The sequence below is a fragment of the Pseudomonas turukhanskensis genome (assembly GCF_027922365.1).
Taxonomy (GTDB): Bacteria; Pseudomonadota; Gammaproteobacteria; order Pseudomonadales; family Pseudomonadaceae; genus Aquipseudomonas; species Aquipseudomonas turukhanskensis.
Genome location: NZ_BSFN01000008.1, coordinates 1 through 113,249, shown reverse-complemented (window position 1 = coordinate 113,249; position 113,249 = coordinate 1). Strand labels below are relative to the sequence as shown.

The window sequence follows — 113,249 nt, the reverse complement described above, 5'->3', positions numbered from 1 at the left end:
GCCCACGGCGAGTAACCACGATGCAAGCCACGCGAATCACCCTGATCGCCCACGCCCGAACGCCCGCGCAAAAGCTTGGACGGTTGGCGGACGATGAAGCGATAGAAGCGGTGGCGCCGGAGTTGGTCAGCGCGTTGTTGTTACGCGCCGGCGATCACCAGGGTGTGTGGTGCGGCTTCGAACTGCGTAGCCGGCAGACAGCCGCGTTGCTGACGAGCAACGCCGTTTTGGAGCCGGCACTGGCTGATTGCGATCTGGGTGACTGGCGCGGGCTGAGCCTGAAAACCCTGCAAGAACAGCAAGCGGAGGCGCTGGAGCAATGGCTGAGCAACAGCGGCGCAGCGCCCCATGGCGGCGAGTCGCTAGACGCGGTGCGCGCGCGGGTGGGGGCATGGCTCGACGGCTTTCGCACGCCTGGGCATTGGCTGGCGGTTACTCACCCCTTTGTGATTCGCGCGGCCCTGGCCCATGTGCTGGAGTGCTCGATGGCCAGCGCTCAGCGGATTGATGTCGAGCCGCTGGCGATGGTGGAATTGAGCTACTACGGCAAGTGGCGATTACGGGTGTAGCCACGGCGTTTAGCTGTGCTTCGGTGCGACCTGGGATGAATCGTTGTTGATCTCGTAGGATGTGCTCTGCGCACCATTGCGATCTGGCATGAATCGCTCGGTGCGCGGAGCACACCCTACCAAGGCAGGACGTCCAGGCCGTTGCATCGCGGCCTATACCGCTGAAATTTCCACCCGCAGCGTGCGCGCTGCCGCCACCATGTTCACCAGCGCCGCTTCCGTCTCCGGCCAACTGCGCGTCTTCAATCCGCAATCGGGGTTTACCCACAACCGACTGGCCGGCACACGCTGCGCCGCCTTGCGCAGTAGATTGGCCATCTCGTCACTGCTGGGCACACGCGGCGAGTGGATGTCGTAAACGCCCGGGCCGATCTCGTTCGGATAGGCGAAGGCTTCGAAGGCATCCAGCAATTCCATGTCCGAGCGCGAGGTTTCGATGGTGATCACATCGGCATCCATCTCGGCGATGGCCTTGATCACGTCGTTGAACTCGCTGTAGCACATGTGGGTATGAATCTGGGTTTCATCCCGAACGCCCGAGGCGCTCAGGCGGAATGACTCGGTGGCCCAGGCCAGGTAGTGCTGCCATTGCTCCTTGCGCAGCGGCAGGCCTTCGCGGAACGCCGCTTCGTCGATCTGCACGACCTTGATGCCGGCGGCTTCCAGCTCCACCACTTCGTCACGAATAGCGAGCGCCAACTGCCGGGCCTGCACTTCGCGGCTCACATCTTCGCGTGCAAACGACCACATCAGCATGGTGACCGGGCCGGTCAGCATGCCTTTCATGATTTTCGTGGTCAGGCCCTGGGCGTAGTGAATCCAGTCGACGGTCATGGCGTGCGGACGGCTCAGGTCACCGTAGATCACCGCCGGTTTTACGCAGCGCGAACCGTAGCTCTGCACCCAGCCAAAACGGGTAAACACGTAGCCGTCCAGTTGCTCGGCAAAGTACTCGACCATGTCGTTGCGCTCGGCTTCACCATGTACCAGCACGTCGAGCCCGAGTTTTTCCTGCACATCCACGGCGTGCCGAATTTCGCTGTACATGGCCTCGGTGTACTCGGCCAGGCTCAGCTTGCCTTGCTTGTACGACTGGCGGGCCAGACGAATTGAAGTGGTCTGCGGAAAAGAACCGATGGTGGTGGTCGGAAAACGCGGCAGGTCGAGAACGGCACGTTGCTTCTCGGCACGCACGGGAAATGGCGACAGTCGTTTACTGTCCTGCGGCCCCACAGCCGCCAGACGCGCCTGCACCGCCGGTTTGTGAATACGCGGCGAGGTGGCGCGGCTTTTCTGTACGGCATTGCTCGCGGCCAGCGCTTCGAGCACGTCGGGGGCATCAGGCGCGGTGACGCCACGGGCCAGAATGGCCACCTCCTCACACTTTTGCACAGCAAAGGCCAGCCAGCTTTTCAGCTCGGCATCCAGCCTGTCTTCACGGGCCAGGTCCACCGGGCTGTGCAGCAGCGAGCACGACGGCGCCACCCACAGGCGCTCACCCAGTCGCTCCTGGGCATACCGCAGCAGGCCAAGTGCCTTGTCGAGGTCGCAGCGCCAGACATTACGGCCGTTGACCACGCCGAGCGACAGAATCTTGTACGCCGGCAGGCGATCGAGAATGGTGGGGAACTGCTCGGGGGCGCGCACCAGGTCGATATGCAAGCCGTCGACGGGTAGGTTGGCCGCAAGCCCGAGGTTGTCTTCCAAACCACCAAAATAGGTAGCGACCAACTTCTTCAGCGGCTCGCTTTGCAGCAGGTTGTAAGCGCGCTCGTAGGCGTTCTTCCAGTCTTGCGGCAGGTCCAGCACCAGAATCGGCTCGTCGATCTGCACCCACTCCACACCCTGGGCGGCGAGGCGCTGGAAGATCTGGCCGTAAAGCGGCAGCAGGCGTTCCAGCAGGTCCAACTTGTCGAAGTCGGCGCCTTTGGTTTTGCCCAGCCACAGGTAAGTGAGCGGGCCGATCACCACCGGCTTGACGTTATGGCCCAGTGCCTTGGCTTCGGCCACTTCTTCAAATAGCTGCTCCCAGCTCAGCGTGAATTGCTGATCAGCGGAAAACTCCGGCACCAGGTAGTGGTAGTTGGTATCGAACCACTTGGTCATTTCCTGGGCATGGGCGCCACCACAGCAGCTGTCGCTTACCCCGCGGGCCATGGCGAACAGGGTGTGCAGGCTCGGCTTGCCATCGTGTGGGCGGAAACGCTCGGGCACCACACCGAAGGTCAGCGAGTGGGTGAGCACCTGGTCGTACCAGGCGAAGTCGCCCACCGGCAGTAGCTCGATGCCCGCGTCTTTTTGCACCTGCCAATGCCGAGCACGCAATGCGCTGCCAACGGCGCGCAGGCCTGCTTCATCAAGCTCACCTTTCCAGAAGGCTTCTTGCGCTTTTTTCAGCTCACGGTCGCGGCCGATACGGGGAAAACCGAGGGTGTGGGCCAATGCCATTTGGGGGGTGTGCTCCAATGAAAATTCAAGGCGCACATCTCACCACCACAGCCATAGTGAGACAAATTCAATATTTTCTTGATTATCACAAGATCCACTCATGTTTAAACACCAATAACCCTATGCGCCGCGGATTAGCTTGTAATTCCCCGTGAGCCGAATAAGCTATCTATTCGGCTCACAAAATGAGCCGAATACAGGTTTTAATCGGCTCACGAGTGTATTGACCATGGTGTTTCAGCAGTGGATTTGGCAGCAGCAGGCTTGGCCGACCTTCACGTGGCAAACAGATCGCCTCGCTGATTTGCTGCGCCAATGCACCGGCAGCCAGGGGCAACTGCTCGGAAAAATGGGCGCCATAAACGAAGAGCTCAACGCGCAAAGCATGCTCGACACCCTGCTGCAAAACATCATTACCTCATCGGCCATCGAAGGCGAAGCGCTGAATGCCAGCTCGGTACGGTCTTCCCTGGCCCGCCGACTGGGTGTCGATGAACCTCAGGGCAATCATCCGACCGCGCGCAGCGAGGGCCTGGCTGAGCTGATGCTGGATGCCACCAGGCACTATGCGCAGCCGTTAAGCCTCGACCGCTTGTTGCAATGGCACCGTTTGTTGTTTCCGGAACCCGGCCCCCGTCTTTCAACGCATCAACTGCGTGTAGGCGAGCTACGTGGCGAGGAGCCGATGCACGTGGTTTCCGGCAGACTGGACCGTCCGGTGGTGCACTTCGAAGCTCCCCCGCGCGCCGGCCTGGAGCAACAGCTGAGCGTCTTCATCGATTGGTTCAACGGCCCCTCGCGCGAGCTGGACCCTCTGCTACGCGCAGGTATCGCTCACCTCTGGTTCGTCACCTTGCACCCGTTTGACGACGGTAACGGCCGCCTGACCCGCGCCCTTACCGACCTGGCGCTGGCCCAGGGCGAGCACCAGGCCATTCGCTTCTATGCCATGTCGGCGAGCATCCTCGATAACCGCCAGGGCTATTACCAGATTCTCGAGAGCACGCAGAAAGGCACGCTGGACATCACCGAGTGGCTGGCGTGGTTTCTGCAAACGTTGCTGGCGTCCATCGTTCATGCACTGACCACGATCGACCGTGTACTCGGCAAAACCCGCTTCTGGCAAACGCATCGGGCGACCGCCCTTTCTGCCGAGCAATTGAAGGTAATCAATCGACTGCTGGAGGGTGGTGAGAAAGGTTTCGAAAGCGGCATCAACGCCGCCCAATACCAGGCCGTAGCCAAAGTGAGTAAAGCGACAGCAACCAGACACCTGGCCGACCTGCTCGAAAAGGGCGTGCTGGAACGCCTGCCGGGCGGCGGGCGCAGCACGCGCTATCAGCTAACCATCGGCTAAGCACTCGCCGTCGGACGACCACTTCGCTACCCGGCAATGCGCTTGCGGCATTGCTAACCTGAAACCGCGCCAGGGCTCTCTTTACCCAGCCACGACGTCGCAAATGCCCACTACACAACACATCGGCGAACACGCCATAGTGAGCCCGTGCTCTATCGGGCCGTAGTCTTGTGCTGCTTCACCCCTGTGCCGAGGAAGTATCACGGTGTCATCGTCTTCGAATAATCAGCGCATAAAAGTGAACGTCGGCGATCTTAAGATTGGCATGTACGTTACGGAACTGGATCGCCCCTGGACCGAAACGGCGTTTCTGTTTCAAGGCTTCTTGCTGCAAACCCAGCATGAATTACGTGCGGTGCAGGCCAGCTGTGAGTTTGTGTGGGTGGACGCCAGACGTTCCCACCAGACGGCCGAGCCGTCCGTTGCGGCCGACCAGGCGCCTGCCGTCGAAGCAAAAATCCGCAAGGTGGATTTCTTCCAAGAGCTCGCCACGGCCTTGCCGGTGTGGCAAACGGCGCATGCCGAGTCGCTGCGCATACTTAACGCCGTGCAGTTAGGCATGGAGCTGGATGTGCCGGCAGTAAAGGCGGTGGTCAAGGAATGCGTCGACAGCATTCTGCGCAACCCTGCGGCCCTACTGTGGTTGGCGCGTATCAAGAACAACGACCACTACACGGCCGAGCATTCACTGCGGGTGACTATCTTCGCCATCGCGCTGGGCCGCGACCTGGGTATGTTGCCTCTGCAACTGGAAGAGATCGGCGTGTGCGGCATGCTCCATGATGTGGGCAAGATCAAGGTGCCGGGTGAGATTCTGAATAAACCGGGCGCCCTCACCCCCGAAGAGTTCGCGGTGATGAAGCAGCACTCCGAGCATGGCCGCAAGTTGCTGCTAAGCAACCAGCAAATTACCCCCTCCACCGTCGATGTCGCCTACGCCCACCACGAGCGCATGGACGGCAAAGGCTATCCACGTGGCCTGGAGGCCAGTCGCATCCCCTACAGCGCCAAGATCATTGCCGTGGTGGACGCCTACGATGCCATCAACAGCGACCGCATCTACAGCAAGGGCAAGTCCAGCCTGGAAGCCTTGCGCATTCTGTTCGACTCGGCTGGCAGCCATTTCGACGAGGATATCGTTGGCTGCTTTATCAGCATGATCGGCATTTACCCGCCTGGGGAAATCGTCGAACTCAGCAGCGGTGAAGTCGCGATCATCATCGGTTGCCCGCCGGACAACAAACTCAAGCCCCGTCTGTTAGTGGTACGCGACACCAACAAACAGCCGTGCTCCGAGCGCGTGATCGACCTGGCCCGCAACCCCAAAGGCATCGACGGTAAAGAGCTACGCGTACGTGCGGTAGAGCGCTCCGGCGCCTTTGGTATCGATATCGAACACTACCGGCGCAAAGGGTTGATTGTGCCGGTGGGTTAGTTCAATCGCCCTTTTTCTCGGCCTGCTCCAGCAACTGATTGCAGTACTCATCCGTAACCTTCACCCGTTCGGGGTCGTGGGTGGAGCGGTCCTGGGCCATGGACAGCCGGCATTTGGCCTGCTCGCTCAGGTTCATAGTTTTTCCAAATGCGGCTTTGCCCAGTTGAGCGGGAAGCGCGGCGATGTCCTGGCGCTGGTAGAAAATACCGTTTCCACCGGAGGTGCGCGTGGCGACGAAACCCGGTGGCGCGGCGAGCGGTTCGGCGGCAGCTTGCCTGGGCAGTTCGTCCTGGCGCATGGCCAGAAAAGTGATGCCGCTGCAGACCGTACACACCAGGACGAAGAGAATGAAAATGGAGACAAACCGCATGGCAGCGCTTCTCGGCAATTCGCAGGGGCCGACATGCTGTTTGGCTGTCGGTATTCCCTGCTAGAAGGCGACACGCTCGGCTGTGTACTTAAGGGCCACCTCATAGACCCATATCAATATCCCGCCCTCACTCGCTCCCTAGAATCGCGCGCCCAAATCAGCCAGGCGCTTGCCCATGTCCCGTCCCCTTGCTCCCGAATTGCTCTGCCCTGCCGGTACGTTGAAAGCCATGCGCTATGCCTTTGCCTATGGCGCAGACGCGGTCTACGCCGGCCAGCCACGCTACAGCCTGCGGGTGCGCAACAACGAGTTCGACCATGCCAACCTGGCCCAGGGCATTGCCGAGGCGCATGCCTTGGGCAAGCGTTTTTACGTCGTGGTCAATATCGCCCCGCATAACGCCAAGCTGCGCACTTTTCTCAAGGACTTGGCACCGGTAGTGGCCATGGCGCCGGATGCGCTGATCATGTCCGACCCCGGTTTGATCATGCTGGTGCGCGAGCACTTTCCTCAGATGCCCATTCATTTATCGGTGCAAGCCAATGCGGTGAACTGGGCCAGCGTGAAGTTCTGGCAGCAGCAGGGTGTGAGCCGGGTGATTCTGTCGCGCGAGCTGTCGCTGGAGGAGATCGAGGAGATCGGCCAACAAGTGCCGGCCATGGAGCTTGAGGTATTTGTGCATGGCGCGCTGTGCATGGCGTATTCGGGGCGTTGCCTGTTGTCGGGGTACATCAACCGCCGCGATCCAAATCAGGGCACGTGCACCAATGCGTGCCGCTGGCAGTACCAGGCACATGCCGGGCAACAGAATGAGTTGGGCGAAATTGTGCGCCAGTGCTCGCCAACGCTTGGCCAGGGCGCAAGCACAGAGCACCTGTTTCTGCTCGAGGACGAAAGCCGTCCGGGTGAGCTGATGGAGGCGTTCGAGGACGAACACGGCACCTACATCATGAACTCCAAAGACTTGCGGGCGGTGCAGCATGTAGAGCGCCTCGTGCAGATGGGAGTGCACTCGCTGAAGATCGAGGGCCGCACCAAAAGCCACTTTTACGTAGCGCGCACCGCCCAGGTGTATCGCCGGGCTATCGACGATGCCGTTGCCGGCAGGCCCTTCTCGCCACAGCTGTTCACCGACCTGGAATCATTGGCCAACCGCGGCTACACCGAGGGCTTTCTGCGCCGCCATGTGCATGATGAATATCAGAATTATGCGCACGGCAATTCCCGCGCCGAACGCCAGCAGTTTGTCGGTGAACTGACCGGGCAATGGCGCGGCGAGCTCGCTGAAGTGCGGGTGAAAAACCGGTTTACTGTGGGTGATCGGCTTGAACTTATGACGCCTCAGGGCAACCAATCCTTCGTTCTCCAGACGCTGGAAAACCAGGCTGGCGCTTGCATTGATGTGGCTCCCGGCGACGGCCATGTGCTGTATCTTCCCCTGCCGGCGACTGTCGACGGTCGCTATGGCCTGCTGATGCGCTATCTCGATAACGCAGCCCACACCTGACAGCTCGTCAGGCCATCGCGATGGGCGGCTTATTTGGCCGTTTCATTGCAAGCCAAAGCATTCGGTTGTCTCGCTGGCGAAACGTTCACGAAGTTCCGGCATTTTTTTGCAATAGAACTTATTGCCAAAGGCGTCTAAAACGCGCCGTTCAGCAGATAGCGTGGCGCGTTACGATTAGGGTTTCGACAGGGCCATTGGGGCCGACTAGCTTTCTCAATAACGTTCCTGGAATTCGTTGAAAGGGGGTAGACCGTGAAAAAGTTCATCAGCACTACAACCCTGCTGCTTCTGCTCGGTGCAGGCGCATTTTCAATGCAGGCGACGCAGGCGGCCACCACGTTGATGCGGGCCGCAGACTTCATCGACACCCAAGGGGTCAACCTGCACGTCAGTCAGGGCTCGTCCAACTATTCGAAAATGCCGATGGTGATTGCGAATATGAATTACCTGGGCATCGTCAATGCCAGGGACAGCCTGAACCCCTTCTGGGGCAACCCGCCTTACAGCTATTACACCGTTCTGGCAAAGGCTGGCATCAAATGGAATTACATCAGTGCGGTGGGCGGTACTCGCACGCCCAACACTATTTCTACGTTTTTAAGCAATGTGGCCAAAGTGGAGGCGGCGGTGCCCGGCTCGACCCTCGCGGTCGAAGGGCCGAACGAGATCAACAACTTCAAGCTGACCTGGGGCGTGGACGGCACCACCGGCCTGCCAGCGGCGTTGTCGTATCAGGCCGAGCTGTACCGGCAGACCAAGGCCCATCCGCTGCTTCAAAATACCAAAGTGTTTTACTTCACCGGGTATAACGCCGGTGGTATTCCCAAAGGCCCGGACCCGGCCCTCACGCCGGGGCTGGCCGACTACAACAACCAGCACCCCTACCCAGCCGCAGGCAGACCGCCGGCTCGCTGGCTCAAGCGCACCACGGCGCTGGGTAATACCAAAGGTGGCCTGGGCCCGGCGGTGTACACCGAAACCGGCTATCAAGCGCCCAAGACCACCACGTCACAGAGTGCAGCCTGGTTGCTGAATATTCTGGTTAGCGGCGCCTACAACAACATCTACCGCACCTATGTGTATCAGCTAATGGATGAGGGAGACGGTTACGGTCTGTTCTCCAAGGCGGGCAATCAGCCGACGCCGGCCGCAGTCGCCCTGCATAACTTCAATACCATTCTGGCCGACCCCGGCGCCGATGCGAGAACCTTCGAGCCGCTGAAGATCCTCAAATACTCTACCGGCGGCGTCCCCACGAGCGGCAGCAGTATGGCGCTGATTAAAAGCAACACCGAAACCAACATTGTGGTGTGGGCCGAGCCCGATACGTTTCCCGGGCCCTCGACGCTTATCGGGGTGAACCTGGGTGAGACTCAAACCACGGTGAATATCTACGACCCGCTGATCGGCACCGACCCGATTCAAACCCTGCGCAACGTCAATTCGGTTCGAGTGAGCGTCACCGACCACCCGATCATCGTTCAGGTACCGGCCTCCAACGTCACCGCCAAAGCAGCGGCCAAGGCTTCGGCCACCGCTACAGCAGCCAAGGCGGCAGCGACCAAGGCGGCAACTGCAGCCAAGGCCGCCGCCGAGAAAGCGGCCGCCGCGAAAAAAGCCAACTAGTCACCGGGTAACACGTCGCCTGTCACCAAGGCGACGAGTTACCCGCCACCGAGCGGTGCAGCGCCGGGGGCATTCAGACTTGCTTCTTGCGGGGGCTGCCGACAAGCTAGGCGCCTGTGAACCGACAAGGCCACTTGGCATGCGAATTCTGATCACTGGCGGTGCGGGCTTTATTGGCTCGGCGTTGATTCGCCATCTTTTGCAAAACACTACGCATCAGGTGCTCAACCTCGACAAACTGACCTACGCCGGCAACCTGCATTCGCTTGCCACTGTCGCCGACAACCCACGCTATCGTTTCGCTCAGCTGGATATCTGCGACCAACCCCAGGTGCGTGCGCTACTTGATGACTTTCAGCCAGAGGCCATCATGCACTTGGCCGCCGAGTCCCATGTCGACCGCTCCATCGACGGCCCATCGGCGTTTATCCAAACCAATATCGTTGGCACCTATGCGCTGCTCGAGGCCACTCGCGGCTATTGGCAGGGGCTGACAGACACGGCCAAGCAAGCGTTTCGCTTCCACCATATTTCCACCGACGAGGTGTATGGCGACCTGCACGGCGTGGATGACCTGTTCACCGAAACCACCCCCTACGCGCCCAGCTCGCCGTACTCGGCCAGCAAGGCGGCGTCTGATCATCTGGTGCGTGCCTGGCAGCGCACCTACAACCTGCCGGTGCTGATCACCAACTGTTCGAACAACTACGGGCCGTACCACTTCCCGGAAAAGCTGATTCCGCTGGTGATTCTCAATGCGCTCGATGGCAAGCCGCTGCCCGTGTACGGCAATGGTGCGCAGATTCGCGACTGGCTATTTGTCGAAGACCACGCCCGCGCGCTGCTCAAGGTGGTGACCGAGGGCAACGTGGGCGAGACCTACAATATCGGCGGCCACAACGAGCAGCAGAACATCGACGTAGTACGCGGTATCTGCGCCTTGCTCGAAGAGCTGGCGCCGAACAAACCGGCCGGCGTCGAACGTTATGAGCAGTTGATCACCTTCGTTCAAGACCGCCCCGGCCATGACCTGCGCTACGCCATCGACGCCAGCAAGATCGAACGCGAGCTAGGCTGGACACCAGAAGAAACCTTCGCCACTGGCCTGCGTAAAACCGTGCAGTGGTACCTCAACAACCTCGATTGGTGCCGCCATGTGCAAGATGGCAGTTATCAACGCGAACGCCTCGGCGCCTCGAAGGCACCGGTATGAGGAAAATCATCCCATGAAAGGAATCATTCTGGCCGGCGGTTCTGGTACACGTCTGCACCCCATTACGCTGGGCGTGTCCAAGCAGCTGTTGCCGATCTACGACAAGCCGATGGTGTATTACCCCATCTCCGTGCTGATGCTGGCCGGCATCAAAGACATCCTGCTGATTTCCACCCCCCACGATCTGCCGCAGTTCGAAAAGATGCTCGGCGACGGCAGCCAGTTCGGGGTCAATTTCAGCTACGCGGCGCAGCCTTCCCCAGATGGGTTGGCGCAAGCCTTTGTGATTGGTGAGCAGTTCATTGGCGACGACTCGGTGTGCCTGATTCTGGGCGACAACATCTTTCACGGTCATCGCTTTACCGAGCAGTTGCAGCGCGCGGCTAGCCACGCCAGCGGCGCCACCGTGTTTGGCTATTGGGTCAAAGACCCGGAACGTTTCGGTGTGGTCGAGTACGACGCCGACGGCAATGCCGTTTCCATTGAAGAGAAACCGGCCAAGCCTAAATCCAGCTATGCCGTTACCGGCCTGTATTTTTACGACAACGACGTGGTGCAGATCGCCAAAGCGGTCAAACCGTCGCAGCGCGGCGAGCTGGAAATCACCGACGTCAACAACGCCTATCTCAAGCGCGGTGATTTGCGTGTGGAGCGCTTCGGCCGCGGCTTTGCCTGGCTCGATACCGGCACCCACGACAGCCTGCTGGACGCTTCGCAGTACGTACAAACCATCGAGCACCGCCAAGGGCTGAAGGTCGCGTGCCTGGAGGAAATCGCGTTCCAGAATGGCTGGATCGACCGCGAGCAATTGCTGGCGCAGGCCAAGCTCTTCGGCAAGACCGGCTATGGCCAGTACCTCTATCGGTTGGCAGGAGAGCAGGCGTGAAGGTAATCGCAACCACACTTCCCGACGTCCTGATTATCGAGCCAAAGGTGTTCGGTGATGAGCGCGGCTTTTTCTACGAGAGTTTCAACGCCCAGGCCTTTCGGGCTGCAACAGGCGTGGACTGCCAATTCGTTCAAGACAACCATTCACGCTCGCAGCAGGGCGTGCTGCGCGGCCTGCATTATCAGATTGAGCAGGCGCAGGGGAAGCTGGTGCGCGTGAGCGCAGGCCTGGTGCTGGATATTGCCGTGGACATCCGCCGTAGTTCGCCCACCTGTGGCCAATGGGTAGCCGTGGAGCTGTCGGCAGAAAACAAACGCCAGCTGTGGGTGCCGGCGGGTTTTGCCCATGGTTTTGTCGTGCTCAGCGAGTTCGCCGAATTTCTCTACAAGACCACCGACTATTACGCCCCCGCACATGAGCGCTGCATTCGCTGGGACGACCCAACCCTGGCCATCGACTGGCAGCTCAGCGGCGCCCCGCAGTTGTCGGCCAAAGATCAGGCCGGGGCGTTGTACAAGGAAGCGGAACTGTTTCCATGAGCGCGCCACTGAAAATCCTCATTGCCGGGCGCAATGGCCAGGTTGCTCAGGCGCTGCTTAGTAGCCTGCAAGGTCTGGGTGAACTGATCTGCCTGGGCCGTGCCGAGCTGGACCTGAGTGATGCCGACGCCGTTCGCAGCCGAGTGCGCGACCTGCGCCCCGACTTGATCATCAACGCGGCGGCTTACACGGCCGTTGACCAGGCCGAAAGCGAACCTGAACAGGCCTTCGCCGTCAATGCAACAGCACCCGGCGTGCTGGCCGAAGAAGCCAAGGCCCTCGGGGCACCACTGATTCACTACTCCACCGACTACGTGTTCGACGGCCGCAAAAGCTCGCCCTATCAGGACCATGATCAGCCCCACCCTCTAGGGGTTTACGGCCAAAGCAAGCTGGCAGGCGAACAGGCCATTGCGGCAGTTGGCGGCCAGCACCTGATTCTGCGAACAAGCTGGGTGTATTCGTTGTACGGCCGCAACTTTCTGCTGACCATGCAGCGTCTGCTGCAGGAGCGTGAAGAGTTGCGCGTGGTCAGCGACCAGATCGGCGCCCCCACCTGGGCCGGCACCATCGCCAGTACCACCGGCGCCCTGATCGAACAATGGCGGTCCGGCCAGGCCGGCCCTTGGGGCACCTTCCACCTGAACGCCCAAGGCGAAACCTCCTGGTTCGGTTTTGCCAGCGCCATTGCCGAGCACCTGAAAACCGCCGGCAAACCCTGCGCTCGCCTGGTACCGATCAGCAGCAGCGAATACCCGACACCTGCACAACGCCCGCTCAATTCGCGACTGGACTGCTCGCGCCTGCAAGCCGCCTGGAAGGTGCACCTGCCCGAGTGGCAAGCGGCGCTCGCCGACTGCCTGCAAAATGCCGACTGACTCCCCGCTGCGACGCCCTCGCTGGCGTAGCCTGCTCTTACTGGCTGCGCTGCTGACGCCATTGCTGTGGCCGCTGCAACAACTGGCCGAACGTTATTACAGCAGCGAGCTGAGCGAACAGAACCGTCAAACCCTCGACCTGTACGTTGCCAACCTGCTGGGCAGTCTGCGCCGGTACGAAGTGCTGCCACCCATACTCGGCGACCTGCCGGCGTTGCGGGGCGTGCTTACGCACCCGCAGAACCTGGATGCACAAGTGCGCGCCAATCAGCTACTGGAAGAAGTACGCGGCCAGACCGGGGCCGATTCCATCTACCTGATGGACGCCGCCGGCACTACGCTGGCTGCCTCCAACTGGCGGCAGCCAGACAGCTTTGTCGGCCGCAACTTTGCCTTCCGGCCCTACTACCGCGAGGCCGTTACCGGTCACCTCGGGCGCTTCTTCGGCCTGGGCACCACCTCGGGCAAGCGTGGTTATTACTTTGCCGCGGCAGTCAAAGAAGGCGACACGGTGATTGGCGCGCTGGTGGTCAAGGTCGACCTGGACACCACCGAAACGCTATGGGGCAAAACCCCGGAACAATTGCTGGTCACCGACAGCAATGGCGTGGTGATCCTCACCTCCCGGGCCGAATGGCGCTTTCGTGCAACCCGCGCACTGAGCGAACAGGAACGTCTGGAAATCGCGGCCAACAAACCCTATCCCACGCTGGAACCGCAGCTACTCAAGCTGCGCGAAAACGCCTGGATAGTGCAGAGCCGCAGCCTGGCCGAAACCGGCTGGACGGTGAGTATTCTGGCGCCGGCCGAACAGGTTGCCCGACCAGTGCAAACGGCCGTAGCAGTGGGTGGCGCCACCTTGCTCGTATTGATCTTGTTGCTGGGTTTGATGATGCAACGCCGGCGCCACTATCTGGAACGCATTGCCATCGATGCCCGCGCCCGTCGCGAACTGGAAATTCGTGTGCTCGATCGAACACGCGACCTGGAAACCCTCAACACCCGCCTGAAAAATGAGGTGCTTGAGCGCGAGCATGCCCAGCAAGAACTGCTGCGCGCTCAGGACGAGCTGGTACAGGCCGGCAAGTTGTCGGCATTGGGCACCATGTCGGCCAGCATCAGCCATGAACTCAACCAACCGTTGGCAGCCATACGCAGCTATGCCGAAAACGCCACGGTGCTGCTGGACCACCAACGCACCGACGACGCACGCGGCAACCTCAAGCTGATTGGCGAGCTGACCGGGCGCATGTCCTCCATCATTGCGCACCTGCGTGCCTTTGCCCGTCGCGACCGTCACGCGCCGGAAAGCGTGGCCCTGCAACCGGCCCTGGATGACGCACTTGCCTTGCTGGCCAAGCGGCGACGGGCCATGGATGTGGAGCTGATCCGCGACCTGCCCGATGCCACGCTGTGGGTGCAGGCCGGCGAAACACGCCTGCGCCAGGTGCTCGGCAACGTTTTGGCCAATGCCCTCGATGCCCTGGTGGAAAAAGCCCCGCCACGGCGCATCTGGCTCAGCGCAGTCACCGACGAGCAGGGTGTGCAGTTGAGCATCCGCGACAATGGGCCGGGTTTTTCCGTGGATGCGCTCAAGCGCGCGCGCGAACCCTTTTTTACGACCAAGACCAGTGCCCAGGGCCTGGGGTTGGGCCTGGCGATCTGTGAAACCCTGATGCGTGCACTGGGTGGCGAATTGCAGTTGGCCAACCACCCTGAAGGCGGCGCGGTGCTGACACTGCATCTGCGTGCTGCCGCCCCCGGCGTTAACCACCATTCTTCCGAGGACCTCAGCGCATGACCGACAGCGCATTCGATAGCCATGCCCAAGTGCTGCTGATCGATGACGACCCCCACCTGCGCCAAGCCCTGAGTCAGACCCTCGATCTGGCTGGCCTGAAAGTGTGCAGCCTGGCCAGCGCCAAGGGTTTGGCCGGCAACATCGGCCGAGACTGGCCGGGAGTGGTGGTCAGCGACATTCGTATGCCCGGCGTAGACGGCCTGGAGCTGCTGGCCCAGTTGCATGAACAGGACAGCGAGCTGCCGGTGCTGCTGATTACCGGCCATGGTGATGTCCCCCTGGCCGTGCAGGCCATGCGCGCAGGCGCCTATGACTTTCTGGAAAAGCCCTTCGCCAGCGAAGACCTGCTCGATAGCGTGCGCCGCGCGCTGGCATTACGCCGCCTGGTGCTGGACAACCGCAGCCTGCGCCTGGCCCTGGCCGATCGCCGGGAACTGTCGGGGCGTCTGGTCGGGCAGTCAGCCAGCATGTTGCGCTTGCGCGAGCAGATCGGCGCGTTGGCGGCCATCAACGCCGACGTACTGATTCTCGGGGAAACCGGCACCGGTAAAGAAGTGGTGGCCCGTGCGCTGCACGACCTGTCCAACCGCCGCAACGGGCCCTTTGTCGCCATCAATGCCGGCGCCTTGGCCGAGTCGGTGGTCGAAAGCGAGCTATTTGGTCACGAGCCCGGCGCCTTTACCGGTGCGCAGAAGCGGCGGATCGGCAAGTTCGAGTTCGCCAATGGCGGCACCCTCTTTCTCGATGAAATCGAAAGCATGAGCCTGGAAGTGCAGGTCAAACTGCTGCGCCTGTTGCAGGAACGGGTGGTGGAACGCCTGGGCGGCAATCAGTTGATCCCCCTCGATATCCGGGTGATCGCGGCGAGCAAGGAAGACCTGCGTCAGAGCGCCGACCAGGGCCGTTTCCGTGCCGACCTCTATTACCGCCTGAACGTCGCGCCCCTGCGCATTCCACCACTGCGTGAACGCAACGAAGACGCGCTGTTGCTGTTTCAACACTTTGCCGAAGCCGCCAGCGTGCGCCACAGTTTGCCGGTGCGAGAACTGCAACCCGGGCAACGCGCCACGCTGCTGTGCCATACCTGGCCCGGCAACGTGCGAGAACTGCAAAACGCCGCGGAACGCTTTGCGCTCGGCCTGGAGTTGTCACTTGAAAGTGGACCGGCGCAACTGCCCAGCGCGGCAATCTCTGGCGGGCTGAGTGAGCAGGTGGAAGCGTTCGAGCGCGCGTTGATTGCTGCCGAACTGGCCCGGCCGCATAACTCGCTGCGCAGCCTGGCCGAAGCACTTGGCCTGCCGCGCAAAACCCTGCACGACAAACTGCGCAAGCATGGCCTCAGTGCCAGTCAGGAAGACACCGACTAAGCCAGTTCGCCTTCGGCTTAACGCCTCGAAAACACGTTTCCCGTCGTTGCAACGGCGACGGGACATTGCTCAACGTGACAAGGGCAACCGGCATTTAGACCTCTTCGAAATAACCGCTATAGCATTCTATTTCCCGATCTAACAATGGCCTTAGGCCACCCCACAAACCCCGTAATACCGCGCCTTGCGCATTCAAAAAACCCGTCTAGCTTTCACGTGGCGGCATCAAGTTGGTGCATGTAAAGGCTTTAGCTCGTGCTTTTAGCGCGACGGTCTTAACGCCACTTTCTCAGCACAACGTCCCCTCACCGCACGCTCAGAGACGCTCAACATGGACAGTTAGCCGGCTCTTGATTCAGGTCAGTCTTCTACTCACCAACACGTGCGTAGATTCCTGTAATTAATTAGGTCAAGGATGCATACCATGTCCGAATCTGCTCACAAACTCCGTTTAGGCGCTCTCGTCGCCTTGGTCGTCGGTTCGATGATCGGTGGCGGGATCTTCTCCTTACCGCAAAACATGGCCGCCAGTGCCGATGTCGGCGCCGTACTTATCGGCTGGGCCATCACCGCGGTCGGCATGCTTACCCTGGCATTCGTGTTCCAAACCTTGGCCAACCGCAAACCCAACCTCGATGGCGGCGTATATGCCTACGCCAAAGCCGGTTTCGGCGACTACATGGGTTTCTCATCTGCCTGGGGTTACTGGATCAGCGCCTGGCTCGGCAATGTCGGCTATTTCGTCTTGCTGTTCAGCACCCTCGGCTATTTCTTCCCGGTGTTTGGCGAAGGCAATACGCCGGCAGCCATCATCGGCGCTTCCGTGCTGCTGTGGGCTGTGCACTTTCTGGTGCTGCGCGGGGTAAAAGAGGCAGCCTTTATCAACCTGGTGACCACCGTCGCCAAAATCGTGCCGCTGCTGCTGTTTATCCTGATCGCCTTCTTCGCTTTCAAACTGGACATCTTCACCGCCGATATCTGGGGCATTAAAAACCCCGATCTGGGCAGTGTGATGAACCAGGTGCGCAACATGATGCTGGTGACTGTCTGGGTGTTCATTGGCATTGAGGGTGCGAGCATTTTTTCCGCCCGTGCGGAAAAGCGCTCGGATGTCGGCAAGGCCACCATCATCGGGTTTATCAGCGTGCTGCTGATTCTGGTGCTGGTGAACGTGCTGTCGCTGGGCATCATGACCCAGCCGGAACTAGCCAAACTGCAGAACCCGTCGATGGCCGCCGTGCTGGAGCATGTGGTGGGTCACTGGGGTGCGGTGTTGATCAGCGTAGGGCTGATCATTTCGCTGCTCGGCGCCTTGCTGTCCTGGGTCTTGCTGTGTGCGGAAATTCTCTTCGCCGCTGCCAATGACCACACCATGCCGGCATTCCTGCGCAAGGAAAACGCCAACAAGGCGCCGGTCAATGCGCTGTGGTTAACCAATGCCATGGTGCAGATCTTTCTGATCATCACCTTGTTCTCGGCCAGCACATACCTGTCGCTGATCTACCTCGCCACTTCAATGATTCTGGTGCCTTACCTGTGGTCGGCGGCCTATGCCTTGCTGATGACGGTGCGTGGCGAAACCTATGAGCACGACGCCAAGGAGCGCAATAAAGACCTGCTCATCGCGGCCGTCGCCACGATTTATGCGGTGTGGCTGCTGTACGCCGGTGGCACCAAGTACCTGTTGCTGTCGGCGCTCCTGTATGCGCCCGGCGCCTTCCTGTTTGCCAAAGCCAAACGCGAAATCGGCCAACCGATTTTTACCCAGATCGAAAAAGGCATTTTCGCCCTGGTGGTTATCGGCGCCCTGATAGCGGCCTACGGCCTCTATGACGGCTTCCTGACCCTCTGATGTTTGATTCTGAAAGGAGAACTGCCATGTCCAAGGTAAAACTCGGCGTCCATTCCGAAGCGGGAAAACTGCACAAAGTGATGGTGTGCTCCCCAGGCCTGGCGCATCAGCGTCTAACCCCAAGCAACTGCGATGAACTCTTGTTCGACGATGTGCTCTGGGTCAGCCAGGCCAAGCGTGACCACTTCGACTTCGTGACCAAAATGCGTGAGCGCGGTGTGGACGTTGTGGAGATGCACAACCTGCTGACCGAAACCGTTGCGATCCCCGAAGCCCGCGCCTGGATTCTCGACCGCAAGGTCACCGCCAACCACGTGGGCCTGGGCCTGGTTAATGAACTGCGCTCCTGGCTCGAAAGCCTTGAGCCGCGCGCCTTGGCTCAGTACCTGGTAGGTGGCGTTTCCGGCACCGATCTGCCCGACAGCTTCGGCGGCAAAGCCATTGAAATGTTTCGCGGCTACCTGGGCGGCTCCAGCTTTATTCTGCCGCCTCTGCCTAACACTCAATTCACCCGCGACAACAGCTGCTGGATCTACGGCGGCGTCAGCCTCAACCCCATGTACTGGCCAGCACGCCGCCAGGAAACCCTGCTGGTAACGGCCATCTATAAATTCCACCCGGACTTCGTCAACGCCGACTTCAAGGTTTGGTACGGCGACCCCGACCAAGACCACGGCGCCGCCTCGCTCGAAGGCGGCGACGTGATGCCGATCGGCAATGGTGTGGTGTTGGTGGGCATGGGCGAACGCACCACCCACCAGGCCATCGGCCAACTCGCGCAATCACTGTTCGCCAGCAAGGCAGCCGAGCGCGTGATTGTCGCAGGCTTGCCCAAGTCCCGCGCGGCCATGCATTTGGACACCGTATTCAGCTTCTGCGACCGCGACCTGGTAACCGTGTTTGCCGAGGCCGTGGACGCTATCGTGCCGTTCAGCATTCGCCCCGACGGTAACCGTGCCGACGGCCTGGATGTCCGCCGCGAAGACCAGCATTTCGTAAAAGTGGTTGCCGAGGCGTTGAAGCTGAAAGAACTGCGCGTGGTGCCCACCGGCGGCAACTCGTTTGAAGCCGAACGCGAGCAGTGGGACGACGGCAACAACGTAGTGGCCCTGGAACCAGGCGTGGTGGTGGGGTACGACCGCAACACCTACACCAACACCCTGCTGCGCAAAGCCGGCGTCGAGGTCATCACCATCAGCGCAGGCGAGCTCGGCCGTGGCCGTGGCGGCGGCCACTGCATGACCTGCCCGATCATCCGCGACCCGATCGACTACTGAGTCCCTGACTTGCGACGGCGCTGCCAGCCAGGCAGCGCCGCCAAACCCCTTTTTTTTGCAGGAGTTCGAAAAATGGCGTTCAACATGCACAACCGCAACGTGCTCAGCCTGATGCACCACACTCAGCGCGAACTGCGTTTTCTGCTCGACCTCTCCCGCGATCTCAAACGTGCCAAATACACCGGCACCGAGCAGCAACACCTCAAACGCAAAAACATCGCACTGATCTTTGAAAAAACCTCCACCCGTACCCGCTGCGCCTTTGAAGTGGCGGCCTACGACCAGGGCGCCAGCGTTACCTACATCGACCCCACTTCCTCGCAAATCGGCCACAAGGAAAGCATGAAGGACACCGCCCGCGTACTGGGCCGTATGTTCGATGCCATCGAATACCGTGGTTTCGGCCAGGAGATTGTCGAAGAACTGGCCCAGTATGCCGGCGTACCCGTGTTCAACGGCCTGACCGCTGAATTTCACCCGACCCAGATGATCGCCGACGTGCTGACCATGCGTGAGCACAGCGACAAACCGCTGCATGACATCAGCTATGCCTACCTGGGCGATGCCCGCTACAACATGGGCAATTCGCTGCTGATGATCGGTGCCAAGCTGGGCATGGACGTGCGCATCGGCGCGCCAAAAGCGCTGTGGCCAAGCCCTGAATTCGTCAAAGAATGCCAAGGTTTTGCCGAGGAAAGCGGCGCGCGCATCACCCTCACCGAAGACCCGCAAGAAGCGGTGAAAGGCGTGGACTTCATCCACACCGACGTCTGGGTTTCCATGGGCGAGCCGGTGGAGGCTTGGGACGAGCGCATCAAGCAGCTGCTGCCTTACCAGGTGAACACCGAGATGATGAAAGCCTCGGGCAACCCACGGGTGAAATTCATGCACTGCCTGCCGGCGTTCCATAACAGCGAAACCAAGGTCGGTAAAGATATCGCCAGCCGTTACCCGCACCTGGCCAACGGCGTGGAAGTGACCGAAGACGTTTTCGAATCGCCCGCCAACATCGCCTTTGAGCAAGCGGAAAACCGCATGCACACCATCAAGGCGATCCTCGTTGCGGCCATGGCCGATATCTAGCCCCTTCGCGATGTGACAGCCGCGCTGTCACATCGCCTCCCCTTCAATTCAGGAGAACACTCATGCGCATCGTCGTCGCTCTGGGTGGTAACGCCTTGCTGCGTCGTGGCGAACCCATGACTGCAGATAACCAGCGAGAAAACGTCCGCGTCGCCGCCGAACAAATCGCCAAAATCGCGCCCGGCAACCAACTGGTGATTGCCCACGGCAACGGTCCTCAGGTCGGCTTGCTGGCTTTGCAAGCGGCCGCCTACACCTCGGTAAACCCGTACCCGCTGGACGTATTGGGGGCTGAAACCGAAGGCATGATCGGCTACATGATCGAACAGGAATTGGGCAATTTGCTGCCGATCGAAGTGCCGTTCGCCACCTTGCTGACGCAAGTGGAAGTGGACGCTAACGACCCGGCTTTCAGCAACCCGACCAAGCCCATCGGCCCGGTCTACTCCAAGGAAGATGCAGAACGTCTGGCCGCCGAAAAAGGCTGGAGCATTGCGCCGGACGGCGACAAATTTCGCCGCGTCGTGGCCAGCCCACGGCCCAAGCAGATCTTTGAAATCCGCCCGGTAAAATGGCTGCTGGACCACGGCACCATCGTGATCTGCGCGGGCGGCGGCGGTATTCCAACCCGCTACAACGCCGCCGGAAAACTCGAAGGTGTGGAAGCGGTGATCGACAAAGACCTGTGCTCGGCACTGCTGGCCGAGCAATTGGAGTCAGACCTGCTGGTAATCGCCACCGACGTGGCTGCCACCTATATCGACTGGGGCAAGCCCACGCAGAAAGCCATCGCCGAAGCCCATCCCGATGAGCTGGAACGCCTTGGTTTTGCGGCTGGCTCCATGGGGCCGAAAGTGCAGGCAGCCTGCGAGTTCGCCCGCAACACCGGCAAAGTCGCGGTGATTGGCTCGCTGGCGGATATCGAAGCCATTGTGCAAGGCAAAGCCGGTACTCGGGTTTCCTCAGCCAGCAAAGAAATCATTTACCGCTAACGCCCCAAACCGTCATTCCCGCGCGCGCGGGAATGACGGGGCAATGATTTGCGAACTGCACTCCCTCTCTTAAGCGCCCTCCTTACAGCCAGACGAGCAACCTTGACGGCCAACAACCTTGCCGTCGACAGTGACTCACAAGTCACAACTCGCGTCAGCATAGTCTCTCGATCACGCGAGCCCACTTAGCGGGCCGCTCTTCATCATTTTTAGTGATCGGCTATTGGCCAAGTTATTTTTAGGAGCGTGCGCTAGATGTCTCGACTACCCGTCATCGTAGGGTTTGGTGGCTACAACGCCGCCGGCCGCAGCTCGTTTCACCATGGTTTCCGCCGCACCGTCATCGAGTCGATGGACGCCGCCGCGCGCCAGGAAACCCTGGTGGGTCTGGCAATCATGATGAAGCTGGTCAGTCGGGTAGACGGCACGTATCAAGACACCACCGGCAAAACCCTGACCGCCGCTGAAATCGAGCAGCGCTTCGGCCCGCAGATTCTGCAGTCCACCCTGGTGCGCCGCATTGAAAAGCAGCACTTGGATCCCGACGCCGTGCACTGGCAAAAAAACCTGGAAGTCGACACCAGCGACGCCCAGCCGCTGACCTTCACCACTCAGCGCAAACAACTGCCCGAGCCGCTGCCCGCCAACTGGGCGGTGGAAGCGCTCGACGGCAATCAGGTGCACGTCACCATCCACGGCAGCTGCGAATTCAAGGTCGACAGCCTGCGCGCCCTGAGCGTGAAGTCCGCCGGGCAATTGCCCAGCGGTTTCGAGCCGAGCGAACTGTATAACTCGCGCTTCCACCCGCGCGGTCTGCAGATGTCGGTGGTTGCCGCCACCGACGCGCTGCGCTCCACGGGCCTGGACTGGCAGACCATCGTCAGCCACGTGCAGCCCGATGAAGTGGCGGTGTTCTCCGGCAGCATCATGAGCCAGCTCGACGAAAACGGTTTTGGCGGTCTGATGCAGTCGCGCCTAAAAGGCCAGCGCGTGTCGGCCAAACAGTTGCCGCTGGGTTTCAACAGCATGCCCACCGACTTTATCAACGCCTACGTACTGGGCAGCGTCGGCACCACCGGCACGGTGACAGGCGCCTGCGCGACCTTCCTCTACAACCTGCAAAAAGCCATCGACGTGATCAACGCCGGCCAGGTGCGCGTGGCCATCGTCGGCAACAGCGAAGCGCCGATTCTTTCCGAATGCATCGAGGGCTACAGCGCCATGGGCGCCTTGGCCACAGAGGAAGGCCTACGCCTGATCGAGGGCCGCGACGACGTCGACTTCCGCCGCGCCAGCCGCCCCTTCGGCGAGAACTGCGGGTTTACCCTGGCCGAGTCAGCGCAATACATCGTGTTGATGGATGACGAGTTGGCACTGGAACTGGGCGCCGATATTCACGGCGCCGTGGCCGATGTATTTATCAACGCCGACGGCTTCAAGAAATCCATCTCTGCACCCGGCCCGGGTAATTACCTGACCGTGGCCAAGGCGGTGGCCAGCGCCGTGCAGATCGTTGGCCTGGAAGGCGTGCAGAAACGCAGCTTTATTCACGCCCACGGCTCAAGCACCCCGGCAAACCGCGTGACCGAATCCGAGCTGCTGGACCGCGTGGCCGGTGCCTTCAACATCGACAGCTGGCCGGTTACCGCCGTGAAGGCATTTGTCGGCCACTCGCTGGCCACCGCCAGCGGCGACCAACTGATTTCGGCGCTCGGCACCTTCAAGTACGGCGTGATACCCGGCATCAAAACCATCGACGCCGTGGCACCGGACGTGCACCAGCAACACCTGGCGTTCGCCACGCAAGACCGCAGTGTCGGCGCCGAGCAACTGGACGTGTGTTTTATCAACTCAAAGGGTTTTGGCGGCAACAACGCCAGTGGCGTAATTCTCGCGCCCCATGTGGCCGAACGCATGTTGAAAAAGCGCCACGGCAACGCCGCGTTTGCCGACTACCTTGCGCGCCGCGAACAGACCCGTGCCAGCGCCGAGGCATACAACCAGCGCGCGTTGAACGGCCAGTTGGACATCATCTACAACTTCGGCCAGGACATGATCGAAGACCAGGCCATCGAAATCACGGCCGAGCAGATGCGTATTCCAGGCTTTAGTCAGCCGCTGGTGTACAAGAAGGATGAGCGCTTCAAAGACATGCTCTGACCGCCTTTGTAGGCTGTGCTGTGCGCACCGTTGCGATCGACGAGGGGTCGCCCGGTGCGCGGAGCACACCCTACGAGAGCAGATCGGCTAAACGCTAAGGCCGCGCGCCAAGCGCAGCAGTTCGCCACGCCAGCTCGCATTCGCCGGCAATGCCAAAAAGAAGGGATTCAAAAAAGACTCACGGGCTTCATAGGTGAGCACCTCACCCTGAATATCCAGCACCTCGCCACCCGCCCCTTCCAGCACGCCTTGCGCGGCTGCAGTGTCCCATTGCGAGGTCGGCGCCAGCCGCGGATAGCAATCGGCAGCGCCTTCGGCCAACAGGCAAAACTTCAGCGAGCTGCCCACGCTGGCCAGCTGCAAATCACCAAACAAGATGGTCAAGCCGGCGAGCAATTGTTCCTGCTCGGGGCTGGAATGGCGACGGCTGGCCACCACCGTAAAACCATCTTCCGGCGCATTTCGAACCGACACCGCCTGCGGCTGGCCATGCACATCACAACGCCAGGCACCGATGCCGGCGCCACCGTAGAAGTACCGTCCGGTAGTCGGCATGCCGACCACACCAAACAGCACCTTGCCGTGCTCCACCAGCGCCACATTGACGGTGAACTCGTCGCTGCCGCTGATAAATTCCTTGGTGCCATCCAGCGGGTCGACCACCCACCAGCGCGTCCATTGCGCGCGCTCGCTCAGCGGGATATCGGCCGCTTCTTCGGACAGCACTGGAATGCTGGGATCCAGCGCGGCAAGGCCCGCCGCCAAAATATGGTGGGCCGCCAAATCGGCAGCCGTAACGGGCGAATCGTCCGCCTTGGCGGTAACGGCCACGCCGCTGCGCCAGTACGGCAGAATCGCCGCGCCGGCCTCACGTGCCAGCGCCACCACCTGCTCCATCAAGGGCAGGTAGCCCATGGACGCGACGCCGGGTTGAATTCGCCGCGCTGGGTCAGAACATCGCGGGCCAGGTACAGTGCTGCCAACGCGCGGCCTTCGCTGAATTGCGGATGCTGGGCCAGGCTGGACAACTCGCGAAGGCTGAAACGCTCCACGCCCATCGGCTCGGGCTCGTCGCCCGGCAAGGTTTCGGGGTACAGATCGCGGGCCAGCACCACCTGAATCACCTGGCTCATATAGCCCGGCGACAAACTCAGCTCGGTCAGACGTTCGAGTTTGCGCGCACCAAAACCCGCCTCTTCCTTGAGTTCGCGGTTGGCAGCATCCAGCACGTCTTCGCCCGGCTCAATCAAGCCTTTGGGGCACGACAGCTGATAGTCGTCGGTGCCGGCGCAGTACTCCTCCACCAGCAGCACATGCTCGTCGTCCACCAGCGCCACGATCATCACTGCGCCGTAACCAACGCCCTTGCCCACCAACCGTTCGTAGGTGCGCTCAACGCCATTGGTAAAGCGCAGCTGAAGTTCCTCAACGCGAAACAGGCGGCTACTTGCCACTATTTCACGGTTGAGGACGGTGGGTTTCTGACGCATGGGACGGCTCCTTGGCATGACCTGGCGGGTTATCATAACGCGGCTTTTCGGATTATCGCCGCGCCAGATTGCGCTTGCCGACTCAATCACGACCCTTTTCCCTTACAGGGTGTGTGAAAACGTCCTGTCTTACAGCAGAGCCCATCGCTATGTCCCATTTGCCCTGGTCCACCATTGATACCGTCCTGCTCGACATGGACGGCACCTTGCTGGACCTGCATTTCGACAACCACTTCTGGCTCGAGCACCTGCCCCAGCGCTATGCCGAGGTGCACGGCATCAGCCGCGAGCAGGCCAACGCCCATATGCTGCCGCTGTTTCGCGACCACGCCGGGCAATTGAACTGGTACTGCACCGACTTCTGGACCGCGCAGTTGAACCTGCCGATTCGCGAGCTGAAACGGGAAGTGGCGCACCTGATATCCCTGCGCCCGGATGCCGACAAGTTTCTGGTCGCCCTGCGCCAGGCCGGCAAGCGCGTGGTGCTGATCACCAATGCCCACCGCGACTCGCTATCGCTGAAGATGGAACGCATTGAACTGGCGCCCTATTTCGACCGCCTGATCAGCTCTCACGACTATGGTTATCCCAAAGAAGACCAACGTTTCTGGGCCGCCCTGCAAAACGACTTCGCCTTCGAGCCCGAGCGCAGCCTGTTTATCGACGACAGCCTGCCGATTTTGCGCAGCGCCCGGCAATATGGCGTGGCTCACCTGCTGGCCATACGCGAGCCCGACAGTCGCAAAGAGCCGAAAGACACTGAAGAGTTTCCGGCGGTAGAAGATTACCGCCTGCTGATAGACGGCCTCGTCTGAGGCCTGTCAAAGGAGTGACGGATGGACATCAAGCAACTGAAGTTTCTGATTGCCCTCGATGAAACCCGGCACTTTGGCCAGGCGGCAGCGCGTTGCCATGTCACCCAGCCCACCCTGTCCATGCGCTTGCGCAGCCTTGAAGAAGAGTTGCAGTTGCCGCTGGTACTACGCGGCCAACGCTTTGAAGGATTTACCGAATCCGGCGAACGGGTGCTGGCCTGGGCGCGCAGCGTGCTGGCGGCCTACGACGGCCTGAATGCCGAAGCCGCCGCGTGCCGTGGCAGCCTGATTGGCACGCTGCGACTGGGCGTGGTGCCGCTGTCCAGCTACGACCCCATTCCCCTGCTGCAACGCCTGCACCAACAACACCCAAGCCTGCGGTTTGAACTGTCGGCGCTCAGCTCCGAGCAAATCCTGGAACAGTTGGCCAGCAACCGGCTCGACCTTGGCGTGTCGTACCTCGACCGCCTGAACGGCGAACACTTCGACAGCCTCAACCTGATGCAAACACGTATGGGCCTGCTCTATGACCAGCGCTTCTTCCGCTTCGAAGCCGCCGAGCTGACCTGGGAAGCGCTGAACGACCTGCCCTTGGGCCTGCTCTCCAGCGGCATGCACTTTCGCCAATCCATCAACCACAACTTCCGCAGCCGGGGCCTCACACCAACGCCGCTGCTGGAGACCGACGTGGTACACCAGCTTGTGCAAGCGGTACACGGCGGTTTGTGCTGCGCGATCATGCCGCTCTATGGCGGCCTGGATATGCTGACCAAACACCTCAAGCTGCAGCCTATCGAAGATGCCCAGACCCTCGCACCGCTGGGCCTGATCATGCGTCGCAGCGCACCACGCTCGGCATTGGCCGAAGCCTGTTTTCAGGAAGCCGGTGCGATGCTTCTGGAATCGTGACAGCGGATACCTGCGCTATTGGCCGCCGCGATCCAACCTTCATCATCGACACCATCTATCACCACATCAGCACTGGCGATTAGACGCCACCGATCAACCGGCCTAACCTGTTCAAATAACGATCAACCGAACCTCGTGCAACTCGGTGACGACAATGAACACCAAGCGCCAACCTCTCGCGGTAGTTTCTCCCCGCGTGCCTGACTCCCCCCTTGACCAAGCCAGCCACAGCTACAGCTTTTGTGAGCTGGAGCACAGCGCCGCCGCGCCTGCCGACCTGGCGGAGGAAGTGGCGCTGGCCATTTCCTATAACGGCATCAGCCAGGCCGTGATGCTGGTTTCGCCCAATGATCTTGAAGATTTCGTTGTAGGCTTCAGCCTCGGCAGCGGCATCGTCGAGTCCATCGATGAGATTTATGACCTCAAGCTCAGCGGCGCGGGTTCGGCCCGCCAGGCTGAAGTGCAAATCAGCAGCCGTGCGTTCTGGAACCTCAAGCAGCAGCGCCGGCAGATGACTGGCACCAGCGGCTGCGGCCTGTGCGGCGTGGAGGCGGTTGAGCAAGCGCTGCCGCAACTCACTGCCCTCACCCAGGCACTGCTGCCACCCGCAGCATGGCTAGTCGGCCTGCGCGATCGCATCAACGAATTCCAGCCGTTAGGCCAACACTGCGGGGCCGTGCATGCCGCGCTGTTTATGGATAACCAGGGTCAATTGCTGCTGGGCCGCGAAGACATCGGTCGGCATAACGCCCTGGACAAACTGATCGGTGCCCTCACCCGCCAACAAATTGCGACCACCGGCGGCCTGGCGCTGGTGACCAGCCGCTGCAGCCTGGAGCTGATCCAGAAAGTGCTGCGCGCCGGCATCACCACCCTGGTCAGCCTCTCGGCGCCCACCGGCCTTGCCGTGCAATGGGCCCGCCGCCACAACCTCAACTTGATCCACCTGCCGCACAAGAATGCGCCGCGGGTTTACAGCCCGGAGTTTTTGCAATGAGCCATCAGGTCGACACCCACCCAGCCCAACGCTACAAACCCTACAAAGGCGCAGCCGGCGGTTGGGGCGCGCTGAAAAGCGTGGCGCACTTCTGGCTGGAGAGCGACAACGCCCTGAAAAACATCCGCACCCTGCTCAAAACCAACCAGCACGGCGGCTTCGACTGCCCCGGCTGTGCCTGGGGTGAATCAGCCGAAAGCGGCATGGTGAAGTTCTGCGAAAACGGCGCCAAGGCGGTGAACTGGGAAGCGACCAAGCGCCGGGTAGATGCTGCGTTCTTCGCTAAACACAGCGTCACCACCCTGCGTGAGCAGAGTGACTATTGGCTGGAATTCCAGGGCCGCCTCACCGAGCCCATGGCCTACGACCCGGCGAGCGACCATTACAAACCCATTTCCTGGGACGCCGCCTTCGAAGTTATTGCCCAACACCTCAATGCTCTGGAAAGCCCCAACCAGGCCGAGTTCTACACCTCCGGCCGGGCCAGCAACGAAGCGGCGTTTCTCTACCAACTCTTTGTGCGCGCCTACGGCACCAATAACTTTCCCGACTGCTCGAACATGTGCCACGAGGCCAGCGGCGTGGCCCTGGGCCAGAGCGTCGGGGTCGGTAAAGGCACGGTCACTTTCGAAGACTTCGAACATGCCGACGCCATTTTCGTCATTGGCCAGAACCCCGGCACCAACCATCCACGCATGCTTGAGCCGCTGCGCGAAGCGGTGCAGCGCGGCGCCCAGGTGGTATGCCTGAACCCGCTGAAAGAGCGCGGCCTGGAACGTTTCCAGCATCCGCAGCACCCGATTGAAATGCTCAGCAACGGCGACCGCCCGACCAGCACCACCTTCTTCCGCCCGGCGCTGGGTGGCGACATGGCGGCGCTGCGCGGCATGGCCAAGTTCCTCCTCAAGTGGGACCGCGAAGCACAAGCCAAGGGCAAATCCACGGTCTTCGACCACGCCTTTATCGCCCAGCACACCTCACAGGTGGAGGCGTATCTGGAGGTCGTAGAAGCCACGAGCTGGGAGCACATCATCGAGCAGTCTGGCCTGACCAAGGCCGACATTGAGCAGATGGCACACATTTACCGCAACGCCGAGCGCGTGATCATGTGCTGGGCCATGGGCGTAACCCAGCACCGCCATTCGGTGCCGACCATTCAGGAAATCGCCAACCTGATGCTGCTGCGCGGCAACATCGGCAAGCCCGGCGCCGGCCTATGCCCAGTGCGTGGCCACAGCAACGTGCAGGGCGACCGCACCATGGGCATCAACGACCGGCCGCCAGCGTTTTTCCTTGATGCGCTGGAACGCCGTTTCGACTTCAAGGTGCCGCGTGAATTCGGCCACAACACCGTGGAAGCCATTCACGCCATGCTCGACGGCCAGGCCAAGGTGTTTATCGGCCTGGGCGGCAACTTTGCCCAAGCCACGCCCGATACCCCGCGCGCCCACCAGGCCCTGCAGAACTGTGACCTCACCGTACAAATCAGCACCAAGCTCAACCGCAGCCACCTGACCTTGGGCAAACAGGCGCTGATTCTGCCGTGCCTGGGCCGTACCGATATCGACCGCCAGGCCAACGGCCCGCAAGCGGTCACCGTGGAAGACTCCTTCAGCATGGTGCACGCCTCCAACGGCCAGTTGCAGCCGCTGAGCAAGCAGATGCGCTCGGAGCCTGCAATCGTCGCCGGTATTGCCGCTGCCACGTTGGGCAACAAGCCGGTGAACTGGCTGTGGCTGATCGAAGACTACGACCGCATTCGCGAGCTGATCGCCGACGTGGTGCCGGGCTTCCAGGGTTTTAACCAACGCGCCCGCGACCCGGGTGGCTTCTACCTCGGCAACGCTGCCGGGCAACGGCGCTGGAACACCGCCTCGGGCCTGGCCACCTTCAAGCCCAACGCCCTGCCGGCCGATCTGATCCACGAAGGCATTCGCGCCCGCGGCGAAGTGCCGGACCTGATTCTGCAAACCATGCGTTCCCACGACCAGTACAACACCACCATCTACGGCCTCGACGACCGCTACCGCGGCGTGAAAGGCCAGCGCGATGTGGTGTTCGCCAACGAAGCCGACATCATCCGCCTGGGCTACAAGCCGGGGCAGAAGGTGGACGTGTTGTCGTTATGGGGCGATGGCCGCGAGCGGCGTATCAGCGGTTTTACCTTGCTGGCCTACGACATTCCGGCCGGCCAGGCGGCTGCGTATTACCCCGAGACCAACCCGCTGGTGCCACTGGAAAGCGTGGGCGATGGCAGCTACACGCCCACCTCGAAATTTGTCGCCATTCGCTTGGAGCCGGCTCGGGACAACGGCCGGATTATTTGATTAGCAACCGAACAGCCATCTTGTAGGAGCTAGCTTGCTAGCGAATGCGATTCGTCGTCCGCCGCCGATCAAGCGCTTCGCGAGCACGCTCGCTCCTACGGTAACTCGACCTTCTGGGCCGAAGTGATCCATGGCTCAAGCCGCTTGCCGAAAGCCAGTTCCACGCTGACCTTGCTGCGTTCTTCGGCCGAGCGGTCATACGGCTGCCAGGCACTGAAGACTGTGCGCCACTGCCCTGGCACGCTCAGATTGGGCAGGTCGGCATACAGAAGATAGTCATCCTCGGCCGAAGCCGCCGGCTTCCATTGCACACCCATGCGCAAATTGGCCCGAACCACGCTGTACCGCGTGCGATCGGGGTAGCGCTCGCGCAGAGTGTCGCCATCCAGGCCGGCATCCACCACATACAGCCGAGTGCTACTGGCCCGCAGGCGGTCCAGCTCGTATTGCGCCATTTCCATTTTTTGTCTGGCCTCAGCGCTTTGCGGCGCCGCAGCAAACGTGTCCAAGGTCTGCTTGAGGTCAGCCTCGGCCGCTGCAAGCTCAGCCTGATACTGAACACCATTGAGCTCCAGCACGACCAAGCCTTCACGCTGGACGCGGTCGCGTCTGAAGGTTGTACTGCTGTCTTGCGCGGCGAACCCGAGGCTGCGCAGCTTCTGCACATTGACCCAACCCTTGGCCACGCGATAGTCCAGCTCCAACACCTGACCGGCGTATTCGCTGCCTTCAACAACTACCCCGTAGGCCATCGACAGCTCGCGCTCACTCAACCGCAACAGGCTATCGGGCTCACCACTGCGGTTGTAAACCACCCCGCCGAGGGCCAGCGCGTTGCTCAGCACAATCAACCCGGCACCCAGCCAGAACGTGCGCGCAAGTGGGCTCATAACGCACCTCCTGCCGAATAGCGCCGCAACCGTTGCATCAGCACCAGCAGCAACACCGCAATGGCGCCCAACGCCAGGAAGAACAGGTATTTGGGTAGGCTTTCCCACCACCAGGCGAACAGCTTGGTGTAAAGAAACAACACGCCGAACACCATGCAGGTCGTGCTCACTTCACGCCAGCCACGGCGAATGCCCAACCAGATGCCCAGCCCCGCCAGGACAAAACCCAGGTACTGATACAGCGACTCGACAGCCGAGGCATCGAGCGCCAAATAACTGCTTTCGCCCCAGAACGACAGCACCAGCACCGGCAGAAAAACAAACAACAGCGCAAACACCCGGTACAGCGCCGCGAAGCCGGGGAAACGCTCGTGGTTGATCACCAGTGGCATGCAGAACAGCACCAGCGCCGAGGGGAAGAAATTTTCCGGGCGGTCGCCCACCGACAACCAATAGCCGCCGCCAAATGCCCCGACCCGCGCGGCGACGTAGCCACCCACGCACACCAGCCCAGCCGCCAGCAAGAGGCGCAGGTTGCATTGGTAAGCCAGCAGAAACGCGAGCATGGCCCAGGGAATCAGGGCCTTGTCGGAGGGGGTGATATTGAAAATCTGCCCGGCCAGCGACAGGTTCAATACAAAGGCGATAAACGCCAGTAGCGCCGCCAGTTTGGTGTAGTAACCGCTGCGATCATGGCCGTGTAGCCAGATGGTCAGGCCGAAAGTGCCCAGGGTGGTGCCGAGCAAAATCACTACCTGCTGAACTTCGCTAAACAGCCCCCAGAACTGGTGAAATAGAAAGAACAGACTGGCGGCCAGCGCCAATGCGCCAAACAGCGAGGCCGCGCGCATGCCCAGCGAGAGCTGGCGGGAGCGCTCGTCGGCGTCAATATCAAGGGTGGTTGAAAAGTGCTGCAGCAGGTGCCGGTGGTGGTCATCAACTTGCTGACGCTGCCCGGGCTCAAGGATGAGCACGTTATCGGCTTGCAGTTGCTTGAGTTCCTGGCGAAACGCCTCGATTTGACCGAGCCGTTGCTGTGCCTGTTCGGCGTTCATGCCCGCTCCTCGGCGAAGGGAAAGTGCAGGCGATTCTGGCACGTCGGGTGGGCTGTGCGCACCTCGGCGTTCGTCTCGATATCGCTTGCTCCGCTCAGCTCACCCACCGTAGATCAAGAGCGTCAGACATGGCTAAAAATCGAAAAGTTTCCGAGCTAAAACATATATTTACGAAACGTGAACAAACCCGTACCGACTGTCGTTTGAGGCTTGTATGTGTACCGAAGCGGATACAGGATCGGCGCGTCTTTCCTACATAGGTTTAACCCTGCATGAAGTACTCGCGCATATTTATCCTGTCCCTTGGCTTGCTCGGCAGCCAGGCATTTGCGGCCGAAGGCAATACCGAAGCCGGTATTGGCGGCGCATTGGGCGGGGTGTTGGGCTCGGTAGTGGGTGAACAGATGGGCGGCGCCACCGGCGCGGCCATTGGCGCTGGCGTGGGCGGTGCAGGCGGGGCGGCGGTTGGCGCGCGCAAGGGCAACAAAACCGAGGCGGCCATTGGTGGCGGCCTGGGCGCAGCCGGCGGCAACGTCATCGGCAACAAAATGGGCGGCAGCACCGGCGGGATGATCGGTGCCGGCGTAGGCGGTGCGGCAGGTGGTGCGTTGGGCAACAACTACGGCAGCGCCAGCCGTGCGGATGATGAGCGTGAAAGCCACAGCCGCAAACGCAACTACCGTCATGACAATGGCCATCACTACGGCCATAAAAAACGTAAACATCGTCGTCACGACTGAATAAAAAAACCGCCCAGTTGGGCGGTTTTTTTTGGCCGAACAATGTCGTTTGCCGCGACGCGCTTAGCCCACCAGCAAATCGCTCAACGCCTTGCGCAAGCCATCCGGAATACTCACCGGGCGATTGCTTTCGCGATCAACGAACACGTGCACAAAGCGCCCCGCCGCGCAGGCTTCGTCTTCTCCGGCTTTGAACACCGCCAGCTCGTACTGCACCGAGCTATTGCCCAACTTGCCCACCCGCAGACCGATCTCGATACGGTCGGGAAAGGCGATGGAGGCGAAGTAGTCGCACGACGAACTCACCACAAACCCGACCACCGCGCCGTCATGAATATCCAGGCCGCCGACCTCGATCAGGTAGGTATTTACCGCGCTGTCGAAGAAGCTGTAGTAGGTCACGTTGTTTACGTGGCCGTAGACGTCATTGTCGTGCCAGCGCGTGGTGATCGGCTGGAAGTGGGCGTAGTCGCTGCGCAGGTGTTGGCGGTCGGTCATGGGTGTACTCATCAGTAAGCGGCTTGGTAGATCGCCAGGGCGTCGGCTTCGGTCACGGCACGCGGGTTATTCACCAGCAAGCGCTGTTGCAGCATGGCGTCGCTGGCCAGTCGCGCGAGCATCTCTTGCGGCACGCCCGCATCGCGCAGACGACTCGGCAAACCATGGCGTTCATTCAGCGCCGAAAGTTCGGCAATAAATTGCTCAGTCAGGCTCCGCGTGTCGCCGGCCTTGAGCGCATCGCCCAACAGCAGCGGCGCCAGCTCGGCATACAGGGCATGGGCGGACGAGGCATTGAAGCGCAGCACATGGGGCAGCACCAGCGCGTTGCTCAGGCCATGGGGAATATGGAAATGGCCGCCCAGTGGATAGGCCAACGCATGCACCGCCGCGACCGGCGCGTTGGCAAAGGCCTGACCGGCGAGCAAGGCGCCGAGCAACATGGCTTGCCGGGCGCTGCGGTTCTGGCCGTTGTGTACCGCTTCGTGCAGGTTGGCGGCGAGCAGACGCAGCGCTTCGCGGGCGAGCAGGTCCGACAGCGGGTTTTTCTTCAGCGCGCTGGTGTACGACTCGATGGCATGCACCATTGCATCGATACCGGTGGCGGCGGTAACAGCGGGCGGAAGGCCCAGGGTCAGGTCTGCATCCAGCAGCGCCACGTCGGGCAGCAGCAGCGGCGATACCACGCCCATCTTGGTGGTTTCACCGGTGGTGATGATGGCGATCTGGGTGACTTCCGACCCGGTGCCGGCGGTGGTTGGCACCTGAATCAGCGGCAAGCGCTGACCACGGGCATTGCCCACACCGTAGATATCTTTCAGCTCCTGCTTGCAGTCCGGGTGAGCCAGCAACGCCACCAGCTTGGCGACGTCCATGGAACTGCCGCCACCAAAGCCGATGACCAGTTGCGCGCGCAACTCGCGGGCCTGGGTCACCGCTTTCAGCACAATGGCCTCGGGCGGGTCGGCCACCACCTGATCGAACACCGCCACGCTCAGGCCCTCGTCGGCAAAACCGGGCAGCACGTCGTTAAGCAGGCCGAATTTTGTGATGCCCGGGTCGGTGACGATCAACACCGAACTGGCGCCCCGCTCGCGGCACAGGGCGGCCAGGCGGCGGGCCGAGCCGGATTCGCAGATGATCTGCGCGGTAGTGGCAAAGCTGAACGGATGCATGACGATCTCCTCAGGGTGAAGGCGGTGTAATAGCGCGAGGCTGGCGAGCGAAAAAGGCCCAGATGGCTTCGGGTGCATTGAAGCCTTCGGTGTTATGGCCCAGCAAACGCGGGGCGCGGTAAATCGGTTGCGGCACCAGATGGCCGCCGCCGGCCAGGGCATACAGGGCTACTTCATGCTTACCCGCAGCCTGCCAATGTTGGAAGCGTACGTTGGCGCTCGATTCCTGCTGCGCGGTGGCCAGCGCGGGGTAACCGGCAAGGCCTGCGAAGTAGGCCACGGTATCGGCCGACGACCGCACGGTGCCGCGATTGCCCAGCCCAAACAGCGTGACCTTGCCGCCGTTGAATGGGTTGATCGGGTCGTCGGTGCCATTGATTACCAGCACCGAGGCCGGTTTACCGCTGCTCTGGCAGGCGAGGTTGTCGTTGGTCGGCAAGCTTGCCGATACCGCCGCCACGCCGGCGAGCAGGTCCGGCTGTTCGAGCGCCAAGCGGAAACCCAGGTGGCCGCCGCTGGAATAGCCCGTCAGAAAGGTCCGCGAAGGGTCGATGTGCTGTTGCTCGGCGAAGCGCTGAATCAAGGCGGCGATAAACCCCTTGTCATCGACATTCTGGGTACGCGCCGCGTAGTCGGCCGCCTTGCGGCAGTCGTTCCAGTTGTTCTCGAAACCTTGCGGGTACACCACGATAAAACCCTTGGCATCGGCCAGGCGCTCGAACTCGTAGCCGGTGTAGGCGCGGATGTCGTCGCTGGTTTGCAGCGAGCCATGCAGCACGAACAGCAGTGGCGGGTTGGCCGGCAGCTGCTTGGGCACGTAGTAGCTGTACTGGCGGTCCAGCGCTGCGACCTGGATATGGTCGTGTTGCAGGGTGGCGCTCAGGGTCGGCGGGTTAGGCCGCGGGGCGTAGACGAAGTAGGCATGCAAGCAGGCGAGCAGGCCCAGCACGACTACGGATATGCGAATGAGCTTTTTCAATCGGCACCCTTTTTATTGTTATGGGTTATCCAGCTCGCCAAACCAACACGTAGGGTGTGCTGCGCGCACCAAACAACTTACGCGTGTACGCCATGGTGCGCACAGCACACCCTACGGTTAAAAGGCGAAATGCGCTTCCGGCAACGCCATCAGGCAATCGGCCCCACCCAGCAACATCTCGCGATGGCTGCTGACGCGCGGCAACACACGGCGCATGTAGAAGCGCGCGCTGTGCAGCTTGGCGGTGTAGAAATCCACCTCGCCCGTGCCGGCATCCAGTGCATCCTGCGCCCGTGCCGCTGCTTGCAGCCATAGACCGGCCAACAGCAGGTACGAGCTGTATTGCAGGAAGTCTACCGAGCAGGCGCCGATTTCTTGCGGGTCGCGGTTGCTGGCGGCCAGCACTTCGGCGGTCAGGTCGCGCCATTCGTGCAGACGTTCTTGCAGCGGCTCGACCAGATCGGTCAATTCGCTGCGCCCGGCTTGCGCGTCGCACAGGGCCGCGAATTCGTCTTGCAGCGCATTAAGCTCAGCACCGCCATCGCCCAGCAGTTTGCGGCGAATGAAGTCCAGCGCCTGAATGCCGTTGGTGCCTTCGTAGATCTGGGTGATGCGGCTGTCGCGCATCAACTGCTCCATGCCCCACTCACGGATATAGCCGTGGCCGCCATAAATCTGCACACCCAGGCTGGCCACTTCCTGGCCCATGTCGGTGAAGAACGATTTGACGATGGGAATCAGCAGCGCCACGCGCTTGCTCGCCACCTTGCGCTCGGCCGGGTCCGGGTGGCCGTGTTCGAGGTCGAGCTGGCGCGCGGTGTAAGCCGAGAGCATGCGGCTGCCTTCCACCAGGGTTTTCTGGGTAAGCAGCATGCGGCGCACGTCGGGGTGCACGATGATCGGGTCGGCGGCTTTGTCCGGCGCGGCGGCGCCGGTGAGAGCGCGCGATTGCAGACGCTCGCGGGCATAGCTCAAGGCGCCCTGGTAGGAACGCTCGGCGATGCCCAGGCCTTGCAGGCCGACCTGGAAGCGCGCGTCGTTCATCATGGTGAACATGCACGCCAGCCCCTGGTTGGCCGAACCGATCAGCCAGCCTTTGGCGCCGTCGAAGTTCATCACGCAGGTGGCAGCACCCTTGATGCCCATCTTGTGTTCGATAGCACCGCAGCTCAGGGTGTTTTTCTCACCCGGCGCGCCATTGGACTTGGCAATGTATTTGGGCACCAGAAACAGGCTGATGCCTTTTACGCCGGCCGGGGCATCGGGCAAACGGGCGAGCACCAGGTGGACGATGTTCTCGGACATGTCCTGCTCGCCACCGCTGATAAAGATCTTGCTGCCGGTAATGGCATAGCTGCCATCGGCTTGCGGCTCGGCCTTGCTGCGCAGCAGGGCGAGGTCGGTGCCGGCCTGGGGTTCGGTGAGGCACATGGTGCCGGTCCAGCTGCCGCTGACCATCTTGCCCAGGTACGAATTTTTCAGCTCTTCGCTGCCGTGCTTGTACAGCGCCAATACAGCGCCTTCGGTGAGGCCGGAATAAACGCGGAACGACAGGCTGGCCGCCATCAGCATTTCATGGAAGCTGGCCGCGACCATCTGCGGAAAGCCCTGGCCGCCGTACTGGGTGGGGCCGGTCATGCTGGCCCAGCCGTTATCTACATATTGCTGGTAGGCATCGCGAAACCCGGTAGGCGTGGTGACCTTGCCATCGACCAGGGTCACGCCCTCTTCGTCGCTGCTACGGTTAAGCGGGGCCACCACTTCGCCGGTGTAGCGCGCCGCTTCTTCCAGCACGCCGTCCACCAGCTCGCGGTCCAGGCCATTGTCGAGCAGCTCGCAGTGGGCGCCGACATCGAACATCTCGTGCAGCACAAAGCGCATATCGCGCAGCGGGGCTTGGTAGCTCATAGCGAACCCTCTTTAACGTCAGAAAAGCGTTTGCCGCTGGTGGCCAGTTGTTCGATCAAGTTGGCCGGCTGCCAGTGGTTGCCGAAATGGGTTTGCAGGGTCTGCAGGCGCGCAAGAATATCGTCCACGCCCTGGCTGTCGGCCCAGCTCATGGGCCCTTCTTTTTCTTTCGGGAAGCCGTAACCGTTGAGGTACACCAGGTCGACGTCATGGCTGTTGGCGGCAATGTTCTCTTCGAGGATTTTTGCGCCCTCGTTCACCAGCGCCAGCAGGCAGCGCTCAAGGATTTCTTCCTGACCGATGTCGCGGCGTTTGAAGCCCAGTTGCTCGGACACCTGCAGCACTAGCGCGTCGACTTCCGGGTCGTGCTCGGCCTGGCGGCTGCCTTCGGCATAGCGGTAGTAGCCCATGCGTGCTTTCTGGCCGAAGCGGCCGAGTTCGCACAGGCGGTTATCCACTTGCACGGCCGGGTCGTCCTGGCCCTTGCCTGCCAGCTCACGGGCACGCCATTCCAGGTCGATGCCGACCACGTCGTACATGCGGAACGGGCCCATGGCAAAACCGAAGCCTTGCAGCGCCGCGTCCACCTGATGCGGGTAGGCACCTTCGAGCAGCAGCATGCGCGCTTCACGCACATAGGTGGCGAGCATGCGGTTGCCGATAAAACCGTCACAGTTGCCGGCCACCACACTGACTTTGCCAATGCGCTTGCCCAGGGCCACTGCGGCATCAAGCACCGCTTTGCTGGTTTTGTCGCCGCGCACGATTTCCAACAGCTTCATGATGTGCGCCGGGCTGAAGAAGTGCAGGCCGAGCACGTCTTCGGGGCGTTTGGTGACATTGGCGATGGCGTCGATATCCAGTGCCGAGGTGTTGCTGGCCAGAATCGCGCCCGGCTTAACAGTGTCGTCCAGGGTGCGGAAAATCTGCTGCTTGAGTTCGAGGTTTTCGTATACCGCTTCAATCACCAGATCGGCGTCTGCCAACGCGGCGTAGTCGCCCACCGGGGTCACGCAGGCCAGACAAGCGGCAGAATCTTCCGGGGTGATACGGCCCAGTTTGACGTTATGGGCGTTGGTGTCGGCGACCACACCCATGGCCTGTTCGAGCATCTGCGGGTTGTTGTCCAGCCACAGCACCTGAATGCCGGCATTGGCCAAGCTCATGACAATGCCACGGCCCATAGTGCCGGCGCCGATCACGGCGGCGCGCTTGATATCGAAGGTCTGGGTCATCTTGGACTCCTTTTTTATTAAATGGCGGGCGCAGCAAATGCAAAAACGCCCAACACCATAAGTAAAGCGCTACTATTTTTGAAATTTAGTCTTGTGATATTTGGAATTCACCCAATGAATATATCCACGTTCGACCTCAATCTGCTGCGGGTGCTCGATGCCCTGCTGCGCGAATGCAATGTGTCGCGGGCTGCCGAACGCCTGTCCTTGAGCCAGCCGGCGGTGAGCAATGCGCTCAATCGCCTGCGCGTATTGCTCGACGATCCACTGCTGGTGCGGGTGGGCCGCGCCATGCAGCCCACGCCGCGCGCCCAGGCCCTGGCCGGGCCGATTCACGCGGCCCTGCAGCAGATCGAGCAGAGCCTGAGCGCCGGCGAAATCTTCGACCCGGCTCGCAGCAAGCAGCATTTCAAGATTGCCGTGACGGACTACGTGGAATTGATCTGCATGCCCCGTCTGCTGGAACAGCTTAGTCGGCTGGCGCCGGGCATCCGCATTGATATCCACCACCTGAGCCCAAGCCTGCCCAGCGATGCGCTGGACAAGGGCGACCTGGACCTGGTTCTCGGTCGCTTCGAAGACATTCCGCCGCGTTTTGCCCGCCGTCACTGGATGAGCGAAACGTTGCTCCTGGCAGTGCGCAAAGACCACCCGCTGCTCAGTGGCGCGCTGGATCTGAAAACCTTTCTGAGCCTTAGCCACCTGTGGGTACACGGCGGCCAAACCCGCGGCATGGTTGACCAATGGCTGAGCGAACAAGGCCTGAGCCGCACCATCAGCTACACCACACCCAATTACCTGCAAGCGGCGCATATTGTTGCCAGCAGCGAATTGGCGGCAGCGCTGCCGAGTCAACTGGCGCAGCATTTCGCCACGCTGTTGCCGCTGCAACTGCATGAATTGCCCTTCACCCTGGGCCCTTTTCACTTGGAGACCGTGCACCTCGGCCAACGCCTGCGCGACCCGGCCCTGCAGTGGCTAGTGGAGCAGATCATGCTGATCGGCCAGCCTGGGGTCTGAGAAAAAGGCTACGTTCGTCGGTTTTTCGCGGCGGGCACCCTTAGGCACGGGCGCCGGTTTTGCCAAATGTCCTTTTGGGCTGCACCGAAGGAGCATTCGCTACAGCCCTTTGCCTATGGTCGATCAAGCGCAGCGGCGGCAACTGCTGAGCAGGCTGGGTCAGCAGCGAGGCGAAAAAGTTCTAGACCATCTGCTTTTTGGCCCATATGCCACATCCGCCTAAGAAGCGGGTTCCCGCGCACTTACACTGTCAATCCCGGGCCATAAAACCAGGGAGAACCTTATGCCCCTTGCCATCGACAGCGTAAACAACACGTTCTACACCAGCACACCGTCCGTGCAGCAGAACGCCCTGCAAGCAAACTCCACGCAGGCCACCACCAGTACCTCGCTAGCGGAACGTCTGGCAGCCAACGCCGAAGCCGCGCGAGCTCGTCAGCAGGAGCTGCAAGAGCAGCGTGACCTGCGGGCGCAGGAACAGCAGGATGTGCGTGAGCAACGTCAGGCTGAACTGCGAGAAGCGCGCCAGCAGCAGATCCAGTATCTGCAAGATCAACTGGAGCAGGCGCGACTCGACGCCTTCAACGAGCAGCAGGATTCGATCAACAATCTGCTGTCGGCCGAGAACCTGGCGCGTCAGCAGCTTGAGGTGAATAACAACCCGCAGCAGTTTGGTCTCGACCCGAATCAGGTCACCACGCGGGTAGCGACTCAGGCGATTTCTGTCTATCAGGAAACACAGGCGGGTCCGGACCTGCTTAATCGGGGTCTGGTGGCTTAACAGAGCCGTAGGGCGAATATCGCCACAGGTGATATCCGCCGCAGCGATCTTCATGGCGGATATCCGTATGCAGATATTCGCCCTACGCCTCTGTTCCGCTCCCCCCAAAAAAACATGGACCCTTTAGCCATCCGCCCGGTCAACTTCTGTAGACCCACACAGGAGTACACCACATGAAACAATGGATCTTTGCCGCCTGCTGCCTGCTGACCCTCGCCGGTTGCTCCAGCGATTACATCATCAACACCACCGATGGCCAGATGATCAACTCCCAAGGTAAACCGGAGCTCGATGATGAGACCGGCCTGCTGCAATACGAAGATGCCGATGGCAATGAGCAGCAGATTCCGCAAAGCCAGGTGAAACAGTTGATCGAGCGTTAATTCGCAGGTCGCTGAATAAAAAAACCGCCCCTTGAGGGCGGTTTTTTTATGGGCGGACGGCTATCAGTCTTTGCCGAGGGCGTCCTGTTTCTCCAGAAATTCTTCTTGCAGCAGGGCATCGGGATCCTCGCCGGTGCCTTCGTTCAATTCGTTGGGGATGTGTGCCGTGGACAGGGTTTTGGCGTCCAGGCGGCCCATCAGGTGCTCCAGCGCATGGTGCATTTTTTCCGCCGCGCCTTCGACGGCAAGGTCAATGGTGTCGGCTTTATGGGTAACGGAAATAGGCTGGTGGCCTTTTGGACGGGCTTCGATCTGGCAACGTTTGTCGTCAGTACCGGCTTTGGCGCCGTTCTCATCGCTTAAATGAATTTCCAACCGGGTGAGAAAATCGTCGAACCGCTCCAACCGATCACTGACTGCTGAACCTACCCACTCTTGGAGACGGGCACTGCCTTGCATATCGTTGCTGTTGACTTGAACTTGCATAGCTACCTCGTTTACGACGGTTGTAGGTGTTGGAGACCAGGTATACAGGCAAGGTTCAGGTAAAGCATTGATCTAAATCGAGCGGGATGTTTCCGACAGCGATATCGCTTTTGTAGGGTGTGCTCCGCGCACCAGGCGATAGCCCGGCGATCGCAACTGGGCATCACCGGCCCTCGAGACAGACACACAGGCCTTTACTCGGTCGAGATCGAGCGAGCTAGAGCAGGGCAAGGCGAAATGGCTTTTCAAAGCGCAATGGGCTGGTGCCCATGAGCATTTAAAAAGCCATTTCAACGCAGCAATGCCGACGCGCAGCCGATCGGTCGTCCATAAAAAAACCGCCCGAAGGCGGTTCTTTTTGGACGTAATACTTACAGCTGCGGGCCGGCGTTCTTGATGGCATCCGAAACGTCGAACTTCTTGAAGTTCTCCACGAACTGCTGCGCCAGACCTTTGGCCGCTTCGTCATAAGCATTGCCATCGGCCCAGGTGTTGCGTGGGTTGAGCAGCTTGGTCTCAACGCCAGGTACCGATTTTGGCACGCTGAGGTTGATGATTGGCAGGTGCTCGGTTTCGGTGCCGATCAACGCGCCGCTCTGGATCGCTGCAATCACGCCACGGGTGGTGGGGATGTTGAAGCGGTTACCGACGCCGTAGCCGCCGCCAGTCCAGCCGGTGTTAACCAGATAAACCTTGGAGCCGAAGCCGCGGATGCGCTTGATCAGAAGCTCGGCGTATTCGCCAGCCGGACGCGGGAAGAACGGTGCGCCAAAGCAGGTGGAGAAGGTCGACTTGATGCCGCCACCCGAACCCATTTCGGTGGAACCGACCAGCGCGGTGTAACCGGACAGGAAGTGGTAAGCCGCTTGCTCTTCGTTGAGGATCGACACCGGTGGCAGCACGCCAGTCAGGTCGCAGGTCAGGAAGATCACAGCGTTCGGCTCGCCACCGAGGTTTTTCTCCGAGCGCTTGTCGACCAGTTCGATCGGGTACGCGGCGCGGCTGTTCTGGGTCAGGCTGTCGTCGGCGTAGTTTGGCAGACGAGTAACCGGGTCCAGCACCACGTTTTCCAGCACGGCGCCGAACTGAATGGCTTTCCAGATAACCGGCTCGTTCTTCTGCGACAGGTCGATGCACTTGGCGTAGCAGCCGCCTTCGATGTTGAACACGCTGCCCACGCCCCAACCGTGCTCGTCGTCACCGATCAGGTAACGGCTTTCATCGGCCGACAGGGTGGTTTTACCGGTGCCCGACAGACCGAAGAACAGGGTCACGTCGCCTTCTTCGCCGATGTTGGCAGCGCAGTGCATGGGCAGCACGTCGACGGCCGGCAGCAGGAAGTTCTGCACCGAGAACATGGCTTTCTTCATTTCACCGGCGTAACGCATGCCAGCGATCAGCACTTTCTTGGCCGCGAAATTGAGGATCACGCAACCGTCGGAGTTGGTGCCGTCACGCTCAGGTACGCATTCGAAACCGGGCACGTTGAGCACTTGCCACTCGGTTTTGCTGCTCGGGTTGTATGCGGTCGGTTCAATGAACAGGCAGCGGCCGAACAGGTTGTGCCAGGCAGTGGTGGTGGTCATTTTCACCGGCAGGTAGTGCGCAGGGTCTGCGCCTACATGCACGTGCGAAACGAAACGGTCGCTGGCCTCGGCGAACGCCGAAACGCGCTCCCACAGGGCGTCGAACTTGTCAGCCGGGAACTTGCGGTTGATCGGGCCCCAGGCAATGGCAGCCGAGGTGCCTGGCTCGTCAACGATAAAACGATCCACCGGCGAACGACCAGTACGGTGGCCAGTGCGGACAACCAGCGAGCCGTTGGCGGCAAGTTCGCCTTCGCCACGACGAATGGCCTCTTCAACCAGTTGTGCGGCGCTAATGTCGGTGTAAACGGCGTTATTGGCTTGCGTCATATGGGGTCCCCGTCGGCCTCGAGCCGAGCCTCCAAACGTTTTGTAGTAACGATCAAAAAACTACTACATATAAAAAAGTGGCCGGATTATGCCAGAAAGCACAATTGAGGTGCAGCCTCTGATCATTTTCACTGGGCGCTAAACGCCCTGCATTATCAGTGCCGAGTATCGGAGGGGGATTTCACCCCGCCACCGGCGAACAATTGCGCCACATCCGCCGCATCGAACGCGTACCGCTCGTTGCAGAACTGGCAGTCGATAACAATCGTCCCGCCGCTTTCCACCAGCAGTGCTTCGGCATCCGGTTCACCGAGGCTCACTAGCGCGTTGGCCGAACGGTCCCGCGAGCAGCTGCATTTGAACTGCAACGGTTGCGGGTCGAACAGACGCAGGTTTTCCTCGTGATAGAGACGGTGCAGCAAGGTCTGGTTATCCAGCCCCAACTGCTCTTCGGCACTCAAGGTGTCGGCCAGCACGGTGACGTGCTGCCAACTGGCCGCGCGTTCTTCTGCGTCGGTGATGCGCTCGGCCGGCAGTTGCTGCAAAAGCAGACCACGGGCACGGCGGCCATCGGCGTTAAGCCAGAAGCGCGTCGGCAGTTGCTCAGATGTAGCGAAGTAGTCAGACAGGCATTCCGACAGATTGATTCCATCGAGCCCTACAATCCCTTGATAACGCTGGCCTTTGGTGGGGTCGACGATCAGCGTCAGCACGCCTTCGGGCATCAGCTCACGCAGGCCGGCGTCGGCAGTCACCTGCTCTTCGTGGTAGCGCGCGATGCCGCGAATTTCGCGGTTGCTCGAGCATTCCACCATCAGCAGCGGCACGGCGCCGGAGCTGCGCGCCTGCAGAATCAGCAGACCATCGAACTTCATGGTGCCAACCAGCAGCGCTGCGGCGGCCAGTAGTTCGCCGAGCAGTTGCGCGACCGGTTCCGGGTAGGGGTGTTTGGCCAGCACATGGGCGTAGCTCTCACCGAGGGACACCAGCTCGCCGCGCACATCGCTGTCGTCGAACATAAAGCGTTGGGAAAAATCAGACATAGCGGATTCGCAACCTTTGCCAGGGCCGGCGATTTTATGCGCAAAGCCTGCGGCTACCAAGCGAGTCTTCTCTATCGCCGCAGCGGGTGCTTTCTATAAGCCGCGGTCGCCACGGAACTGGAATAGCTGACGGCGCTGCTTCTTGCTCGGCCGGCCATCGGTTTCCACGCCGATACTGCCCGCCTTGCGCTGAGCGGCTGCAGACTCGCGGCGGGCAATGCTGTCGGCTGTTTCGCTGTACAACAGCTGCGCTTGGGGTGCACCACAGCGCACGGCCGACAATGCCTGCACCAGCACCGTGCGTTCGTCAAAGCCGATGCGAATCTGCAATTCATCGCCCACCTTCGGTTCCTTGCCTGGCTTGCAGCGCTCACCACGGCAATGCACCTTGCCCCCTTCAATCGCTTCTTTGGCCTGGGCACGGGTCTTGAAGAAGCGCGCGGCCCACAGCCATTTATCCAGGCGTACTTTGTTGTCGTCTTCGTGTTCTTTCATGAACGTCCTTCGCGTTTCGTGACGCTGTAACTCTAACGCTTCATCCACGGATGCGGTTGTCATACTGCGCAGCTAGAATCCGGTGACCTTTTGCGGATAGCACCTTTTGAAGACTTTCGATCATCTCACCGTCGTCGGCCTGAAAGAATGGATCGCCCTGCCGGACCTTGGCGTGGCGGGCCTGCGCGCCAAGATCGACACGGGCGCCAGCACCTCCAGCCTGCACGCCACCGATATTGTCGAGTTCCAGCGCGGCGGCCAGCCGTGGGTACGTTTCACCGCGCACCTGGGCACGTTGGTGCAGTTGCGGCATCGGCACTGCGAAGCGCCGCTGGTTGCAGTTAAAACCATTAAGAGCTCCAACGGTCACACCCAGAGCCGTTACGTGATCCGTACCAGCCTGGCCCTGGGTGACCGGGTATGGCAGGTGGAATTCACCCTGGCCTGTCGCAAGTCCATGCGTTATCGCTTGTTGCTCGGTTCCAAAGCCCTGGTCGAAGGCCACCTGGTGGTCAACCCGGGGCTTCGTTATGTCCAGGACAAACCGGTGTTTCCCACCTCTTCCTCTTCCACAGGTGCTGCATGAAGATTGCTGTGCTGTCGCGTAACCCGCGTCTGTATTCCACCCGTCGCCTGGTCGAAGCCGGCGAGGCGCGTGGGCATGAAATGGTAGTGATCGACACCCTGCGCGCCTATATGAACATCGCCAGCCACAAGCCGCAGATTCACTATCGCGGCAAACCGCTGGCTGGCTTCGATGCGGTTATCCCACGCATCGGCGCCTCGGTTACCTTCTACGGCTGCGCGGTGCTGCGGCAGTTCGAAATGATGGGGGTATTCCCACTCAACGAATCCGTGGCCATCGCCCGCTCGCGGGACAAACTGCGTTCGCTGCAACTGCTCTCGCGTCGTGGCATCGGCCTGCCGGTTACCGGCTTTGCCCACTCGCCGGACGACATTCCCGACCTGATCCAGATGGTCAACGGCGCGCCGCTGGTGATCAAGGTGCTCGAAGGCACCCAGGGCATAGGCGTGGTGCTGTGCGAAACCGAAAAGGCGGCCGAGTCGGTGATCGAGGCCTTTATGGGCCTCAAGCAGAACATCATGGTGCAGGAATATATAAAGGAAGCCGGCGGCGCCGACATCCGCTGCTTCGTGGTGGGCGACAAGGTCATTGCCTCGATGAAGCGTCAGGCCAAGCCCGGAGAATTTCGCTCCAACCTGCACCGTGGCGGTACCGCCAGCCTGATCAAGATCACCCCGGAAGAACGCATGACCGCCATTCGCGCGGCCAAGGTGATGGGGTTGTCGGTAGCTGGCGTGGACATCCTGCGTTCCAACCACGGCCCGCTGGTGATGGAAGTGAACTCCTCACCGGGGCTGGAAGGCATTGAAGTCACCACCGGCAAGGATGTCGGCAGCATCATCATTCAGCACCTGGAAAAGAACGGCGGGCCGAATATGGTGCGTACCAAAGGCAAGGGTTAACCGTCCTCTGTCGAAACGTAGGGCGAATATCCGCATCGCGGATATCCGCCGATTCACTCACACCGCGACGGCGGATATCCCGATGGGATATTCGCCCTACGCCTCTCCCTAAAAGATGTAAGGCACAAACATCTTGGTGCGCTGCATATAGTTGCGGTACGCCTCACCAAAAAACGCGGTGCATTCGGCCTCATCGCGCTTGGCCGCCAGGTACAGAAACACACTCGCGCCTACCGCCAGCAGCCCCGTCAGCACGCCCGGCTGCTTGAAAAAGATGCCCCAGTCGAGCAACTGCAACGAGCAAAACAGCGGGTGGCGAATCAGTGCATAGATACCGCCCGTGACCAGCTGCGACGTGCGCTCAAAGGCATACAGCTCTTCATCGGTACGCTGCTCGGCATTGGGCCGACCGTCGCGGCGCAGTTGGTAGATGCCCATAAACAGCACCACCAACGACAGAAACAACAGCACCCACGACACCTCCTGGTGCCACGAGAACCGCTCGTAAAACCATACCGGCGCATTCAGCACCAGCAGCGCCAGCATCAGCTCCCAGGCCCAGAACCGATAAAAACCATGGGACTGCGGATGCCCCATGGCCCGCCACGAAATCCCCACCAGCACGCCTGATCCCAGAGCGAACGCCAGCCACTGTTGCCACATACCCGTCTCCTTTTATCGCCACCTGCGAAACAGGCCCGCCTCAGGCACTGCGCCGCTTGCAGGCCCTCTGTTACACTGCCGGCCTTCGAAAATTCCTACCCGGCACGCAATGGATCGCACCGAACTGCACACGCTGCTGCCCCATCAGGGCAACGCCCTCTGGCTGGATTGCCTGCTCGAACACGACGCCCTGCGCATTCAGGGGTTGAGTGCCTGGCAGCACCTGACTGCATTCGGCAACGACGCCTCGCCCTGCCTGCTGTTCGAAGCTGCCGCCCAGCTGTGTGCCGCGCATGGTGCCTTATACGGCGAGGACAGTGCCATTGAAATGGCCCTGGTCGGCAAGCTCTCCCAGCTGCAACTGCACCATGAACCGACCGAGCGCAGCGGCGCGCTGTTAGTCGCTGCCACGCAAGAAGCACTGAGCCCGGCTGGCGCCCTGTACGCCTTCAGCATTCACGCCAACGACCACCTGTTGCTGGACGGCAAATTGCTGCTGGTGCTCGTCCGTGCTTGAACTGCGCAACCTTGGCTACCGCTACCCGGGCAGCGAACGCGCGGCCTTGCAGGGCATCAACTTGCACCTGCGCGCCGGCCAGTGCCTGGGCCTTTTGGGCAGCAATGGCGCGGGCAAAACCACCCTGCTCTCGCTGCTCAGCACTGTGCTCGCCCCCTCAAGCGGCGAGCTTGTGTGGGATGGCCCGCGCAGCCTGGCGCTGGTGCCGCAGCAGTTGGCTTTTTACGCCGGGCTGAAGGTGGGCGAAAACCTCAAGCTGTTTGCCGACCTGTATCGCCTGCGCAGTGCCGAGCGCCGCGAGCGCTTGCAGCTGTGCATCGATTGCACGGGCCTGGCAGACAAACTGCAACGCCGCGCCGAGAGCCTGTCCGGCGGTGAACAACGGCGGCTGAATTTCGCCATCGGTCTGCTGCAACCGGCGCAGTTGTACCTGTTCGACGAAGCCACTGTCGGCGTCGATGCGCAGAGCCGGCAACTGCTGCTGGCCGCCGTTGAGCAACTGACTGCCAGCGGCAAAGCGGTGATTTACACCAGCCATTATCTGGAAGAAGTCGAACGGGTGGCCCAGCGCATTCTGCTGCTGCACGAGGGCCAGGTGCGCCTGGACCTCGACACCACGCAACTGCTCGGCGCCGACCACGGCCTGCTGCTGGAATGGCCCGCGCAGATTCCCGCTGGCTTCGACGCCCTGCTCTCCCGCCTGCAACTGCATGCAGAAATGCTACCCAAGGGCCTGCGCATCGCTGCATTGAATGGCGAGCAACTGGCGGCCATCAGCACCTTTGTCAGCGCACAAACTCCGCTGCCGACCCTGATGCGGTTCGGCCGCCCTTCGCTGGAGCAGCTCTACCTGCGCCTCAACGGAGGTCAGCTGTGAGACTGCTCGCTCTGATGCGCAAAGAAGGCCTACTGCTGGTGCGCGACCCCCATGCGCTGGCCGTGCTGTTTATCATGCCGGCGCTGTTTCTGCTGCTGATGGCCGGCGCCATGTCGAGCTATATGCAAGACCGCTTGCCACCGTTGCAGCTCAGCCTCGACGTGCCGCAGCCAAGCGAGGCCAGCGACTTTTTCCGCACCGCCTTGCAGGCGCAATTGCCCGATAGCCAAATCGGTACAGGCGCGAACGTGGCCACCGTGCGCCTGGCCGCCGATTTTTCGGACACATTGCTCGCCACGCCGCACCAAGGCCCCACCTTGAGTTTTCCCGCGCAGTTCGATCGCCTGTCGCGCCAGCGTTTGCACAGCGCCGTCAGCATCGCCCTGGCGCAGACGCGCCTGCTCGCCTACCTGCAAGACAGCGGCGCGCTGGACCCGCAACTGAGCGCCGCCGAGCGCCTGGAACTGATTCAACAACGTACTCAAAGCCAGATCGACCAGCAGCAACAACTGGCCAACGGCGACCTCAGCGCCCAGGCCAACGCCACCCAGATGAGCGTGCCGGCGTGGCTGATCTTCGGCATGTTTTTCGTGGTGCTGCCCATGGCCGGCGGCTTCCAACGCGAGCAGCAAAGCGGCACCTTGCTGCGCCTGCGCTGCCTGGGGTTGAGTTTGCGCACGCTGGTGCTGAGCAAGGTGCTGCCGTATATGGCGCTGAATCTGCTGCAGTTCACCCTGCTGCTGGCGCTCGGGGTGTATGGCTTGCCGGCGCTGGGCCTGGAACCGTTGAGTTTGCCCGGCAACCCGCTGGCGTATCTGCTGCTGGCCATCAGCATCGCCCTGACCACCAGTTGCCTGGGCCTGCTTCTCGCCGCGTTGGCCCGTAGCACTGAGCAGGCACTTCTGCTCGGTGGCGGCATCAATATTCTGCTGGCCGCCATCGGCGGCATCATGGTGCCCAAGAGCGTGATGCCGGCGGCCATGGCGCAACTGGCTGAAGTGTCACCCATGAGCTGGGCGCTGGACGCCTTTCTCACCCTGCTGGTGGGCCACGGCTCACTGGTCGATATTGCGCCCTGGTGCCTTCGCCTGTTGCTGCTTGCAGCTGTGCTGGGCGGTCTGGGGTTGTTTCTGTTCAAGCAGCGAGTGCAGCACACGCAATGGACCACACATTATTAGAACAACAGCTCAAGCAGCTGCTGATCCGCGAATGCGACAAGGAAGACGATATCGACTGGCAAAGCATCGCCGACGATGAGCCCCTGTTCGGCCCCAAAAGCCGCATTCAGATGGACAGCCTCGACGCCCTGCAAGTCTCCCTGGCGCTGCAACAACACTACGGTGTGCGCATCGAAGGGGCCAAAGACGGCCGGCGCATTCTCAACACCATCGCCACCATCGCCGCGTATATCAGGCAAGCGCAGTGACGCCGGTGTACCTGCAACGCGGCGCCTTGCAGTGCGCGCTGGGTGCCGACCTGGCGACCGCCAGCCGTGCCCTGGGCGACGATCGAAAGGCGAAAGGACGCTCCTTTCTTCTACATGAACTGCAACAGCCCAGAACCTACCTGGACGTGGCCGGCCCTGCGCACACCCTAGACGCACGGCTGGATCAGCTGCTGCGCGAAACCCTGGGCGCGGAGCACGGGTCGCTGGATGACTGTGTGTTGATCGTCGCCAGCACCAGCCTGGACATCGTCGACCTGGAAACCCAGGCCGCCGAACAGGGGCAGTTCCTGCCGGACGACTCCACTTCGCTGGACCGCATCGCCGAACAGCTGCGTGAGCGCTGGGGCTTCGCCGATGCCTTTACCTTGAACACGGCCTGCACCAGCGCCGCCAATGGCTTGCTCTACGGCGCCCGGATGCTCGCCGATGGGCAGTTTGCCCGCGCCGTGCTGATTGCCTACGAAACGCCCAGCGCGTTGGCCATGCAAGGCTTCGGCGCGCTCGACTTGCTAAGCCCCAGCGGCCATTACCGGCCGTTTCACCCCGAACGTGACGGCCTGGTACTGGGCGAAACCTACGCCGCCGCCCTGCTCTCGCTCGAGCCTGGCGCAGCACCGCTGGCCCGTCTGCTCGGCGGCTTCAGCGCCTGCGATACCAGCAGCCTGACCACCACCCGCGAAGACGGCAGCCATATCGACTGGGTGATGCAGCAAGCGCTCAAAAGCGCCGAGCGCACGGCCGGCGACATCGCCCTGGTCAAACTGCACGGCACCGCCACCCAGGCCAACGACGTGGCGGAACGCAACGGCATGCTCAGCCTGTACGGCGAACACATGCCGGCGCTGTGCGTGCTCAAACCCTGGCTCGGCCACACCCTTGGCGCCTGCGGCCTGAGTGAAACCCTGCTGTTGATGAAAGCGCTCCAGCAGCACCAATTGCCGGGCCTGGATTACGCCGCCGAGGCCAGCCTGCCCCTGAGCTGCGAGCGCATTCAATTGCCCGGCGACGCCGTACTGCTGGCCAACTTTTTCGGCTTCGGCGGCAACAACGCCAGCCTGGTGTTGCAGTGCATGGGAGGTGCGCAATGAAGGTGATTGCCGCCAGTGAAATCCGAGGCTCGGCCAGCACCAGCGATAAAGACTTGAAAGCGGCGCTGAGCCAATGGCTGAGCAACCCGCCCCGGCGTATCGACCGCCTGATATTTCAGGCGTTACTCGGCGCCGCCGCCCTCAAAGACCACGTGCGCAGCGACTGTGGCCTGTACCTCGCTTCCTGCCACCCCGCACGGCCGACCATGATCGCCCTGCTGGAAGCCGTGTGCGTGCAGCACAAGCAACCCAAGCCCTTCGAATTCGTGAACAGCGTGAGCAATGCCGCCGGCTTTCATGTGGCGCAGCAGTTGGGGCTGGAAGGCCCAAACCTGTTTATCGGCGCGGGGCCTCGGGTGTGGTCGCAGTTGATGGGGTTGGCGCGGCTGGATGTGCAGGCGGGAGTGATCAGCCAGGCGTTGTTGCTGGTGGTGGATGAGCAGGGGGATTTTTGTGTGCAGGGGGTGTTGCTGGAGGGGGATGGTGAGCTGGGCACCAACAGCTTTGGCGAGCTAGCCGCTGGCATTCAGGTACAACAGCTCGCTCTGAACTAACGGGTTCTCCTACTGAATTCCGGGTCCCCGCCTGCGCGGGGACGACGGCGTTTTTTTGCAAGATCACCGTCATTCCCGCGCAGGCGGGGAATCCAGAATCTCGGATAGGAATGCGTAACGATCGGCAACCCCTGAGCGTCCGTTACCTTTTGCGTTTTGCCCACGCCCCCAACTCTTTCATCAACGCCCGCTCCTGCAAGGCAATCCCCCGCAACTGTTGCGCAATCGGCGCGAAATTCGGCGCTTCGGTTTTACTGCGGCTGGCGCGCACACAGGCCGAAGCAAACTGCCGCCAGTTATCGCCAATCGCGGTGAGCTGCATGGAGGCTTCCTGCAGGGTGGCATCGCCCAACTTCTCCCCCGCTTCCTGCAAAAAGCTGGCGTACATAAATCGGAAGCCCGCGCCGCCGGTGCCGATCTCTTCCTGCATACGCACGATATGGGTGAGGTACAGGCGGTTGTATTTCACCTGCGTCGGGTCGAGCTGTTCCACTTTGTTGGCCAGGTGCTGAATACCGCGGATGCCGATCCAGGGCAGCGGCATGCCGTCCAGAATCCGGGTGGTGGACAGCACGCTCTGGCGGACCAATTGGTTCCAGTCCTGCTCCAGTGGCACATCGTCGAGCCAGTACATCAAGCCTTTGGCCGCCAGCGCGCCTTTAGCGAAGCGGGCTTTTTGCAGGTCTTCACTGGCGCAGCGCACGGGCGCTTCGAACACCGGGTCGCTGATCAGGTAGTCGTTGCCTTCACGGCCGTACGCCAACAGGTTGTGGGCGTTGAAGTGAAAGCGCATTTCCGGCGGAAAGTACGGCAGCCAGAACACCGAACTCTGCAGGCCAGCCAGGCGCCCGCTGTCCAGCGCCGCGTCGAGCGCCAGGCGACCCTGCTCGGGCTTGCCGAAGGTTTGCGTATGAAGTTTGGCGCCCAGGCGTTTGCTCAGGGTTTTGATCAGGTGCTTGGGCGGCATGCGGTAGGCGATCAGGGGCATGCCGCTGAGTTTGACGATGGGCAGGTAGGCAAACGCCAGGCCCGAGGCGAGGCCAAACGCCATCGGCTCACTCATGGGCAGGCCGGCATGGGTCAGCAGGCTGGCCATTACGCCGCTTTCGCAGTGGGCGCTCTGACGGTGTTGAAAACTGCTCATGCCCGATCCTTGTTGTTTTGGTATTGGGTCAGGTCGGCCAGCGGCAAACCGAACGCGTCGGCGTAACGGCCGAGAATGGCGGCCGACAACGTGCGGTAAACAGCCGGGCGAAAGTGCCGGCGAATGCGCCATTGCCAGAGCCCGGTGATCTGCGCCAGCGCCGGCTCATCCAGGCGATAGCGGTACATCAGAAATTTCAGCGGCGACAGCTCGCCCCGTTGCCAGCCGGCATTGGCCTCGGCGGCCAGGTCTTCAAGTTCCTGCACGGCCAGTTGAGTGGCGTAGGCCTCGGGCTCCCAGCCATCGCTTTGCGACCCCTGGTAGTGGCCCTGGGCATCCACTGCGTACACCAGCTTGCTGTGGCCGCCGTAGGTGGAGCTGTGGTCTTGCGGCACTTCATCAAGCTTCATCGCCAACCACCGTCAGATGCATAAAGGCACTGGAGAAACGCCCGCTTTCGGGCACGTAGCACAGCAAGCGCTGACCACTGCGCAGGCGGCCGCCGTTCAATAGCTCTTCGAGCATGATGAAGATCGACGCCGCGCCAGTGTTGCCCTTGCTGGTGAGGTTGGTGAACCAGCGTTCCTGGGGAATCGGCAGGTCGGCATTGCGCAGGCCGACGGCCAGACGGTCGCGGAAGAATTCCGAGGAATAGTGCGGCAGAAACAGGTCGATCTCGTCGGCGTGCAACGTGCGCTTGGACATAATCCGTTGCAGCGCCTGCTCCACGGTGTATTTGACGATGTTGTCGTTAAGCAGTTTGACATTCTGTTTGATGGCCATCACCGAGTGGCGGCTACGCTCGTCGGCACTGTAGCGGCTCCAACCTTTAAGTTGGCCGTCCACCATATCGGCGCCGGCGTACATGCAGGCCGGCATCTGGTCGGCGAAGGAATAGATATCCAACCAATCGATACGCAAGCTCAGGCCCTTGGTATTGGCCTGCTGTTGCAGCAGCACGGCGCCGGCGCCATCGGAGAGCATCCAGCGCAGAAAGTCTTTTTCGAAGGCGATTTCCGGGTGGGTTTCCAGCTCGTCGACGCGGCTTTCGTATTCGGCGTTGAAGTTTTTGGCCTGCATCAGCACCGAGGCCACTTCCGAGCCACAGGCCACGGCGTTCTGGCTCTCGCCGCTGGCAACGCTGAGCCAGGCGTATTTCAGCGCACTCATGCCGCACAGGCAGATGCCGGCGGTGGACACCACTTCACACGGCGGGTTGCCGAGTTCGCCATGCACCATCACCGCGTGGTTGGGCATCACCTGGTCGGGCGAAGAACTGCTGGCCACCAGGCAGTCGAGCTGGTCGAGCTCGAAGCCGTTGCCGGCCAGGCCGCGAATGGCTTCGGCACTCACTTGGGCATTGGTCATGCTCGGCTCGCCACTGGCGGGGTCGATCACGTAGTGGCGGCTTTGAATACCGTTGCTGCGCAGTACCAGCTTGCGCGCGCGTGAGGGGCGCGCACCGACCAGGCCCAAGCGGCCTTCCATGCTGTCGTTGTCCACCGCGTCATGGGGCAGAAAGGCGCTGATGCGGTTGATAAATACGGGTTGAACCACGGGGCTTCCTTTTCGGTGCTTCCTCGAGTCACTTCAGAGCGCGCAGGCCACAACGCGGCGCTCATCACTCACCGGACGGACCGGCAAAGTAAGCTTTCTGCCGCTGGGTACGGGCCTTGAACACCGGCGCCAGCAGCTTTTTCAGAACGGCGCCAAGGGGCACCACAGTAATGATCAGGCACAGCAGAAAGGCCACATACACCACCAAGCCCAATCCACGACGCAGGCTTTGCTGCGGGCCGATAGCGGCGAGCAGCCGGCTCCAGAGCTGGAAGCTGCGGTTGCCGACGGTTTCGCTGCCGATCAGTTTTTCATCCACACGCACAGCGCCCAGGCCTTGCAACATCGGCTCGGCAAGGGGCAATGCATCGGCACTCAGGCGCTGGGCAATCGCCTCGCCAAAGCGGCTGCTGGCGACGATCTCGGCGTCGTCGATACCGGCACGTGGCACCCAGCTGTAAGGTTTTTGCCGGCCGGTAAACATCCACAGCGGCGTGGACAAAAAGCTCGCGGCGGTGCCGCAGGCATCGGTCAGCGCCACGTTGTCGAGCAGACGCGCGCCGAGCTGACTCAGGCGGGTTTTGAGTTTTTCCTGGGCCATCAGCCACATATTGCGGCAGCCAATCACCGTCACCACCGGCGTATCGCGCAGCAACTGTGCGGCTTCGGGCGAGGCGAGAAAGCTGGTGATGGGCAACGACGGCGTGAGGAACCACACCTGGTAGGCCAGAATGATCAGGTCGTAGCGTTTTGCAGGGTCGACCGCCAACGGTTTCAGCGGCTGCGGGCGCATTAGCACCGTCTCGGGAAAAATCCGGAAAAAACTGAGAAACGGCCAGGGAAACGGGTAAGGTTGCGCAGGTTCGATGGCCAGAAAGTCCACCTGGATGTCGGCGCGCTGCTGCAGCGGAGCGCAGACGGCATTGACCAGTCGGCTCAACTGCCCGGTTTGTGAATAGTGAACCACCAACACCTGACGCATGACGCGCGCAATCCTTGCAACACAAAAGTGCCGGAATTATGCCACACAGAAATCATCCCTCTGTAACCCAGCTAATCAGATCTGCCGGCTTGTTCCTGTTACTCGTCGGGGCACAGGCAGTGGCGGGCGACATTGTGGTCAAGATCGATGGCGTACAGGCCGAAGGGAAACTTGGCTTGGCGCTGGCGTTTGCCGACCAGCAAACCTGGCCGCAAACCCCGCTGCGCGAAGTGCACAGCACCGAGCCCACAGTACGCCTGCGCAACTTGCCGCCCGGGCGCTATGCGTTGCAGCTGTATCAAGACAGCAACGGCAATGGGCAGTTGGACCTGAGCCCGCGTGGCGTGCCGTTGGAGCCGGTGGGGTTTTCCAACAACCCGGCCCTGCTCACTGGCAAACCTACGCCGCTGACGTGTGGGTTTGAGCATGGGGCGGGTGATACCGAGGTGCAGATCAAGCTGCAATCCCCGAAGGCGAAAGGCCTTTGATCGTGTAGTGAACGCCGATTTGCGTCGGCGCGCTCGGTACCGTACTGGTGCGCGGAGCACACCCTACAAGAGCAATCGAGGTCCGCCTTTGTAGGGCGTGCTATGCGCACCATTGCGATCACGCATGAATCTACCGTCCTTGCCGGTTACTTCTTGATCGACCCATCCGGCGTACGCCAGATCAACTCGCCGGTGTCGTAGTTCTGCCCCTTGGCCACTTCCAGCAGCTTTTCCTTCATGCCGGGCTTGAGCTCAGGGGTGCGCGAGAGCAGCCACAGGTATTCGTGATCGGGGCTGCCGACCATGACGGTTTCGTACTCGTCGTCCAGGTAAAGCACCCAGTATTGGCCCTTGGTCACGCCGGGCAATACGTCGCTTACCCAGTTATCGAAGGTCACCCACAGCTTGTCGGTCTTGCCCTCCACTTGGGGCTCGGCCACACCTTTGGCTTCCTGCCATTTGCCTTCCAGGGTGCGGCAACGGTTCAGCACGCCGACTTTGCCATCGGGCTGCAGGGTGTAATGGGCTTCGGATTGCGCGCAGTCGCGCTGGAAGAACATCGGCAAACGCGCCGCCTCGTACCAGGTGCCCTGGTAGCGTTCGAGGTCGACTTTTTCCACCGTCTTGGGCGGTACCGGGCCGGTTCCGGAATTACTGCAGCCGGCCAGCAGCACGGCCGCGCACAACGAAAGATAAAAACGCATGGGCATGCCTCCTTATTTCAGACCATGGCCTGCGAACACCACCACCTTGTCGCCGGCGTATTGAATGCTGATGTAGGTTTCCTTATCGCCCCAGGTGCAGCTCGACAGGCCAATGGCGCCGGAGCAATCGGTGGGCGTACCGAGCAGTTTTTCCACTTCGGCCTTGTTCATGCCGACGGTGATTTTCGAGTAGTTGTCCTGGTTGATCTTGCTGCACGCGGTGATCAACACGCAAAACGACAAGAGCAGGATGCGACGCAAGGTCATGGAAGAACTCCAAGGCAGGGAAGAGAAAGACAGGCGAATGGCAACTGCCTGCTTGGACGTTAAAAGCCGGAACCGGGTTCCTTGAGAAAGGAAATTTCCTCGGCCGTACTGTCGCGGCCAAGTGCCTGATTACGGTGAGGAAAACGGCCAAAACGGGCGATTACGCACTGGTGACGTTCAGCGTAGTCGAGTGTGTGGGTGAAGTAGGCACGATCTTCTTCGCTCACCTGTTCCAGCAAGCCAGCGAACAGCTCGATGGCGAGATTCTGGCTGGCGAGGTTTTCGCTGTGTTCCAGCACCAGGTACACGAAGGTTTGTTCCAGCGGCGCCAGGGCCTGCTCCCAACCTGCGGCAAGGCCACGGGCAACCAGTTGCTGGGCGCGGTTGTCGCCGGAGTAAGCGAAAGGGCTGTCGCGGTAAATCATGCGCGGCAGCTGGTCGAGCAAGAGGATCAGTGCCAGCCAGCCCTCGGCGGTTTCGGTCCAGGCTTCCAGTTCACCGGCCAGCGCCTGGCGCACCAAGGGGGCGAAGTGCTCACGGGCGTAGTCGTCCTGGCTGTTCTGCTTGCCGAACCACAGGCCTTGCTGCGCGCTCGCCACCTCGGCCGCCGTTTCGCCGGACCCAAACCACCAGTCCAGCAACGGCTGCCAAGGGGCGCTCATGGCTTAACCCTGATGGTAGGCAGTGACGCGATCGACTTCTTCCTTCGAACCCAGGTACACCGCCACGCGCTGGTGCAGGGACGTCGGCTGGATATCGAGAATGCGCTCAATGCCGTTGGTGGACACGCCACCGGCCTGCTCGACGATAAAGGACATCGGGTTGGCTTCGTACATCAGGCGCAGCTTGCCCGGCTTGCTCGGCTCACGCGAATCACGCGGGTACATGAACAGACCGCCACGGGTAAGGATGCGGTGCACGTCAGCCACCATGGCCGCGACCCAGCGCATGTTGTAGTCCTTGCCCAGCGGGCCTTCCTTGCCGGCCAGCAGCTCTTCCACGTAGCGGCTGACAGGCGGCTCCCAGTGGCGCGAGTTGGACATGTTGATGGCGAATTCGGCGGTGGTTTCCGGAATGCGGATGTCATCGTGAGTGAGTACAAAGCTGCCCAGTTCGCGGTCCAGAGTGAAGCCTTTGACGCCGTTGCCCAAGGTCAGTACCAGCATGGTCTGCGGGCCATAGATGGCGTAGCCGGCACACACCTGTTTGGTGCCTGGCTGCAGGAAAGCCTGCTCATCGAGGCTGTCGTTCTGGCTCAGGTATTGGTCTGGGCAACGCAGTACCGAGAAGATGGTGCCGACCGAGACGTTGACGTCGATGTTCGAGGAGCCATCCAGCGGGTCGAATACCAGCAGGTAGGCGCCTTTTGGGTATTTGCCGGGGATCTGGTAGGCATTGTCCATTTCTTCGGACGCCATGCCGGCCAGGTGGCCGCCCCATTCGTTGGCTTCGAGCAGGATCTCGTTGGAGATCACGTCGAGCTTCTTCTGCACTTCACCCTGCACGTTTTCGGTGCCCATGCTGCCCAGTACGCCACCCAGGGCGCCTTTGGATACCGCGTGGCTGATCTCCTTGCAGGCACGCGCGACCACTTCAATCAGGAAGCGAAGATCGGCGGGAGTGTTGTTGCTTCGGGTCTGCTCGATCAAGTAGCGGCTGAGGGTAACGCGGGACATGGACGGCTCCAGAGGGTTTGAAATCCCGCGCAGTTTAGCGCGAGTCTGCCTGCAATTCCTCCTGTCAGACCCAGGGGCTGTCAGGAGAGTTCAGTACACGCCTAGGACAAGTCCTTGGACGAGGCAGTATCCATGCCACAAACCTTGTTACGGCCGCTACGTTTCGCCTCGTAGAGCGCCGCGTCGGCGATCTGTAACAGGTCTTCGAGGAACTCGCCCTGCGCCGGCCAGCACGCCATACCAGCCGAGAGCGTGACCCGTTGCGGGCCGTTGCGGGTAACGACAGGGGTGATCGCCAATTGCACGCAGATACGCTCCAGGCGCTGGCGCGCTTCTTCGGGGCCTACGCCCGGCAGAATCAGCAGAAATTCTTCACCGCCAATACGGAACACCGCATCGGTGCTGCGCAGCGCATCGCTGAGCAATTGCGCCACCAGCACCAGCACGTCGTCGCCGACCAGGTGGCCATGGGCATCATTCAACGCCTTGAAGTGGTCGAGGTCGATCAGGGCCAGAGCCAACGGTTTTTTCTCGCGCTGGGAACGGGCCAGCTCGCGGTCGAAGAATTCGTCGAGGTAACGGCGGTTGTACAGGCCGGTCAGCGGGTCGCGCAGGGCCTGTTCCTGCAACCGCTCGTGCAGGCTGGAAATAGTGCGCAGGCGGTCTTCGCTCACGGCCAGGGCCTCGGCCAGCTTGCGTTCGCTCAGGTGGCGCTGGGTGACATCGCGCAGGTAGAGCATCTGCCCCAGCAACGACGAGCCATTGCGCGTAGCGCGCTCAATGGCGCGGCAGCTGACTTCAAAATGGCGGACGGGATTATCCAGGGTCAGCAAGCGGTCCTGATTGGCGCTCAGTGGTTGCTGCAACAGTGCTTCCAGCGCTTGGCCGTACACCGGCCATTCACTCAGCGGTACGCCCTGCTGTTGCTCCTTCTTGTCGGCCAGGCGGCAGGCGGCCGGGTTGGCTTCGAGCACGCGGTGCTGGGTATCAACCACCAACACCGGGTCGAGCAATTCCTGCAACAGCAGATGACGCGCCACCGGCAGCAGGTCGAACAGACGTACGCCGACGATCAGCCAGGAGAACGCCAACAGGGTGAAGGCAAAGCAGAAGGGCGTGGGGTCGAAGCCGAACAGCTGCACATCGCCGAACACATAAGACAGGTTGGCGCCCCACGGCAGCAAGGTCACCAGCACAAATGCCAGGTAATGCCGGCGGTGCACACCACGGCTCTGCACGGCGGCCTTGATCACCACCGCCAGGCAGAAGAGTACAAACGCATATTCGTAGATGGCCGTGGCGTAGAAGAGCGGCCCATGCCGGTAATTGAGCGGCGCCCCGGGCAAGTCAGAAGCGGGTGCGGTGTCCGGGGTGTAGAACAGGCCGTGCCAGGGGTTGCTCAGCGCCAACAGCCAGACCAGCACCGGCACGACCGCAAACACAGCCACCTGACTGAGCGGCAGCGGCTTGCGTTCGCTATTGACGTATTGCCAGAGAAACACTGCCCAGAAGGTTGGCAGCCCGACGATGCCGGGCCAGGCCATGCTGGCCCAGAACATTTTGCAGCTGCTGCCCTGAGCCGCCATCTCGAGGCTGGCAGCGGCCAGCCACCAGAAGCTGGCCATATGCAGCAGAAAGAAACTTTCGCGGCCGGGAAAGCCCCGCTGGCGCGTAACCCAATGGGCGAGCATCAACACGCCCATGCATACCAGAACGGTAAACACCACCGGCATGCTCAACGCCCAACCTGAGTTACTGCAAAGGCTCATGACGCTACACCTACCGCCCAAGTGCTCACGCCCGAACCGGGGAGCCCTCTGCGGGATACTTCAAGGAAAGTGGTGAACCGGCGCAGCCAGAAAGGCCCAATGCCAGCGCTAAAGCGAACGCGCAACAATACGCCAAGTGGGGCGATAAACTAAAGATCTTCTGCGTAACGACGTAGATCGCTGGGTGCGCGGAGCCCCCAAGCAAACGCTGTCCGCTTGTGTAGGGTGTGCTGCGCACACCGTTACGCCAATTACGACTTCTGCGCGCGCAACAAACTCAACGCCATGCCCACCAGCAACGCCACACCAACCAACAGCACGGCCCACAACCCATAACGCTGCCAATCAACGCTGGAGGCCGGCGCTGTGGTCGCGGCCGTAGCGGCAACCGCCAGCGGCTCCCCGGCCCTGGCCACGCCCAGCTTGGCCAGACGCTTGTCGTCATACCCCGGAATCAACGTGGTCAGCGGCAAGGCATTGGCCTTGCCATTGGCATTGCCCAGTGCCAGCACATAAGGCGGCGTGCCGCGAGCCAGAAACACCAATTGCGTGGCGCGTAACCCGACTTTCACCGTTGGCGCCCCTTTGCCCAACCCACCGCCGCGCGGATCGACCTGCAAGCGCAGGTGCTGCACCCACTGCCCCGGCAATTGCAGTTCGTCATGCACCACATCCTTGCCGTTCTCTGGCAGGCGATACAGCAGGCCACGCGCCAACGGCTGCCATTTTTCCTTGCTGTCACGCCGCGTGCTGACGCTGACCGGCGCCAAGGTGTTGGCCTGAGCCAACTCCACGCGCAGCAGTTCCAGCGGCAGCGGCACCGGCAGATCCAGGCTGTATTCGCCATCTTTCACCTGCGTGGTGGGCAAGGCGTCGGACCAGGATAACGGCGCCGGCACACTGCTCTGCGAGGTGCTGAACAGTTCGGCACTGACCAGCACCGGCGCTTTTTGCGGCGCCAGCCACAGCAGGCGCAAATACCGCGCGCGCTGCCCGGGCAAGGTGGTGTCGCGTTGCTCCAGGCGTTCATCGGCAAAGGCCAGCCGGGCGATCTGGCCGTCGTCCCAGCGCGTCCAGGTTTGCAGGTCGTCACTGGCTTCGATGGAGAAACGCTGAAAGCCGTCCTGCTCGGCGGTCCAGTCCAGGCTGAGCTTGTTCAGCGGCGCATCGAGGGCGCTGGCATCGAGCAACCAGCCGCGCAGCACCTGCTGTTTATCCGTCGACGTCACGGCCTCGGGGCCAACCTGCACAATGGTGCCGGTGGTGGTGCGTTCAACCCGCACACTCGGCGCGCCGGCCGGAGCGTCGACGGCGCTGTACAGCGGGAACCACTTCACCGCCGTGGCCGTGCTGGTTTCACTTTGCTCGGCGCTGCCCAGCGTCAGGGCATACGCCTGCGCCTCGCCCTCGGCATTGAACACGCGCAGATCACGCAGATCGCCGAAGTGTGCGGCCAGGCGCAGGGCCATGGGTACTTCCAGGCGGTACCAGGGGCCCTCGCCGGACAGGGTCAGCGGCGCCTGGGTGCGGTAGTCCGTCCGCTCTTCGGCGACCGCGCCGACTGCGGAAACAGTCAGCGCCGCAGCCACCACTACGCAGCGCCACGCCGCTCGCGAAAACACACTACTCATACACTGGCCTGCTCTTTTTCAGCTTCAGACTCCGCGTGCCGAGGCGGCAGCGGTGCGAAATAACCCACGATCAACAACAGCACACCCACGCCGATAAACGACACGATGCGCTCCAGGCCGCCACGGTTGCCCAGCTCGACGAAGAACAGCTTGGCCACCACCACGGCAATCAGCGCGGCGCCCACCAGCCAGATTTCGCGGCGGCTGCGCAGGTGGCCGAAAATCATCAATGCGAGGGCGATCAGGGTCCAGACAATCGACAAGCCGGCCTGCACCAGCATCGACTCCAGCAGCAGATCCAACTGATACGGCACGCCGCCCCAGTGGTGTGCGGCACGGAACACCAGTGCGGTGAACAGGGCAAACAGCGAAGCGCCGGCCACCGCCTGCGGCAACCAACCCAGACGCTCGCCCTCGGGCAGATACGGCAAGGCCCCCTGCAGCCAGCGGCAGACACCGAACAGGGCGAACAGCATGCCCAGTTCCAGCGGGTTGATCAGCGGCACATAGGGCAGCGGCTCGGCATTGCCGTCGCTGGCAATGTTGGCCAGCCAGAACCAGCCGAGCATCAACACCGCCAACGGCAGCGCGGCAAACAACCGGTATTCGCGAGCGAAGATACGTACCGGCCACGGCCAGTCGCGCTTCGATGCCATGGCCAGCAAGTACAGGCTCGGCAATACGGCCCAACCCAGCCAACGCCAGGCGTTGTAGTGGTCCGACAGTACGTAGAGCAAATACCGCAGCTCCAGCGCCAGCACGCCGAGTATCAGCCAGCACCCCAGCACGTGCGCCGCACTCAGGGCGTTGGCCAGCAGCACTGCCGCCAGGCGCCGCAGCGACCACAGGTGCACGGCAAAGACCAGGCCCCAGCCCAGCCAGCCCAAGCGCGCGGCCGGGTGGTAGTCAACTTGCCAGGCGTACAGCAAGGCGATGCCCGCTGCCGGCACCAGCAGCGGGCACAGCAGGGCCAGCGCCTGCCAGTCTTCTCGCGCCGCGAGCCAGGCCCACAGCGCTACGCTGGCCGCCGCGACGATCAACAGAAGCGGCGCCTGCAAGCTCGGTTCGGCGAAGCGCAGCACTTCGCTGACGGCCGCCAATACCCACCAACCGGCGCCCCACACCAGCAGCAATTGCGACAGGCGGTCCAGGCTCAGCGAGCCCATGGCATCGACGTCATTGCGCGCCGCACGCATCAGGCGCCAGGCGCCGACCAGGGCGGCCAGCGCCAGGGTGGCCGGCGTCCAGAACCCGGCATGGGCCAAGGGCCGCAGTCCTTCGCTGCTGAGCGGCCCCAAAAGCAACGGGCTGGCGGCGAGGAACGCAATACCACCCAAGGCCTGCAGCAACAGGCCAAAGACAAAGCTGGCACGCTGTTGCAGGTGCAGGCTCAGCCAGACGATCAGCAGGCCACTGCCTGCCCACACCGCGCTGGCGGTTTGCCAGGGCAGCACAAACAGCACCGCCAGGTTGATAAACACCAGGCCAATCAGCAGCACCAGCGACAGCCCGCGCATCAAGCGCGCATCGCTGCGCACCTGGCTGTCACGGGCGGCCACCAGCATGCCGCCGATCAGCGCCAGGCCAATCAAGGAGGCCACCACCAGCCCACGCCAGCCGGCGCTGAACACGCCGCTGTCATCGCCCGTGGCACCGCGCAGTTGCAGCAGGAATAACGCACCGCCCACCAACTGCACGCCGAAGGCGGTAAACAGGAAGCTGCGCGAATGGATGCGCAGGCCGACAAACAAGGTCGCCAAGCCCGCCAGCGCCCAGCAAATGGCCGTGGCCTCGGCTTGCAAATTGAGCGGCGCGAGCAGGTACAGGAAGCTCAGCCCCAACACGGCCAACACCGGCAGGCCCCTACGCTCCCAATCCCTGGCTTGCTCGGGCGTGGCCTTGCGCAGTTGGTAGTGGCTGAACAGCAAAGCCAGGCCGAGCATCAACGCACCCAGCCAGGAACCGTCGAGCAGCGTTTGCTCGCCGCCGTGCAGGTCCAGCAGAAACGCGATTGCCGCGCCCAGTTGCAGGAGCATGGCGAAGGCGCGGGCCAGCGGCCGTTGCTGACGCAGACCCAGCCAGAAGATGCCAGCGCCCTCCACGGCCCAGGCAGCTGAGGTCCAGCGCGCATCCAGGCCCAGGGGGATGGCCAGCGAACCGAAGATCACCCCCAGCGCCATGCAGGTTTCCACCAACAGCAAGGCACGGCCCGGTGCGCGGCCGACCAGCACGCGGGCGATCAGCATATACAGCAGGCCCAAGGCCAAGGCGCTGAAGGCGGCGGCAAACTCCAGGTGCTGCACCAGCGCGAACTGCAAACCGAAACCCACAAGCGGCGGGCCGAACAGCATCGTGCCGTCGACGTAATCGCCCTGCCGACGCGACCAGCGCAGCAATGCGTCGCGGCTGTCGTCGTCCGGGCCGTCGCTCAGCTCGCGCAATTTACGCCGGGCAAACAACAGGCCGATGGCCACGTACATCAGGAAGAACACCACCAGGAAGGGTTCTGTGCTCCACAGCAGTTCCGGCGTGTAAGAGCGCATGCCCCACGCGAAGCCGATACCGAAGGTACCGACAAAACCAATCAGGTTTAGCGGGCGCCAGGCCTTGAACCAGGCAATGGCCAGAATGCCGCTGTTCAGCAGAATGAAATACGAGAACAGCGCGACATGGTTGCCGCTGCCGGTAGACGTCAGGATCGGCGCGGCAAAACCACCGAGTGCGGCGACGGCGGCCAGCGCCATGGCGTTCTGGGTGACGGCAAGAATCGCCGAGCAGATAGTGACTACCACCAACAAGCTCAATGCCAATTTCGGGTCGAGCAAGGGGTGCAGGCGGAAGGCGGCGAAGGTGGTCAGGTACAACACCGCGATACCGGTGCCCTGCAACATCAATGCGTAGTTCGGATTCTTGCGGCGCAGCCACCAGCCCAGCGCCAGCAAAGCCACGGCGCTGGCCGCTACACCGGCATAACGCACCTGAATCGGCACCACCATGCCTTCGGTGGCGTAGCGCAGCAAAAACGCCAGGCCGAGAAACAGCAGCACCACACCGATACGCAGCACGGTATTGCCGCCGAACAACCAGTTTTTTGCGGCGGCGAAACCGCGTTCGATCAGGTTGGGCTCGCGCGGAACTGGCGGCGGTGGCGGCTGGCGCGGTGGCAGCGGCTCTAAGGGCGTGCGGGTCCAGTCGTCCACCACTTGCAATGGCGTGGCGGCGACCGGCGTTGGCGGCGTGGAGAGCAAGTCGGCGGGCAGTTCGAAAACCAGGCCGGGGTCGTCCGTAGGCACGAATACCGGCTCCGGCTCAGGTTGGAGCTCGGGCTCAGGTTCTAGGCTGAAGGTCAGTTCGTCGGGCGTGGCGGCCGGCGCTTGCGCGGCGGTGGCAGGCTCGGCGGCAGGCCGAGCGCCGCTGGCTAGCTGCGCTTCCAACTGCGCCAGGCGCGCGCTGACGGCATTGGTGCCGCGCTCGAAGCGCTCGGCAAAGCCGGTGAGCTTGCTTTGCAGTTCGTCGTTGCGCAGCTGCAAATTGCGCAGTTGCAGCCATTGGCCGGCGGCAAACCCCAACAGGGCGCCGAGTAAACCGTCCGTGATCGACTCATCGAGCGAAACGCCGATAAGCAGACCCACCAGCATGAAAATCCATTGCATGCAGCGCTTCCTAGTCAGGCGAGGTGCCAGCCAATGACAGCCCGTCGCACGGCGGCGTCACATCCACCGCGTGGGCGTCCCTGTCCAGCTCACGCAGGCCGTGGCCTGCAAGAGCGAAAGTATATCCGCCCTACCGTGGCCCACCGCCACTACCAGCGCACGTTCTGCGATGAATCGGCGGATGGTTGTTCACAATTTCACCAATATCGCTATGATGCCGCCCCCCACACCGCGTAGCCCTTTCACGTCATGACAAAGCTATTGGTAGTCGGCGCCGAACTCGATCGCACCGACACCTGGATCAAATACGAACGCAGCATGTGCAGCAGCTGCGTTTCCAGTTGCTGCACCATGCCGGTGGAAGTGAAATTCGCCGACCTGCTGCGCATTGGCCTGGTGCAGGAATTCGAGCGCAGTGAACCGCCCAAGCAGATTGCCAAGCGCCTGATGAAAGAGGGCGTGGTGGAGCGCTTCAATCAGAAGTACGGCATCTACACGCTCACACGCATGGGCAACAACGATTGCCTGTACCTGGACCGTAAGACCCGCCTGTGCACGATTTATGAGCAGCGGCCGGATACGTGCCGCAATCACCCCAAGATCGGGCCGCGGCCCGGGTACTGCGCGTATAAGCCCAAGGCGGCGGCGAAGGTTTGATCGCGTAACGGCGGGCCCTCTCCCCCAGACCCTCTCCCGCGCGCGGGCGAGGGGTGACTTCTCCCCGCCGAGCACCTTTCAACCCCCTCTCCCGCTTGCGGGAGAGGGCTGGGGTGAGGGGCCCTTGATCTTTGCAGCAGGCATAAAAAAACGCCCCCGGTCTCGCGACCGGGGGCGTTTTCATTTAGCCGAAGCTAAACCAATTACTTGGCCGCTTTCTTGGCAGCGCGGGTGCGCTCGCCTTCGTCCAGGATCTTCTTGCGAAGACGGATGGATTTCGGCGTCACTTCACACAGTTCGTCGTCCTGGATGAATTCCAGAGCCTGTTCCAGGGTGAAACGAACCGGCGGAACCAGAGCGATGGTTTCGTCTTTGCCCGAAGCACGCATGTTGTCGAGCTTCTTGCCTTTGGTTGGGTTCACACCCAGGTCGTTGTCACGGCTGTTCAGACCAACGATCTGACCGTTGTAGATGTCCTGACCGTGCTCAACGAACAGCTTGCCGCGCGCTTGCAGGGTTTCGAGGGAGTAGGTCAGAGCCTTGCCGGTTTCAACCGAAACCAGTACGCCGTTCTGACGGCCAGACATGTGGCCCGACTTCATCACGTCGTAACGGTCGAAGATCGAGGTCAGGATGCCGGCGCCGTTGGTGAGGGTCAGGAACTGGTTACGGAAACCGATCAGACCACGGGCTGGAATGTTGTACTCCAGACGCACACGGCCTTTGCCATCCGGGGACATGTTGGTCAGGTCGCCTTTACGCAGACCCATTTCTTCCATGACCTTGCCCTGCGACTCTTCCGGGATGTCGATGGTGACGTTTTCGAACGGCTCGTTCTTCACGCCATCAACCACACGGATGATTACTTCAGGACGGCCAACGCCCATTTCGAAGCCTTCGCGACGCATGGTTTCGATCAGTACGGACAGGTGCAGCTCACCACGGCCCGAGACTTTGAAACGGTCGGCCGAGTCGCCTTCTTCAACGCGCAGTGCCACGTTGTACAGCAGCTCCTTGTCCAGACGCTCTTTGATGTTGCGGCTGGTTACGAACTTGCCTTCTTTACCGCAGAACGGCGAATCGTTGACCTGGAAGGTCATGGATACGGTCGGCTCATCAACGGTCAGCGGCTTCATCGCTTCGACGTTGTTGACGTCGCACAGGGTGTCGGAGATGAACAGTTGGTCCATACCGCTGATGCAGACGATGTCGCCGGCAGCGGCTTCTTCCACGTCTACACGGTGCAGACCGTGGTGACCCATGAGCTTCAGGATACGGCCGTTACGGCGCTTGCCTTCGGCATCGATGGCCACAACCGGCGTGTTCGGCTTGACGCGACCACGGGCGATACGGCCAACGCCGATAATGCCGAGGAAGCTGTTGTAGTCCAGTGCCGAGATTTGCATCTGGAACGGACCGTCGCGGTCTACGGCCGGAGGCGGAACGTTGTCGACGATGGACTGGTACAGCGGGGTCATGTCTTCAGCCATGTCGGTGTGGTCGAGACCAGCAATACCGTTCAGAGCGGAGGCGTAGACAACTTTGAAGTCCAGCTGTTCTTCGGTGGCACCGAGGTTGTCGAACAGATCGAAGATCTGGTCCAGAACCCAGTCCGGACGCGCGCCTGGACGGTCAACCTTGTTGATGACCACGATTGGGCGCAGGCCGGCTTCGAAGGCTTTCTTGGTTACGAAGCGGGTTTGCGGCATCGGGCCGTCCTGGGCGTCGACCAGCAGCAGAACCGAGTCCACCATCGACATTACGCGCTCAACTTCGCCGCCGAAGTCGGCGTGGCCGGGGGTGTCGACGATGTTGATGTGGTAGCCGTTCCAGTTGATCGCGGTGTTCTTCGCGAGAATGGTAATGCCGCGCTCTTTTTCCTGGTCGTTGGAGTCCATCACGCGCTCGTCGTTGAGCTCGTTGCGCTCCAGGGTGCCGGACTGACGCAGGAGTTTATCAACCAGGGTGGTCTTACCATGGTCAACGTGGGCGATGATGGCGATGTTGCGTAGATTTTCGATCACTTTTGCATCTCGATCAGAGGATTCGGTTCGCCGCTAAGTCTAGGCGGCCAGTATGAAGAATGAGTGGCTCAACAGCCCCGTCGGTCGGGGGGGCGGTGGCGGATACTGCCGCCATTCAGCCCCGGCGTTTTATGCCGGACGATAAACGCGCACATTGGCATGCCCCTCGCTGAGCAAGTGGTGGGCATGCAGGCGGCTCATCACGCCTTTGTCGCAATACAAAAGGTACTGACGGGTGGGGTCCAGTTCCTTGTAGCGACTGTTGAGCGCGAAGAACGGCAACGCTCTTACTTCGATGCCGTCCAACTCCAGCGGCAGATCTTCCTGGGCATCCGGGTGACGGATATCCAGCACGATCTGCCCAGGCAAGGCTTCACTCAATTCCTCAACCTGGATGTCTTGGCTTAACTCGTCGATCACCCGGTCGATCGGCACGGAACGGGCGCGCTCAAGGGCACGCTCGAACACGCTCATGTCGATCTGGGCTTCTTCATAGACGACGCGGTCAGGCTTGGCGCGGGTGGTCGGGTTTACCGAAATCACGCCGCAGTATTCGGGCATATGCTTTGCAAATTCGGCGGTGCCGATGTGCTCAGCCATATTGATGATGTCTTGCTTGTGGCTGACGATCAGTGGGCGCATCACCAGTTTGTCGGTGGCGCGGTCGATCACCGACAGATTCGGCAAGGTCTGGCTAGACACCTGGGAAATCGCCTCGCCAGTGACCAGCGCATCGATATCCAGGCCATCGGCCACACGGGTGGCGGCGCGCAGCATCATGCGCTTGAGCACGACGCCCATGTGCGCGTTGTCCACCTTGCCGAGAATTTCGCCCAGCACTTCTTCAAACGGCACGCTGACGAACAGCACGCGGTGCGAGCTGCCGTACTGGCTCCACAAGTAGTGGGCCACTTCCATCACGCCCAGCTCGTGGGCACGGCCGCCCAGATTAAAGAAGCAGAAATGGCTGATCAGCCCGCGACGGATCATCTGGTACGCCGCCACGGTGGAGTCGAAACCGCCGGACATCAGCACCAACGTCTGCTCGATGGCGCCCAGCGGATAACCGCCCAGGCCTTCGTGCTGGCTGTGGATGACATATAGAAGCTGATTGCGAATTTCCATGCGCACCAGCAACTCGGGCTCTTTGAGCGAGATGCCGGCGGCGCCGCACTGACGGCGCAACTGGCTGCCGACGTAGCGCTCCACATCCATCGAGCTGAAGCTGTGTTTACCGGCACGCTTGCAGCGAACGGCGAAGACCTTGCCGGCCAACTGATCGCCAAAATGCGCTTTGCATTTTTCGACCATGTCGTCGAAGTCGCCCAGCGGGTATTCGTTCACTTCCAGAAACTGGCCAATGCCGGGGATCCGGGTCAGACGCTCTTTCAGCTCGACCAGCACTTTAGGCGCGGTGAGTTTGGTCTCGACGTCGATGTTGTCCCACACGCCGTCCACCACGAGATCTGGATCCAGGTCACGCATCACCGCGCGAATATTCTTCGCAAGCTGGCGGATGAAGCGCGTACGCACCGGCCGGCTTTTAATGGTGATCTCGGGGAAGACTTTAACGATAAGTTTCATGAAAACAGCGTGCGCGAGCCCGGCCGAAATTGAGGGGCGCGGATTATAGCGGAAATTGCTCAAGGTTTAACCAGGCAATCCTTATAAAGATCACCAGCGCACCAAAATGAACCGCACCATTTCACAAGAGATTCATTTTGGTGCATAGCGCGCTTAGCGTTTGCCATGCAGCCCCCGCTACGCCTGAGTTTCGTGCATCAAACCCACTTCGGGGCACTGGCATGCAATTTGCTCCCTTGTGAGGCAGGTTGCCCTGGCGGACTATGCCGCCCGGCTTCACCGTTTTATTTGGGGCTAAAAAATCACAACGCCCCACCATCTGGAGGACACCATGTCGAAGGCGCTTCAACTAATCAAAGAACACGACGTGAAGTGGGTTGACCTGCGCTTCACCGATACCAAAGGCAAGCAGCACCACGTGACCATGCCGGCCCGTGACGCCCTTGACGACGAATTCTTCGAAGTCGGCAAAATGTTCGACGGCTCCTCGATCCATGGCTGGAAAGGCATCGAAGCCTCCGACATGATCCTGCTGCCAGTAGACAGCACTGCCGTTCTCGACCCGTTCACCGAAGAGCCTACCCTGATCCTGGTTTGCAACATCATCGAACCATCGACCATGCAAGGCTACGACCGCGACCCGCGCTCGATCGCTGCACGCGCTGAGGAATACCTGAAGTCCACCGGTATCGGTGACACCGTATTCGTAGGCCCGGAGCCTGAGTTCTTCGTATTCGACGAAGTTAAATTCAAGTCGGACATCTCCGGCTCGATGTTCAAAATCATCTCCGAACAAGCGTCCTGGAACACCGACAGCGACTTCGAAACCGGCAACAAAGGCCACCGCCCAGGCGTCAAAGGCGGCTACTTCCCGGTTCCTCCAGTCGACCACGACCACGAAATCCGTACTGCCATGTGTAATGCCATGGAAGAAATGGGCCTGGTCATCGAAGTTCACCACCACGAAGTGGCGACTGCCGGCCAGAACGAAATCGGCGTGAAGTTCAACACCCTGGTTGCCAAGGCTGACGAAGTTCAAACCCTGAAGTACTGCGTACACAACGTGGCTGACGCCTACGGCAAAACCGCAACCTTCATGCCTAAGCCTCTGTACGGCGACAACGGCTCGGGTATGCACGTGCACATGTCCATCTCCAAAGATGGCAAGAACACCTTCTCCGGCGAAGGCTATGCCGGCCTGTCCGATACCGCTCTGTACTTCATCGGCGGCATCATCAAGCACGGTAAAGCGCTGAACGGCTTCACCAACCCGTCGACCAACTCCTACAAGCGTCTGGTCCCAGGTTTCGAAGCCCCGGTAATGCTGGCCTACTCGGCTCGTAACCGTTCCGCCTCCATCCGTATTCCGTACGTTTCCAGCCCGAAAGCTCGCCGCATCGAAGCGCGCTTCCCGGATCCGGCTGCCAACCCGTACCTGGCCTTCGCAGCACTGCTGATGGCGGGTCTGGACGGTATCCAGAACAAGATCCACCCTGGCGACGCAGCGGACAAGAACCTGTACGACCTGCCTCCAGAAGAAGGCAAGCTGATTCCGCAAGTGTGCGGCAGCCTGAAAGAAGCCCTGGAAGAGCTGGACAAGGGCCGTGCGTTCTTGACCAAAGGCGGCGTGTTCAGCGACGACTTCATCGATGCCTACATCGAGCTGAAGAGCGAAGAAGAAATCAAAGTGCGCACCTTCGTGCACCCACTGGAATACGACCTGTACTACAGCGTTTAAGTAGACAGCGCCCAAGCCAGACACGTCGCCTTCCTGGCGACGTGATTGAAAAGGCCTCCTTCGGGAGGCCTTTTTTATTTCCGGCGTCTCACGCCATGAGCGGCCATAGCGCTTGCAACCAAGGCGGGGGCTGACAGCCCGAGCCCCACTTCGCAGGTATTTCTCCTCTGTACCCTCGACAGTTGGAGCCCGGCCATGAATCCTCGTCTGATCGCTGTTGCAACGCTCACCTGCGCATGGCTTGCAGGCTGCAGCCAACCGCCTAGCAAGCTGACTATCGAATCCCAGACTCTGCTGAAAACCACCGCCTCCTGGGACGGCACCCCCTACACCACCTACCCGCGCGGCACGCCAGAACTGACGTTGATAAAACTCTATATCCCGGCGCATACGGTGCTGGATTGGCACACTCACCCGATACCCAACGCCGCCTACATGCTCTCTGGCGAGCTGACGGTCGAAACCCGCAAGCAGGGGCACAAGCGAACACTCAAAGAAGGCGACGCGCTGGCCGAAACCGTGGGCATCCTGCACCGCGGCACAACCGGCGCGCAGCCGGCAGTCTTGCTGGTTTTCTACGCCGGCGTACCGATGCTCCCGCTCTCAGAAAAACCCAAGTAAGGCCGCATATCGAAAACGAGCGCCTGGGCTAAGAAGGCGCTTTTTTATTGCCTGCAATTTTGTTCCCGCGCACAGCGATAACCGGTCAAACTTGCCAGCGCAGCGTTGCAGTGCAAGGCTTAGCACACACCCCACGGAACCCTTGCCATGCGCCTGATCGTGACCTGCCTTTTAGCAGCCCTGGCCCTACCGGCCAGCGCCGAAATCTATAAGTACACCGACGCCAACGGCAACACCGTCTTCACCAACCAGCCTCCCCAAGGCAGCAAGGCCGAGACCGTCACATTGCCGCCCGTCAACACCGTGCAATCACCGCCACCGCCTACCATGCCCGGCAGCGAGCCGGCCGGCGAGGGCGCCGCCGAACAGGTCTACAACGTGCTGGAAATCGCCGACCTGCCAGATGATGAAGCTGTACGCGCCAATAACGGCAGCTTCACCGTGGGCGTGCGCATCGAGCCCCAGCTGCGAATCGGCGATAGCTTGCAGTTGCTGCTTGATGGCCAACCCTATGGTGGCCTGACTTCCAGCGTGCAATTCCCACTCAGCGACATCGAGCGCGGTGAACACAGCCTGTCCGTACAGGCCTTCAGCGGCGACCGCTTGATCCAGCAAAGCCCCACCGTGACGTTCACCACCCAGCGCATTAGCACCAACAGCCCGGCTCGCCCGCCTATTAACCCGACGCCACCCAAACCCACCCCAAGGCCAGCCAACTAAACCATGCGATTCGTCCTGCTCTGCCTGCTGTTGCTGGGCCTCCCGGCACTGGCCGATGTGTATACCTATATCGATAGCGAAGGTAATCGGGTCTTTACCGACCAACCCAGGGGCAATGCCAAAAAAGTAGAGATAGCGCCCACCAACGGTATGGATCAGACAGCGCCGCCGACGGTGCGCGTGCCCGTACCTGCCGCCGCTCCGACCCCGGTTGCCAGCTATCAGCTACTGCGCATTCTCGTTCCGGAACCGGATGCCACCGTGCAGGAAGGCTCCTCGGGAAACCTGATCGTGACCCTGACCAGCGACCCGGCGCTGATGGAGGGCCACAACTATCGGGTTCTGCTCGATGGCGCTGTAGTCGGCACCGCCAGTCGCAGCCCGGTCATTCCACTGAACAACCTGGACCGCGGCACCCACCAACTGGCCGCCGAGATTATCGACGCCGAAGGTCGTATCCTCGAGCGCACGCCGAGCCAACCCGTGCATATCGTTCGCACGTCACTTGAGAGCAAGCGGCGCGCTAATCCGTGCAAGAAAGATGACTACGGCGTACGTCCGGAATGTCCGCTCAAGGACAAGCCGGAAGAAGAAGACGACGACATCCCTTACGTTCCCTTCGTTTGATCGCCCCACTAAAGCACCAACTTGGTGCTTTGCGACGCACCAACTTCTATGCTCTCCCTGTTTTGGTTCGCTGATGGCGGCCGACGGTGCAGCAAAACGACCCAATTTCACCGTTTGCTCAGCTACCGCGCGTCTTTTCGGGGCTTTGGTTTGCTTTTTGCATTTTCAGACCCATTCTCGGGATCCCATAGATGACCATCAACGACGCACTGCACCGCCTGCTGCTGGACAACCTGACCACTGCGACTTTGTTGCTCAACGCCGAACTGCGCCTTGAGTACATGAACCCCGCAGCGGAGATGCTTCTGGCCGTCAGCGGCCAACGCAGCCACGGCCAATTCATCAGTGAGTTGTTCACCGAATCGCCCGAAGCTCTGGCCTCATTACGTCAGGCTGTAGAGGAAGCGCACCCCTTTAACAAACGTGAAGCGGTATTGATTGCGCTGACCGGCCAGACGCTGACCGTCGATTACGCCGTGACGCCAATCCTCAACCGCGGCGCCACCCTGCTACTGCTTGAGGTTCACCCGCGTGATCGCCTGCTGCGCATCACCAAGGAAGAAGCCCAGCTATCCAAGCAGGAAACCACCAAGATGCTGGTGCGCGGCCTGGCCCATGAAATAAAGAATCCGCTTGGCGGGATTCGTGGCGCCGCCCAGCTACTGGCGCGTGAGCTTCCGGACGAGAACCTCAAGGATTACACCAACGTCATCATCGAAGAGGCCGACCGCCTGCGTAATCTGGTCGACCGTATGCTCGGCTCGAACAAGCTGCCATCCCTGGCGATGACCAACGTGCATGAAGTGCTGGAGCGAGTCAGCAGCCTGGTGGAGGCGGAGAGCCAGGGCGGCATCACCTTGGTGCGCGACTATGACCCAAGCATTCCGGACGTGTTGATCGACCGCGAACAGATGATTCAGGCGGTGCTCAATATAGTGCGCAACGCCATGCAAGCCATCAGCGGTCAGAACGAATTCCGCCAGGGCCGAATCATGTTGCGCACCCGCACCCTTCGCCAGTTCACCATTGCGCACACCCGGCATCGCCTGGTGGCCAAGGTGGAAATCATCGACAACGGCCCGGGCATTCCGGCTGAACTTCAAGAAACCATTTTCTATCCCATGGTCAGTGGTCGTCCGGACGGTACCGGACTGGGCTTGGCTATCACCCAGAACATCATCAGTCAGCATCAGGGCCTGATCGAGTGCGAGAGCCACCCAGGCCACACCGTATTTTCGATCTTCCTGCCGTTGGAACAAGGAGCTACTTCGTCATGAGCCGCAGCGAAACCGTCTGGATTGTCGACGACGATCGTTCCATCCGTTGGGTACTGGAAAAAGCCCTGCAGCAAGAAGGCATGACCACCACCAGCTTCGACAGCGCCGACGGCGTGCTCAGCCGTCTGAGCCGTCAGCAGCCGGACGTGATCATTTCCGACATCCGCATGCCCGGCGCCAGCGGCCTGGATTTGCTCGCGCGCATTCGCGAACTGTATCCGCGCCTGCCCGTGATCATCATGACCGCCCATTCGGACCTCGAAAGCGCCGTCGCTTCTTATCAGGGCGGCGCGTTCGAATACCTGCCCAAGCCGTTTGACGTGGACGAGGCGGTCTCGCTGGTCAAGCGCGCCTTCCAGCACGCTCAGGAGCAACAAGGCCTGCACGTACCGGTGGAGCAAACCCGCACGCCGGAAATCATCGGCGAAGCGCCGGCGATGCAGGAAGTGTTTCGCGCCATCGGTCGCTTGAGCCACTCCAACATCACCGTGCTTATCAACGGTGAGTCCGGCACCGGTAAAGAACTGGTTGCCCATGCCTTACATCGGCACAGCCCGCGCGCCGCCTCCCCCTTTATTGCGCTGAACATGGCCGCAATTCCGAAAGACCTGATGGAATCCGAGCTGTTCGGGCACGAAAAAGGCGCGTTCACCGGGGCGGCCAACCAGCGTCGCGGCCGTTTCGAACAAGCGGACGGCGGCACCCTGTTTCTCGATGAAATCGGCGATATGCCGGCAGACACGCAAACGCGTTTGCTGCGCGTGTTGGCAGATGGCGAGTTTTACCGCGTCGGCGGCCATACGCCGGTTAAGGTAGACGTGCGCATCATCGCCGCCACTCACCAGAACCTGGAAAACCTGGTGCAGGCGGGCAAGTTCCGTGAGGACTTGTTCCATCGCCTGAACGTAATCCGCATTCATATCCCACGGATGTCGGATCGCCGCGAAGACATTCCGACTCTGGCCCGCCACTTCCTAGCCCGCGCAGCTCAAGAGCTTGCGGTTGAGCCGAAGCTGCTGAAAACCGAGACAGAGGATTACCTGAAGAACCTGCCTTGGCCGGGCAACGTGCGTCAGCTGGAAAACACCTGCCGCTGGATCACGGTAATGGCGTCGGGCCGCGAAGTGCATATTGACGACCTGCCCCCGGAATTGCTCACGCAGCCCCAAGACAGTGCCCCGGCGACCAATTGGGAGCAGGCTTTGCGCCAATGGGCTGATCAGGCGCTCGCGCGCGGGCAGTCCAGCCTGCTTGATACGGCAGTGCCGACCTTCGAACGCATCATGATCGAAACCGCCCTCAAGCACACCGCAGGCCGTCGTCGTGACGCCGCTGTTTTGCTGGGCTGGGGTCGTAACACCTTGACTCGTAAGATAAAAGAGTTGGGCATGAAGATCGACGGCGGCGATGAAGACGAGGATGAGGGCTAAGCACTCGCCTCATCCGTCCACAAAAAAGCGAGCTCGTAGCTCGCTTTTTTGTGCCCTGCAATAAAACTGGCACACCACCTGCATAGTTTTAAGTGTAGGAACGAAACACCCCCAGTTTTCGGGGACCTTGGTACAGGCAGGCCGGGGATTCCCCTTTTTTATTCCACGCTCCTATTCAGGAGCCAGGCTGATCACCAGCCGCCACCGTCCACCCTCCGCTGCACCGCGCCACTGGGCCTGCAGCGGGCGGGCCGCGACTAGGTTCAGCAACAACCCTCCCTTACTGCGTAAAAGCCGCCAATTGACGCTTCTGCCATCCAATTGCAGCTGGCCCTGACGCGAACTCCCCTCGGCCTCAAAGCGCATCACCAGCGCACCATCGACGTGCTCGGCGAGCACTTTTGGTTCAGCATCGAACATAAGCTCCAGGCCACCGGGGATGACCACGATCTCATCGAGCAGTACGGGTGAAGGGTCCTGCAAGCGGCCAATCATCATGCCCACCAGAAAACCGAACAGGGCCAACGAAGCCACCACACGAACCAATAATTTCGGCCGCGGGTCCGGCGCTTCGGGGGTAAAATCCTCGACGCCCTCAAGTCGGAGTCGTGCATGTTTCACGTGATTCTGTTCCAACCGGAAATCCCCCCCAATACCGGCAACATTATCAGGCTCTGCGCCAATAGCGGATGCAGTCTGCACCTGATTGAGCCCATTGGCTTTGAGCTGGACGACAAACGCCTGCGCCGCGCCGGGCTGGATTACCACGAGTACGCCACGCTGACTCGCCATAGCGACCTCACCAGCTGCCTGGAGAGCCTTGGCCAGCCGAGGCTGTTCGCGTTCACTACAAAGGCATCACATCCATTTCATGAGGCAACGTTTGCCAAGGGAGATGCGCTGCTGTTTGGCCCGGAGAGCCGCGGGCTGCCGGCTGAGATACTGGACGCCGTTCCAGCCGAGCAGCGCCTGCGCCTGCCCATGCGCCCAGATTGTCGCAGCTTGAATCTGTCCAACACTGTCGCTGTGGCGGTGTATGAGGGCTGGCGCCAGCTGGGCTTTAGTCTGGACTAGATTTGTAGAGATAAAAAAGGCGCCTTCAGGGGCGCCTTTTTCGTTTACCGATTTCTACTCCAGGTTCAAGCCCAGCGCCTTGGCAACGCCCCGGCCATAGGCCGCATCTGCCTTGCTGAAATGCGCCAACTGACGCAGTTGAACCTCCTCGCTGACACTTTGCATGGCGCCGGCGATATTGCTGATCAGCAACGCCTGTTGCTCGGAATTCATCAAGCGGAACAATGCACCGGCCTGGCTGTAGTAATCGCTGTCGGTGCGGTGATCGTACCGGTCTGCTGCGCCTTCCAGAGCCAATGCTGGCTCGCGGTATTGCGGTGCCTGCTTCGGCGCACTGTCGTAGCTGTTGGGCTCGTAGTGCGGCGCCGCACCGCCATTGCCATCGAAACGCATGGCGCCATCGCGCTGATAGTTGTTCACCGGCGACCGGGCGGCGTTAACCGGCAGTTGCTGGTGATTGGTACCAATGCGATAGCGGTGTGCGTCCGCGTAGGCAAACACACGCCCCTGGAGCATGCGGTCGGGCGACAGACCGACACCCGGCACAACATTGCTCGGCGCGAAGGCGGCCTGCTCAACCTCGGCGAAGTAGTTCTGCGGATTACGGTTCAGTTCGATTTCGCCTACTTCCATCAGCGGGAATTCTTTCTGCGACCATGTTTTGGTCACGTCGAACGGGTTTTCGCGGTGCGCAGCGGCCTGAGCTTCGCTCATCACCTGAATGCACACTGTCCATTTTGGGAAATCGCCGCGCTCGATGGCACCAAACAGATCCCGCTGAGCGTAATCAGGATCGGTGCCGGCCAAGTGAGCAGCTGCAGTCGGCGACAGGTTTTTGATGCCCTGCTGGCTTTTGTAATGCCACTTCACCCAGTGACGCTCACCCTTGGCATTGATCAGACTAAAGGTGTGGCTGCCGAAGCCATGCATAAACCGGTAGCCGTCAGGAATGCCCCGATCGGAAAACAGGATGGTGACCTGATGGAGCGACTCGGGCGACAGCGACCAAAAGTCCCACATCATCTGCGGGCTTTTCAGATTGCTTTGCGGCAGGCGCTTTTGGGTGTGGATAAAGTCGGGAAACTTCAGCGGGTCGCGGATAAAGAACACAGGCGTGTTATTGCCGACGATGTCCCAGTTGCCCTCTTCGGTGTAAAACTTCACAGCAAAGCCGCGCGGATCGCGCTCAGTATCGGCAGAACCCCGCTCGCCACCTACGGTTGAGAAGCGCAAGAACATCGGCGTTTGCTTGCCTACGTTTTCGAACAGCTTGGCGTGGCTGAGCGCGCTGATATCGCGGGTGACGGTAAACGTACCGTATGCGCCCGAGCCCTTGGCGTGAACGCGGCGCTCTGGAATGACCTCGCGGTTGAAGTGTGCGAGCTTTTCTACCAGGTGAAAGTCGTCCAAGAGTAACGGGCCACGGGGGCCAGCGGAACGGGAATTCTGATTGTCGGCAACCGGCGCACCGCTTGCAGTCGTGAGGATAGGGGACTGGCTCATTTCTCTCTCCTGGTCATAACCAACCGGCGTCGCCCGGCGTTGCAGAAGAGATTAATGTTGGCTATCAGCTATAGATAATTCATTAAATGCAGACTATCGATAGACAAATACTTTTGGCCTAAGGAGATCTATAGCTTGTGTTTTTAAAAGCACAAAAAAACCGGGCCAAAGCCCGGTTTTTCCTTACAACCTACGACTTACTCAGCGTCTACAGCTGCGCCGCCGACCGGACGGTCAACCAGCTCAACATAAGCCATTGGAGCATTGTCGCCAGCGCGGAAACCGCACTTGAGAATACGCAGGTAACCGCCCTGACGGGTGGCGTAGCGCTTGCCCAGGTCGTTGAACAGCTTACCAACGATGGCTTTCGAACGAGTACGGTCGAAGGCCAGACGGCGGTTTGCCAAACTATCTTCTTTAGCCAAGGTGATCAGCGGCTCGGCTACGCGACGCAGTTCCTTGGCCTTAGGCAGGGTCGTTTTGATCAGCTCGTGCTCAAACAGCGACACCGCCATGTTTTGAAACATGGCCTTGCGGTGAGCGCTAGTGCGGCTCAGGTGACGACCACTCTTACGATGACGCATGGTTCAATTCCTTACCAAACTTACGTTCGGTGATTACGACGATCAGGCAGTCGCCTTGTCGTCCTTCTTAAGACTTGCCGGTGGCCAGTTGTCCAGGCGCATACCGAGAGAAAGACCACGAGAGGCCAGCACGTCCTTGATCTCAGTCAGGGACTTTTTGCCCAAGTTCGGAGTTTTCAACAGCTCTACTTCGGTGCGCTGAATCAGGTCGCCGATGTAGTAGATGTTCTCCGCCTTGAGGCAGTTGGCCGAACGAACGGTCAGTTCCAGATCATCAACCGGACGCAGCAGGATCGGATCGATCTCGTCTTCCTGCTCGATTACCACTGGCTCACTGTCACCTTTGAGGTCGACGAACGCAGCCAACTGCTGTTGCAGAATGGTTGCAGCACGACGGATAGCCTCTTCAGGATCCAGGGTACCGTTGGTTTCCAGGTCAATAACCAGCTTGTCAAGGTTAGTACGCTGCTCAACACGGGCGTTTTCAACAACGTACGCCACACGGCGCACAGGGCTGAAAGAGGAGTCCAGCTGCAAGCGACCGATGCTGCGGCTTTCGTCTTCATCACTCTGACGCGAATCAGCAGGCTCATAGCCGCGACCACGAGCCACAGTGAGCTTCATGTTCAGTGCGCCGTTAGAAGCCAGGTTGGCAATAACGTGATCACCATTGACGATCTCGACATCATGATCCAGCTGAATATCGGCAGCGGTAACAACGCCCGAGCCCTTCTTCGCCAGTGTCAGAGTCACTTCGTCACGACCGTGCAACTTAATAGCCAGACCTTTCAGGTTGAGCAGGATTTCAATTACGTCTTCCTGTACACCTTCGATGGCGCTGTACTCGTGGAGTACACCGTCAATCTCGGCCTCGACTACTGCACAGCCAGGCATTGAGGACAACAAAATGCGACGCAGCGCGTTGCCCAAAGTGTGGCCAAAACCACGCTCGAGAGGCTCGAGAGTGATTTTAGCGCGGGTCGGACTGACCACCTGCACATCGATATGGCGGGGGGTCAGGAACTCATTTACCGAAATCTGCATGGATGCACCTATTTTCTAGCCCTTACTTGGAGTAGAGCTCGACAATCAGGCTTTCGTTGATGTCAGCGGAGAGGTCACTGCGAGCTGGAACGCTTTTGAAAACGCCCGATTTCTTCTCAGTGTCAACTTCGACCCACTCAACGCGGCCACGCTGGGCACACAGCTCAAGAGCTTGAACAATGCGCAGCTGATTCTTCGATTTCTCGCGAACTGCAACCACGTCACCAGCACGAACCTGGTAGGACGGGATGTTTACAGTTTTACCGTTGATGCTGATCGCTTTATGCGAAACCAGCTGACGGGATTCAGCACGGGTAGCGCCAAAGCCCATACGGTATACAACGTTATCCAGACGGCATTCGAGCAGTTGCAGCAGGTTCTCACCAGTAGCGCCTTTCTTGCCGGCAGCTTCTTTGTAGTAACCGCTGAATTGACGCTCGAGCACGCCATAGATACGACGGACCTTCTGCTTTTCACGCAGTTGGGTACCGTAATCGGATTGGCGACCACGACGCTGACCGTGGATACCGGGGGCTGCCTCGATGTTGCACTTAGATTCCAGAGCGCGAACGCCGCTCTTCAGAAACAGGTCAGTGCCTTCACGACGGGACAGTTTGCATTTGGGACCAATGTAACGAGCCATTTTCTACTGTCTCCTGATTACACGCGACGCTTCTTCGGCGGACGGCACCCGTTATGCGGGATTGGCGTCACGTCGGTGATGCTGGCGATCTTGTAACCGCAGCCGTTCAATGCACGGACAGCGGACTCACGACCCGGACCTGGGCCCTTGACGTTCACGTCGAGGTTTTTCAGGCCGTATTCCAGCGCAGCTTGACCAGCACGTTCAGCAGCTACTTGAGCAGCAAACGGAGTGGACTTGCGTGAACCGCGGAAACCCGAACCACCAGAGGTAGCCCAGGACAGGGCGTTACCTTGACGATCGGTAATGGTCACAATGGTGTTATTGAAAGACGCGTGGATGTGGGCGATGCCATCAACCACTGTCTTTTTGACTTTTTTACGAGGACGAGCAGCAGGTTTTGCCATGACTAGATTCCTGTCGATTCGCGGGTGCGATTACTTGCGGATCGGCTTACGCGGACCCTTACGGGTACGTGCGTTGGTCTTGGTACGCTGACCGCGAACCGGAAGGCCGCGACGATGACGCAGGCCGCGATAGCAACCCAGGTCCATCAAGCGCTTGATTTTCATGTTGACTTCACGACGCAGGTCACCTTCGGTGTTTACCTTTGCCACTTCGCCACGCAGAAGTTCAATCTGCTCATCGCTCAGATCTTTGATCTTTGCCGCCGGGTTAACCCCGGTGGTTGCGCAAATTTTCTGCGCAGTTGTGCGACCAACACCGAAGATGTAGGTCAGCGAGATAACAGTATGCTTGTTATCTGGAATGTTGACGCCTGCAATACGGGCCATTCAATGAAACTCCAATTGACAGCTACCTACGCCCCGGAAGCCAAGAAAAGGGCGCAAGATATTAACGCTGTAATAACAAATAAGCAACCCGACAGCGCACTAGCTGCCGGGCTTATAGCTTTTGATCACACTCAGCCTTGGCGCTGCTTGTGACGCGGTTCTGCACTGCAGATAACTCGCACGACACCTTCACGGCGAATAATTTTGCAGTTGCGGCACAGCTTTTTCACCGATGCACGAACTTTCATCACCAACTCCTCGAACCTTATGGACACATTAACGGAGCATGCCGTTGCCGTAGCCCTTCAGGTTGGCTTTCTTCATCAGGGATTCGTACTGGTGTGAAACGAGGTGCGATTGTACTTGGGACATAAAGTCCATCACAACCACAACCACGATCAGCAACGAGGTCCCGCCAAGGTAGAACGGCACATTTGCAGCAACCACCAGGAACTGGGGCAACAAGCAAACAGCCATCATGTACAAAGCACCGAACATGGTTAAGCGAGTCAACACGCCATCGATATAGCGCGCCGATTGCTCACCAGGACGGATGCCAGGAATAAAGGCACCAGACTTCTTCAGGTTTTCCGCTACGTCTTTCGGGTTGAACATCAACGCTGTGTAGAAGAAGCAGAAGAAAACGATCCCCGCACTAAACAGCAAGATATTCAACGGCTGACCAGGAGCGATAGCCTGTGAAACATCCTGAAGCCAGCCCAAACCTGCAGACTGACCAAACCAGGCGCCCAGCGAAGCCGGGAACAACAGAAGGCTACTGGCAAAAATAGCCGGGATAACGCCGGCCATGTTCACCTTCAAAGGCAGGTGGCTAGTCTGCGCAGCGAAGACCTTGCGGCCCTGCTGACGCTTGGCGTAGTGAACAGCAATACGGCGCTGACCACGCTCAATGAACACCACAAAACCGATGATCGCTACCGCGAGAAGACCGATTGCAACCAAGGCGAAGATGTTGATATCACCCTGACGCGCAGACTCGAAAGACTGCCCAATTGCACGCGGCAAACCAGCGACAATACCTGAGAAGATCAACATCGAGATGCCGTTACCGACACCGCGCTCAGTGATCTGCTCACCCAGCCACATCATGAACATGGCACCAGCAACAAACGTGCTGACTGCCACGAAGTGAAAGCCGAAATCGCCCGAGAACGCTACACCTTGACCGGCCAGACCAACGGACATGCCGGTCGCCTGTACAAAAGCCAGAATCAAGGTGCCGTAGCGGGTGTACTGGCTGATCTTGCGACGGCCAGATTCACCTTCCTTCTTCAACTGCTCCAACTGCGGGCTGACAGCGGTCATGAGCTGCATGATGATCGACGCCGAAATGTACGGCATGATCCCCAGTGCAAAAATACTCATACGCTCCAGCGCGCCGCCGGAAAACATGTTGAACAAGCTAAGAATGGTCCCCTCGTTCTGCCGAAACAGATCCGCCAACCGGTCCGGATTGATACCTGGAACTGGGATGTGAGCACCTACTCGATAGACGATGATCGCCATAAGGAGAAAGCGCAGACGAGCCCAGAGCTCGGATAACCCGCCATTGCTGAGCGCTGAGAGAGCACCTTGCTTAGCCATTTATTCCTCGAATTTGCCGCCAGCTGCTTCGATAGCCGCGCGCGCACCTTTGGTGGCCGCGATACCTTTGAGGGTTACCGCACGAGTAATCTCACCGGACAGCATTACCTTCACGCGCTGTACGTTTTGATTAATCAGGTTGGCATCCTTCAGGGACTGCAAAGTCACAACGTCGCCTTGCACTTTATTCAGCTCGGAGGTGCGAACTTCTGCACGATCCATAGCCTTAAGGGAGACGAAGCCGAACTTCGGCAGACGACGATGCAGCGGCTGTTGACCGCCTTCAAAACCCGGAGCGATGGTGCCACCGGAGCGGGAGGTCTGACCTTTGTGGCCGCGGCCACCAGTCTTACCCAAACCGCTACCGATACCACGGCCCGGACGGTGCTTCTCGCGACGGGAACCCGGCGCAGGACTCAGATCGTTCAGGTACATGTGTTAACCCTCAACTCGCAGCATGTAGTAGGCCTTGTTGATCATCCCGCGGTTAGCCGGAGTATCCAGGACTTCTACAGTGTGACCGATGCGGCGCAGACCCAAACCCTTAACGCACAGAATGTGGTTAGGGATACGGCCGGCGGTGCTCTTGATCAGCGTTACTTTTACGGTAGCCATGATCAGCGGATCTCCTCAACGCTCTTGCCGCGCTTGGCAGCAATAGAACCTGGGGATTGCATAGCTTTCAAACCTTTGAAAGTGGCGTGAACCACGTTTACCGGGTTAGTCGAGCCGTAGCACTTGGCCAACACGTTCTGCACGCCAGCAACCTCGAGGACAGCACGCATAGCGCCGCCAGCGATGATACCGGTACCTTCAGAAGCAGGCTGCATGTACACCTTGGAGGCGCCATGAGCAGACTTCATTGCGTACTGCAGAGTGGTGCCGTTCAGGTCCACTTGAATCATGTTGCGACGAGCAGCTTCCATAGCTTTCTGGATAGCGGCTGGCACTTCGCGGGATTTACCGCGACCGAAACCAACACGGCCCTTGCCATCACCTACCACGGTCAACGCGGTGAAAGTGAAGATACGGCCGCCTTTTACGGTTTTAGCTACGCGATTAACCTGAACCAGCTTCTCGATGTAGCCTTCGTCGTTGCCGTTGTCGCGGCTGTCGCGTCTTTGATCGTTATTTGCCATAACTTAGAACTCCAGCCCGCCTTCACGAGCAGCATCAGCCAGCGCCTTGACGCGGCCGTGGTACTTGAAGCCAGAACGGTCGAATGCCACCTGAGTGACGCCAGCGGCTTTCGCACGCTCAGCAACCAGTTGGCCAACTTTCGTGGCCGCGTCGATGTTGCCAGTGGCACCAGTACGCAGATCCTTGTCCAAAGTCGAAGCGCTTGCCAGGACTTTGCTGCCGTCGGCCGAGATGACCTGGGCGTAAATGTGCTGCGAAGAGCGGTACACGCAGAGACGCACGGCTTCTAGCTCGTGCATTTTCAGGCGTGCTTTGCGAGCGCGACGCAGTCGAGTAACTTTTTTGTCGGTCATTTGCTATGCCCTACTTCTTCTTCGCTTCTTTACGGCGGACGACTTCGTCTGCGTAACGCACACCTTTACCTTTGTAAGGCTCTGGCGGACGGAAGTCACGGATCTCAGCGGCCACTTGACCTACCAGCTGCTTATCGATGCCCTTGATCAGGATATCGGTTTGGCTAGGAGTTTCTGCGGTAACGCCTTGTGGCAGTTCGTAATCCACCGGGTGCGAGAAGCCAAGTGCCAGGGAAAGGATTTCGCCTTTAGCCTGAGCCTTGTAACCAACACCAACCAGCTGCAGCTTGCGCTCGAAGCCTTGGCTGACGCCGATTACCATGTTGTTCACCAACGCACGGGTGGTACCGGCCATTGCACGAGTTTGTTGGTCGCCATTGCGAGCAGCGAAACGCAGCTCACCAGCTTCCTCAACAATTTCAACGGACGAATGAACGTTCAGTTCGAGAGCGCCTTTGGCACCCTTCACCGAGAGCTGTTGGCCGGCGAGTTTGATCTCGACACCAGCTGGCAGCTTAACGGGGTTTTTAGCAACGCGAGACATGCTTATCCCCCCTTAGAACACGGTGCAGAGCACTTCGCCACCGACACCGGCAGCGCGCGCAGCACGATCCGTCATCACACCTTTGTTGGTGGAGACGATGGAAACGCCGAGACCGCCACGAACTTTTGGCAGATCATCAACGGACTTGTACTGGCGCAGGCCTGGACGGCTGACGCGCTTCACTTCTTCGATGACCGGACGGCCTTCGAAATATTTCAGCTCGATGGACAGCTGCGGCTTAACATCGCTGCTGATCTGAAAACCCGCGATGTAACCTTCGTCCTTCAGGACTTTGGCTACAGCCACCTTCAACGTGGAAGACGGCATGCTTACGACGGACTTTTCAGCCATCTGGGCATTACGGATACGAGTTAGCATGTCCGCTAACGGGTCCTGCATACTCATGGGCTAGGTGCTCCTGAAACAAAAGAATTAGCCATACGGCTACTGCATGTCGCTAGAAATATGCCAGGCATATAAAAGCCAGGCTCAGGCGAGCCGAGCATTCTAGAGACTGATTAAAAATGAATCAAGCCCCAAAAGGGGCTTGATTCATTTTTGCTCACTACCAGGGCAGGCCGGTTAATGGGACTGCCCTGACATGTCGAGACTTTGACTTACCAGCTGGCTTTCACCAGACCTGGTACATCACCGCGCATTGCAGCTTCGCGCAGCTTGTTACGGCCGAGGCCGAACTTGCGGTACACGCCATGCGGACGACCGGTGATGCGGCAACGGTTACGCAGGCGCGAAGCGCTGGCGTCACGCGGTTGCTTTTGCAGGGCAATCTGCGCTTCCCAACGGGCTTCCGGGCTGGTGCTCGGATTAGCGATGGTAGCTTTCAGCTCAGCACGCTTTTTGGCGTACTTGGCAACCGTTTGCTGACGCTTCAGCTCGCGGTTTTTCATGCTTGTCTTGGCCATGTTCCTACTCCGATCAGTTGCGGAACGGGAAGTTGAAAGCGCGCAGCAGAGCGCGACCTTCATCATCCGTACGAGCAGTAGTGGTCAGGGTGATGTCCAGACCGCGCAGAGCATCGATCTTGTCGTAATCGATTTCCGGGAAAATGATCTGCTCTTTGACGCCCATGCTGTAGTTGCCACGACCGTCGAAGGACTTGGCATTCAGGCCGCGGAAGTCACGCACGCGCGGCAGGGAGATCGAAAGCAGACGATCCAGGAACTCATACATACGATCGCGACGCAGAGTAACTTTAACGCCGATCGGCCAACCTTCACGGACTTTGAAGCCAGCGATGGATTTCCGAGCGTAAGTCACAACGACTTTCTGACCGGTGATTTTTTCCAAATCCGCTACCGCGTGCTCGATGATTTTCTTATCACCGATCGCTTCGCCGAGACCCATGTTCAGGGTGATTTTGGTAACGCGCGGAACTTCCATCACGTTCGACAGCTTAAGTTCTTCCTTAAGCTTCGGAGCGATTTCTTTCCGATAAATCTCTTTTAGTCGTGCCATGGTCTTCTACCTAGCAGTGTTCAAGCATCAACCGCTTTTTGGGTCGACTTGAAGACACGAATTTTTTTGCCTTCTTCTACTTTGAAACCAACGCGATCAGCCTTGCTGGTTTCAGAGTTGAAAATGGCGACGTTAGAAGCGTGCAGAGGCGCTTCTTTCTCGACGATACCGCCTTGAACGCCCGACATCGGGTTCGGCTTGGTATGGCGCTTCACCAGGTTGATCCCACCAACGACCAAACGGTCGTCAGCGAGAACCTTGAGCACCTTGCCACGCTTACCTTTGTCTTTGCCGGCGATCACGATGATCTCGTCGTCACGACGAATCTTTTGCATGTCGGATCTCCTTACAGCACTTCAGGGGCGAGCGAGACGATCTTCATGAACTTCTCAGAGCGAAGTTCACGGGTCACGGGCCCAAAGATACGGGTGCCGATCGGCTCTTGCTTGTTGTTCAGCAGAACAGCAGCGTTGCCATCAAAGCGGATGATCGAGCCGTCTGGGCGACGAACGCCGTGACGAGTGCGGACTACAACAGCAGTCATCACTTGGCCCTTTTTCACTTTACCGCGCGGAATTGCTTCCTTGACGGTAACTTTGATGATGTCGCCGATGCCAGCATAACGACGATGCGAACCGCCCAACACCTTGATGCACATAACACGACGAGCGCCGCTGTTATCAGCTACATCGAGCATGGATTGAGTCTGAATCATATAATTTCTCCGACCCCTAGTCCTTAGACTTCCACTGCGCGTTCAACGACTTCAACCAGTGCCCAATTTTTGGTCTTGGCCATCGGACGAGTTTCACGAATAGTGACTTTGTCGCCGATGTGGCACTGGTTGGTTTCGTCGTGGGCGTGCAATTTGGTCGAACGCTTCACGTATTTACCGTAGATCGGGTGCTTAACGCGACGCTCGATCAGTACGGTGATGGTCTTGTCCATCTTGTCGCTGACGACACGGCCAGTCAGCGTACGGACAGTTTTTTCAGCTTCAGCCATGATCACTTACCTGCCTGCTGGTTAAGCACAGTCTTCACGCGAGCGATGTCGCGCTTAACTTGCGAGAGCAGGTGAGACTGCCCCAACTGGCCAGTTGCTTTCTGCATACGCAGATTGAACTGGTCGCGCAGCAGGCCGAGCAGTTGCTCGTTCAGCTGCTGTGCTGATTTTTCACGAAGTTCATTCGCTTTCATCACATCACCGTCCGTTTAACAAAGGAGGTGGCGAGCGGCAGCTTTGCAGCAGCCAGGGCGAAAGCCTCACGCGCCAGCTCTTCGGAAACGCCTTCGATCTCGTACAGGACTTTGCCTGGCTGGATCTGGGCTACCCAATATTCAACGCTACCCTTCCCTTTACCCATCCGCACTTCAAGAGGCTTTTTGGTAACAGGCTTGTCCGGGAACACGCGAATCCAGATTTTCCCGCCACGTTTTACGTGACGAGTCAGAGCACGACGAGCGGACTCAATCTGACGGGCGGTGAGACGACCGCGGGCAACAGACTTCAGCGCGAACTCGCCGAAGCTGACTTTGCTACCGCGCTGGGCCAGACCACGGTTGTGGCCTGTCATCATCTTGCGGAACTTCGTACGCTTTGGTTGCAACATTTGGCGTACCCCTTACTTAGCAGCTTTTTTACGAGGCGCTGGTGCTTGTGGTTTCAGTTCTTCTTGGCGACCACCAATTACTTCGCCTTTGAAGATCCAAACCTTCACACCGATCACACCGTAAGTGGTGTGCGCTTCGTACGTGGCATAGTCGATATCGGCACGCAGGGTGTGCAACGGCACACGACCTTCGCGATACCACTCGGTACGGGCAATTTCTGCGCCGCCCAAACGACCGCTCACTTGGATTTTGATGCCCTTGGCACCAATACGCATGGCGTTCTGTACAGCGCGCTTCATAGCGCGACGGAACATCACACGACGCTCCAGCTGCTGAGCTACGCTCTGCGCAACCAGCATACCGTCGAGTTCCGGCTTGCGGATCTCTTCGATATTGATGTGCACAGGCACACCCATTTGCTTGGTCAGGTCCTGACGCAGCTTCTCAACATCTTCACCTTTCTTCCCGATAACGATACCTGGACGAGCGGTGTGGATGGTGATGCGTGCAGTCTGAGCCGGACGATGGATGTCGATACGGCTTACGGACGCGCTTTTTAGTTTGTCTTGGAGGTATTCACGCACCTTCAGATCTGCGAACAAATAGTCCGCATAAGTCCGACCGTCGGCGTACCAGACGGAGGTGTGCTCCTTGACGATTCCCAGGCGAATGCCAATGGGATGTACTTTCTGACCCATCTCTTCGACTCCGTTACTTGTCAGCAACCTTGACAGTGATATGGCAAGACCGCTTGACGATGCGATCAGCACGGCCTTTGGCACGTGGCATGATGCGCTTCAGCGAACGCCCTTCGTTGACGAAAACGGTAGAGACTTTAAGGTCATCTACGTCAGCGCCTTCGTTGTGCTCGGCGTTGGCCACAGCCGACTCCAGCACTTTCTTCATGATTTCCGCGGCTTTCTTACTGCTAAAAGCCAGCAGGTTGAGCGCTTCGCCCACCTTCTTCCCGCGGATTTGGTCGGCGACCAAGCGGGCTTTCTGGGCGGAGATTCGAGCGCCCGACAACTTAGCGGCTACTTCCATTTCCTTACCCCTTAACGCTTGGCTTTCTTGTCAGCCACGTGCCCGCGATATGTACGGGTACCGGCGAACTCGCCCAGTTTGTGACCGACCATGTCTTCGTTCACGAGAACTGGAACATGTTGACGACCGTTATGCACAGCGATGGTCAGACCGACCATTTGTGGCAGGATCATCGAACGACGCGACCAGGTTTTCACCGGCTTGCGATCGTTCTTTTCCACCGCCACTTCGACCTTCTTCAGTAGGTGAAGATCAATAAAAGGACCTTTTTTCAGAGAACGTGGCACTGTCGTATCCCTCTATTTACTTGCGACGACGGACGATCATGTTATCGGTGCGTTTGTTACCACGAGTCTTCGCGCCCTTAGTCGGGAAGCCCCATGGAGACACCGGATGACGACCACCAGAGGTACGACCTTCACCACCACCATGTGGGTGGTCAACCGGGTTCATGGCAACACCACGAACGGTTGGGCGAACGCCACGCCAGCGTTTGGCACCAGCTTTACCCAGCGAACGCAGGCTGTGCTCGGAGTTCGAGACTTCGCCCAGGGTCGCACGGCATTCAGCCAGCACTTTACGCATTTCACCGGAACGCAGACGCAAGGTCACATATGCGCCTTCACGAGCGATCAACTGGGCCGAAGCACCAGCGGAACGAGCGATCTGAGCACCTTTACCCGGCTTCAACTCAACACCATGAATGGTGCTACCAACTGGAATGTTGCGCAGTTGCAGCGAGTTACCCGGCTTGATCGGAGCAAGAGCACCTGCGATCAATTGGTCGCCAGCACTTACGCCTTTAGGGGCGATGATGTAACGACGTTCGCCGTCTGCGTACATCAGCAGAGCGATGTGAGCAGTGCGGTTCGGGTCATATTCGATACGCTCGACAGTGGCTGGAATGCCATCTTTGTCGTTGCGACGGAAATCGACCAGACGGTAATGCTGCTTATGACCACCGCCGATGTGACGAGTGGTAATACGGCCATTGTTGTTACGACCACCAGTCTTCGACTTCTTCTCGAGCAGCGGTGCGTGAGGAGCGCCTTTGTGCAGCTCCTGGTTGACCACCTTGACCACAAAACGGCGGCCAGCGGAGGTCGGTTTGCATTTAACGATTGCCATGATGCCCCCCTTCCTTACTCAGCACTGCTGCTGAAGTCGAGATCTTGACCCGGCTGAAGGGAGATAACTGCCTTCTTCCAGTCGTTACGCTTGCCCAGGCCGCGAGCGGTGCGCTTGCTCTTACCCAAAACGTTCAGGGTAGTAACACGCTCAACTTTCACGCTGAACAGGCTTTCGACGGCCTTTTTGATTTCCAGCTTGGTTGCATCGGTAGCAACCTTGAAAACGAACTGGCCTTTTTTGTCAGCCAAAACCGTGGCTTTCTCAGAGACGTGCGGGCCAAGTAGCACTTTAAATACGCGTTCCTGGTTCATCCCAGCAGCTCCTCGAATTTCTTCACGGCCGACACAGTGATCAACACTTTGTCGTATGCGATCAGACTGACCGGATCGGAACCCTGTACGTCACGAACATCGACGTGCGGCAGGTTACGAGCAGCCAGGTACAGATTCTGATCAACAGCATCAGACACGATCAGAACATCAGTCAGACCCATGCCATTCAGCTTGTTCAGCAGAGTTTTGGTTTTCGGTGCGTCAACAGCGAAGTCTTCGACCACAACCAGACGATCACTGCGTACCAGCTCAGCAAGGATGGAGCGCAGAGCTGCGCGATACATCTTCTTGTTCAGCTTTTGGCTGTGATCCTGAGGACGAGCTGCGAAAGTGGTACCGCCGCCACGCCAGATTGGGCTACGGATAGTACCGGCACGAGCGCGGCCAGTACCCTTTTGACGCCAAGGGCGTTTACCGCCACCGGACACATCAGAACGGGTCTTTTGCTGCTTGGTACCCTGACGACCGCCAGCCATGTAGGCCACGACTGCCTGGTGCACCAGAGTCTCGTTGAATTCGCCGCCGAAGGTCAGTTCGGAAACTTCGATCGCCTGAGCGCCATTTACATTTAATTGCATGTCAGCTTCCCCTTAACCGCGAGCCTTGGCTGCCGGACGCACAACCAGGTTGCCACCGGTAGCGCCAGGAACAGCGCCCTTAACCAGCAGCAGATTGCGTTCAGCGTCGACGCGCACTACTTCGAGGGACTGCACGGTCACGCGCTCAGCGCCCATATGACCGGACATTTTTTTGCCCTTGAATACACGACCAGGAGTCTGGCACTGGCCGATAGAGCCAGGGACGCGGTGGGAGACGGAGTTACCGTGGGTGTTATCTTGACCGCGGAAGTTCCAGCGCTTGATGGTACCGGCGAAGCCTTTACCCTTGGACTGACCGGTGACATCCACCAGCTGACCTGCTTGGAAAATTTCTGCATTGATCAGATCGCCAGCCTGGTAGTCGCCTTCTTCAAGACGGAATTCCCAGACGCCGCGACCGGCAGCTACGTTTGCTTTAGCGAAGTGGCCAGCTTGAGCAGCAGTCACGCGCGAAGCACGACGCTCACCTACAGTGACTTGCACTGCACGATAGCCATCGCTTTCTTCAGTTTTAAACTGGGTGACGCGATTCGGCTCGATCTCAATGACCGTAACCGGAATGGAGACACCTTCTTCGGTGAAAATACGGGTCATACCGCATTTACGACCGACTACACCAATAGTCATGTTGTAAACCTCATGAGTGTACGGGGCTTTCACCCGCTATGGCCGCCCATTTCAGAGCGTTACACGACTAAAACCAGACGGTTTTAGCCGAGGCTGATCTGAACTTCTACGCCAGCTGCAAGATCGAGCTTCATAAGAGCGTCAACGGTTTTATCCGTCGGCTGGACGATGTCCAGAACGCGCTTGTGAGTGCGAATCTCGTACTGGTCACGCGCGTCTTTGTTGACGTGCGGGGAAACCAGAACAGTGAAACGCTCTTTGCGAGTGGGCAGAGGAATCGGACCACGCACTTGAGCACCAGTACGTTTCGCGGTTTCCACGATTTCCTGGGTGGATTGGTCAATAAGGCGATGATCAAAAGCCTTCAACCGAATCCGGATTTGTTGATTTTGCATTGTCCACAGACTCCCAGTTGCTATTCCCAACGGACGCAATACGCCCGTTAAAAGGAGGCGCAATTCTATAGATGCCCCCTACAGGTGTCAACTCAATAAAAAAACCCCCGCAAGCGGGGGTTTTTCTTAAATCAACGATTACTCGATGATTTTGGCAACAACGCCAGCACCAACGGTACGGCCGCCTTCGCGAATCGCGAAACGCAGACCGTCTTCCATGGCGATCGACTTGATCAAGGTAACAACCATCTTGATGTTGTCGCCTGGCATTACCATCTCTACGCCTTCCGGCAGTTCGCAGCTACCAGTTACGTCGGTAGTACGGAAGTAGAACTGAGGACGGTAGCCTTTGAAGAACGGCGTGTGACGACCACCTTCGTCTTTGCTCAGGATGTAAACCTCAGCTTCGAACTTGGTGTGCGGCTTAACCGAACCCGGCTTGGCCAGTACCTGACCACGCTCAACGTCTTCACGCTTAGTACCACGCAGCAGAACGCCGCAGTTCTCGCCAGCACGACCTTCGTCGAGCAGCTTGCGGAACATTTCAACGCCGGTGCAGGTAGTCTGAGTGGTGTCACGCAGACCAACGATTTCCAGAGGTTCTTGAACCTTGACGATACCGCGCTCGATACGACCGGTAACTACAGTACCGCGACCCGAGATCGAGAATACGTCTTCGATTGGCATCAGGAACGGCTTGTCGATAACGCGGACCGGCTCAGGAATGTAGCTATCCAGAGTCTCAACCAGCTTCTTAACAGCGCTGGTGCCCATTTCGTTGTCGTCTTGGCCGTTCAGAGCCATCAGAGCCGAACCGATGATGATCGGAGTGTCGTCGCCTGGGAACTCGTAAGTGCTCAGCAGGTCGCGAACTTCCATCTCAACCAATTCCAGCAGCTCAGCGTCGTCCACCATGTCAGCCTTGTTCAGGAAGACAACGATGTAAGGAACGCCTACCTGACGGGACAGCAGGATGTGCTCACGGGTTTGCGGCATCGGACCATCAGCGGCCGAGCAAACCAGAATAGCGCCGTCCATCTGAGCAGCACCGGTGATCATGTTTTTTACGTAGTCGGCGTGACCTGGGCAGTCAACGTGTGCGTAGTGACGCACGGCCGAATCGTATTCAACGTGAGCGGTGTTGATGGTGATACCACGAGCTTTTTCTTCTGGAGCGCTGTCGATCTTGTCGAAGTCAACGCGAGCCGAACCGAAAACTTCGGAGCAAACACGGGTCAGAGCAGCGGTCAGAGTGGTTTTACCGTGGTCAACGTGACCGATGGTGCCAACGTTGACGTGCGGTTTGTTACGTTCAAATTTTTCTTTAGCCACGACAATAAACTCCTTGCCTAAAGGGGCTGATATCAGCCTTGTTTTTTGATCAGAGCTTCGACGATGTTCGACGGAGCTTCGGAGTATTTGGAGAATTCCATGGAGTAGCTTGCGCGACCCTGAGACATGGAACGAACGTCGGTCGCATAACCGAACATCTCACCCAACGGCACTTCAGCGCGGATAACCTTGCCCGACACCGTATCTTCCATACCCTGGATCAGACCACGACGACGGTTCAGGTCACCCATCACGTCACCCATGTAATCTTCCGGGGTTACCACTTCAACTTTCATGATCGGCTCAAGCACAACACCGCCACCCTTCTGGGCCAGCTGCTTGGTCGCCATGGAAGCTGCGATTTTGAACGCCATCTCGTTGGAGTCGACGTCGTGGTAGGAACCGTCAAACACGGTAGCCTTCAGGCCGATCAGCGGATAGCCGGCAACAACGCCGTTCTTCATCTGCTCTTCGATACCCTTCTGGATTGCCGGGATGTATTCCTTCGGAACCACACCACCCACAACTTCGTTAACGAACTCCAGACCTTCCTGACCTTCATCAGCCGGTGCGAAGCGAATCCAGCAGTGACCGAACTGGCCACGACCGCCGGACTGGCGAACGAACTTGCCTTCGATCTCACAGCTCTTGGAGATCTTCTCGCGGTAGGAAACCTGCGGCTTACCGATGTTGGCTTCTACACCGAACTCGCGCTTCATGCGGTCGACGAGAATATCCAGGTGCAACTCACCCATACCGGAGATGATGGTCTGACCAGTCTCTTCGTCGGTCTTGACGCGGAACGACGGGTCTTCCTGAGCAAGCTTGCCCAAGGCGATACCCATCTTTTCCTGGTCATCCTTGGTCTTAGGCTCTACGGCAACCGAAATAACCGGCTCCGGGAAGTCCATGCGAACCAGAATGATCGGCTTCTCGGCCGAGCACAGGGTGTCACCGGTAGTGACGTCTTTCATGCCGATCAGAGCCGCGATGTCGCCAGCGCGTACTTCCTTGATCTCTTCGCGGGTGTTTGCGTGCATTTGCACCATACGACCCACGCGCTCTTTCTTGCCTTTAACCGAGTTGATCACGCCGTCGCCGGAGCTCAACACACCCGAGTAAACGCGAGCAAAAGTCAAAGTACCCACGAATGGGTCGGTAGCAATCTTGAACGCCAGAGCAGAGAACGGCTCGCTGTCGTCTGCGTGACGCTCCATTTCAACAGACTCGTCATCCGGGTCGGAACCCTTGATGGCAGGAATGTCGACCGGGGCCGGCAGGTAATCAACAACGGCATCGAGAACCAGGGGAACACCCTTGTTCTTGAACGAGGAACCGCAAACAGCCAGGACGATTTCGCCAGCGATAGTACGCTGACGCAAAGCGGCCTTGATTTCCTCGTTGGTGAGCTCTTCACCTTCGAGGTATTTGTTCATCAGCTCTTCGTTGGCTTCGGCGGCAGCCTCAATCATGTTGCTGCGCCATTCGTTAGCCAACTCTTGCAGCTCTGCCGGGATCGCTTCGCGACGAGGGGCCATACCCTTGTCAGCGTCGTCCCAGTAAACAGCTTCCATGGACATCAGATCGATCTGACCCTGGAAATTGTCTTCAGCACCGATAGCCAATTGGATTGGCACCGGAGTGTGACCCAGACGCTGCTTGATCTGACCAACTACGCGCAGGAAGTTTGCGCCAGCACGGTCCATCTTGTTCACGTACACGAGACGCGGAACGCCGTACTTGTTGGCTTGACGCCATACGGTTTCCGACTGCGGCTCAACGCCCGAAGTACCACAGAACACAACGACAGCGCCGTCGAGTACGCGCAGCGAGCGCTCTACTTCGATGGTGAAGTCAACGTGCCCGGGGGTGTCGATGATGTTGAAGCGGTAGCTGTCTTTGTGCTGCTTGACGGAACCAGACCAGAACGCAGTAGTAGCAGCGGAGGTAATGGTAATACCGCGCTCCTGCTCCTGAACCATCCAGTCCATGGTCGCGGCGCCATCATGCACCTCGCCCATTTTGTGGTTCACGCCGGTGTAGAAAAGCACGCGCTCGGTGGTAGTGGTTTTGCCAGCATCCACGTGCGCGACGATACCGATGTTACGGTAGCGGTTAATCGGTGTAAGACGAGCCATAAAGCCCTCGCAAAATTAGAAGCGCCGAATTTAGAAGCGGTAGTGCGAAAACGCCTTGTTGGCTTCAGCCATACGGTGCACGTCTTCACGCTTCTTAACTGCAGCACCTTTGCCTTCAGCAGCATCCAACAGCTCGCCAGCCAAGCGCAGAGCCATGGACTTCTCGCCACGTTTACGGGCGAAATCCACCAGCCAGCGCATGGCCAGGGCGTTACGACGGGACGGACGAACTTCGACCGGAACCTGGTAAGTAGCACCGCCTACACGGCGCGACTTCACTTCGACCAGCGGAGCGATGGCGTCGAGAGCTTTCTCGAAGATTTCCAGGGGATCGCTGTTCTTACGCTCTTTAACCTTTTCCAGGGCGCCATAAACGATACGCTCGGCAACGGCTTTCTTACCGCTTTCCATTACGTGGTTCATGAACTTGGCCAGGATCTGGCTACCGTATTTTGGATCGTCAAGCACTTCGCGCTTGGCTGCTACACGTCTTCTTGGCATGGATAAGCCCTCAAACGGTCTTCAGGTTAGCCCGGGAACAATAAAACCTCTGGATGACAATCCTGGGTTGAACGCCCGACCTTACTCTTATCGACTCAGAAAAATGAAAATCTATTTTGGGTGAAACGACCGATCACTCGGACGCCACACTTACTTCGGACGCTTGGTACCGTATTTCGAACGACCCTGGTTACGACCTTTAACACCGGAAGTATCCAAAGAACCGCGAACGGTGTGGTAACGAACACCTGGCAAGTCTTTTACACGACCGCCGCGGATCAGTACCACGCTGTGCTCTTGCAGGTTGTGGCCTTCACCGCCGATGTACGAGGAAACCTCGAAACCGTTGGTCAGACGCACACGGCATACTTTACGCAGTGCCGAGTTAGGTTTTTTCGGCGTGGTGGTATACACACGGGTGCATACGCCACGACGTTGCGGGCAGTTCTGCAGCGCAGGAACGTCGGATTTCTCGACGATACGCTTACGCGGCTGACGTACCAGCTGGTTGATAGTTGCCATCTACTAGCTCCACTGTTGTCTTTCGACGCTATTGTCTTACAAGAAAAACAAAATGGCAGGACAAGAGTCCCGCCAAATTTAGGGGTACAAGAGTCTAAAGAGCTTCTAACACCCCGTCAAGACAAGGCCCGGTGACGCTTACGCTTCACCGGGCCCCGACTCGATTGGCAACCCGTACTAATTACAGGTTGTTCAATGCTTCCGACAGTTGAGCTTCAGCTTCGCTGGCGCTCACTTGAACCGGCTTGCCGGCATCACGACGACGCTTGCGCTCGCTGTGATAAGCCAGACCCGTACCGGCCGGAATCAGACGACCGACCACCACGTTCTCTTTCAGGCCGCGCAGGAAGTCACGCTTGCCAGTAACCGCTGCCTCAGTGAGGACGCGGGTGGTTTCCTGGAAGGAAGCCGCGGAGATGAACGATTCGGTGGACAGCGACGCCTTGGTGATACCCAACAGAACGCGGTCGAACTTAGAGATGAACTTGTCCTCCGTGCTCAGACGCTCGTTCTCGCCCAGTACGTGAGTCAGTTCCATCTGGTCGCCCTTGATGAAGCTGGAATCGCCAGATTCGGTGATCTCAACTTTACGCAGCATCTGACGCAGGATGGTCTCGATGTGCTTATCGTTGATCTTCACGCCCTGCAGGCGGTAAACGTCCTGGATCTCGTTGACGATGTACTTGGCCAGCGCGCTCACACCCAGCAGACGCAGGATGTCGTGCGGATCGCTAGGACCGTCGGAGATAACCTCGCCGCGGTTCACTTGTTCGCCTTCGAAGACGTTCAGGTGACGCCACTTCGGAATCAGCTCTTCGTACGGATCGCTACCGTCGTTCGGGGTGATGACCAGACGGCGCTTGCCTTTGGTTTCTTTACCGAACGCGATGGTGCCGCTGACTTCAGCCAGGATCGAGGCTTCTTTCGGACGACGCGCTTCGAACAGGTCGGCAACGCGCGGCAGACCACCGGTGATGTCGCGAGTTTTCGAAGTTTCTTGCGGGATACGAGCGATAACATCACCCACGCCCACTTGCGCACCATCCGCTACACCGACCAGGGCGTTCGCTGGCAGGAAGTACTGAGCCGGTACGTCGGTACCTGGCAACAGCAAGTCTTTGCCATCTACGCCAACCATCTTCACGGCAGGACGGATGTCTTTGCCGGCAGCTGGACGGTCTTTCGGATCCAGAACTTCAATGTTGGTCAAACCAGTCAATTCGTCAGTCTGACGCTTGATGGTGATGCCTTCTTCCATGCCCACGTACGTCACGGTACCTTTCATTTCGGTAACGATCGGGTGGGTGTGCGGATCCCACTTGGCGACGATAGCGCCGGCATCCACTTTGTCGCCTTCCTTGACGGAAATAACAGCACCGTAAGGCAGCTTGTAACGCTCACGCTCACGACCGAACTCGTCGGCTACGGCCAACTCGCCGGAACGCGATACTGCAACCAGGTTGCCATCAGCACGCTCAACGTGTTTCAGGTTATGCAGGCGGATAGTGCCGCCGTTCTTGACCTGAACGCTGTCGGCAGCCGAGGTCCGGCTTGCCGCACCACCGATGTGGAACGTACGCATGGTCAGCTGGGTACCCGGCTCACCGATCGACTGAGCAGCGATAACGCCGACAGCTTCACCGATATTCACCTGGTGACCACGGGCCAGATCGCGGCCGTAGCACTTGGCGCAGATGCCATAACGGGTTTCGCAGCTGATTGGCGAACGCACAATCACTTCGTCGATGCTGTTCAGCTCGATGAATTCAACCCACTGCTCGTCCACCAGGGTGCCAGCCGGCACGATGATGTCTTCGGTACCTGGCTTGAATACGTCGCGGGCAATGACTCGACCCAGAACGCGCTCACCCAGCGGCTCAACCACGTCACCGCCTTCAATGTGCGGAGTCATCAGCAGGCCGTGTTCAGTGCCGCAGTCGATCTCGGTAACTACCAAGTCTTGCGCCACGTCTACCAGACGACGAGTCAGGTAACCGGAGTTCGCCGTTTTCAACGCGGTATCCGCGAGACCCTTACGAGCACCGTGAGTAGAGATGAAGTACTGCAGTACGCTCAGACCTTCGCGGAAGTTCGCGGTGATCGGCGTCTCGATGATCGAGCCGTCCGGCTTGGCCATCAGACCACGCATACCGGCCAACTGGCGAATCTGAGCTGCCGAACCCCGAGCACCGGAGTCAGCCATCATGTACATGGAGTTGAAGGACTCCTGGTCAACTTCTTTGCCATGACGGTCGATCACTTTCTCTTTCGAGAGGTTCGCCATCATCGCCTTCGACACTTCGTCGTTGGCCTTGGACCAGAGGTCGATCACCTTGTTGTACTTCTCGCCCTGGGTTACCAGGCCGGAGGCGTACTGGCTTTCGATTTCCTTAACTTCTTCGGTCGCTGCATCAATGATGCGAGCTTTTTCATCAGGGATGACGAAGTCATTCACGCCGATGGAAACGCCGGAGATAGTCGAGTAGGCGAAACCGGTGTACATCAGTTGGTCAGCGAAGATCACAGTGTCTTTCAAGCCAACGGTGCGGTAGCACTGGTTGATCAGCTTGGAGATCGCCTTCTTCTTCATCGGCTGGTTGACAACGTCATACGCCAGGCCTGCCGGAACAACCTGGAACAGCAACGCGCGGCCGACGGTGGTGTCGACGATGCGAGTGTTCTTGGTGATGCTGCCATCGCGGTCTTTGATGACCTCGTTGATACGCACCTTAACTTTGGCGTGCAGTGCTGCTTCGCCGGCGCGGAATACGCGGTCGACTTCCTGCAGATCGGCAAACACACGACCTTCGCCTTTGGCGTTGATCGCTTCACGGGTCATGTAATACAGACCCAGTACAACGTCCTGCGACGGAACGATGATTGGCTCACCGTTGGCTGGCGACAGAATATTGTTGGTCGACATCATCAACGCGCGCGCTTCCAACTGGGCTTCCAGTGTCAGCGGTACGTGCACGGCCATTTGGTCGCCGTCGAAGTCGGCGTTGTACGCGGCGCAGACCAGTGGGTGCAGCTGAATGGCTTTACCTTCGATCAGAACCGGTTCAAATGCCTGGATACCCAAACGGTGAAGGGTCGGTGCACGGTTGAGGAGCACGGGGTGTTCGCGAATCACTTCAGCGAGAACGTCCCAAACTTCTGGCAACTCCCGCTCAACCATTTTCTTCGCGGCTTTGATGGTGGTGGCCAGACCACGCATTTCCAACTTGCCGAAGATGAACGGTTTGAACAGCTCGAGGGCCATCTTTTTCGGCAGACCGCACTGATGCAGACGCAGAGTCGGGCCCACGGTAATAACGGAACGACCGGAGTAGTCCACGCGCTTACCGAGCAAGTTCTGACGGAAACGACCTTGCTTACCCTTGATCATGTCGGCCAAGGATTTCAGCGGACGCTTGTTCGAGCCAGTGATGGCACGACCGCGACGGCCGTTGTCGAGCAAGGCGTCAACCGCTTCCTGCAGCATGCGCTTTTCGTTGCGCACGATGATGTCCGGTGCGGACAGATCGAGCAGGCGCTTCAGACGGTTGTTACGGTTGATCACTCGACGATACAGATCGTTGAGGTCGGAAGTCGCGAAACGACCACCATCCAACGGCACCAACGGACGCAGATCTGGCGGCAGAACCGGCAGAACGGTCAGCACCATCCACTCTGGGTGGTTGCCGGAACCCTGGAAGGCTTCCATCAACTTCAGACGCTTGGACAGCTTCTTGATCTTGGTTTCGGAGTTGGTCTGCGGAATCTCTTCGCGCAGGCGGCCGATTTCGTGCTCCAGATCGATAGCGGTCAGCAGCTCGCGAACAGCCTCGGCACCCATACGGGCGTCAAAGTCGTCACCGAACTCTTCGATGGCTTCGAAATATTGCTCGTCGTTCAGCAGCTGACCTTTTTCCAGAGTGGTCATGCCTGGATCGATAACGACATAGCTCTCGAAATAGAGAACGCGTTCGATATCACGCAGGGTCATGTCCAGCAGCAGGCCGATACGGGACGGCAGCGACTTCAGGAACCAGATGTGGGCAACCGGCGAAGCCAGTTCGATGTGCGCCATGCGCTCACGACGAACCTTGGCCAGCGCAACTTCAACGCCGCACTTCTCGCAGATCACGCCGCGGTGCTTCAGGCGCTTGTACTTACCGCACAGGCACTCGTAGTCTTTTACTGGGCCAAAGATCTTGGCGCAGAACAGACCGTCACGCTCAGGTTTGAACGTACGGTAGTTGATGGTTTCCGGCTTTTTAACTTCACCGAAGGACCACGAACGGATCATCTCTGGCGAGGCCAACCCAATACGGATGGCATCGAACTCTTCGACTTGACCCTGGTTTTTCAGCAAATTCAGTAGGTCTTTCAAGGCCTTTCCTCCTGGCGGAGCAAGGAGCGGGCTCTACAGCCCCGCTCCCATTGCGCTTCGTGTTATTCGGTTTCCAGATCGATATCGATACCGAGCGAACGGATTTCTTTGATCAACACGTTGAAGGACTCGGGCATGCCCGGCTCCATGCGGTGATCACCGTCCACGATGTTTTTGTACATCTTGGTACGGCCGTTCACGTCATCCGACTTAACGGTCAGCATTTCTTGCAGGGTGTACGCGGCGCCGTATGCTTCCAACGCCCAAACTTCCATCTCCCCGAAGCGCTGACCACCGAACTGCGCCTTACCACCCAGCGGCTGCTGAGTAACCAGGCTGTAGGAACCGGTAGAACGAGCGTGCATCTTGTCGTCCACCAGGTGGTTCAGTTTCAGCATGTACATGTAGCCAACGGTCACACGACGCTCGAACTGGTTGCCGGTACGGCCATCGAACAGCTGCATCTGGCCGCTTTCTGGCAGATCCGCCAGTTTCAGCATGGCCTTGATTTCGCTTTCCTTGGCACCATCGAATACCGGAGTTGCCATCGGCACGCCGCCACGCAGGTTCTTCGCCAGGTCAAGAATCTCTTGGTCAGACAGGTCTGCCAGAGTTTCTTGACGGCCACCGATCTCGTTGTAGATCTGGTGCAGGAACTTACGCAGCTCAGCTACCTTGCGCTGCTCTTCGAGCATACGGTTGATCTTCTCGCCCAGACCTTTGGCCGCGAGGCCCAGGTGGGTTTCAAGGATCTGACCAACGTTCATACGCGAAGGTACGCCCAACGGGTTGAGAACGATGTCGACCGGGGTGCCATAGGCATCGTGCGGCATGTCTTCAACCGGCATGATCACGGAGACCACACCCTTGTTACCGTGACGACCGGCCATCTTGTCGCCCGGCTGGATGCGACGACGGATTGCCAGGTACACCTTGACGATCTTCAGCACGCCTGGAGCCAGGTCATCGCCTTGCTGCAGTTTGCGCTTCTTGTCTTCGAACTTGTCGTCCAGCAGCTGACGGCGATCAACGATGTAGGCCTGCGCTTTTTCAAGCTGCTCGTTCAGAGCATCTTCAGCCATACGCAGTTTGAACCACTGACCGCGCTCAAGGCCGTCGAGGAACTCGTCGGTGATCTCGGCGCCTTTCTTCAGGCCGGCACCGCCTTCGGCTTTCTTGCCAACCAGGGCGGAACGCAGACGTTCGAAGGTTGCACCTTCAACAATGCGGAACTCCTCGTTGAGGTCCTTGCGGATCTCGTCGAGCTGCATCTTCTCGATCGACAGCGCACGAGCGTCACGCTCAACGCCGTCACGGGTGAAGACCTGTACGTCGATAACAGTACCTTTGGTACCGGTAGGTACGCGCAGGGACGTGTCTTTAACGTCGGAAGCCTTTTCACCGAAGATCGCACGCAGCAACTTCTCTTCGGGGGTCAGTTGAGTCTCGCCTTTCGGAGTGACCTTGCCCACCAGGATGTCGCCAGCGCCAACTTCAGCACCTACGTAAACGATACCGGCCTCGTCCAGCTTGTTCAGCGCAGCTTCGCCCACGTTCGGGATGTCCGAAGTGATCTCTTCTGGCCCAAGCTTGGTGTCACGCGCCACACAGGTCAGTTCCTGAATGTGGATCGTGGTGAAGCGGTCTTCTTGAACCACACGCTCCGACAGGAGGATGGAGTCTTCGAAGTTGTAACCGTTCCAGGCCATGAACGCGATGCGCATGTTCTGACCCAGAGCCAGCTCACCCATATCGGTGGACGGACCATCAGCCAGGATGTCGCTGCGCTCAACCTTGTCACCTTTGCTCACCAGCGGACGCTGGTTGATGCAGGTGTTCTGGTTGGAGCGGGTGTATTTGGTCAGGTTGTAGATGTCGACACCGGCTTCGCCAGTTTCAACTTCGTCATCAGCAACACGAACCACGATACGGCTGGCGTCGACAGAGTCGATCACACCGCCACGACGAGCCACGACGCAAACGCCGGAGTCGCGCGCAACGTTGCGCTCCATGCCGGTACCAACCAGCGGCTTGTCCGAACGCAGAGTCGGAACAGCCTGACGCTGCATGTTCGAACCCATCAACGCACGGTTGGCGTCGTCGTGCTCGAGGAACGGAATCAGCGAAGCGGCGACGGACACAACCTGCTTCGGCGAAACGTCCATCAGCGTGACGTCTTCCGGCACCTTGACGGTGAACTCGTTCAAGTGACGAACAGCTACCAGTTCGTCGACCAGCTGACCTTTCTGGTTCATCGTTGCCGATGCCTGAGCGATCACGTGGTCTGCCTCTTCGATAGCCGAGAGGAACACGATTTCGTCAGTAACCAGAGTGTCCTTCACCACACGGTACGGGCTTTCCAGGAAGCCGTACTGGTTGGTGCGGGCATAGGCTGCTAGGGAGTTGATCAGACCGATGTTCGGACCTTCCGGCGTTTCGATCGGGCATACACGACCGTAGTGCGTCGGGTGTACGTCACGAACTTCGAAGCCAGCACGCTCACGGGTCAAACCACCTGGGCCGAGTGCAGAAACGCGGCGCTTGTGGGTGATCTCGGACAGCGGGTTGTTCTGGTCCATGAACTGCGAGAGCTGGCTGGAACCGAAGAACTCTTTCACCGCCGCAGCCACAGGCTTGGCATTGATCAGGTCTTGCGGCATCAGGCCTTCGCTTTCAGCCATAGACAGACGCTCTTTGACCGCACGCTCTACACGCACCAGGCCAACGCGGAACTGGTTCTCGGCCATCTCGCCGACACAACGTACGCGACGGTTACCCAGGTGGTCGATGTCATCGACGATGCCTTTGCCGTTACGGATGTCGACCAGGGTCTTGAGAACTTCGACGATGTCTTCCTTGCTCAACACGCCCGAACCTTCGATCTCGGTGCGACCGATACGACGGTTGAACTTCATGCGACCTACAGCGGACAGGTCGTAGCGCTCGGCGCTGAAGAACAGGTTGTTGAACAGGGTCTCGGCAGCATCCTTGGTAGGTGGCTCGCCTGGACGCATCATGCGATAGATCTCGACCAGCGCTTCCAATTGATTGGTAGTGCCGTCGATTTTCAGGGTGTCGGAGATGAACGGACCGCAGTCGATGTCGTTGGTGTACAACGTTTCGATACGTACGACCTGAGCCTTGGCGATTTTTGCCAGGATCTCGGTGTTCAGCTCGGTGTTGCATTCAGCGATGATTTCGCCGGTGGCCGGGTGCATGATGGCTTTCGCAGTAGTGCGACCGATCACGTAGTCCAGCGGCACTTCCAGGGTCTTGATCCCGGACTTGTCCAGCTGGTTGATGTGGCGCGCGGTAATACGGCGGCCTTGCTCAACGATAACCTTGCCCTTCTCGTCCTTGATGTCGAGAACAGCAATTTCGCCACGCAGACGCTGCGGTACCAGTTCCAGGCTGAGATTCTCACCCTGTACGTGGAACACGTTGGTCGCATAGAACGCATCGAGCACTTGCTCAGTGGTGTAGCCCAGCGCGCGCAACAGTACGGACGCCGGCAGTTTGCGACGACGGTCGATACGTACGAATACAGCGTCTTTCGGGTCGAACTCGAAGTCCAACCACGAACCGCGGTAAGGAATGATGCGCGCGGAGTACAGCAGCTTGCCCGAGCTGTGAGTCTTGCCACGGTCGTGGTCGAAGAACACACCTGGGGAACGGTGCAGCTGGGACACGATGACGCGCTCGGTACCGTTGATAACGAAGGTACCGTTCTCGGTCATCAGGGGGATTTCCCCCATGTAAACTTCTTGCTCTTTGATGTCCTTGATCGCTTTGTTCGACGATTCCTTATCGAAAATGATCAAACGGACTTTTACCCGCAGCGGCACGGCGAATGTCACGCCACGCAGCACGCACTCTTTCACGTCAAATGCCGGTTCGCCCAGGCGATAACCGACATATTCCAGAGCAGCATTGCCGGAATAGCTGATAATCGGGAAAACGGACTTGAAGGCCGCATGCAGGCCGATGTCGCGGAACTGATCCTTTGTAGCTCCCGCCTGCAGGAATTCGCGATACGAATCCAGCTGGATGGCCAGGAGATAAGGCACATCCATGACATCCGGCAACTTGCTAAAGTCCTTGCGGATACGTTTTTTCTCAGTATATGAGTAAGCCATCAGCGTTCCCCAGCTTGGTCACCTGCTTATTTGGCTCCTCCCGACGGGAGCAGCCAGAAAATCTTGCAAACTCTCGGTTTGCGCCACCCCTCGGGGCGGTTACTGCTTCAGCTACAGGCCAACCTCGAGGTCGGCCTATAACGGAAAAAGGCCGGTGGCAAAAGCCACCAGCCATCAGCCTTTCGCTCAACGCTTGGGCTGTAGACGCAAGGTCGTCGCTTACTTGAGCTCGACTTTGGCGCCTGCTTCTTCCAGGGCTTTCTTAGCAGCTTCAGCTTCGTCTTTCGACACGCCTTCTTTAACAACGCCAGGAGCGCTGTCAACAACGGCTTTAGCTTCTTTCAGACCCAGACCGGTCAGTTCACGAACAACCTTGATCACGTTAACTTTCTTCTCGCCAGCTTCGGTGAGGATAACGTTGAATTCGGTTTGTTCTTCAACAACAGCAGCTGGGCCAGCAGCTGGGCCAGCGGAAGCAGCTGCAGCGCTAACGCCGAACTTCTCTTCCATTGCTTTGATCAGCTCAACGATTTCCAGAACGGATTTCTCGCCGATTGCGTCGATGATTTCTTGATTAGACAGAGCCATGACTCTAATTCCTGTATTGGGGTGACAGCCTACGCGGCCATCGAAATAAACAATAAACGCGAAAGGAGATGCTCAGCCTCAGGCTGCGGCAGCTTCTTTCTGGTCGCGAAGGGCCGCCAGAGTACGAGCCAATTTGCTGGTTGCGCCCTGAATCACGCTCATCAGCTGAGAAATTGCTTCGTCACGGGTCGGCAGGCTTGCCAGTACGTCGATCTGATTAGCTGCGAGGAACTTGCCCTCGAACGCAGCTGCCTTGATCTCGAACTTATCCTGACCTTTGGCGAACTCTTTGAACAAACGGGCAGCAGCGCCAGGATGTTCGTTCGAGAATGCGACCAGGGTCGGGCCAGTGAACACGTCGTTGAGCACGTCATATTGAGTGCCGGCAACAGCGCGCTTGAGCAGGGTGTTACGTACAACACGTACGTAAACGCCAGCTTCACGAGCCTCTTTACGGAGTCCGGTCATTGCGCCTACTGTCACACCACGGGCATCAGCCACGACAGCGGACAGAGCGACTTTGGCAGCCTCGTTGACTTCAGCGACGATGGCCTTCTTGTCTTCGAGTTTAATTGCCACGGGTTAACTCCTGCTTGTTACGTTTCATCCAACCGAAGCCGGATGTCGTTTGGTGTCAGATTCCATAAGGAACCGGGAGCACCATCTGCGTAGGCTTGTGGTTTAAGACTTGCGTCGCCTACGGTCTTGGATAGCCCCCGCCAGGCAGGGACCCCAATCTTTCAACAACCGGAGCAATCGCTTGCTCCGGATGATTTGTCTTACGCGTTCAGCGAGCCCTGATCGATAACCAGACCTGGGCCCATAGTGGTGCTCAGGGTGACGCGCTTAACGTAGATACCTTTCGAGGAAGCGGGCTTGATGCGCTTGAGATCAGCGATCAGGGCTTCAACGTTTTCCTTCAGCTTGATGGCGTCGAAGCCAACTTTGCCGACGGAAGTGTGAATGATGCCGTTTTTGTCGGTGCGATAACGAACCTGACCAGCCTTGGCGTTCTTCACGGCAGTGGCTACGTCTGGGGTTACGGTACCGACTTTCGGGTTAGGCATCAGGCCACGTGGACCGAGGATCTGACCCAGCTGGCCGACAACGCGCATGGCGTCCGGGGAAGCGATAACTACGTCGTAGTTCAGCTCGCCCGCTTTCATTTCAGCAGCCAGTTCGTCCATACCAACGCGATCAGCGCCGGCAGCCAGAGCAGCTTCAGCAGCCGGACCCTGGGTGAACACGGCAACGCGTACGGTTTTACCAGTGCCGTGCGGCAGAACGGTAGCGCTACGTACGACCTGGTCGGATTTACGTGGGTCAACGCCCAGGTTCACAGCGATGTCGAACGACTCGGTGAACTTAACTTTCGACAGCTCGCCCAGCAGGGTGGCCGCTTCTTCAAAACCGTAAGACTTACCAGCGACGATTTTCTCGGCGATAGCCTTTTGGCGTTTGGTCAACTTAGCCATTACACACCCTCCACGTTGAGGCCCATGCTGCGAGCAGAACCGGCGATAGTACGCACGGCTGCATCCATATCAGCAGCGGTCAGATCAGCCTGTTTGGTTTTGGCGATCTCTTCGAGCTGAGCACGGGTAACGGTGCCAACCTTGACGCTGTTCGGACGAGCCGAACCGCTAGTCAGACCAGCAGCCTTCTTCAGCAGAACCGAAGCAGGGGTGCTTTTGGTTTCAAAAGTGAAGCTACGGTCGCTATATACAGTGATGATCACTGGAGTCGGCAGACCAGGTTCCATGCCCTGAGTCTTGGCGTTGAACGCCTTGCAGAATTCCATGATGTTCACACCATGCTGACCAAGAGCCGGACCAACGGGTGGGCTCGGGTTAGCTTGTGCAGCCTTTACTTGCAGCTTGATATAAGCCGTGATTTTCTTAGCCATTAGCTACTCCAATTCGGGTTCTAACGCCTTGCGGCTCCCCGGGTTACTTACGTGTTTATCCCAGTGACGACAAAACCCCGCAGCCTGAGGCTGCGGGGTACGGGATGCTTTGTCAGTTATGCCTTTTCGACCTGACTAAACTCCAGCTCAACCGGGGTAGAGCGACCAAAAATGGTCACAGCCACTTGAATCCGGCTTTTTTCATAGTTCACTTCTTCGACAACACCGCTGAAGTCAGCAAACGGACCGTCGATTACGCGGACCATCTCACCTGGCTCGAACAGGGTTTTCGGCTTCGGCTTGTCGCTACCATCAGCAACACGACGCAGAATTGCATCAGCCTCTTTATCAGTGATTGGTGCAGGCTTATCGGCAGTACCACCGATAAAACCCATGACGCGAGGCGTATCCTTGACCAAGTGCCAAGTGCCTTCGTTCATGTCCATCTGCACCAGAACATAACCGGGGAAGAACTTGCGTTCACTTTTGCGCTTCTGGCCATTACGCATCTCAACCACTTCTTCAGTGGGGACCAGAATCTCGCCGAACCCATCTTCCATGCCGGCCAGCTTGACGCGCTCGATCAGAGAGCGCATTACATGCTTCTCGTAACCCGAGTAAGCATGCACAACGTACCAACGCTTAGCCACGGGACACCTTTAACCAACAATCATGGAAACAAGCCAGCCTAGCAGGGAGTCAAGACCCCACAACAACAGCGCCATCACCAGCACAACCGCCACAACAATGAGCGTGGTCTGCGTGGTTTCCTGACGAGTTGGCCAAACGACTTTACGAATTTCAACCCGAGCTTCTTTAGCGAGCCCGAAAAATGCCTGCCCTTTAGCGGTTTGCAAACCCACAAATGCAGCAACAGCTGCCAGCGCCAACAAACCCAGGACACGGTACAGAATCGGCTCACCGGAGAAGAACTGATTGCCAACCACGCCAACCACCACCAAAGCAGCAACAACAAGCCACTTGAGCAGATCAAAGCGCGATTCTTTGGCTTCAGCCTTAACAGTCATTTACGAGGATCCTGTGAAAGACGTGCCAGTTTTAACTTCTTGGTAAAACTGGCAGGTCAGGAGGGAATCGAACCCCCAACCTACGGTTTTGGAGACCGTCGCTCTGCCAATTGAGCTACTGACCTAAAACAAAATCAGGCCGACCATTATGCCGGCCTGATGGGGACTTATCAACGATTACTCGATGATTTTGGCAACAACGCCAGCACCAACGGTACGGCCGCCTTCGCGAATCGCGAAACGCAGACCATCTTCCATGGCGATCGACTTGATCAAGGTAACAACCATCTTGATGTTGTCGCCTGGCATTACCATCTCTACGCCTTCCGGCAGTTCGCAGCTACCAGTTACGTCGGTAGTACGGAAGTAGAACTGAGGACGGTAGCCTTTGAAGAACGGCGTGTGACGACCACCTTCGTCTTTGCTCAGGATGTAAACCTCAGCTTCGAACTTGGTGTGCGGCTTAACCGAACCCGGCTTGGCCAGTACCTGACCACGCTCAACGTCTTCACGCTTAGTACCACGCAGCAGAACGCCGCAGTTCTCGCCAGCACGACCTTCGTCGAGCAGCTTGCGGAACATTTCAACGCCGGTGCAGGTAGTCTGAGTGGTGTCACGCAGACCAACGATTTCCAGAGGCTCTTGAACCTTGACGATACCGCGCTCGATACGACCGGTAACTACAGTACCGCGACCCGAGATCGAGAATACGTCTTCGATTGGCATCAGGAACGGCTTGTCGATAACGCGGACCGGCTCAGGAATGTAGCTATCCAGAGTCTCAACCAGCTTCTTAACAGCGCTGGTGCCCATTTCGTTGTCGTCTTGGCCGTTCAGAGCCATCAGAGCCGAACCGATGATGATCGGAGTGTCGTCGCCTGGGAACTCGTAAGTGCTCAGCAGGTCGCGAACTTCCATCTCAACCAATTCCAGCAGCTCAGCGTCGTCCACCATGTCAGCCTTGTTCAGGAAGACAACGATGTAAGGAACGCCTACCTGACGGGACAGCAGGATGTGCTCACGGGTTTGCGGCATCGGACCATCAGCGGCCGAGCAAACCAGAATAGCGCCGTCCATCTGAGCAGCACCGGTGATCATGTTTTTTACGTAGTCGGCGTGACCTGGGCAGTCAACGTGTGCGTAGTGACGCACGGCCGAATCGTATTCAACGTGAGCGGTGTTGATGGTGATACCACGAGCTTTTTCTTCTGGAGCGCTGTCGATCTTGTCGAAGTCAACGCGAGCCGAACCGAAAACTTCGGAGCAAACACGGGTCAGAGCAGCGGTCAGAGTGGTTTTACCGTGGTCAACGTGACCGATGGTGCCAACGTTGACGTGCGGTTTGTTCCGTTCAAACTTTTCTTTAGCCATCAGAGCGTCTCCCATCGATTAAGTGCGCGAACCACACGACCATTAAAACAAAGGCAGATATCTTCATATCTGCCTTCTTAATAATGGAGCTCTTGAGCGGATTCGAACCGCTGACCTCACCCTTACCAAGGGTGTGCTCTACCAACTGAGCTACAAGAGCGAACTCTTTAATACACAAACCGCAAACGTGGAGCGGGTAGCGGGAATCGAACCCGCACCATCAGCTTGGAAGGCTGAGGTTCTACCGTTGAACTATACCCGCGGAGCTTGCAGCTCACGCTAAATATGGTGGAGGGGGAAGGATTCGAACCTTCGAAACTCGCGTGTCAGATTTACAGTCTGATCCCTTTGGCCACTCGGGAACCCCTCCAAAGTGAGGCGGCATTCTCTTCGCATGCCACCCTGCTGTCAAGCAATTCCTCATAAAAAACTTGAGGTTAGCGCAATCGACAACAACTTTTCAGACTCACCCAGAGAGCAACCCTGCAAAGCGGGCGCCATTCTATTCAAACTAATTCGGCGATGCAACGCTTTCGCACGGCATTAATTGATGTTGCAAGCCATTGAAATCCCGAGCCAAGGATTGCAGCAATGCATCATCGGCGAGACGACGGCTTTCAGGGGCGATTCGCACCCAGAAATTGCGGTGCGCGCGAGGCAATTCGCGCATTTGCGGCTCATAGCCAACCTCTCGCAAACGCTGCATAACACTTTCGGCCGACTCGCTGCGTGGAAACATTCCTAGCGAAATTCCGTTCGAAAGATCCCCCTGGGTAATGATGTAACTGTCAATTTTTCTCGCCTGGAGCTCCTTCAACTGCCTCAAGGAAGCCTGACGCGACGCTAACGGCGGCAAATAAACCCAGTAATCCAACCCTGCAGGCGCATCCACGACCCTCACCTGGGATTGGATATCCAGCGTGATAAGCCGCTGCTCGACCAACTTGGCGGAATCCTCCTGATCAAAGCCGCCCAAAAACATGCATACCTCAGAGACACCAGCGGCCGCCTCTACGGGATGCTCGCGGCGACTCTGCGCGCCACCCGACTCGCTCAGCAGGCGAATATCCTGACGCACCTCCTGGTGCAAGGATAACGGCGCAATTTCTTTCACGCGCAGCGGTGCCTGCTGTTGATGCCAGACGTAATAGAAGAGATTCAGAACCAGGAGCAGAAGAAACAACCAACGCATAAAAACCTCAAGGCAACGGACATGCGATAGCCAGGCCGATAAAAATCAGATCAGGCATAACGCGTGCAGCAGGCAGAATTTCTTCCACGGACCCCGCATCCCCGCCCGTGAGAAACACTTCGAATGATTCCCCCCAGTACTCTCGCGCCAGCTCAAGCTGAGTCTGCACAAAGCCACGCAACATAAGAGAACATCCACGCTCGACCGCCTCAACGGTTGAGCGTCCCGGCGTAAGGTCGTGCAACGCCCTTTCAGCGGCGTCATCGTCGTAGCGAATTCGGCGTGTATGCGTACGCAGTTGATTACGCATAAGCGGCACACCTGGACAAATAAAGCCGCCAAGATGAGCGCCATCTGCCGCAACAAAGTCCGATGTGACCGCAGTACCAAGATCAAGCACTAGACAGGCCTTGCCTGCCAGTCGGTACGCCGCCACGATGGCCAACCAGCGGTCCAACCCCAAGCGCTGGTAATCGTCATAGCCATTGGTGACACCCTCGATGACTTCCGCCGGCCGAGCCCTGAGCGTAGTGACTGCGAATCGCTCGAACAAGAGATTTGCCAGCGCAGATGTCTCGTCATCACTGCGCACACTCACCATTCTTGCAGCGCGCAACGTCAACCCTGACACTTTATCTAGACCAACAAGCAACTCTTCAGTCGAGCCAACCACGCCCCCGCCAACAACCGCTGACTGCCGGTCTAACACCCGCCATTTGATAAAGCTATTGCCGCAGTCGAGCTCAAGAATCATCACGCAACCTCAAACTTAGCTCACCACCACTGTATTGACGCTCAACCCCATCCACCAGAAGCCGCAACGCACCCCTTGAGTCAACCCCAAGTACACGCCCCTCAATACTTTGAGCGCCGGCTGAAAGACAAACATCCTCGCCTTGCCATAGATGCGCCAACTCCCACTCCTGCTGAAACGACTGGAAACCGCCTTGCCGATGGACGCGCAGGTAGTGATCCAATTGGGCATTCAAGCCGTTTACCAAATCATTGCGATTGACCAGAACCCCAGTCTCCAAACGCATAGAGGTCCACGGCTGATCAATTGCGCCTTCGCTACGCATGTTGACGTTGATTCCAACACCGATCACTACATGACACACGTCTGCTGGATCGCCAGATAACTCCAGCAATATTCCAGCAATTTTCCGCCCGCCGACCAAGACATCGTTCGGCCATTTCAAGCCGCCTCCAACAACACCCAAGCCGCGCATCGCATTCAATACGGCTAGCCCGACCACAAGGCTAAGACCGTCTAGTTGCACCGCACCGCCTTCGACTCGCAGTAGAAGACTGTAATAGATGTTTTCGGCGAAGGGACTTACCCACTTCCGCCCACGACGACCGCGGCCCGCAGTTTGCCGCTCTGACACAACAAAAAAAGGCGGCCTGCTTCCAGCGTCTAACAACCTGAAAGCTGCGGCGTTCGTTGAGTCAGTACTTTCCAATACATTCGGCAACCAGCCGCCAGCGTTATTCTGTAGCTGGTCATGCTTCAGGAGGATGATTGGACTCTCCAGGCAGTAGCCTCGACCGCGGACTTTATGAATGCGAAGACCGTAAGCAGACTCCAGCTCCTGCAACTGCTTCCAGACTGCGGCTCGACTGACACCCAGTGCACGCCCGAGAGCCTCACCCGATTGAAATTGCCCGTCCTGTAGAAGCGCCAATAAAGTTTGCATTGCAGATCGCCCAACTGAGAGGCACGCATCATATCGATGCACTTCGTCATTGCATAGAAAGCATCTGCGCAGAAAAGAAGGTTATTAGGCGCTATAAAACACCGCAATATCGCAATACGACGCCTGATCTGCTCACGCAACTTTTCTCAGCACAAAAACAAACCCCCCACTCGCTTGCGCGAATGAGGGGTTTGGAATTTAAGCTTGACGATGACCTACTCTCACATGGGGAAACCCCACACTACCATCGGCGATGCGTCGTTTCACTACTGAG

117 protein-coding genes and 4 tRNA genes (1 of these 121 running past the window's edge) are annotated in these 113,249 nt (G+C 59.3%); 42 read left to right on the top strand and 79 right to left on the bottom strand.

Annotation, left to right across the window (positions count from 1 at the left end; all coding sequences use genetic code 11):
* Together PKE98_RS15215 and PKE98_RS15210 are read left to right on the top strand one after the other, a co-directional pair.
* Positions 1-15: the 3' end of an OsmC domain/YcaO domain-containing protein gene (locus PKE98_RS15215; RefSeq protein WP_271196156.1), read on the top strand. The gene continues 2,190 nt to the left of window position 1, outside the view; 15 of the gene's 2,205 nt are visible here — the last part of the coding sequence; the start codon falls outside the window, past its left edge; its stop codon occupies positions 13-15.
* Between the two features lie 5 nt (positions 16-20).
* Positions 21-569, top strand: a complete 549-nt coding sequence (locus PKE98_RS15210; RefSeq protein WP_271196155.1) for a histidine phosphatase family protein — start codon at positions 21-23, stop codon at positions 567-569.
* Between the two features lie 153 nt (positions 570-722).
* On the opposite strand, the gene metE is transcribed toward PKE98_RS15210, so the two are convergent.
* Entirely contained in the window at positions 723-3,017 is a 2,295-nt protein-coding gene (gene metE, locus PKE98_RS15205) for a 5-methyltetrahydropteroyltriglutamate--homocysteine S-methyltransferase (RefSeq protein WP_271196154.1), read from the bottom strand.
* A 232-nt stretch (positions 3,018-3,249) separates the two neighbouring features.
* On the opposite strand from metE, the gene PKE98_RS15200 reads away from it, so the two are divergent.
* Positions 3,250-4,374, top strand: a complete 1,125-nt coding sequence (locus PKE98_RS15200; protein ID WP_271196250.1) for a Fic family protein — start codon at positions 3,250-3,252, stop codon at positions 4,372-4,374.
* A 205-nt stretch (positions 4,375-4,579) separates the two neighbouring features.
* Entirely contained in the window at positions 4,580-5,809 is a 1,230-nt protein-coding gene (locus PKE98_RS15195; protein WP_271196153.1) for an HD-GYP domain-containing protein, read from the top strand.
* Position 5,810: 1 nt separating this feature from the next.
* Here the strand turns inward: PKE98_RS15195 and PKE98_RS15190 are convergent, their stop codons facing one another.
* Positions 5,811-6,179: a hypothetical protein gene (locus PKE98_RS15190; RefSeq protein ID WP_271196152.1), complete on the bottom strand. Its 369-nt coding sequence runs from the start codon at positions 6,177-6,179 to the stop codon at positions 5,811-5,813.
* A 175-nt stretch (positions 6,180-6,354) separates the two neighbouring features.
* Here PKE98_RS15190 and trhP point away from each other — a divergent pair, with 175 nt between their 5' ends.
* From trhP to PKE98_RS15125, 13 genes are all read left to right on the top strand, one after another.
* Complete coding sequence (trhP, locus tag PKE98_RS15185) at positions 6,355-7,686, top strand: prephenate-dependent tRNA uridine(34) hydroxylase TrhP (RefSeq protein ID WP_271196151.1); 1,332 nt, start codon at positions 6,355-6,357, stop codon at positions 7,684-7,686.
* 252 nt (positions 7,687-7,938) lie between these two features.
* Positions 7,939-9,312 carry a hypothetical protein gene (locus tag PKE98_RS15180; RefSeq protein ID WP_271196150.1) on the top strand — a complete coding sequence of 458 codons (1,374 nt, stop codon included), beginning with the start codon at positions 7,939-7,941 and terminating at the stop codon, positions 9,310-9,312.
* Positions 9,313-9,451: 139 nt separating this feature from the next.
* Positions 9,452-10,525 (top strand): dTDP-glucose 4,6-dehydratase, encoded by a 1,074-nt coding sequence (rfbB, locus tag PKE98_RS15175; protein ID WP_271196149.1) that lies wholly within the window; start codon positions 9,452-9,454, stop codon positions 10,523-10,525.
* Between the two features lie 13 nt (positions 10,526-10,538).
* Positions 10,539-11,411, top strand: a complete 873-nt coding sequence (gene rfbA, locus PKE98_RS15170; RefSeq protein WP_271196148.1) for a glucose-1-phosphate thymidylyltransferase RfbA — start codon at positions 10,539-10,541, stop codon at positions 11,409-11,411.
* Entirely contained in the window at positions 11,408-11,953 is a 546-nt protein-coding gene (gene rfbC / locus PKE98_RS15165) for a dTDP-4-dehydrorhamnose 3,5-epimerase (protein WP_271196147.1), read from the top strand. Before rfbA ends, rfbC begins: the two co-directional genes overlap by 4 nt.
* On the top strand, positions 11,950-12,831 hold the full coding sequence (gene rfbD / locus PKE98_RS15160; RefSeq protein ID WP_271196146.1) for a dTDP-4-dehydrorhamnose reductase: 882 nt from the start codon (positions 11,950-11,952) through the stop codon (positions 12,829-12,831). The genes rfbC and rfbD overlap by 4 nt, the downstream gene beginning before the upstream one ends.
* Positions 12,821-14,632: a sensor histidine kinase gene (locus PKE98_RS15155; RefSeq protein ID WP_271196145.1), complete on the top strand. Its 1,812-nt coding sequence runs from the start codon at positions 12,821-12,823 to the stop codon at positions 14,630-14,632. Before rfbD ends, PKE98_RS15155 begins: the two co-directional genes overlap by 11 nt.
* Positions 14,629-15,999 carry a two-component system response regulator DctD gene (gene dctD / locus PKE98_RS15150; protein ID WP_271196144.1) on the top strand — a complete coding sequence of 457 codons (1,371 nt, stop codon included), beginning with the start codon at positions 14,629-14,631 and terminating at the stop codon, positions 15,997-15,999. The genes PKE98_RS15155 and dctD overlap by 4 nt, the downstream gene beginning before the upstream one ends.
* A 424-nt stretch (positions 16,000-16,423) precedes the next feature.
* On the top strand, positions 16,424-17,851 hold the full coding sequence (gene arcD, locus PKE98_RS15145) for an arginine-ornithine antiporter (protein WP_271196143.1): 1,428 nt from the start codon (positions 16,424-16,426) through the stop codon (positions 17,849-17,851).
* A 26-nt stretch (positions 17,852-17,877) separates the two neighbouring features.
* The gene (arcA, locus tag PKE98_RS15140) at positions 17,878-19,128 is read left to right on the top strand and encodes an arginine deiminase (protein ID WP_271196142.1); all 1,251 of its coding nucleotides are present in this window, start codon (positions 17,878-17,880) and stop codon (positions 19,126-19,128) included.
* A 72-nt stretch (positions 19,129-19,200) separates the two neighbouring features.
* Positions 19,201-20,211, top strand: coding sequence for an ornithine carbamoyltransferase (locus tag PKE98_RS15135; protein ID WP_271196141.1), 1,011 nt, complete (start codon positions 19,201-19,203; stop codon positions 20,209-20,211).
* Between the two features lie 62 nt (positions 20,212-20,273).
* Positions 20,274-21,203, top strand: a complete 930-nt coding sequence (arcC, locus tag PKE98_RS15130) for a carbamate kinase (protein ID WP_271196140.1) — start codon at positions 20,274-20,276, stop codon at positions 21,201-21,203.
* A 255-nt stretch (positions 21,204-21,458) separates the two neighbouring features.
* Positions 21,459-23,363 (top strand): beta-ketoacyl synthase, encoded by a 1,905-nt coding sequence (locus PKE98_RS15125; protein WP_271196139.1) that lies wholly within the window; start codon positions 21,459-21,461, stop codon positions 23,361-23,363.
* Between the two features lie 87 nt (positions 23,364-23,450).
* Here the strand turns inward: PKE98_RS15125 and cysQ are convergent, their stop codons facing one another.
* Both cysQ and nudE read right to left on the bottom strand, forming a co-directional pair.
* Positions 23,451-24,278 carry a 3'(2'),5'-bisphosphate nucleotidase CysQ gene (gene cysQ / locus PKE98_RS15120; RefSeq protein ID WP_271196138.1) on the bottom strand — a complete coding sequence of 276 codons (828 nt, stop codon included), beginning with the start codon at positions 24,276-24,278 and terminating at the stop codon, positions 23,451-23,453.
* Complete coding sequence (gene nudE, locus PKE98_RS15115) at positions 24,260-24,853, bottom strand: ADP compounds hydrolase NudE (RefSeq protein ID WP_271196137.1); 594 nt, start codon at positions 24,851-24,853, stop codon at positions 24,260-24,262. The genes cysQ and nudE overlap by 19 nt, the downstream gene beginning before the upstream one ends.
* Before the next feature lie 149 nt (positions 24,854-25,002).
* Here nudE and yrfG point away from each other — a divergent pair, with 149 nt between their 5' ends.
* From yrfG to PKE98_RS15095, 4 genes are all read left to right on the top strand, one after another.
* The gene (gene yrfG, locus PKE98_RS15110) at positions 25,003-25,668 is read left to right on the top strand and encodes a GMP/IMP nucleotidase (RefSeq protein WP_271196136.1); all 666 of its coding nucleotides are present in this window, start codon (positions 25,003-25,005) and stop codon (positions 25,666-25,668) included.
* Between the two features lie 21 nt (positions 25,669-25,689).
* Positions 25,690-26,577, top strand: a complete 888-nt coding sequence (locus PKE98_RS15105) for a LysR family transcriptional regulator (protein WP_271196135.1) — start codon at positions 25,690-25,692, stop codon at positions 26,575-26,577.
* 154 nt (positions 26,578-26,731) lie between these two features.
* Positions 26,732-27,574 (top strand): formate dehydrogenase accessory sulfurtransferase FdhD, encoded by an 843-nt coding sequence (fdhD, locus tag PKE98_RS15100; RefSeq protein ID WP_271196134.1) that lies wholly within the window; start codon positions 26,732-26,734, stop codon positions 27,572-27,574.
* On the top strand, positions 27,571-29,901 hold the full coding sequence (locus PKE98_RS15095) for an FdhF/YdeP family oxidoreductase (protein ID WP_271196133.1): 2,331 nt from the start codon (positions 27,571-27,573) through the stop codon (positions 29,899-29,901). The genes fdhD and PKE98_RS15095 overlap by 4 nt, the downstream gene beginning before the upstream one ends.
* Before the next feature lie 95 nt (positions 29,902-29,996).
* On the opposite strand, the gene PKE98_RS15090 is transcribed toward PKE98_RS15095, so the two are convergent.
* Both PKE98_RS15090 and PKE98_RS15085 read right to left on the bottom strand, forming a co-directional pair.
* Positions 29,997-30,791 (bottom strand): DUF4824 family protein, encoded by a 795-nt coding sequence (locus PKE98_RS15090; protein WP_271196132.1) that lies wholly within the window; start codon positions 30,789-30,791, stop codon positions 29,997-29,999.
* Complete coding sequence (locus PKE98_RS15085) at positions 30,788-31,846, bottom strand: DUF2157 domain-containing protein (RefSeq protein WP_271196131.1); 1,059 nt, start codon at positions 31,844-31,846, stop codon at positions 30,788-30,790. The genes PKE98_RS15090 and PKE98_RS15085 overlap by 4 nt, the downstream gene beginning before the upstream one ends.
* A gap of 272 nt (positions 31,847-32,118) precedes the next feature.
* On the opposite strand from PKE98_RS15085, the gene PKE98_RS15080 reads away from it, so the two are divergent.
* On the top strand, positions 32,119-32,586 hold the full coding sequence (locus PKE98_RS15080; protein ID WP_271196130.1) for a YMGG-like glycine zipper-containing protein: 468 nt from the start codon (positions 32,119-32,121) through the stop codon (positions 32,584-32,586).
* Between the two features lie 63 nt (positions 32,587-32,649).
* On the opposite strand, the gene PKE98_RS15075 is transcribed toward PKE98_RS15080, so the two are convergent.
* The 5 genes from PKE98_RS15075 to PKE98_RS15055 all read right to left on the bottom strand — a co-directional run bounded on the left by PKE98_RS15075 (position 32,650) and on the right by PKE98_RS15055 (position 38,381).
* Positions 32,650-33,084 carry an acyl-CoA thioesterase gene (locus PKE98_RS15075; RefSeq protein ID WP_271196129.1) on the bottom strand — a complete coding sequence of 145 codons (435 nt, stop codon included), beginning with the start codon at positions 33,082-33,084 and terminating at the stop codon, positions 32,650-32,652.
* Positions 33,085-33,095: 11 nt separating this feature from the next.
* On the bottom strand, positions 33,096-34,259 hold the full coding sequence (locus PKE98_RS15070) for an iron-containing alcohol dehydrogenase (RefSeq protein WP_271196128.1): 1,164 nt from the start codon (positions 34,257-34,259) through the stop codon (positions 33,096-33,098).
* Positions 34,260-34,269: 10 nt separating this feature from the next.
* Positions 34,270-35,238, bottom strand: a complete 969-nt coding sequence (locus PKE98_RS15065) for a CE1 family esterase (protein ID WP_271196127.1) — start codon at positions 35,236-35,238, stop codon at positions 34,270-34,272.
* A 117-nt stretch (positions 35,239-35,355) separates the two neighbouring features.
* Complete coding sequence (locus PKE98_RS15060) at positions 35,356-37,146, bottom strand: acyl-CoA dehydrogenase C-terminal domain-containing protein (protein ID WP_271196126.1); 1,791 nt, start codon at positions 37,144-37,146, stop codon at positions 35,356-35,358.
* Positions 37,143-38,381: a 3-hydroxyacyl-CoA dehydrogenase gene (locus tag PKE98_RS15055; protein ID WP_271196125.1), complete on the bottom strand. Its 1,239-nt coding sequence runs from the start codon at positions 38,379-38,381 to the stop codon at positions 37,143-37,145. The genes PKE98_RS15060 and PKE98_RS15055 overlap by 4 nt, the downstream gene beginning before the upstream one ends.
* Positions 38,382-38,495: 114 nt before the next feature.
* Between PKE98_RS15055 and PKE98_RS15050 the strand changes: the two genes are divergently transcribed.
* The 3 genes from PKE98_RS15050 (at position 38,496) to PKE98_RS15040 (ending at position 40,565) form a co-directional block, all read left to right on the top strand.
* Positions 38,496-39,401, top strand: coding sequence for a LysR family transcriptional regulator (locus PKE98_RS15050; protein ID WP_271196124.1), 906 nt, complete (start codon positions 38,496-38,498; stop codon positions 39,399-39,401).
* A gap of 283 nt (positions 39,402-39,684) precedes the next feature.
* Positions 39,685-40,182: a hypothetical protein gene (locus PKE98_RS15045; RefSeq protein ID WP_271196123.1), complete on the top strand. Its 498-nt coding sequence runs from the start codon at positions 39,685-39,687 to the stop codon at positions 40,180-40,182.
* A 173-nt stretch (positions 40,183-40,355) separates the two neighbouring features.
* Positions 40,356-40,565 (top strand): YgdI/YgdR family lipoprotein, encoded by a 210-nt coding sequence (locus tag PKE98_RS15040; protein ID WP_271196122.1) that lies wholly within the window; start codon positions 40,356-40,358, stop codon positions 40,563-40,565.
* Positions 40,566-40,628: 63 nt separating this feature from the next.
* On the opposite strand, the gene PKE98_RS15035 is transcribed toward PKE98_RS15040, so the two are convergent.
* From PKE98_RS15035 to PKE98_RS15020, 4 genes are all read right to left on the bottom strand, one after another.
* On the bottom strand, positions 40,629-41,051 hold the full coding sequence (locus PKE98_RS15035) for an HPF/RaiA family ribosome-associated protein (RefSeq protein ID WP_271196121.1): 423 nt from the start codon (positions 41,049-41,051) through the stop codon (positions 40,629-40,631).
* Positions 41,052-41,422: 371 nt separating this feature from the next.
* Positions 41,423-42,967 carry a phosphoenolpyruvate carboxykinase gene (locus PKE98_RS15030; RefSeq protein WP_271196120.1) on the bottom strand — a complete coding sequence of 515 codons (1,545 nt, stop codon included), beginning with the start codon at positions 42,965-42,967 and terminating at the stop codon, positions 41,423-41,425.
* Positions 42,968-43,122: 155 nt separating this feature from the next.
* The gene (gene hslO / locus PKE98_RS15025; RefSeq protein ID WP_271196119.1) at positions 43,123-44,010 is read right to left on the bottom strand and encodes an Hsp33 family molecular chaperone HslO; all 888 of its coding nucleotides are present in this window, start codon (positions 44,008-44,010) and stop codon (positions 43,123-43,125) included.
* Positions 44,011-44,103: 93 nt separating this feature from the next.
* Positions 44,104-44,505 (bottom strand): RNA-binding S4 domain-containing protein, encoded by a 402-nt coding sequence (locus tag PKE98_RS15020; RefSeq protein ID WP_271196118.1) that lies wholly within the window; start codon positions 44,503-44,505, stop codon positions 44,104-44,106.
* Positions 44,506-44,611: 106 nt separating this feature from the next.
* On the opposite strand from PKE98_RS15020, the gene rimB reads away from it, so the two are divergent.
* Positions 44,612-45,091, top strand: coding sequence for a retropepsin-like aspartic endopeptidase RimB (gene rimB / locus PKE98_RS15015; protein ID WP_445009281.1), 480 nt, complete (start codon positions 44,612-44,614; stop codon positions 45,089-45,091).
* Entirely contained in the window at positions 45,088-45,993 is a 906-nt protein-coding gene (gene rimK, locus PKE98_RS15010; RefSeq protein ID WP_271196117.1) for a 30S ribosomal protein S6--L-glutamate ligase, read from the top strand. Before rimB ends, rimK begins: the two co-directional genes overlap by 4 nt.
* 108 nt (positions 45,994-46,101) lie before the next feature.
* Here the strand turns inward: rimK and PKE98_RS15005 are convergent, their stop codons facing one another.
* The gene (locus tag PKE98_RS15005) at positions 46,102-46,656 is read right to left on the bottom strand and encodes a methyltransferase family protein (protein ID WP_271196116.1); all 555 of its coding nucleotides are present in this window, start codon (positions 46,654-46,656) and stop codon (positions 46,102-46,104) included.
* Between the two features lie 109 nt (positions 46,657-46,765).
* Here PKE98_RS15005 and PKE98_RS15000 point away from each other — a divergent pair, with 109 nt between their 5' ends.
* Genes PKE98_RS15000 through PKE98_RS14975 form a run of 6 tightly spaced genes read left to right on the top strand, consistent with a single transcriptional unit; the run spans position 46,766 to position 51,139 of the window.
* Complete coding sequence (locus PKE98_RS15000; protein ID WP_271196115.1) at positions 46,766-47,173, top strand: beta-hydroxyacyl-ACP dehydratase; 408 nt, start codon at positions 46,766-46,768, stop codon at positions 47,171-47,173.
* The gene (locus PKE98_RS14995; protein WP_271196114.1) at positions 47,166-48,050 is read left to right on the top strand and encodes an ABC transporter ATP-binding protein; all 885 of its coding nucleotides are present in this window, start codon (positions 47,166-47,168) and stop codon (positions 48,048-48,050) included. The genes PKE98_RS15000 and PKE98_RS14995 overlap by 8 nt, the downstream gene beginning before the upstream one ends.
* Positions 48,047-49,228, top strand: a complete 1,182-nt coding sequence (locus PKE98_RS14990) for an ABC transporter permease (protein ID WP_271196113.1) — start codon at positions 48,047-48,049, stop codon at positions 49,226-49,228. The genes PKE98_RS14995 and PKE98_RS14990 overlap by 4 nt, the downstream gene beginning before the upstream one ends.
* Entirely contained in the window at positions 49,210-49,476 is a 267-nt protein-coding gene (locus tag PKE98_RS14985; protein ID WP_122453878.1) for an acyl carrier protein, read from the top strand. Before PKE98_RS14990 ends, PKE98_RS14985 begins: the two co-directional genes overlap by 19 nt.
* Positions 49,473-50,585: a beta-ketoacyl synthase N-terminal-like domain-containing protein gene (locus PKE98_RS14980; protein ID WP_271196112.1), complete on the top strand. Its 1,113-nt coding sequence runs from the start codon at positions 49,473-49,475 to the stop codon at positions 50,583-50,585. Before PKE98_RS14985 ends, PKE98_RS14980 begins: the two co-directional genes overlap by 4 nt.
* Positions 50,582-51,139, top strand: a complete 558-nt coding sequence (locus PKE98_RS14975; protein WP_271196111.1) for a hypothetical protein — start codon at positions 50,582-50,584, stop codon at positions 51,137-51,139. The genes PKE98_RS14980 and PKE98_RS14975 overlap by 4 nt, the downstream gene beginning before the upstream one ends.
* 142 nt (positions 51,140-51,281) lie before the next feature.
* Here PKE98_RS14975 and darH read toward each other — a convergent pair whose 3' ends face one another.
* The 4 genes from darH to PKE98_RS14955 form a co-directional block, all read right to left on the bottom strand.
* Positions 51,282-52,283, bottom strand: a complete 1,002-nt coding sequence (darH, locus tag PKE98_RS14970; RefSeq protein ID WP_271196110.1) for a BtrH-related acyltransferase DarH — start codon at positions 52,281-52,283, stop codon at positions 51,282-51,284.
* The gene (locus PKE98_RS14965; protein ID WP_271196109.1) at positions 52,280-52,693 is read right to left on the bottom strand and encodes a DarG family dialkylresorcinol biosynthesis protein; all 414 of its coding nucleotides are present in this window, start codon (positions 52,691-52,693) and stop codon (positions 52,280-52,282) included. The genes darH and PKE98_RS14965 overlap by 4 nt, the downstream gene beginning before the upstream one ends.
* Entirely contained in the window at positions 52,683-53,840 is a 1,158-nt protein-coding gene (locus PKE98_RS14960) for a beta-ketoacyl-ACP synthase III (RefSeq protein WP_271196108.1), read from the bottom strand. Before PKE98_RS14960 ends, PKE98_RS14965 begins: the two co-directional genes overlap by 11 nt.
* Positions 53,841-53,904: 64 nt before the next feature.
* On the bottom strand, positions 53,905-54,822 hold the full coding sequence (locus PKE98_RS14955; RefSeq protein WP_271196107.1) for a dialkylrecorsinol condensing enzyme: 918 nt from the start codon (positions 54,820-54,822) through the stop codon (positions 53,905-53,907).
* A gap of 89 nt (positions 54,823-54,911) precedes the next feature.
* Between PKE98_RS14955 and PKE98_RS14950 the strand changes: the two genes are divergently transcribed.
* A complete protein-coding gene (locus PKE98_RS14950; protein ID WP_271196106.1) occupies positions 54,912-55,310 on the top strand; it encodes a DUF2141 domain-containing protein in 399 nt (132 codons plus the stop codon).
* Between the two features lie 146 nt (positions 55,311-55,456).
* On the opposite strand, the gene PKE98_RS14945 is transcribed toward PKE98_RS14950, so the two are convergent.
* The 7 genes from PKE98_RS14945 to PKE98_RS14915 form a co-directional block, all read right to left on the bottom strand.
* A complete protein-coding gene (locus tag PKE98_RS14945; protein ID WP_271196105.1) occupies positions 55,457-56,014 on the bottom strand; it encodes a lipocalin family protein in 558 nt (185 codons plus the stop codon).
* Between the two features lie 12 nt (positions 56,015-56,026).
* Positions 56,027-56,281 carry an outer membrane protein assembly factor BamE domain-containing protein gene (bamE, locus tag PKE98_RS14940; protein ID WP_271196104.1) on the bottom strand — a complete coding sequence of 85 codons (255 nt, stop codon included), beginning with the start codon at positions 56,279-56,281 and terminating at the stop codon, positions 56,027-56,029.
* A gap of 59 nt (positions 56,282-56,340) precedes the next feature.
* A complete protein-coding gene (locus tag PKE98_RS14935; RefSeq protein ID WP_271196103.1) occupies positions 56,341-56,943 on the bottom strand; it encodes a DUF924 family protein in 603 nt (200 codons plus the stop codon).
* A gap of 3 nt (positions 56,944-56,946) precedes the next feature.
* Entirely contained in the window at positions 56,947-57,957 is a 1,011-nt protein-coding gene (locus PKE98_RS14930) for a class 1 fructose-bisphosphatase (RefSeq protein ID WP_271196102.1), read from the bottom strand.
* Positions 57,958-58,058: 101 nt separating this feature from the next.
* The gene (locus tag PKE98_RS14925; protein ID WP_271196101.1) at positions 58,059-59,726 is read right to left on the bottom strand and encodes a histidine kinase N-terminal 7TM domain-containing diguanylate cyclase; all 1,668 of its coding nucleotides are present in this window, start codon (positions 59,724-59,726) and stop codon (positions 58,059-58,061) included.
* A gap of 251 nt (positions 59,727-59,977) precedes the next feature.
* Positions 59,978-61,357, bottom strand: coding sequence for a DUF3999 domain-containing protein (locus PKE98_RS14920; protein ID WP_271196100.1), 1,380 nt, complete (start codon positions 61,355-61,357; stop codon positions 59,978-59,980).
* The gene (locus PKE98_RS14915) at positions 61,354-65,010 is read right to left on the bottom strand and encodes a DUF2339 domain-containing protein (protein WP_271196099.1); all 3,657 of its coding nucleotides are present in this window, start codon (positions 65,008-65,010) and stop codon (positions 61,354-61,356) included. The genes PKE98_RS14920 and PKE98_RS14915 overlap by 4 nt, the downstream gene beginning before the upstream one ends.
* A 249-nt stretch (positions 65,011-65,259) precedes the next feature.
* Between PKE98_RS14915 and PKE98_RS14910 the strand changes: the two genes are divergently transcribed.
* On the top strand, positions 65,260-65,667 hold the full coding sequence (locus PKE98_RS14910) for a YkgJ family cysteine cluster protein (protein WP_271196098.1): 408 nt from the start codon (positions 65,260-65,262) through the stop codon (positions 65,665-65,667).
* Between the two features lie 203 nt (positions 65,668-65,870).
* On the opposite strand, the gene typA is transcribed toward PKE98_RS14910, so the two are convergent.
* On the bottom strand, positions 65,871-67,691 hold the full coding sequence (typA, locus tag PKE98_RS14905; RefSeq protein ID WP_271196097.1) for a translational GTPase TypA: 1,821 nt from the start codon (positions 67,689-67,691) through the stop codon (positions 65,871-65,873).
* Between the two features lie 129 nt (positions 67,692-67,820).
* Positions 67,821-69,275: a tRNA uracil 4-sulfurtransferase ThiI gene (thiI, locus tag PKE98_RS14900; protein WP_271196096.1), complete on the bottom strand. Its 1,455-nt coding sequence runs from the start codon at positions 69,273-69,275 to the stop codon at positions 67,821-67,823.
* Positions 69,276-69,606: 331 nt separating this feature from the next.
* Between thiI and glnA the strand changes: the two genes are divergently transcribed.
* The 6 genes from glnA (at position 69,607) to ntrC (ending at position 75,688) form a co-directional block, all read left to right on the top strand.
* The gene (gene glnA / locus PKE98_RS14895; RefSeq protein ID WP_271196095.1) at positions 69,607-71,013 is read left to right on the top strand and encodes a glutamate--ammonia ligase; all 1,407 of its coding nucleotides are present in this window, start codon (positions 69,607-69,609) and stop codon (positions 71,011-71,013) included.
* Positions 71,014-71,208: 195 nt separating this feature from the next.
* A complete protein-coding gene (locus PKE98_RS14890; protein ID WP_271196094.1) occupies positions 71,209-71,634 on the top strand; it encodes a cupin domain-containing protein in 426 nt (141 codons plus the stop codon).
* Positions 71,635-71,781: 147 nt separating this feature from the next.
* Positions 71,782-72,354, top strand: a complete 573-nt coding sequence (locus PKE98_RS14885; RefSeq protein ID WP_271196093.1) for a DUF4124 domain-containing protein — start codon at positions 71,782-71,784, stop codon at positions 72,352-72,354.
* A 3-nt stretch (positions 72,355-72,357) separates the two neighbouring features.
* Positions 72,358-72,981, top strand: a complete 624-nt coding sequence (locus PKE98_RS14880) for a DUF4124 domain-containing protein (RefSeq protein ID WP_271196092.1) — start codon at positions 72,358-72,360, stop codon at positions 72,979-72,981.
* A 191-nt stretch (positions 72,982-73,172) separates the two neighbouring features.
* Positions 73,173-74,258 carry a nitrogen regulation protein NR(II) gene (glnL, locus tag PKE98_RS14875; RefSeq protein ID WP_271196091.1) on the top strand — a complete coding sequence of 362 codons (1,086 nt, stop codon included), beginning with the start codon at positions 73,173-73,175 and terminating at the stop codon, positions 74,256-74,258.
* Positions 74,255-75,688, top strand: coding sequence for a nitrogen regulation protein NR(I) (gene ntrC, locus PKE98_RS14870; protein ID WP_271196090.1), 1,434 nt, complete (start codon positions 74,255-74,257; stop codon positions 75,686-75,688). The genes glnL and ntrC overlap by 4 nt, the downstream gene beginning before the upstream one ends.
* A 171-nt stretch (positions 75,689-75,859) precedes the next feature.
* Here ntrC and PKE98_RS14865 read toward each other — a convergent pair whose 3' ends face one another.
* Entirely contained in the window at positions 75,860-76,309 is a 450-nt protein-coding gene (locus PKE98_RS14865) for a hypothetical protein (protein WP_271196089.1), read from the bottom strand.
* Between PKE98_RS14865 and PKE98_RS14860 the strand changes: the two genes are divergently transcribed.
* The gene (locus PKE98_RS14860) at positions 76,301-76,762 is read left to right on the top strand and encodes a tRNA (cytidine(34)-2'-O)-methyltransferase (RefSeq protein ID WP_271196088.1); all 462 of its coding nucleotides are present in this window, start codon (positions 76,301-76,303) and stop codon (positions 76,760-76,762) included. The genes PKE98_RS14865 and PKE98_RS14860 overlap by 9 nt on opposite strands.
* A gap of 54 nt (positions 76,763-76,816) precedes the next feature.
* Here PKE98_RS14860 and PKE98_RS14855 read toward each other — a convergent pair whose 3' ends face one another.
* The 49 genes from PKE98_RS14855 to birA all read right to left on the bottom strand — a co-directional run bounded on the left by PKE98_RS14855 (position 76,817) and on the right by birA (position 112,975).
* Positions 76,817-78,265, bottom strand: a complete 1,449-nt coding sequence (locus PKE98_RS14855; RefSeq protein ID WP_271196087.1) for a catalase — start codon at positions 78,263-78,265, stop codon at positions 76,817-76,819.
* A 197-nt stretch (positions 78,266-78,462) separates the two neighbouring features.
* Entirely contained in the window at positions 78,463-78,849 is a 387-nt protein-coding gene (gene rplQ, locus PKE98_RS14850) for a 50S ribosomal protein L17 (RefSeq protein ID WP_108096517.1), read from the bottom strand.
* A gap of 42 nt (positions 78,850-78,891) precedes the next feature.
* Positions 78,892-79,893: a DNA-directed RNA polymerase subunit alpha gene (locus PKE98_RS14845; RefSeq protein ID WP_108096518.1), complete on the bottom strand. Its 1,002-nt coding sequence runs from the start codon at positions 79,891-79,893 to the stop codon at positions 78,892-78,894.
* Between the two features lie 22 nt (positions 79,894-79,915).
* Positions 79,916-80,536 carry a 30S ribosomal protein S4 gene (rpsD, locus tag PKE98_RS14840; RefSeq protein ID WP_271196086.1) on the bottom strand — a complete coding sequence of 207 codons (621 nt, stop codon included), beginning with the start codon at positions 80,534-80,536 and terminating at the stop codon, positions 79,916-79,918.
* 17 nt (positions 80,537-80,553) lie between these two features.
* Positions 80,554-80,943 carry a 30S ribosomal protein S11 gene (rpsK, locus tag PKE98_RS14835; RefSeq protein ID WP_002555466.1) on the bottom strand — a complete coding sequence of 130 codons (390 nt, stop codon included), beginning with the start codon at positions 80,941-80,943 and terminating at the stop codon, positions 80,554-80,556.
* A 30-nt stretch (positions 80,944-80,973) separates the two neighbouring features.
* Complete coding sequence (gene rpsM / locus PKE98_RS14830; protein ID WP_108096520.1) at positions 80,974-81,330, bottom strand: 30S ribosomal protein S13; 357 nt, start codon at positions 81,328-81,330, stop codon at positions 80,974-80,976.
* A gap of 131 nt (positions 81,331-81,461) precedes the next feature.
* A complete protein-coding gene (gene rpmJ / locus PKE98_RS14825; protein WP_002555468.1) occupies positions 81,462-81,578 on the bottom strand; it encodes a 50S ribosomal protein L36 in 117 nt (38 codons plus the stop codon).
* 28 nt (positions 81,579-81,606) lie between these two features.
* Positions 81,607-82,935: a preprotein translocase subunit SecY gene (secY, locus tag PKE98_RS14820; RefSeq protein ID WP_271196084.1), complete on the bottom strand. Its 1,329-nt coding sequence runs from the start codon at positions 82,933-82,935 to the stop codon at positions 81,607-81,609.
* Positions 82,936-83,370 carry a 50S ribosomal protein L15 gene (gene rplO, locus PKE98_RS14815; RefSeq protein ID WP_271196083.1) on the bottom strand — a complete coding sequence of 145 codons (435 nt, stop codon included), beginning with the start codon at positions 83,368-83,370 and terminating at the stop codon, positions 82,936-82,938. It abuts the gene before it with no gap.
* A 3-nt stretch (positions 83,371-83,373) separates the two neighbouring features.
* A complete protein-coding gene (gene rpmD, locus PKE98_RS14810; protein ID WP_108096523.1) occupies positions 83,374-83,550 on the bottom strand; it encodes a 50S ribosomal protein L30 in 177 nt (58 codons plus the stop codon).
* A gap of 2 nt (positions 83,551-83,552) precedes the next feature.
* Positions 83,553-84,074 carry a 30S ribosomal protein S5 gene (gene rpsE, locus PKE98_RS14805; RefSeq protein WP_108096524.1) on the bottom strand — a complete coding sequence of 174 codons (522 nt, stop codon included), beginning with the start codon at positions 84,072-84,074 and terminating at the stop codon, positions 83,553-83,555.
* A 3-nt stretch (positions 84,075-84,077) separates the two neighbouring features.
* Positions 84,078-84,428: a 50S ribosomal protein L18 gene (rplR, locus tag PKE98_RS14800; RefSeq protein WP_110618212.1), complete on the bottom strand. Its 351-nt coding sequence runs from the start codon at positions 84,426-84,428 to the stop codon at positions 84,078-84,080.
* 10 nt (positions 84,429-84,438) lie between these two features.
* A complete protein-coding gene (rplF, locus tag PKE98_RS14795; protein ID WP_108096526.1) occupies positions 84,439-84,972 on the bottom strand; it encodes a 50S ribosomal protein L6 in 534 nt (177 codons plus the stop codon).
* A gap of 12 nt (positions 84,973-84,984) precedes the next feature.
* Entirely contained in the window at positions 84,985-85,377 is a 393-nt protein-coding gene (gene rpsH, locus PKE98_RS14790) for a 30S ribosomal protein S8 (protein WP_108096527.1), read from the bottom strand.
* A gap of 212 nt (positions 85,378-85,589) precedes the next feature.
* On the bottom strand, positions 85,590-85,895 hold the full coding sequence (rpsN, locus tag PKE98_RS14785) for a 30S ribosomal protein S14 (protein ID WP_271196082.1): 306 nt from the start codon (positions 85,893-85,895) through the stop codon (positions 85,590-85,592).
* Between the two features lie 13 nt (positions 85,896-85,908).
* Positions 85,909-86,448 carry a 50S ribosomal protein L5 gene (rplE, locus tag PKE98_RS14780; protein ID WP_271196081.1) on the bottom strand — a complete coding sequence of 180 codons (540 nt, stop codon included), beginning with the start codon at positions 86,446-86,448 and terminating at the stop codon, positions 85,909-85,911.
* A gap of 20 nt (positions 86,449-86,468) precedes the next feature.
* Complete coding sequence (rplX, locus tag PKE98_RS14775; protein WP_056836274.1) at positions 86,469-86,783, bottom strand: 50S ribosomal protein L24; 315 nt, start codon at positions 86,781-86,783, stop codon at positions 86,469-86,471.
* Between the two features lie 11 nt (positions 86,784-86,794).
* Complete coding sequence (gene rplN, locus PKE98_RS14770) at positions 86,795-87,163, bottom strand: 50S ribosomal protein L14 (protein WP_003289207.1); 369 nt, start codon at positions 87,161-87,163, stop codon at positions 86,795-86,797.
* 23 nt (positions 87,164-87,186) lie between these two features.
* Positions 87,187-87,453: a 30S ribosomal protein S17 gene (gene rpsQ, locus PKE98_RS14765; RefSeq protein ID WP_108096530.1), complete on the bottom strand. Its 267-nt coding sequence runs from the start codon at positions 87,451-87,453 to the stop codon at positions 87,187-87,189.
* 2 nt (positions 87,454-87,455) lie between these two features.
* Positions 87,456-87,647 (bottom strand): 50S ribosomal protein L29, encoded by a 192-nt coding sequence (rpmC, locus tag PKE98_RS14760; protein WP_002555481.1) that lies wholly within the window; start codon positions 87,645-87,647, stop codon positions 87,456-87,458.
* The gene (rplP, locus tag PKE98_RS14755; protein ID WP_108096531.1) at positions 87,647-88,060 is read right to left on the bottom strand and encodes a 50S ribosomal protein L16; all 414 of its coding nucleotides are present in this window, start codon (positions 88,058-88,060) and stop codon (positions 87,647-87,649) included. Before rplP ends, rpmC begins: the two co-directional genes overlap by 1 nt.
* A 12-nt stretch (positions 88,061-88,072) precedes the next feature.
* Complete coding sequence (rpsC, locus tag PKE98_RS14750; RefSeq protein ID WP_027982006.1) at positions 88,073-88,759, bottom strand: 30S ribosomal protein S3; 687 nt, start codon at positions 88,757-88,759, stop codon at positions 88,073-88,075.
* 13 nt (positions 88,760-88,772) lie between these two features.
* On the bottom strand, positions 88,773-89,105 hold the full coding sequence (rplV, locus tag PKE98_RS14745) for a 50S ribosomal protein L22 (RefSeq protein WP_003103908.1): 333 nt from the start codon (positions 89,103-89,105) through the stop codon (positions 88,773-88,775).
* A gap of 11 nt (positions 89,106-89,116) precedes the next feature.
* Entirely contained in the window at positions 89,117-89,392 is a 276-nt protein-coding gene (gene rpsS, locus PKE98_RS14740) for a 30S ribosomal protein S19 (RefSeq protein ID WP_003255482.1), read from the bottom strand.
* Positions 89,393-89,408: 16 nt separating this feature from the next.
* On the bottom strand, positions 89,409-90,233 hold the full coding sequence (gene rplB / locus PKE98_RS14735; protein ID WP_271196074.1) for a 50S ribosomal protein L2: 825 nt from the start codon (positions 90,231-90,233) through the stop codon (positions 89,409-89,411).
* A 14-nt stretch (positions 90,234-90,247) separates the two neighbouring features.
* Complete coding sequence (gene rplW, locus PKE98_RS14730; protein ID WP_002555488.1) at positions 90,248-90,547, bottom strand: 50S ribosomal protein L23; 300 nt, start codon at positions 90,545-90,547, stop codon at positions 90,248-90,250.
* A complete protein-coding gene (gene rplD / locus PKE98_RS14725; protein ID WP_108096533.1) occupies positions 90,544-91,146 on the bottom strand; it encodes a 50S ribosomal protein L4 in 603 nt (200 codons plus the stop codon). Before rplD ends, rplW begins: the two co-directional genes overlap by 4 nt.
* 12 nt (positions 91,147-91,158) lie before the next feature.
* Positions 91,159-91,794, bottom strand: a complete 636-nt coding sequence (gene rplC, locus PKE98_RS14720; RefSeq protein ID WP_108096534.1) for a 50S ribosomal protein L3 — start codon at positions 91,792-91,794, stop codon at positions 91,159-91,161.
* 83 nt (positions 91,795-91,877) lie between these two features.
* Positions 91,878-92,189 (bottom strand): 30S ribosomal protein S10, encoded by a 312-nt coding sequence (gene rpsJ, locus PKE98_RS14715; RefSeq protein ID WP_003186070.1) that lies wholly within the window; start codon positions 92,187-92,189, stop codon positions 91,878-91,880.
* Between the two features lie 138 nt (positions 92,190-92,327).
* On the bottom strand, positions 92,328-93,521 hold the full coding sequence (tuf, locus tag PKE98_RS14710; RefSeq protein ID WP_122453844.1) for an elongation factor Tu: 1,194 nt from the start codon (positions 93,519-93,521) through the stop codon (positions 92,328-92,330).
* Between the two features lie 32 nt (positions 93,522-93,553).
* Positions 93,554-95,659, bottom strand: a complete 2,106-nt coding sequence (fusA, locus tag PKE98_RS14705) for an elongation factor G (RefSeq protein ID WP_271196057.1) — start codon at positions 95,657-95,659, stop codon at positions 93,554-93,556.
* Between the two features lie 30 nt (positions 95,660-95,689).
* Positions 95,690-96,160, bottom strand: a complete 471-nt coding sequence (gene rpsG / locus PKE98_RS14700; RefSeq protein WP_002555493.1) for a 30S ribosomal protein S7 — start codon at positions 96,158-96,160, stop codon at positions 95,690-95,692.
* Between the two features lie 150 nt (positions 96,161-96,310).
* Positions 96,311-96,682, bottom strand: a complete 372-nt coding sequence (gene rpsL, locus PKE98_RS14695) for a 30S ribosomal protein S12 (RefSeq protein ID WP_003186084.1) — start codon at positions 96,680-96,682, stop codon at positions 96,311-96,313.
* 181 nt (positions 96,683-96,863) lie between these two features.
* Positions 96,864-101,057 (bottom strand): DNA-directed RNA polymerase subunit beta', encoded by a 4,194-nt coding sequence (gene rpoC / locus PKE98_RS14690; RefSeq protein ID WP_108096537.1) that lies wholly within the window; start codon positions 101,055-101,057, stop codon positions 96,864-96,866.
* A gap of 62 nt (positions 101,058-101,119) precedes the next feature.
* Positions 101,120-105,193 carry a DNA-directed RNA polymerase subunit beta gene (gene rpoB / locus PKE98_RS14685; RefSeq protein ID WP_271196047.1) on the bottom strand — a complete coding sequence of 1,358 codons (4,074 nt, stop codon included), beginning with the start codon at positions 105,191-105,193 and terminating at the stop codon, positions 101,120-101,122.
* Positions 105,194-105,412: 219 nt separating this feature from the next.
* Positions 105,413-105,781, bottom strand: coding sequence for a 50S ribosomal protein L7/L12 (gene rplL / locus PKE98_RS14680; RefSeq protein WP_271196046.1), 369 nt, complete (start codon positions 105,779-105,781; stop codon positions 105,413-105,415).
* 78 nt (positions 105,782-105,859) lie between these two features.
* Complete coding sequence (gene rplJ, locus PKE98_RS14675; protein ID WP_108096540.1) at positions 105,860-106,360, bottom strand: 50S ribosomal protein L10; 501 nt, start codon at positions 106,358-106,360, stop codon at positions 105,860-105,862.
* A 200-nt stretch (positions 106,361-106,560) separates the two neighbouring features.
* Positions 106,561-107,256, bottom strand: coding sequence for a 50S ribosomal protein L1 (rplA, locus tag PKE98_RS14670; RefSeq protein ID WP_271196045.1), 696 nt, complete (start codon positions 107,254-107,256; stop codon positions 106,561-106,563).
* Positions 107,256-107,687, bottom strand: a complete 432-nt coding sequence (gene rplK / locus PKE98_RS14665) for a 50S ribosomal protein L11 (RefSeq protein ID WP_108096542.1) — start codon at positions 107,685-107,687, stop codon at positions 107,256-107,258. Before rplK ends, rplA begins: the two co-directional genes overlap by 1 nt.
* A gap of 116 nt (positions 107,688-107,803) precedes the next feature.
* A complete protein-coding gene (nusG, locus tag PKE98_RS14660; protein WP_108096543.1) occupies positions 107,804-108,337 on the bottom strand; it encodes a transcription termination/antitermination protein NusG in 534 nt (177 codons plus the stop codon).
* Between the two features lie 9 nt (positions 108,338-108,346).
* Positions 108,347-108,715, bottom strand: a complete 369-nt coding sequence (gene secE / locus PKE98_RS14655; RefSeq protein WP_271196044.1) for a preprotein translocase subunit SecE — start codon at positions 108,713-108,715, stop codon at positions 108,347-108,349.
* A gap of 49 nt (positions 108,716-108,764) precedes the next feature.
* A tRNA-Trp gene (locus PKE98_RS14650) sits at positions 108,765-108,840 on the bottom strand.
* 52 nt (positions 108,841-108,892) lie between these two features.
* Positions 108,893-110,086 carry an elongation factor Tu gene (gene tuf, locus PKE98_RS14645; RefSeq protein WP_122453844.1) on the bottom strand — a complete coding sequence of 398 codons (1,194 nt, stop codon included), beginning with the start codon at positions 110,084-110,086 and terminating at the stop codon, positions 108,893-108,895.
* An 84-nt stretch (positions 110,087-110,170) separates the two neighbouring features.
* Positions 110,171-110,246, bottom strand: a tRNA-Thr gene (locus tag PKE98_RS14640).
* A gap of 28 nt (positions 110,247-110,274) precedes the next feature.
* A tRNA-Gly gene (locus PKE98_RS14635) sits at positions 110,275-110,348 on the bottom strand.
* Positions 110,349-110,372: 24 nt separating this feature from the next.
* Positions 110,373-110,456 (bottom strand) — tRNA-Tyr (locus tag PKE98_RS14630).
* Between the two features lie 141 nt (positions 110,457-110,597).
* Positions 110,598-111,278 (bottom strand): SPOR domain-containing protein, encoded by a 681-nt coding sequence (locus tag PKE98_RS14625; RefSeq protein ID WP_271196043.1) that lies wholly within the window; start codon positions 111,276-111,278, stop codon positions 110,598-110,600.
* Between the two features lie 7 nt (positions 111,279-111,285).
* A complete protein-coding gene (locus tag PKE98_RS14620; protein ID WP_271196042.1) occupies positions 111,286-112,032 on the bottom strand; it encodes a pantothenate kinase in 747 nt (248 codons plus the stop codon).
* Positions 112,022-112,975: a bifunctional biotin--[acetyl-CoA-carboxylase] ligase/biotin operon repressor BirA gene (gene birA / locus PKE98_RS14615; RefSeq protein WP_271196041.1), complete on the bottom strand. Its 954-nt coding sequence runs from the start codon at positions 112,973-112,975 to the stop codon at positions 112,022-112,024. The genes PKE98_RS14620 and birA overlap by 11 nt, the downstream gene beginning before the upstream one ends.
* Positions 112,976-113,249 lie beyond the last annotated feature (274 nt).

Coding starts and splice junctions, on each gene's coding strand:
- PKE98_RS15210 (WP_271196155.1), top strand. CDS start 21: ATGCAAGCCACGCGAATCACCCTGATCGCCCACGCCCGAACGCCCGCG.
- metE (WP_271196154.1), bottom strand. CDS start 3,017: ATGGCATTGGCCCACACCCTCGGTTTTCCCCGTATCGGCCGCGACCGT.
- PKE98_RS15190 (WP_271196152.1), bottom strand. CDS start 6,179: ATGCGGTTTGTCTCCATTTTCATTCTCTTCGTCCTGGTGTGTACGGTC.
- trhP (WP_271196151.1), top strand. CDS start 6,355: ATGTCCCGTCCCCTTGCTCCCGAATTGCTCTGCCCTGCCGGTACGTTG.
- rfbB (WP_271196149.1), top strand. CDS start 9,452: ATGCGAATTCTGATCACTGGCGGTGCGGGCTTTATTGGCTCGGCGTTG.
- rfbA (WP_271196148.1), top strand. CDS start 10,539: ATGAAAGGAATCATTCTGGCCGGCGGTTCTGGTACACGTCTGCACCCC.
- rfbD (WP_271196146.1), top strand. CDS start 11,950: ATGAGCGCGCCACTGAAAATCCTCATTGCCGGGCGCAATGGCCAGGTT.
- PKE98_RS15155 (WP_271196145.1), top strand. CDS start 12,821: ATGCCGACTGACTCCCCGCTGCGACGCCCTCGCTGGCGTAGCCTGCTC.
- dctD (WP_271196144.1), top strand. CDS start 14,629: ATGACCGACAGCGCATTCGATAGCCATGCCCAAGTGCTGCTGATCGAT.
- arcD (WP_271196143.1), top strand. CDS start 16,424: ATGTCCGAATCTGCTCACAAACTCCGTTTAGGCGCTCTCGTCGCCTTG.
- arcA (WP_271196142.1), top strand. CDS start 17,878: ATGTCCAAGGTAAAACTCGGCGTCCATTCCGAAGCGGGAAAACTGCAC.
- PKE98_RS15135 (WP_271196141.1), top strand. CDS start 19,201: ATGGCGTTCAACATGCACAACCGCAACGTGCTCAGCCTGATGCACCAC.
- arcC (WP_271196140.1), top strand. CDS start 20,274: ATGCGCATCGTCGTCGCTCTGGGTGGTAACGCCTTGCTGCGTCGTGGC.
- PKE98_RS15125 (WP_271196139.1), top strand. CDS start 21,459: ATGTCTCGACTACCCGTCATCGTAGGGTTTGGTGGCTACAACGCCGCC.
- cysQ (WP_271196138.1), bottom strand. CDS start 24,278: ATGGGCTACCTGCCCTTGATGGAGCAGGTGGTGGCGCTGGCACGTGAG.
- nudE (WP_271196137.1), bottom strand. CDS start 24,853: ATGCGTCAGAAACCCACCGTCCTCAACCGTGAAATAGTGGCAAGTAGC.
- yrfG (WP_271196136.1), top strand. CDS start 25,003: ATGTCCCATTTGCCCTGGTCCACCATTGATACCGTCCTGCTCGACATG.
- PKE98_RS15105 (WP_271196135.1), top strand. CDS start 25,690: ATGGACATCAAGCAACTGAAGTTTCTGATTGCCCTCGATGAAACCCGG.
- fdhD (WP_271196134.1), top strand. CDS start 26,732: ATGAACACCAAGCGCCAACCTCTCGCGGTAGTTTCTCCCCGCGTGCCT.
- PKE98_RS15095 (WP_271196133.1), top strand. CDS start 27,571: ATGAGCCATCAGGTCGACACCCACCCAGCCCAACGCTACAAACCCTAC.
- PKE98_RS15090 (WP_271196132.1), bottom strand. CDS start 30,791: ATGAGCCCACTTGCGCGCACGTTCTGGCTGGGTGCCGGGTTGATTGTG.
- PKE98_RS15085 (WP_271196131.1), bottom strand. CDS start 31,846: ATGAACGCCGAACAGGCACAGCAACGGCTCGGTCAAATCGAGGCGTTT.
- PKE98_RS15080 (WP_271196130.1), top strand. CDS start 32,119: ATGAAGTACTCGCGCATATTTATCCTGTCCCTTGGCTTGCTCGGCAGC.
- PKE98_RS15075 (WP_271196129.1), bottom strand. CDS start 33,084: ATGACCGACCGCCAACACCTGCGCAGCGACTACGCCCACTTCCAGCCG.
- PKE98_RS15070 (WP_271196128.1), bottom strand. CDS start 34,259: ATGCATCCGTTCAGCTTTGCCACTACCGCGCAGATCATCTGCGAATCC.
- PKE98_RS15060 (WP_271196126.1), bottom strand. CDS start 37,146: ATGAGCTACCAAGCCCCGCTGCGCGATATGCGCTTTGTGCTGCACGAG.
- PKE98_RS15055 (WP_271196125.1), bottom strand. CDS start 38,381: ATGACCCAGACCTTCGATATCAAGCGCGCCGCCGTGATCGGCGCCGGC.
- PKE98_RS15050 (WP_271196124.1), top strand. CDS start 38,496: ATGAATATATCCACGTTCGACCTCAATCTGCTGCGGGTGCTCGATGCC.
- PKE98_RS15045 (WP_271196123.1), top strand. CDS start 39,685: ATGCCCCTTGCCATCGACAGCGTAAACAACACGTTCTACACCAGCACA.
- PKE98_RS15040 (WP_271196122.1), top strand. CDS start 40,356: ATGAAACAATGGATCTTTGCCGCCTGCTGCCTGCTGACCCTCGCCGGT.
- PKE98_RS15035 (WP_271196121.1), bottom strand. CDS start 41,051: ATGCAAGTTCAAGTCAACAGCAACGATATGCAAGGCAGTGCCCGTCTC.
- PKE98_RS15030 (WP_271196120.1), bottom strand. CDS start 42,967: ATGACGCAAGCCAATAACGCCGTTTACACCGACATTAGCGCCGCACAA.
- hslO (WP_271196119.1), bottom strand. CDS start 44,010: ATGTCTGATTTTTCCCAACGCTTTATGTTCGACGACAGCGATGTGCGC.
- PKE98_RS15020 (WP_271196118.1), bottom strand. CDS start 44,505: ATGAAAGAACACGAAGACGACAACAAAGTACGCCTGGATAAATGGCTG.
- rimK (WP_271196117.1), top strand. CDS start 45,088: ATGAAGATTGCTGTGCTGTCGCGTAACCCGCGTCTGTATTCCACCCGT.
- PKE98_RS15005 (WP_271196116.1), bottom strand. CDS start 46,656: ATGTGGCAACAGTGGCTGGCGTTCGCTCTGGGATCAGGCGTGCTGGTG.
- PKE98_RS15000 (WP_271196115.1), top strand. CDS start 46,766: ATGGATCGCACCGAACTGCACACGCTGCTGCCCCATCAGGGCAACGCC.
- PKE98_RS14985 (WP_122453878.1), top strand. CDS start 49,210: ATGGACCACACATTATTAGAACAACAGCTCAAGCAGCTGCTGATCCGC.
- PKE98_RS14975 (WP_271196111.1), top strand. CDS start 50,582: ATGAAGGTGATTGCCGCCAGTGAAATCCGAGGCTCGGCCAGCACCAGC.
- darH (WP_271196110.1), bottom strand. CDS start 52,283: ATGAGCAGTTTTCAACACCGTCAGAGCGCCCACTGCGAAAGCGGCGTA.
- PKE98_RS14965 (WP_271196109.1), bottom strand. CDS start 52,693: ATGAAGCTTGATGAAGTGCCGCAAGACCACAGCTCCACCTACGGCGGC.
- PKE98_RS14955 (WP_271196107.1), bottom strand. CDS start 54,822: ATGCGTCAGGTGTTGGTGGTTCACTATTCACAAACCGGGCAGTTGAGC.
- PKE98_RS14945 (WP_271196105.1), bottom strand. CDS start 56,014: ATGCGTTTTTATCTTTCGTTGTGCGCGGCCGTGCTGCTGGCCGGCTGC.
- bamE (WP_271196104.1), bottom strand. CDS start 56,281: ATGACCTTGCGTCGCATCCTGCTCTTGTCGTTTTGCGTGTTGATCACC.
- PKE98_RS14935 (WP_271196103.1), bottom strand. CDS start 56,943: ATGAGCGCCCCTTGGCAGCCGTTGCTGGACTGGTGGTTTGGGTCCGGC.
- PKE98_RS14930 (WP_271196102.1), bottom strand. CDS start 57,957: ATGTCCCGCGTTACCCTCAGCCGCTACTTGATCGAGCAGACCCGAAGC.
- PKE98_RS14925 (WP_271196101.1), bottom strand. CDS start 59,726: ATGAGCCTTTGCAGTAACTCAGGTTGGGCGTTGAGCATGCCGGTGGTG.
- PKE98_RS14920 (WP_271196100.1), bottom strand. CDS start 61,357: ATGAGTAGTGTGTTTTCGCGAGCGGCGTGGCGCTGCGTAGTGGTGGCT.
- PKE98_RS14915 (WP_271196099.1), bottom strand. CDS start 65,010: ATGCAATGGATTTTCATGCTGGTGGGTCTGCTTATCGGCGTTTCGCTC.
- PKE98_RS14910 (WP_271196098.1), top strand. CDS start 65,260: ATGACAAAGCTATTGGTAGTCGGCGCCGAACTCGATCGCACCGACACC.
- thiI (WP_271196096.1), bottom strand. CDS start 69,275: ATGAAACTTATCGTTAAAGTCTTCCCCGAGATCACCATTAAAAGCCGG.
- glnA (WP_271196095.1), top strand. CDS start 69,607: ATGTCGAAGGCGCTTCAACTAATCAAAGAACACGACGTGAAGTGGGTT.
- PKE98_RS14890 (WP_271196094.1), top strand. CDS start 71,209: ATGAATCCTCGTCTGATCGCTGTTGCAACGCTCACCTGCGCATGGCTT.
- PKE98_RS14885 (WP_271196093.1), top strand. CDS start 71,782: ATGCGCCTGATCGTGACCTGCCTTTTAGCAGCCCTGGCCCTACCGGCC.
- PKE98_RS14880 (WP_271196092.1), top strand. CDS start 72,358: ATGCGATTCGTCCTGCTCTGCCTGCTGTTGCTGGGCCTCCCGGCACTG.
- glnL (WP_271196091.1), top strand. CDS start 73,173: ATGACCATCAACGACGCACTGCACCGCCTGCTGCTGGACAACCTGACC.
- ntrC (WP_271196090.1), top strand. CDS start 74,255: ATGAGCCGCAGCGAAACCGTCTGGATTGTCGACGACGATCGTTCCATC.
- PKE98_RS14860 (WP_271196088.1), top strand. CDS start 76,301: ATGTTTCACGTGATTCTGTTCCAACCGGAAATCCCCCCCAATACCGGC.
- PKE98_RS14855 (WP_271196087.1), bottom strand. CDS start 78,265: ATGAGCCAGTCCCCTATCCTCACGACTGCAAGCGGTGCGCCGGTTGCC.
- rplQ (WP_108096517.1), bottom strand. CDS start 78,849: ATGCGTCATCGTAAGAGTGGTCGTCACCTGAGCCGCACTAGCGCTCAC.
- PKE98_RS14845 (WP_108096518.1), bottom strand. CDS start 79,893: ATGCAGATTTCGGTAAATGAGTTCCTGACCCCCCGCCATATCGATGTG.
- rpsD (WP_271196086.1), bottom strand. CDS start 80,536: ATGGCTCGTTACATTGGTCCCAAATGCAAACTGTCCCGTCGTGAAGGC.
- rpsK (WP_002555466.1), bottom strand. CDS start 80,943: ATGGCAAAACCTGCTGCTCGTCCTCGTAAAAAAGTCAAAAAGACAGTG.
- rpsM (WP_108096520.1), bottom strand. CDS start 81,330: ATGGCCCGTATTGCAGGCGTCAACATTCCAGATAACAAGCATACTGTT.
- rpmJ (WP_002555468.1), bottom strand. CDS start 81,578: ATGAAAGTTCGTGCATCGGTGAAAAAGCTGTGCCGCAACTGCAAAATT.
- secY (WP_271196084.1), bottom strand. CDS start 82,935: ATGGCTAAGCAAGGTGCTCTCTCAGCGCTCAGCAATGGCGGGTTATCC.
- rplO (WP_271196083.1), bottom strand. CDS start 83,370: ATGTACCTGAACGATCTGAGTCCTGCGCCGGGTTCCCGTCGCGAGAAG.
- rpmD (WP_108096523.1), bottom strand. CDS start 83,550: ATGGCTACCGTAAAAGTAACGCTGATCAAGAGCACCGCCGGCCGTATC.
- rpsE (WP_108096524.1), bottom strand. CDS start 84,074: ATGGCAAATAACGATCAAAGACGCGACAGCCGCGACAACGGCAACGAC.
- rplR (WP_110618212.1), bottom strand. CDS start 84,428: ATGACCGACAAAAAAGTTACTCGACTGCGTCGCGCTCGCAAAGCACGC.
- rplF (WP_108096526.1), bottom strand. CDS start 84,972: ATGTCTCGCGTTGCTAAAAACCCCGTTAAGCTGCCAGCTGGTGTCGAG.
- rpsH (WP_108096527.1), bottom strand. CDS start 85,377: ATGAGTATGCAGGACCCGTTAGCGGACATGCTAACTCGTATCCGTAAT.
- rpsN (WP_271196082.1), bottom strand. CDS start 85,895: ATGGCCAAGACAAGCATGAAAAACCGCGAGCTGAAGCGTCAGCAAACG.
- rplE (WP_271196081.1), bottom strand. CDS start 86,448: ATGGCACGACTAAAAGAGATTTATCGGAAAGAAATCGCTCCGAAGCTT.
- rplX (WP_056836274.1), bottom strand. CDS start 86,783: ATGCAAAAGATTCGTCGTGACGACGAGATCATCGTGATCGCCGGCAAA.
- rplN (WP_003289207.1), bottom strand. CDS start 87,163: ATGATTCAGACTCAATCCATGCTCGATGTAGCTGATAACAGCGGCGCT.
- rpsQ (WP_108096530.1), bottom strand. CDS start 87,453: ATGGCTGAAGCTGAAAAAACTGTCCGTACGCTGACTGGCCGTGTCGTC.
- rpmC (WP_002555481.1), bottom strand. CDS start 87,647: ATGAAAGCGAATGAACTTCGTGAAAAATCAGCACAGCAGCTGAACGAG.
- rplP (WP_108096531.1), bottom strand. CDS start 88,060: ATGTTGCAACCAAAGCGTACGAAGTTCCGCAAGATGATGACAGGCCAC.
- rpsC (WP_027982006.1), bottom strand. CDS start 88,759: ATGGGTCAGAAAGTACATCCCATTGGCATTCGCCTGGGAATCGTCAAG.
- rplV (WP_003103908.1), bottom strand. CDS start 89,105: ATGGAAGTAGCCGCTAAGTTGTCGGGCGCTCGAATCTCCGCCCAGAAA.
- rplB (WP_271196074.1), bottom strand. CDS start 90,233: ATGGCAATCGTTAAATGCAAACCGACCTCCGCTGGCCGCCGTTTTGTG.
- rplW (WP_002555488.1), bottom strand. CDS start 90,547: ATGAACCAGGAACGCGTATTTAAAGTGCTACTTGGCCCGCACGTCTCT.
- rplD (WP_108096533.1), bottom strand. CDS start 91,146: ATGCAATTAAATGTAAATGGCGCTCAGGCGATCGAAGTTTCCGAACTG.
- rplC (WP_108096534.1), bottom strand. CDS start 91,794: ATGACTATTGGTGTAGTCGGTCGTAAATGCGGTATGACCCGTATTTTC.
- rpsJ (WP_003186070.1), bottom strand. CDS start 92,189: ATGCAAAATCAACAAATCCGGATTCGGTTGAAGGCTTTTGATCATCGC.
- fusA (WP_271196057.1), bottom strand. CDS start 95,659: ATGGCTCGTCTTACACCGATTAACCGCTACCGTAACATCGGTATCGTC.
- rpsG (WP_002555493.1), bottom strand. CDS start 96,160: ATGCCAAGAAGACGTGTAGCAGCCAAGCGCGAAGTGCTTGACGATCCA.
- rpsL (WP_003186084.1), bottom strand. CDS start 96,682: ATGGCAACTATCAACCAGCTGGTACGTCAGCCGCGTAAGCGTATCGTC.
- rpoB (WP_271196047.1), bottom strand. CDS start 105,193: ATGGCTTACTCATATACTGAGAAAAAACGTATCCGCAAGGACTTTAGC.
- rplL (WP_271196046.1), bottom strand. CDS start 105,781: ATGGCTCTGTCTAATCAAGAAATCATCGACGCAATCGGCGAGAAATCC.
- rplA (WP_271196045.1), bottom strand. CDS start 107,256: ATGGCTAAGTTGACCAAACGCCAAAAGGCTATCGCCGAGAAAATCGTC.
- rplK (WP_108096542.1), bottom strand. CDS start 107,687: ATGGCTAAGAAAATCACGGCTTATATCAAGCTGCAAGTAAAGGCTGCA.
- secE (WP_271196044.1), bottom strand. CDS start 108,715: ATGACTGTTAAGGCTGAAGCCAAAGAATCGCGCTTTGATCTGCTCAAG.
- tuf (WP_122453844.1), bottom strand. CDS start 110,086: ATGGCTAAAGAAAAGTTTGAACGGAACAAACCGCACGTCAACGTTGGC.
- PKE98_RS14625 (WP_271196043.1), bottom strand. CDS start 111,278: ATGCGTTGGTTGTTTCTTCTGCTCCTGGTTCTGAATCTCTTCTATTAC.
- PKE98_RS14620 (WP_271196042.1), bottom strand. CDS start 112,032: ATGATTCTTGAGCTCGACTGCGGCAATAGCTTTATCAAATGGCGGGTG.
- birA (WP_271196041.1), bottom strand. CDS start 112,975: ATGCAAACTTTATTGGCGCTTCTACAGGACGGGCAATTTCAATCGGGT.